114 protein-coding genes, 3 pseudogenes and 1 other annotated feature (1 of these 118 cut by a window edge) are annotated in these 115,343 nt (G+C 42.0%); of the genes and pseudogenes, 16 read left to right on the plus strand and 101 right to left on the minus strand.

The genetic code is table 11. From position 1 onward, the window contains the following. Positions 1–557: the 3' portion of a response regulator transcription factor gene (locus WKT08_RS01230; protein ID WP_118095237.1), read on the plus strand. It extends 115 nt beyond the left edge of the window; 557 of the gene's 672 nt are visible here — the last part of the coding sequence; the start codon falls outside the window, past its left edge; the stop codon is at positions 555–557. Beyond that, positions 542–1,618, plus strand: coding sequence for a sensor histidine kinase (locus tag WKT08_RS01235; RefSeq protein WP_003001732.1), 1,077 nt, complete (start codon positions 542–544; stop codon positions 1,616–1,618). Before WKT08_RS01230 ends, WKT08_RS01235 begins: the two co-directional genes overlap by 16 nt. Positions 1,619–1,720: 102 nt before the next feature. Here the strand turns inward: WKT08_RS01235 and WKT08_RS01240 are convergent, their stop codons facing one another. Next, the gene (locus WKT08_RS01240) at positions 1,721–2,659 is read right to left on the minus strand and encodes a CPBP family intramembrane glutamic endopeptidase (protein ID WP_340279587.1); all 939 of its coding nucleotides are present in this window, start codon (positions 2,657–2,659) and stop codon (positions 1,721–1,723) included. 261 nt (positions 2,660–2,920) lie between these two features. Here WKT08_RS01240 and WKT08_RS01245 point away from each other — a divergent pair, with 261 nt between their 5' ends. Together WKT08_RS01245 and WKT08_RS01250 are read left to right on the plus strand one after the other, a co-directional pair. Next, entirely contained in the window at positions 2,921–5,104 is a 2,184-nt protein-coding gene (locus WKT08_RS01245) for an amino acid ABC transporter substrate-binding protein/permease (RefSeq protein WP_340279588.1), read from the plus strand. Then, positions 5,104–5,844, plus strand: coding sequence for an amino acid ABC transporter ATP-binding protein (locus tag WKT08_RS01250; protein ID WP_014713432.1), 741 nt, complete (start codon positions 5,104–5,106; stop codon positions 5,842–5,844). The genes WKT08_RS01245 and WKT08_RS01250 overlap by 1 nt, the downstream gene beginning before the upstream one ends. An 89-nt stretch (positions 5,845–5,933) precedes the next feature. Here the strand turns inward: WKT08_RS01250 and WKT08_RS01255 are convergent, their stop codons facing one another. The 7 genes from WKT08_RS01255 to WKT08_RS01285 form a co-directional block, all read right to left on the minus strand. After that, positions 5,934–7,676, minus strand: a complete 1,743-nt coding sequence (locus tag WKT08_RS01255) for an ABC transporter ATP-binding protein (protein ID WP_340279589.1) — start codon at positions 7,674–7,676, stop codon at positions 5,934–5,936. Continuing rightward, on the minus strand, positions 7,673–9,400 hold the full coding sequence (locus WKT08_RS01260; RefSeq protein WP_340279590.1) for an ABC transporter ATP-binding protein: 1,728 nt from the start codon (positions 9,398–9,400) through the stop codon (positions 7,673–7,675). The genes WKT08_RS01255 and WKT08_RS01260 overlap by 4 nt, the downstream gene beginning before the upstream one ends. Positions 9,401–9,516: 116 nt before the next feature. Further along, entirely contained in the window at positions 9,517–10,716 is a 1,200-nt protein-coding gene (locus tag WKT08_RS01265) for an MFS transporter (RefSeq protein WP_003007574.1), read from the minus strand. A 58-nt stretch (positions 10,717–10,774) separates the two neighbouring features. Continuing rightward, positions 10,775–11,512 (minus strand): DUF1003 domain-containing protein, encoded by a 738-nt coding sequence (locus WKT08_RS01270; protein WP_340279591.1) that lies wholly within the window; start codon positions 11,510–11,512, stop codon positions 10,775–10,777. 68 nt (positions 11,513–11,580) lie between these two features. Continuing rightward, the gene (gene asnS / locus WKT08_RS01275) at positions 11,581–12,927 is read right to left on the minus strand and encodes an asparagine--tRNA ligase (RefSeq protein WP_340279592.1); all 1,347 of its coding nucleotides are present in this window, start codon (positions 12,925–12,927) and stop codon (positions 11,581–11,583) included. Between the two features lie 148 nt (positions 12,928–13,075). Continuing rightward, complete coding sequence (locus tag WKT08_RS01280) at positions 13,076–14,254, minus strand: pyridoxal phosphate-dependent aminotransferase (RefSeq protein WP_340279593.1); 1,179 nt, start codon at positions 14,252–14,254, stop codon at positions 13,076–13,078. 16 nt (positions 14,255–14,270) lie between these two features. After that, positions 14,271–14,684, minus strand: a complete 414-nt coding sequence (locus WKT08_RS01285) for a cell wall elongation regulator TseB-like domain-containing protein (protein ID WP_037607928.1) — start codon at positions 14,682–14,684, stop codon at positions 14,271–14,273. A 291-nt stretch (positions 14,685–14,975) separates the two neighbouring features. On the opposite strand from WKT08_RS01285, the gene WKT08_RS01290 reads away from it, so the two are divergent. Beyond that, positions 14,976–15,422, plus strand: coding sequence for a MarR family winged helix-turn-helix transcriptional regulator (locus WKT08_RS01290; RefSeq protein WP_003001765.1), 447 nt, complete (start codon positions 14,976–14,978; stop codon positions 15,420–15,422). 118 nt (positions 15,423–15,540) lie between these two features. On the opposite strand, the gene yaaA is transcribed toward WKT08_RS01290, so the two are convergent. Beyond that, positions 15,541–16,266, minus strand: coding sequence for a peroxide stress protein YaaA (yaaA, locus tag WKT08_RS01295; RefSeq protein ID WP_340279594.1), 726 nt, complete (start codon positions 16,264–16,266; stop codon positions 15,541–15,543). A 66-nt stretch (positions 16,267–16,332) separates the two neighbouring features. Between yaaA and WKT08_RS01300 the strand changes: the two genes are divergently transcribed. The 3 genes from WKT08_RS01300 to WKT08_RS01310 all read left to right on the plus strand — a co-directional run bounded on the left by WKT08_RS01300 (position 16,333) and on the right by WKT08_RS01310 (position 18,823). After that, on the plus strand, positions 16,333–16,833 hold the full coding sequence (locus WKT08_RS01300) for a DUF1836 domain-containing protein (protein ID WP_013903686.1): 501 nt from the start codon (positions 16,333–16,335) through the stop codon (positions 16,831–16,833). After that, a complete protein-coding gene (trhA, locus tag WKT08_RS01305; protein WP_340279595.1) occupies positions 16,808–17,455 on the plus strand; it encodes a PAQR family membrane homeostasis protein TrhA in 648 nt (215 codons plus the stop codon). Before WKT08_RS01300 ends, trhA begins: the two co-directional genes overlap by 26 nt. Positions 17,456–17,518: 63 nt before the next feature. Then, on the plus strand, positions 17,519–18,823 hold the full coding sequence (locus WKT08_RS01310) for an aminotransferase-like domain-containing protein (RefSeq protein WP_340279596.1): 1,305 nt from the start codon (positions 17,519–17,521) through the stop codon (positions 18,821–18,823). A gap of 18 nt (positions 18,824–18,841) precedes the next feature. Here the strand turns inward: WKT08_RS01310 and WKT08_RS01315 are convergent, their stop codons facing one another. The 14 genes from WKT08_RS01315 to WKT08_RS01380 all read right to left on the minus strand — a co-directional run bounded on the left by WKT08_RS01315 (position 18,842) and on the right by WKT08_RS01380 (position 32,877). Further along, a complete protein-coding gene (locus WKT08_RS01315) occupies positions 18,842–19,090 on the minus strand; it encodes a hypothetical protein (RefSeq protein WP_003001593.1) in 249 nt (82 codons plus the stop codon). Positions 19,091–19,337: 247 nt separating this feature from the next. After that, entirely contained in the window at positions 19,338–21,092 is a 1,755-nt protein-coding gene (locus WKT08_RS01320) for an ABC transporter ATP-binding protein (protein WP_340279597.1), read from the minus strand. Beyond that, positions 21,079–22,833 (minus strand): ABC transporter ATP-binding protein, encoded by a 1,755-nt coding sequence (locus tag WKT08_RS01325; protein WP_340279598.1) that lies wholly within the window; start codon positions 22,831–22,833, stop codon positions 21,079–21,081. Before WKT08_RS01325 ends, WKT08_RS01320 begins: the two co-directional genes overlap by 14 nt. A gap of 1 nt (position 22,834) precedes the next feature. Further along, on the minus strand, positions 22,835–23,518 hold the full coding sequence (locus tag WKT08_RS01330; protein WP_340279599.1) for an MmcQ/YjbR family DNA-binding protein: 684 nt from the start codon (positions 23,516–23,518) through the stop codon (positions 22,835–22,837). 85 nt (positions 23,519–23,603) lie between these two features. Continuing rightward, positions 23,604–24,239 (minus strand): copper homeostasis protein CutC, encoded by a 636-nt coding sequence (locus WKT08_RS01335; protein WP_340279600.1) that lies wholly within the window; start codon positions 24,237–24,239, stop codon positions 23,604–23,606. 21 nt (positions 24,240–24,260) lie between these two features. Further along, positions 24,261–24,863 carry a hypothetical protein gene (locus tag WKT08_RS01340; protein ID WP_340279601.1) on the minus strand — a complete coding sequence of 201 codons (603 nt, stop codon included), beginning with the start codon at positions 24,861–24,863 and terminating at the stop codon, positions 24,261–24,263. A gap of 273 nt (positions 24,864–25,136) precedes the next feature. Further along, positions 25,137–26,093, minus strand: coding sequence for an ABC transporter permease (locus tag WKT08_RS01345; RefSeq protein WP_340279602.1), 957 nt, complete (start codon positions 26,091–26,093; stop codon positions 25,137–25,139). After that, a complete protein-coding gene (locus WKT08_RS01350) occupies positions 26,093–27,154 on the minus strand; it encodes an ABC transporter permease (RefSeq protein WP_340279603.1) in 1,062 nt (353 codons plus the stop codon). The genes WKT08_RS01345 and WKT08_RS01350 overlap by 1 nt, the downstream gene beginning before the upstream one ends. Next, positions 27,147–28,682 (minus strand): ABC transporter ATP-binding protein, encoded by a 1,536-nt coding sequence (locus WKT08_RS01355; protein WP_070594887.1) that lies wholly within the window; start codon positions 28,680–28,682, stop codon positions 27,147–27,149. The genes WKT08_RS01350 and WKT08_RS01355 overlap by 8 nt, the downstream gene beginning before the upstream one ends. 134 nt (positions 28,683–28,816) lie before the next feature. Continuing rightward, positions 28,817–29,878: a BMP family lipoprotein gene (locus WKT08_RS01360; RefSeq protein ID WP_340279604.1), complete on the minus strand. Its 1,062-nt coding sequence runs from the start codon at positions 29,876–29,878 to the stop codon at positions 28,817–28,819. A 75-nt stretch (positions 29,879–29,953) separates the two neighbouring features. Then, positions 29,954–30,343 carry a cytidine deaminase gene (locus tag WKT08_RS01365; RefSeq protein ID WP_070466087.1) on the minus strand — a complete coding sequence of 130 codons (390 nt, stop codon included), beginning with the start codon at positions 30,341–30,343 and terminating at the stop codon, positions 29,954–29,956. Beyond that, positions 30,330–30,992 carry a deoxyribose-phosphate aldolase gene (gene deoC, locus WKT08_RS01370; protein WP_003001619.1) on the minus strand — a complete coding sequence of 221 codons (663 nt, stop codon included), beginning with the start codon at positions 30,990–30,992 and terminating at the stop codon, positions 30,330–30,332. The genes WKT08_RS01365 and deoC overlap by 14 nt, the downstream gene beginning before the upstream one ends. A gap of 17 nt (positions 30,993–31,009) precedes the next feature. After that, entirely contained in the window at positions 31,010–32,287 is a 1,278-nt protein-coding gene (locus tag WKT08_RS01375) for a pyrimidine-nucleoside phosphorylase (RefSeq protein WP_151191201.1), read from the minus strand. Continuing rightward, positions 32,284–32,877: a class I SAM-dependent methyltransferase gene (locus WKT08_RS01380; protein ID WP_151191202.1), complete on the minus strand. Its 594-nt coding sequence runs from the start codon at positions 32,875–32,877 to the stop codon at positions 32,284–32,286. The genes WKT08_RS01375 and WKT08_RS01380 overlap by 4 nt, the downstream gene beginning before the upstream one ends. Before the next feature lie 90 nt (positions 32,878–32,967). Between WKT08_RS01380 and coaA the strand changes: the two genes are divergently transcribed. The 3 genes from coaA (at position 32,968) to WKT08_RS01395 (ending at position 34,809) form a co-directional block, all read left to right on the plus strand. Then, positions 32,968–33,888, plus strand: coding sequence for a type I pantothenate kinase (gene coaA / locus WKT08_RS01385; RefSeq protein WP_340279605.1), 921 nt, complete (start codon positions 32,968–32,970; stop codon positions 33,886–33,888). Between the two features lie 96 nt (positions 33,889–33,984). Next, entirely contained in the window at positions 33,985–34,233 is a 249-nt protein-coding gene (gene rpsT, locus WKT08_RS01390; protein WP_003007640.1) for a 30S ribosomal protein S20, read from the plus strand. Between the two features lie 66 nt (positions 34,234–34,299). Next, positions 34,300–34,809 (plus strand): DNA topology modulation protein, encoded by a 510-nt coding sequence (locus WKT08_RS01395; RefSeq protein ID WP_340279606.1) that lies wholly within the window; start codon positions 34,300–34,302, stop codon positions 34,807–34,809. Positions 34,810–35,125: 316 nt separating this feature from the next. Here WKT08_RS01395 and ldcB read toward each other — a convergent pair whose 3' ends face one another. From ldcB to hemW, 16 genes are all read right to left on the minus strand, one after another. Then, complete coding sequence (ldcB, locus tag WKT08_RS01400) at positions 35,126–35,905, minus strand: LD-carboxypeptidase LdcB/DacB (protein ID WP_340279607.1); 780 nt, start codon at positions 35,903–35,905, stop codon at positions 35,126–35,128. 10 nt (positions 35,906–35,915) lie between these two features. After that, positions 35,916–37,703, minus strand: coding sequence for a TcaA second domain-containing protein (locus WKT08_RS01405; RefSeq protein WP_340279608.1), 1,788 nt, complete (start codon positions 37,701–37,703; stop codon positions 35,916–35,918). 70 nt (positions 37,704–37,773) lie between these two features. Continuing rightward, positions 37,774–38,994 carry a DUF6574 domain-containing protein gene (locus WKT08_RS01410; protein WP_340279609.1) on the minus strand — a complete coding sequence of 407 codons (1,221 nt, stop codon included), beginning with the start codon at positions 38,992–38,994 and terminating at the stop codon, positions 37,774–37,776. A gap of 319 nt (positions 38,995–39,313) precedes the next feature. Further along, entirely contained in the window at positions 39,314–39,598 is a 285-nt protein-coding gene (locus WKT08_RS01415; RefSeq protein ID WP_013903704.1) for a rhodanese-like domain-containing protein, read from the minus strand. A 20-nt stretch (positions 39,599–39,618) separates the two neighbouring features. After that, on the minus strand, positions 39,619–40,110 hold the full coding sequence (locus WKT08_RS01420) for a prolyl-tRNA synthetase associated domain-containing protein (protein ID WP_340279610.1): 492 nt from the start codon (positions 40,108–40,110) through the stop codon (positions 39,619–39,621). A gap of 12 nt (positions 40,111–40,122) precedes the next feature. Next, positions 40,123–40,707, minus strand: a complete 585-nt coding sequence (locus WKT08_RS01425) for a uracil-DNA glycosylase family protein (RefSeq protein ID WP_070846535.1) — start codon at positions 40,705–40,707, stop codon at positions 40,123–40,125. A gap of 52 nt (positions 40,708–40,759) precedes the next feature. After that, on the minus strand, positions 40,760–42,166 hold the full coding sequence (pepV, locus tag WKT08_RS01430; protein WP_340279612.1) for a dipeptidase PepV: 1,407 nt from the start codon (positions 42,164–42,166) through the stop codon (positions 40,760–40,762). A 34-nt stretch (positions 42,167–42,200) separates the two neighbouring features. Further along, positions 42,201–42,806 (minus strand): nitroreductase family protein, encoded by a 606-nt coding sequence (locus tag WKT08_RS01435; protein ID WP_031573669.1) that lies wholly within the window; start codon positions 42,804–42,806, stop codon positions 42,201–42,203. Between the two features lie 148 nt (positions 42,807–42,954). Beyond that, positions 42,955–43,797: a metallophosphoesterase family protein gene (locus WKT08_RS01440; RefSeq protein ID WP_049491845.1), complete on the minus strand. Its 843-nt coding sequence runs from the start codon at positions 43,795–43,797 to the stop codon at positions 42,955–42,957. A 10-nt stretch (positions 43,798–43,807) separates the two neighbouring features. Beyond that, complete coding sequence (gene uvrC, locus WKT08_RS01445; protein ID WP_340279613.1) at positions 43,808–45,643, minus strand: excinuclease ABC subunit UvrC; 1,836 nt, start codon at positions 45,641–45,643, stop codon at positions 43,808–43,810. A 192-nt stretch (positions 45,644–45,835) separates the two neighbouring features. Then, on the minus strand, positions 45,836–46,819 hold the full coding sequence (locus tag WKT08_RS01450) for a CPBP family intramembrane glutamic endopeptidase (RefSeq protein ID WP_340279614.1): 984 nt from the start codon (positions 46,817–46,819) through the stop codon (positions 45,836–45,838). Then, positions 46,816–47,436, minus strand: a complete 621-nt coding sequence (locus WKT08_RS01455; RefSeq protein ID WP_021153376.1) for a TIGR01906 family membrane protein — start codon at positions 47,434–47,436, stop codon at positions 46,816–46,818. The genes WKT08_RS01450 and WKT08_RS01455 overlap by 4 nt, the downstream gene beginning before the upstream one ends. Next, positions 47,429–48,199: a TIGR01457 family HAD-type hydrolase gene (locus tag WKT08_RS01460; protein ID WP_151191212.1), complete on the minus strand. Its 771-nt coding sequence runs from the start codon at positions 48,197–48,199 to the stop codon at positions 47,429–47,431. The genes WKT08_RS01455 and WKT08_RS01460 overlap by 8 nt, the downstream gene beginning before the upstream one ends. Further along, entirely contained in the window at positions 48,200–48,886 is a 687-nt protein-coding gene (locus tag WKT08_RS01465; protein ID WP_340279615.1) for a hypothetical protein, read from the minus strand. It lies immediately after the preceding gene. Next, positions 48,876–49,631 (minus strand): acyl-ACP thioesterase domain-containing protein, encoded by a 756-nt coding sequence (locus tag WKT08_RS01470; RefSeq protein WP_340279616.1) that lies wholly within the window; start codon positions 49,629–49,631, stop codon positions 48,876–48,878. The genes WKT08_RS01465 and WKT08_RS01470 overlap by 11 nt, the downstream gene beginning before the upstream one ends. A 3-nt stretch (positions 49,632–49,634) precedes the next feature. Then, the gene (hemW, locus tag WKT08_RS01475) at positions 49,635–50,765 is read right to left on the minus strand and encodes a radical SAM family heme chaperone HemW (protein ID WP_340279617.1); all 1,131 of its coding nucleotides are present in this window, start codon (positions 50,763–50,765) and stop codon (positions 49,635–49,637) included. A gap of 319 nt (positions 50,766–51,084) precedes the next feature. Between hemW and WKT08_RS01480 the strand changes: the two genes are divergently transcribed. Continuing rightward, a complete protein-coding gene (locus WKT08_RS01480) occupies positions 51,085–52,608 on the plus strand; it encodes an ATP-binding cassette domain-containing protein (RefSeq protein ID WP_340279618.1) in 1,524 nt (507 codons plus the stop codon). 287 nt (positions 52,609–52,895) lie between these two features. Here the strand turns inward: WKT08_RS01480 and proC are convergent, their stop codons facing one another. The 24 genes from proC to WKT08_RS01600 all read right to left on the minus strand — a co-directional run bounded on the left by proC (position 52,896) and on the right by WKT08_RS01600 (position 74,345). Further along, on the minus strand, positions 52,896–53,711 hold the full coding sequence (gene proC / locus WKT08_RS01485; RefSeq protein ID WP_340279619.1) for a pyrroline-5-carboxylate reductase: 816 nt from the start codon (positions 53,709–53,711) through the stop codon (positions 52,896–52,898). A gap of 3 nt (positions 53,712–53,714) precedes the next feature. After that, positions 53,715–54,962 (minus strand): glutamate-5-semialdehyde dehydrogenase, encoded by a 1,248-nt coding sequence (locus WKT08_RS01490; RefSeq protein ID WP_340279620.1) that lies wholly within the window; start codon positions 54,960–54,962, stop codon positions 53,715–53,717. Positions 54,963–54,972: 10 nt separating this feature from the next. Next, positions 54,973–56,082 carry a glutamate 5-kinase gene (gene proB, locus WKT08_RS01495; protein ID WP_340279622.1) on the minus strand — a complete coding sequence of 370 codons (1,110 nt, stop codon included), beginning with the start codon at positions 56,080–56,082 and terminating at the stop codon, positions 54,973–54,975. A gap of 73 nt (positions 56,083–56,155) precedes the next feature. Next, positions 56,156–57,046, minus strand: a complete 891-nt coding sequence (locus WKT08_RS01500; protein ID WP_049491989.1) for an RluA family pseudouridine synthase — start codon at positions 57,044–57,046, stop codon at positions 56,156–56,158. Continuing rightward, positions 57,036–57,497, minus strand: coding sequence for a signal peptidase II (gene lspA, locus WKT08_RS01505; RefSeq protein ID WP_340279625.1), 462 nt, complete (start codon positions 57,495–57,497; stop codon positions 57,036–57,038). Before lspA ends, WKT08_RS01500 begins: the two co-directional genes overlap by 11 nt. A gap of 3 nt (positions 57,498–57,500) precedes the next feature. Continuing rightward, positions 57,501–58,403 (minus strand): LysR family transcriptional regulator, encoded by a 903-nt coding sequence (locus WKT08_RS01510; protein WP_003001728.1) that lies wholly within the window; start codon positions 58,401–58,403, stop codon positions 57,501–57,503. Between the two features lie 126 nt (positions 58,404–58,529). Further along, positions 58,530–59,936, minus strand: coding sequence for a 6-phospho-beta-galactosidase (gene lacG / locus WKT08_RS01515; protein WP_313790450.1), 1,407 nt, complete (start codon positions 59,934–59,936; stop codon positions 58,530–58,532). Positions 59,937–60,149: 213 nt separating this feature from the next. After that, positions 60,150–61,850 (minus strand): lactose-specific PTS transporter subunit EIIC, encoded by a 1,701-nt coding sequence (locus WKT08_RS01520; RefSeq protein WP_340279630.1) that lies wholly within the window; start codon positions 61,848–61,850, stop codon positions 60,150–60,152. Beyond that, positions 61,850–62,167 (minus strand): PTS lactose/cellobiose transporter subunit IIA, encoded by a 318-nt coding sequence (locus WKT08_RS01525; protein WP_003007713.1) that lies wholly within the window; start codon positions 62,165–62,167, stop codon positions 61,850–61,852. The genes WKT08_RS01520 and WKT08_RS01525 overlap by 1 nt, the downstream gene beginning before the upstream one ends. Before the next feature lie 34 nt (positions 62,168–62,201). After that, on the minus strand, positions 62,202–63,035 hold the full coding sequence (locus WKT08_RS01530; RefSeq protein WP_340279635.1) for a PRD domain-containing protein: 834 nt from the start codon (positions 63,033–63,035) through the stop codon (positions 62,202–62,204). A 310-nt stretch (positions 63,036–63,345) separates the two neighbouring features. Continuing rightward, entirely contained in the window at positions 63,346–64,326 is a 981-nt protein-coding gene (lacD, locus tag WKT08_RS01535) for a tagatose-bisphosphate aldolase (protein ID WP_003007720.1), read from the minus strand. Between the two features lies 1 nt (position 64,327). Next, positions 64,328–65,257: a tagatose-6-phosphate kinase gene (locus tag WKT08_RS01540; RefSeq protein WP_340279637.1), complete on the minus strand. Its 930-nt coding sequence runs from the start codon at positions 65,255–65,257 to the stop codon at positions 64,328–64,330. Between the two features lie 10 nt (positions 65,258–65,267). Then, positions 65,268–65,783 (minus strand): galactose-6-phosphate isomerase subunit LacB, encoded by a 516-nt coding sequence (gene lacB / locus WKT08_RS01545; protein WP_340279638.1) that lies wholly within the window; start codon positions 65,781–65,783, stop codon positions 65,268–65,270. Between the two features lie 16 nt (positions 65,784–65,799). Then, positions 65,800–66,225: a galactose-6-phosphate isomerase subunit LacA gene (gene lacA, locus WKT08_RS01550; protein WP_003007724.1), complete on the minus strand. Its 426-nt coding sequence runs from the start codon at positions 66,223–66,225 to the stop codon at positions 65,800–65,802. Positions 66,226–66,427: 202 nt separating this feature from the next. After that, positions 66,428–67,903, minus strand: coding sequence for a PTS transporter subunit IIC (locus WKT08_RS01555; protein ID WP_340279639.1), 1,476 nt, complete (start codon positions 67,901–67,903; stop codon positions 66,428–66,430). A 98-nt stretch (positions 67,904–68,001) separates the two neighbouring features. After that, positions 68,002–68,307, minus strand: coding sequence for a PTS sugar transporter subunit IIB (locus tag WKT08_RS01560; RefSeq protein WP_003002828.1), 306 nt, complete (start codon positions 68,305–68,307; stop codon positions 68,002–68,004). Between the two features lie 35 nt (positions 68,308–68,342). Further along, positions 68,343–68,819 (minus strand): PTS sugar transporter subunit IIA, encoded by a 477-nt coding sequence (locus WKT08_RS01565; protein ID WP_023918370.1) that lies wholly within the window; start codon positions 68,817–68,819, stop codon positions 68,343–68,345. 341 nt (positions 68,820–69,160) lie between these two features. Beyond that, the gene (locus tag WKT08_RS01570) at positions 69,161–69,907 is read right to left on the minus strand and encodes a DeoR/GlpR family DNA-binding transcription regulator (protein ID WP_340279642.1); all 747 of its coding nucleotides are present in this window, start codon (positions 69,905–69,907) and stop codon (positions 69,161–69,163) included. Positions 69,908–70,121: 214 nt separating this feature from the next. Next, positions 70,122–70,415 (minus strand): 50S ribosomal protein L27, encoded by a 294-nt coding sequence (rpmA, locus tag WKT08_RS01575; protein WP_003002805.1) that lies wholly within the window; start codon positions 70,413–70,415, stop codon positions 70,122–70,124. A gap of 17 nt (positions 70,416–70,432) precedes the next feature. Beyond that, positions 70,433–70,777, minus strand: coding sequence for a ribosomal-processing cysteine protease Prp (locus WKT08_RS01580; RefSeq protein WP_003002581.1), 345 nt, complete (start codon positions 70,775–70,777; stop codon positions 70,433–70,435). Positions 70,778–70,791: 14 nt separating this feature from the next. Further along, positions 70,792–71,106 (minus strand): 50S ribosomal protein L21, encoded by a 315-nt coding sequence (rplU, locus tag WKT08_RS01585; protein ID WP_003007734.1) that lies wholly within the window; start codon positions 71,104–71,106, stop codon positions 70,792–70,794. Positions 71,107–71,140: 34 nt separating this feature from the next. Continuing rightward, positions 71,141–71,228, minus strand: a sequence feature (ribosomal protein L21 leader region). Positions 71,229–71,368: 140 nt separating this feature from the next. Next, positions 71,369–71,911: a membrane lipoprotein lipid attachment site-containing protein gene (locus tag WKT08_RS01590; protein WP_070594946.1), complete on the minus strand. Its 543-nt coding sequence runs from the start codon at positions 71,909–71,911 to the stop codon at positions 71,369–71,371. Positions 71,912–71,963: 52 nt separating this feature from the next. Then, a complete protein-coding gene (thiI, locus tag WKT08_RS01595; RefSeq protein ID WP_045759562.1) occupies positions 71,964–73,184 on the minus strand; it encodes a tRNA uracil 4-sulfurtransferase ThiI in 1,221 nt (406 codons plus the stop codon). A gap of 18 nt (positions 73,185–73,202) precedes the next feature. Beyond that, the gene (locus tag WKT08_RS01600; protein WP_340279646.1) at positions 73,203–74,345 is read right to left on the minus strand and encodes a cysteine desulfurase family protein; all 1,143 of its coding nucleotides are present in this window, start codon (positions 74,343–74,345) and stop codon (positions 73,203–73,205) included. A 192-nt stretch (positions 74,346–74,537) separates the two neighbouring features. Here WKT08_RS01600 and WKT08_RS01605 point away from each other — a divergent pair, with 192 nt between their 5' ends. Further along, positions 74,538–74,972 (plus strand): DUF6556 family protein, encoded by a 435-nt coding sequence (locus tag WKT08_RS01605; RefSeq protein WP_155199713.1) that lies wholly within the window; start codon positions 74,538–74,540, stop codon positions 74,970–74,972. Here the strand turns inward: WKT08_RS01605 and WKT08_RS01610 are convergent. The 18 genes and pseudogenes from WKT08_RS01610 to WKT08_RS01695 all read right to left on the minus strand — a co-directional run bounded on the left by WKT08_RS01610 (position 74,955) and on the right by WKT08_RS01695 (position 88,399). Beyond that, complete coding sequence (locus tag WKT08_RS01610) at positions 74,955–75,200, minus strand: hypothetical protein (protein ID WP_340280109.1); 246 nt, start codon at positions 75,198–75,200, stop codon at positions 74,955–74,957. The genes WKT08_RS01605 and WKT08_RS01610 overlap by 18 nt on opposite strands. Continuing rightward, positions 75,193–75,636 (minus strand): hypothetical protein, encoded by a 444-nt coding sequence (locus WKT08_RS01615; protein ID WP_340279648.1) that lies wholly within the window; start codon positions 75,634–75,636, stop codon positions 75,193–75,195. The genes WKT08_RS01610 and WKT08_RS01615 overlap by 8 nt, the downstream gene beginning before the upstream one ends. A gap of 46 nt (positions 75,637–75,682) precedes the next feature. After that, positions 75,683–76,120 carry a lipoprotein BUG3 gene (locus WKT08_RS01620; protein WP_239665647.1) on the minus strand — a complete coding sequence of 146 codons (438 nt, stop codon included), beginning with the start codon at positions 76,118–76,120 and terminating at the stop codon, positions 75,683–75,685. Between the two features lie 133 nt (positions 76,121–76,253). Then, positions 76,254–76,679, minus strand: a complete 426-nt coding sequence (locus tag WKT08_RS01625) for a hypothetical protein (protein WP_049472550.1) — start codon at positions 76,677–76,679, stop codon at positions 76,254–76,256. Positions 76,680–76,709: 30 nt separating this feature from the next. Beyond that, positions 76,710–77,171: a hypothetical protein gene (locus tag WKT08_RS01630; RefSeq protein WP_049472551.1), complete on the minus strand. Its 462-nt coding sequence runs from the start codon at positions 77,169–77,171 to the stop codon at positions 76,710–76,712. 59 nt (positions 77,172–77,230) lie between these two features. After that, entirely contained in the window at positions 77,231–77,668 is a 438-nt protein-coding gene (locus tag WKT08_RS01635) for a hypothetical protein (protein WP_065426861.1), read from the minus strand. Positions 77,669–77,686: 18 nt separating this feature from the next. Beyond that, positions 77,687–78,124, minus strand: a complete 438-nt coding sequence (locus WKT08_RS01640; RefSeq protein WP_192832137.1) for a hypothetical protein — start codon at positions 78,122–78,124, stop codon at positions 77,687–77,689. A gap of 49 nt (positions 78,125–78,173) precedes the next feature. Continuing rightward, on the minus strand, positions 78,174–78,602 hold the full coding sequence (locus WKT08_RS01645; protein WP_049472552.1) for a hypothetical protein: 429 nt from the start codon (positions 78,600–78,602) through the stop codon (positions 78,174–78,176). Positions 78,603–78,652: 50 nt separating this feature from the next. Continuing rightward, positions 78,653–79,095, minus strand: a pseudogene (locus tag WKT08_RS01650) (hypothetical protein). 67 nt (positions 79,096–79,162) lie between these two features. Then, positions 79,163–79,612, minus strand: coding sequence for a hypothetical protein (locus WKT08_RS01655; RefSeq protein WP_445330257.1), 450 nt, complete (start codon positions 79,610–79,612; stop codon positions 79,163–79,165). A 561-nt stretch (positions 79,613–80,173) separates the two neighbouring features. Then, entirely contained in the window at positions 80,174–81,244 is a 1,071-nt protein-coding gene (locus WKT08_RS01660) for an ABC transporter substrate-binding protein (protein ID WP_118095301.1), read from the minus strand. After that, a complete protein-coding gene (locus tag WKT08_RS01665) occupies positions 81,241–82,014 on the minus strand; it encodes an ABC transporter permease (RefSeq protein WP_003016507.1) in 774 nt (257 codons plus the stop codon). The genes WKT08_RS01660 and WKT08_RS01665 overlap by 4 nt, the downstream gene beginning before the upstream one ends. Next, the gene (locus WKT08_RS01670) at positions 82,011–82,817 is read right to left on the minus strand and encodes an ABC transporter permease (RefSeq protein WP_003007764.1); all 807 of its coding nucleotides are present in this window, start codon (positions 82,815–82,817) and stop codon (positions 82,011–82,013) included. The genes WKT08_RS01665 and WKT08_RS01670 overlap by 4 nt, the downstream gene beginning before the upstream one ends. Next, positions 82,798–83,955, minus strand: a complete 1,158-nt coding sequence (locus tag WKT08_RS01675) for an ABC transporter ATP-binding protein (RefSeq protein ID WP_003002881.1) — start codon at positions 83,953–83,955, stop codon at positions 82,798–82,800. The genes WKT08_RS01670 and WKT08_RS01675 overlap by 20 nt, the downstream gene beginning before the upstream one ends. A gap of 208 nt (positions 83,956–84,163) precedes the next feature. After that, positions 84,164–85,060, minus strand: coding sequence for a UDP-N-acetylmuramate dehydrogenase (gene murB, locus WKT08_RS01680; protein WP_340279652.1), 897 nt, complete (start codon positions 85,058–85,060; stop codon positions 84,164–84,166). Positions 85,061–85,178: 118 nt separating this feature from the next. Next, entirely contained in the window at positions 85,179–86,117 is a 939-nt protein-coding gene (locus tag WKT08_RS01685; RefSeq protein WP_340279653.1) for a hypothetical protein, read from the minus strand. 114 nt (positions 86,118–86,231) lie between these two features. Further along, positions 86,232–87,110 carry a homoserine kinase gene (gene thrB, locus WKT08_RS01690; protein WP_340279654.1) on the minus strand — a complete coding sequence of 293 codons (879 nt, stop codon included), beginning with the start codon at positions 87,108–87,110 and terminating at the stop codon, positions 86,232–86,234. A gap of 2 nt (positions 87,111–87,112) precedes the next feature. Then, the gene (locus WKT08_RS01695; RefSeq protein WP_049503638.1) at positions 87,113–88,399 is read right to left on the minus strand and encodes a homoserine dehydrogenase; all 1,287 of its coding nucleotides are present in this window, start codon (positions 88,397–88,399) and stop codon (positions 87,113–87,115) included. 175 nt (positions 88,400–88,574) lie between these two features. Between WKT08_RS01695 and WKT08_RS01700 the strand changes: the two genes are divergently transcribed. Further along, the gene (locus WKT08_RS01700; protein ID WP_340279655.1) at positions 88,575–89,453 is read left to right on the plus strand and encodes a polysaccharide deacetylase family protein; all 879 of its coding nucleotides are present in this window, start codon (positions 88,575–88,577) and stop codon (positions 89,451–89,453) included. A 47-nt stretch (positions 89,454–89,500) separates the two neighbouring features. Here WKT08_RS01700 and WKT08_RS01705 read toward each other — a convergent pair whose 3' ends face one another. From WKT08_RS01705 to WKT08_RS01735, 7 genes are all read right to left on the minus strand, one after another. Next, positions 89,501–90,070, minus strand: a complete 570-nt coding sequence (locus WKT08_RS01705) for an HD domain-containing protein (RefSeq protein WP_340279656.1) — start codon at positions 90,068–90,070, stop codon at positions 89,501–89,503. Positions 90,071–90,096: 26 nt separating this feature from the next. Beyond that, entirely contained in the window at positions 90,097–91,062 is a 966-nt protein-coding gene (locus tag WKT08_RS01710) for a hypothetical protein (protein ID WP_340279657.1), read from the minus strand. 101 nt (positions 91,063–91,163) lie between these two features. Continuing rightward, positions 91,164–91,835 (minus strand): DUF443 domain-containing protein, encoded by a 672-nt coding sequence (locus WKT08_RS01715; RefSeq protein WP_340279658.1) that lies wholly within the window; start codon positions 91,833–91,835, stop codon positions 91,164–91,166. Between the two features lie 52 nt (positions 91,836–91,887). Continuing rightward, positions 91,888–92,163: a hypothetical protein gene (locus tag WKT08_RS01720; RefSeq protein WP_340279659.1), complete on the minus strand. Its 276-nt coding sequence runs from the start codon at positions 92,161–92,163 to the stop codon at positions 91,888–91,890. Continuing rightward, positions 92,164–92,880 carry a hypothetical protein gene (locus WKT08_RS01725; RefSeq protein ID WP_340279660.1) on the minus strand — a complete coding sequence of 239 codons (717 nt, stop codon included), beginning with the start codon at positions 92,878–92,880 and terminating at the stop codon, positions 92,164–92,166. It lies immediately after the preceding gene. Positions 92,881–93,053: 173 nt separating this feature from the next. Next, on the minus strand, positions 93,054–94,016 hold the full coding sequence (locus WKT08_RS01730) for a hypothetical protein (RefSeq protein WP_340279661.1): 963 nt from the start codon (positions 94,014–94,016) through the stop codon (positions 93,054–93,056). 385 nt (positions 94,017–94,401) lie between these two features. Further along, complete coding sequence (locus WKT08_RS01735; protein WP_003010925.1) at positions 94,402–94,971, minus strand: TetR/AcrR family transcriptional regulator; 570 nt, start codon at positions 94,969–94,971, stop codon at positions 94,402–94,404. Between the two features lie 129 nt (positions 94,972–95,100). On the opposite strand from WKT08_RS01735, the gene WKT08_RS01740 reads away from it, so the two are divergent. Further along, the gene (locus WKT08_RS01740; RefSeq protein WP_021153425.1) at positions 95,101–95,943 is read left to right on the plus strand and encodes a DegV family protein; all 843 of its coding nucleotides are present in this window, start codon (positions 95,101–95,103) and stop codon (positions 95,941–95,943) included. A gap of 194 nt (positions 95,944–96,137) precedes the next feature. Here WKT08_RS01740 and WKT08_RS01745 read toward each other — a convergent pair whose 3' ends face one another. Genes WKT08_RS01745 through WKT08_RS01755 form a run of 3 tightly spaced genes read right to left on the minus strand, consistent with a single transcriptional unit; the run spans position 96,138 to position 100,188 of the window. Then, positions 96,138–97,784 carry a hypothetical protein gene (locus WKT08_RS01745; RefSeq protein ID WP_340279662.1) on the minus strand — a complete coding sequence of 549 codons (1,647 nt, stop codon included), beginning with the start codon at positions 97,782–97,784 and terminating at the stop codon, positions 96,138–96,140. After that, entirely contained in the window at positions 97,774–98,517 is a 744-nt protein-coding gene (locus WKT08_RS01750) for an ABC transporter ATP-binding protein (protein WP_014713507.1), read from the minus strand. Before WKT08_RS01750 ends, WKT08_RS01745 begins: the two co-directional genes overlap by 11 nt. A 39-nt stretch (positions 98,518–98,556) precedes the next feature. Beyond that, on the minus strand, positions 98,557–100,188 hold the full coding sequence (locus WKT08_RS01755; RefSeq protein WP_340280088.1) for a M20/M25/M40 family metallo-hydrolase: 1,632 nt from the start codon (positions 100,186–100,188) through the stop codon (positions 98,557–98,559). Positions 100,189–100,396: 208 nt separating this feature from the next. Between WKT08_RS01755 and WKT08_RS01760 the strand changes: the two genes are divergently transcribed. After that, positions 100,397–101,878, plus strand: coding sequence for an alpha-amylase (locus WKT08_RS01760; protein ID WP_118095313.1), 1,482 nt, complete (start codon positions 100,397–100,399; stop codon positions 101,876–101,878). Positions 101,879–102,209: 331 nt separating this feature from the next. Here WKT08_RS01760 and trxA read toward each other — a convergent pair whose 3' ends face one another. From trxA to WKT08_RS01810, 10 genes and pseudogenes are all read right to left on the minus strand, one after another. Next, positions 102,210–102,524, minus strand: coding sequence for a thioredoxin (trxA, locus tag WKT08_RS01765; RefSeq protein ID WP_003002728.1), 315 nt, complete (start codon positions 102,522–102,524; stop codon positions 102,210–102,212). A gap of 97 nt (positions 102,525–102,621) precedes the next feature. Then, positions 102,622–105,651 carry a CocE/NonD family hydrolase gene (locus WKT08_RS01770; protein ID WP_340279663.1) on the minus strand — a complete coding sequence of 1,010 codons (3,030 nt, stop codon included), beginning with the start codon at positions 105,649–105,651 and terminating at the stop codon, positions 102,622–102,624. 118 nt (positions 105,652–105,769) lie between these two features. Then, the gene (locus tag WKT08_RS01775; RefSeq protein WP_023918412.1) at positions 105,770–107,755 is read right to left on the minus strand and encodes a peptide ABC transporter substrate-binding protein; all 1,986 of its coding nucleotides are present in this window, start codon (positions 107,753–107,755) and stop codon (positions 105,770–105,772) included. A 129-nt stretch (positions 107,756–107,884) separates the two neighbouring features. After that, the gene (locus tag WKT08_RS01780) at positions 107,885–108,922 is read right to left on the minus strand and encodes a M42 family metallopeptidase (RefSeq protein ID WP_340279664.1); all 1,038 of its coding nucleotides are present in this window, start codon (positions 108,920–108,922) and stop codon (positions 107,885–107,887) included. A 90-nt stretch (positions 108,923–109,012) separates the two neighbouring features. Next, positions 109,013–109,504 (minus strand): annotated as a pseudogene (locus tag WKT08_RS01785) (NADAR family protein); the annotation flags it as partial. Between the two features lie 278 nt (positions 109,505–109,782). Beyond that, positions 109,783–110,379, minus strand: a complete 597-nt coding sequence (locus WKT08_RS01790; protein WP_000698198.1) for a response regulator transcription factor — start codon at positions 110,377–110,379, stop codon at positions 109,783–109,785. Continuing rightward, a complete protein-coding gene (locus WKT08_RS01795) occupies positions 110,360–111,934 on the minus strand; it encodes an ATP-binding protein (RefSeq protein ID WP_049488342.1) in 1,575 nt (524 codons plus the stop codon). The genes WKT08_RS01790 and WKT08_RS01795 overlap by 20 nt, the downstream gene beginning before the upstream one ends. An 80-nt stretch (positions 111,935–112,014) precedes the next feature. Then, complete coding sequence (locus tag WKT08_RS01800) at positions 112,015–114,030, minus strand: FtsX-like permease family protein (RefSeq protein WP_195227175.1); 2,016 nt, start codon at positions 114,028–114,030, stop codon at positions 112,015–112,017. A gap of 12 nt (positions 114,031–114,042) precedes the next feature. Next, positions 114,043–114,777, minus strand: a complete 735-nt coding sequence (locus WKT08_RS01805) for an ABC transporter ATP-binding protein (protein WP_083307812.1) — start codon at positions 114,775–114,777, stop codon at positions 114,043–114,045. A gap of 269 nt (positions 114,778–115,046) precedes the next feature. Continuing rightward, positions 115,047–115,124 (minus strand): annotated as a pseudogene (locus tag WKT08_RS01810) (salivaricin M family lantibiotic); the annotation flags it as partial. Positions 115,125–115,343 lie beyond the last annotated feature (219 nt).

Genomic DNA, 115,343 nt, shown 5'->3' on the forward strand with positions numbered 1-115,343 from the left:
ATATCTGTGACTTTACTGGATTCGATCTAATTTTACTTGACGTCATGATGCCTATTTCTGGTTTAGAAATCTGTCGTTCCATTCGTTCACAAATTGCTACTCCAATCCTATTTCTAACCGCTAAAGATTTTGAAGAAGATTTACTAAATGGAATACAAGCTGGGGCAGATGATTACATCACAAAACCATTCAGCATTAAAGAATTAATTGCAAGAATTCAAATGCATCTTCGTAGAGAAGAAAGATCACACCATTCCTCTAAAGAAGAGATGGAGTCAAATATAACTTTTTATCGAGATAGTCAAGAAGTTTATTATCAATCAAAGAGAATTTCATTGACCAAGAGAGAGTTTGATTTACTTTATCTTTTAGCAAAAAATGAGAACCGAATATTTAGCATAGAAGAACTTTACAATTACCTCTATCCTGTAGACTCTGACGCACAACTACGATCCATCACTGAATACATCTATCAAATTAGACAAAAATTTAAGATTCATCAAATTGATCCAATCAAAACCGTTTGGGGAGGAGGATACAAATGGAAAAAGAATTGACAATCAAGCAACTCATTAAGCGTACCTACCTTAAAATCATTTGGCAATTTCTTCTATGTCTGATACTTTTTTACATAGTTCCAGCTCTTCTATCTTCTGTATCTGGAATTAATGAGAAAAATGTCAATCGCTTTGCTTTATTTTTTAGCGTCAGTTCTTGGATTTATCTTTGCATCATTTTAATTTTTATCATTGTAATAAATATTAGACAATTATTAACCAAGATTCAAAAAGAAATGAACATGGTTTATCATAGTGGACTATATTTCACCAAAAATGAACATCACCATTTGCAGATTAAAGAATTCATTGAAACAAACGATCTGATTGAAAAAATGCAATCTGATATAAAAAATAGAATTCAAAATGAAAAAGATCAAAAAAAAGAACTCATGTTTCAAGTATCTAGCGCTGCACATGATCTTCGTAGCCCTCTAACTGTTATCAGAGGAAATGCTGAATTCTTACAATCCACTGAGCAAACACCTCAAACAATGGAATGTCTAAAAGATCTTGAGCAAGCAAGCATTCAGTTAAACGATTATTTTAACCACTTTATCCAATATTCCAAAACCTTTTACGACCATGATATTCAACTTGAAAATATATCGATTCAACAATTAACTCATCAATTGAAGGAACATATTACTCCGTTACTCCCTAGAAGTACACAATTTGTTTTTTCAAATACAGTAACTCCATCAACACAAATTGCCATTCATTCCAATCTATTTTTTCGAGCAATCACCAATATTATTAATAATGCAATACAACATCAAAAAGAAAATGATGCAAAGATCCAGCTAACAATGTCACAAGAAAATAATCGATTAGTTCTAACCATATGGAATAATCAATCTACTTTTTCAAAAAATGTATTACACCATGCTGGAAATCTTTTCTATAAAGAGGACCAAGCAAGAACACCCTCTCAAGAAAGTCACTTTGGACTTGGTTTATCTTTCGTGAAACGCGTCATGAAACTTCATAATGGAACTATGCATTTAGAAAATATTCATAATGGTGCACAAGTCAAGCTAATCATTCCCATTATTATATAGAAAAAGCCGAACTCATCAATATGTGTTCGACTCAGAAGGCAGACAAACGTCATTTTTGGTGTTTGTCTTTTTCATATATGACTTTCAGACATTACACAGAGGTTAGTCATCAAACTTTTCTTTCCTCTCCCCTAAGCGATAGACAATCACTAGGGATACAAGAAGAACCAGAGTGGTGATGATTGATCCTTCTGCTCCAAATGCCCCTCCGGTCAACCAATCAGGTCCATCTCCCATGGTAAAACTAAAGATAGACGCATCTGCGCCTGTGCCACTGACTTGAAAACCAAGGAGATTTCCTTGTACATAGTTCCAAGTGCCGTGTTGGGCGACCACTAGCCAGATACTATCCGTATAGATAAAAAGCAGACCAGCTAGCACTCCATCGAGGATGATATTCAGAACGGATAAGAAGGTCACTCCTGCATTTCCCATATGCAGAATGCCAAAGAGACAACTAGAAATCGCGATCGCTAAAGGCAGATTAGTTCTTGCAGCAATCCGAGTCAGAAGCCAACCTCGCGTCGCTACTTCTTCCGTCCCCCCTTGCAGAAGCCAAAATGGAAATAATCCTAGGATAAAAAGCAAGGGCTCTAAACTGAGCTCATTTAACACAAAAGACCCGATGCCACTTACTTGGTAGACAAGCGCGATCACTCCCATTTGAACAAGTGAAATCATGATCCCCCAGACTAGATACTTGAGCCAATTTCTTTTTACAAAGCCTAAGCTTGATAAAGCATTCTTCTCTATGACCTTCACCCAAAAAATAAAGAGAAATAGTATGATTACAAAACTGAAAAGCTCATAATAGAGAAGATAATGGTAGAAAAATTCTTGAATACTTGCTGTCCCATTTCCTGGTGAAAAGAAGTCCACTAGAAAACCGATCCCTAAGGAAAATGGTCCTACAAGTTCACTCCCAATCCAAAGTCCCCCTTCAATAAAGAAGGAGGCTAAAAATATATAAAATAGTGTAGAAACAAAAACTGACACAGAAGTGTTCGTTTCGATCCCTTGAATAATTTTCCCTTTCTCCATCACCAATCTCCTTAACTTGTTAGGTTCATTGTAGCAAAGAAAATCCAGAGCTGCAACATTATTTGATGTTAGAAAACCTAACATCAAAACTGGATTTTTCTTGCAAAGCAAACTATTTTCTGATATAATAGCTCTTGTAGAAAAACATAAGACCATTCATACTCGTTTTGGTATGAATGATTTGTTTTTTTAAGGCCATCCTTTGGTCAATGTGCTCATGGGTCAAAACCCCAAAGAGAAAAGAATTAAAAGGAGACAGAAATGAAGAAAAAATTACTAGCATGTTTGCTTTTCTTATTTCCATTCGTTGCATTCGCTGGTCATGCTCATGCTGAAACGATCAAGGTCGTTTTTGACACAGCATATGCACCGTTTGAATTTAAGGATTCAGATCAAACCTATAAAGGAATTGACGTAGAGATCTTGGACAAGGTCGCTGAAATCAATGGCTGGGATTTGGACAAATCCTTCCCGGGATTTGATGCAGCGGTCAATGCAGTACAAGCTGGTCAAGCAGATGCCATCATGGCCGGGATGACCAAAACAACCGAACGTGAAAAAGTCTTCACCATGTCTGATACTTACTATGATACAAAAGTTGTCATTGCGACTAAAAAAGCTGACAAAATCACGAAGTACAGCCAATTAAAAGGGAAGACAGTCGGTGTTAAAAACGGAACTGCAGCCCAACGTTTCCTCGATAAAAACAAGGACAAATACGGCTACAAGATCAAGACTTTTGATACTGGCGATCTCATGTACAACAGTTTATCAGCTGGTGCGGTTGATGCGGTCATGGATGACCAACCTGTTATTCAATATGCCATTCAAAAGGGTCAGGACCTAGCTATCAATATGGACGGAGAAGCAGTCGGTGGCTTTGCCTTTGGTGTTAAAAAAGGTGGCAATCATGAAAAGTTGATCACTGAATTTAACAAGGCTCTCGCTCAAATGAAAGCTGATGGAACACTTGATAAGATCATCAAGAAATGGACTGGTGAAAGCCAATCATCAAGTAACAGTGCCGTTCCAGAAACAACTACTCCTACTGGTCAAAAAGCAACTCCTAAAAAATCAAAATATAGCATTTCAAGTGACTCATCTTTTGCACCATTTGTCTTCCAAAATGGAAAAAATAAATACACAGGGATTGATATGGACTTGATCAAGGCTATTGCCAAAGACCAAGGATTTACTATCGAGATTGACAATCCTGGATTTGATGCTGCGGTAAGTGATGTTCAATCCGGCCATGCGCAAGGAATGATCGCAGGGATGACTGTGACAGATGCTCGGAAAGAAACATTTGATTTTTCTGAACCATACTACACGGCCAATTCTATTCTAGCCGTTCAAGAAAGCAGCAAGATTGATTCATATGATGACCTAAAAGGAAAGACAGTCGGTGTTAAAAACGGTACTTCCTCACAAAACTTCCTTGAAGAAAACCAAAAGAAATATGGTTACAAGATCAAAACGTTCTCTGACGGAGCTTCTATGTACGATAGTTTGAATTCTGGTTCTGTCGCAGCGATCATGGATGACGAACCTGTTATCAAATACGCTATTAAACAAGGACGTAAATTCAAAACACCTATCGAAGGAACTCCAAGTGGTCAACTAGCATTTGCCGTTAAGAAGGGTGAAAATCCTGAATTGATCGAAATGTTCAATAACGGTCTTGCAAACTTGAAGAAAAGTGGTCAATACCAAAAAATTCTCGATAAATACCTTAAAGCAGATAGCAAGTCAAGTACTTCAAGTACAACAGCAGATGAAACAACGATCTGGGGCTTGCTTCAAAACAATTACAAACAATTGTTAAGTGGTTTGGGTGTGACTCTTGCCCTTGCACTTCTCTCTTTCGCCATTGCTATGGTGATCGGTGTTATCTTTGGGATGTTTAGTGTTAGCCCTTATAAGTGGCTCCGCTGGACTGCTGAAATCTTTGTCGATGTTATTCGTGGGATCCCACTTATGATCCTCGCCGCCTTCATCTTCTGGGGAATTCCAAACTTGATTGAATCGGTCACAGGTCATCAATCCCCAATCAACGACTTTGTCGCAGGTACTATTGCCCTCTCTCTCAATGCTGCTGCCTATATCGCAGAAATTGTCCGTGGGGGGATCCAAGCTGTACCGATTGGACAGATGGAAGCCAGCCGAAGCCTTGGAATCTCTTATGGTAAGACCATGCGCAAGATCATCTTGCCACAAGCAACCAAACTCATGCTTCCAAACTTTGTTAACCAATTCGTCATTGCCCTGAAAGATACGACTATCGTATCTGCGATCGGATTGGTAGAACTCTTCCAAACTGGTAAGATCATCATCGCTCGAAACTACCAAAGTTTCAAGATGTATGCGATCCTTGCCGTCTTCTACCTCGTGATTATCACCTTGCTAACACGATTTGCAAAAAAATTAGAAAAGAGGGCTAACTAATGGCTAAATTAAAAATTGATGTCCATGACCTCCATAAATACTACGGTGAAAATGAGGTCCTAAAAGGAATTTCAACAAAATTCTATGAAGGGGATGTGGTCTGCATTATCGGACCATCCGGTTCTGGTAAATCGACCTTCCTTCGTAGTCTCAATCTCCTCGAAGAAGTTACAAAAGGTCAAATTACAGTTAATGGATATGATCTAACCGATCCAAAAACCAATGTCGATTTGGTCCGTGAAAATGTCGGGATGGTTTTCCAACACTTCAACCTCTTCCCTCACATGAGCGTCCTTGAAAACATTATGTTTGCACCAGTAGAGCACAAACTAATGACCCGTGAAGAAGCTCAAAAAGTGGGGATGGAATTGTTGGAAAAAGTTGGACTCGCAGATAAAGCCGATGCCAATCCGAACAGCCTTTCCGGTGGTCAAAAACAACGTGTGGCTATCGCACGTGGACTTGCCATGAATCCAGATATTATGCTCTTTGACGAACCTACTTCTGCCCTTGACCCTGAGATGGTTGGAGATGTATTGAACGTTATGAAAGAGTTGGCAGAGCAAGGCATGACCATGATCATCGTTACCCACGAGATGGGATTCGCCCGCCAAGTAGCCAACCGCGTCATCTTCACCGCAGACGGTGAATTCCTCGAAGACGGCAAACCAGACCAAATCTTCGACAACCCCCAACACCCACGCTTGAAAGAATTCTTGGATAAGGTTCTAAACGTTTAAAAAATAGTGGTTTTTGAAGCATCTAGCAATTTTGCTAGATGTTTTTTAGACCCAAAAAAGCATTTTCAAATCTGAAAATGCTTTTCATTTTAACTAATTTGTTGCTGAGCAGTCTGCATCTTATAGTACACACCTTGCGCTTGCATTAGCTCTTCATGAGTGCCATGCTCAACAATATCGCCATCCACCATGACAAGGATCATATCAGCATTTTGAATGGTCGATAAGCGGTGAGCAATGATAAAGCTGGTCCGCCCCTTCATGAGCTGATTAAAGGCATCTTGAATCAAGACCTCAGTCCGAGTATCGATGGAAGATGTCGCCTCGTCCAAGATTAAAATCTTAGGAACTGAAAGGAAAACCCGCGCAATCGTTAAGAGTTGGCGTTGACCTTGGGACAAAGACTCTCCAGCATCTGAAAGATAAGTATCATACCCTTGTGGCAACTGCCGAATGAAGAAATCTGCATTGGCTGCTTTGGCTGCTTCTATGACTTCTTCTCTAGTTGCATCTGGACGAGAAAAGGCAATATTTTCATGAATCGTCCCGACCTTGAGCCAGGTTTCTTGCAAAACCATACCAAACTGTTGGCGGTAAGAAGCACGGGTGTAGTCCGTAATTGGCACTCCATCAATCGTGATCTCTCCAGAATTAACAGGGTAGAAACGCATGAGCAGATTAATTAAGGTCGATTTTCCTGCTCCAGTAGGCCCTACAATGGCAACCTTACTGGCGGCTGGAACCTGAATGGTTAAATCTTTGATCAAGGTCCGCCCCAAATCATAGCCAAATGTGACGTGTTCAAAACCAATCGCACCTTTAACATCCTGACTTTCCAGGACCCGTTGACCCGTCTCTTCGACCTCAGCTTGATCCAAGACGCTATACAAGCGCTCTGCGCAGGCAAGGGCACTTTGGAGTTCTGACAAGACAGAGGAGATGTCATTAAAGGGCTTGGTGTATTGATTGACATAATTGAGGAAGGTCACCAATTGACCAACGGTAAAGTGAGATCCCGAAATAATGCGTACAGCACCAAATCCAGCCACTACTGCATAAATCAAGGCATTCACAAAGCGAGTGGCAGGGTTGACAGTTGAAGAATAAAATACAGCGGATTGGGAATAATTGGCATAGCTTTCATTAGTCCCCTTAAAAGCCTCACGGAATTGATCCTGAGCATTAAAGGACTGGATCAAACTTTCCTGGGTCAAGGACTCTTCGATCAACTGCGTTTGAAGACCACGCGCCTTGGTCTGCTTTTGGAAAAGCGTATAAGAACGCTTGGCAATAAAACGAGCAATCACCAGGGATAAAGGGGTCAAGACCAGAACCGCCACCATCATAAAGAAATCCAATTCTGCCATGGTCACGATAGTGACAAGAATGGTTAAGAGGCCAACAAAGAACTGGTTAAAGACCATCAGAAGACCACTGTTGAGTTGCTCTACATCGGTCGTGAGGCGACTGACGAAGTCCCCGCTCCCTTGTTTATCTAGATAAGACAAGGGCAATCGGTGTACTTTTTCCATCACTTCTGCTCTTAGGCTTTGGCTAAAACGATAGACCAATTGATTGTAGACAAGAGGATTGATCCATTGGATCAAGGTATTGGCCACAATGACCAGAACCATTTGGATCAAAACAGGCCATAAGACTTTCATCCCTTGAGGATTGATGACTAAATCAACCGCATGTCCGATCAGGATCGGTAACCAGACCGTTAAGGCCACTTGAGCGATGGTTCCAAGACTAGCTAGAATCAGGAGCCCGGGATGGTTGGCAAAATCTCTAAACAGACGTTTTACATAACTAGAACGTTTTTGACTCATGCTTCCTCCCTCCCGTGTTGTGAATAATGAATTTCTTGATAAATCTCATTGGTAGACAAAAGGAAATCATGATTTCCCAGTCCTACTTGATGACCCTTGTTCAAGACTAAAATCTGATCAGCAGACTTGAGACTATTGGTTCGTTGAGATACTAGGATCAAACTCGTATCACTCAATTCTTCTTTTATCGATTTTAAGAGACGAGCTTCCGTCAAATAATCCAAGGCAGAAGTTGAATCATCCAAAATCAAGAAAGGATCCTTCTTCAAAAGGGCACGCGCAATGGTCAACCGTTGACGTTGGCCTCCTGAGAAATTTCGACCAAAGGCTTCCACTGGCTCATCGAGTTGTCCTTCTTTTTCACGGACAAAATCAGCTGCCTGAGCTGTTTCTAGTGCCCACCACAAATCATCATCCGATAGATTTTCTTCCATCCCTAGTAAGAGATTCGAGCGGATAGTCCCTCTAAAGAGCTCTGCCTTCTGTGGAACAACAGCTACCCAGTCCCGCCACTCCTTGAGAGTTTTAGGAGAGTGAGCTTGATGATAGAGGGCTAATTTTCCCTGACTCACAGTATACAAATGACTCAATAACTGAACTAGGGTAGACTTCCCAGATCCTGTACCACCGATAATTCCCAACATCTGTCCATGATCCAGATCAAAGGAAATATCTTCTAGTGCTGGGCTTGAAGCCGTTGGATAAGTGAAAGAAACTTTCTCTGCGCTGATCGCTTCTTGCTCTCTTGCAGTTTCTTCTGGCAAAGCTTCTAAGAGGTCTTCTTCCTTCAAATCGAAAATCTCTTGGACACGCTTGGCTGAAATATAGCTGACATTTAAAGACGTGACCAGCATAGCCAGTTTGATCAATTCTGTTAAAATTTGTAATAAATAATTGACCAAAGCGACCAACATCCCTTGGGTTAGAAGGCCAGCAGAGATATTCAATTGTCCTTGCCAAATAACACAAACCAAGGTCGTATTGACCACAAGGAATGTCAAGGGACTCACCAAACTAGACCAGATACCAGCGCGAATTTGCCAGATCTTGTAGTCCTGATTGACCTCTCTAAAATCTTCTAATTCACTAGCATCTTGTCCAAAGGCCCGAATCACCCGTATCCCTTGAAATTGCTGACGCGTCACCGTGACCATTCGGTCTGTAATTTTACGAATCTTGGCAAAAAGAGGATTGACAATCCGAGACATGATGACAATAATCAGGGTTAAAATCGCCACCATCCCCAAGAACCAAAGAGTGAGTTTAGGACTGATGGTGAAGGCCATGATGATAGAACCAAAGACAATAATCGGTGCTCTCAAAAAGAGGCGCAAGAATTGGTTGATCCCAACCTGGATTTGATAGGTATCAGAAGTAAGACGGGTTACCAAACTAGAAGTACCGATCCTATCGCGCTTGTCCTTTGGAAGCGATAAGATCTTCTCATACAAATCTTTGGTCATCTCGCGGGTAAAGCCGACAGCTGCTTTAGAAGAAAAATACTGGGCCGTAATGGCTACGACGACCCCAAAGCTCGCAAATAAAAACAAAACACCGACCGTCATCACCACTGCGCTCGTTTCCTTTTTCGGAATGACCTGATCGACTAAGTGGGCGATGATTAAGGGGACACACAATTCAAAAATAGCTTCTAAAAGTTTAAACGCGGGCCCTAGAAAAGTTTCCCATAGATAGCCCTTAAAATACTTCAATAATGATTTCATACGACTCGATTCTTTTTAAATAGGATATACCTATTTTACCACAAATTCTTAAGATGAAAAAACTCCCCCTACAGAGCAGAGAGAGTTGAATACTGACCAGATGAAGGTCAGAAATCTTATTCCTTCTTTGTTACCTTGCTTAAGGTCTTACCCATTTTCCCCAATCCAATCATTAGTAGTGGGAAAGAAAATAGTGTTATAAGGCCTAATACAAGAAAGACTGCTACAAAGCCACAACTATCAATGAACCAACCAGTCAGTGGGAAAATGACAATCATAGATAGACTAAACATCATGGAATTGATACTCAGCATCGTTGCTCGTACACTAGATGGCAGATAAGCTTGTAAATCATTGTAGTAGATGGGTTGATAAACTGCATAAAGGGCATTGGTCAAGAGATAGACACTCAGATAGGCGAATGGGGTCTTTACACCTACTAAAAGCAAGGCCAACCCTGTCAGTGCAACTAGAATCGGAAAGACTTGATTACTATTCCATTTTTTCCCGATTTGACTGGCCAAATAAACCGCTAGGAGATTGAATCCACTACCAATTAACATGATGAGCGAAACTTGCCAACTAGCTAAGTCACTAATTTTCTGTTGGTAGTAAAAATAAAACATACACATGATGGTCCCTACCAACTGATAGATGAGCATCCAGTAAAATAAGACTGGTTTTTCCAGCCATTCTTGTTTCACTACCTCCAATATCCGCTTTAAGGTCAAATGATTTCTTTCATCACTCTTGCTCTCTGGCTCCTTCATCAGAAAGATCAAAAGAATAGAAAGCAAGGAAAGCCCAATAGCAATATAATAGGTCCAAGCCAATGCTCCGTGAATAAAGAAGCCTGCCACGACTGTACCTAACGTTCGGGTGACTTCGGCCACACCAGACAAGAAGCTAGAAATCTGAAGATAACGGTCTTTTTGACCTGCTTCTACCGCTGAATCAAATAAGAAAGCTGTACTAGTCCCCGAGTCAAAATTATAAGACCAAGCATTGACCATCATAGCAATCGCATAGATCCAAAAGTTCCCCTGACCAAATAAAATCAAGATAGAAGATCCAATACTGGACAAGCGAGCCAAATAGAGATTGGTCTTGTAGCTAAAGCGATCGGCTAACATACCAGATGGGATCTCACACAAGAGACTCGTCCCATGAAAGATACTCTCTAATAAACCAATCTGAAGCAAAGAAAGACCATTTTGAATAAAAAAGAGAATCCAAAAACTGGTGATTCCAAAATAAGATGTAAATTCCAAACCTGCTAGGAGTGAAATATTGCGTTTGTAAGTTCTTTTAAACATTGTTTTTCCTCTTTCAATAGATTATATAAGTGTTTCTAAAAGACTTACTTAGATTTGCCTACATTTTCTCCACCTCCTTCATTCTTGCTTGATTCAGTTCTTGACGCAATTGGGTCACTTGATTAGACAAGGACACCAACAATTCGGTTTGCAACTTTTGAATTTCCAGTAAATCCGTCTGGTCTTGCTGCACCATATGATCAATCTTCGTATGCAACAAGCGAATTTCCCGTTCAGACTCCATATTGACGTTAAAGTCATTTCGCGCTTGCAGGCGATCATAATCTGCTGCCCTGTTTTGGCTCATCATGATCAAAGGAGCTTGAATCGCCGCAATCGTAGAAAGTGCTAGATTCAGCAAGATGAAAGGATAAGGGTCAAAATTCCAGCCAAAGGGATGCAAGACATTGATCAACATCCAGATAGCCATCATCATGATGAAGCTAATAATAAAGGTCCAAGAACCACCGAAGCGCGCAACCGAATCCGCCACACGCTGACCGAAGGTATAGCTGGCTGTCAAGCGGTCTTCAACGTTAAAGGGACGCTCGCTTTCGGGCATGACAGCTGTTACCTGCTGTTTAATCGCATCATTTTTATCATTGGCACGATCAATAATCTGACCTAGATAATCCATACAATATTGGCTCAAATTTTTATACGTGATAAAATCATCCATTTGACTTTCCGGGTAGGATGTCTTGAGCATCTGTTGAATGCTATGGTCTAGATCTGCGATCAAAGACCCCTGACCATCCTCGTATTCTTTCCCATCAATGATGTCTATTTTCAGCATTGAGTTTCCTTTCATAGTTTTTTGAAGCAGATAAAAGTGAAAAACGCCTAATGGCGTTTTTACGTCTATTAAGGTTTGATACGGTGCAACATACGTGGGAATGGAATGGCTTCACGGATGTGTTTTGTACCAGCCGCGAAGGTTACCATCCGTTCAATCCCAATACCAAAGCCACCGTGTGGGACTGTACCGTATTTACGAAGATCAAGGTAGAATTCATACTCTGTACGATCCATGCCAAGTTCATCCATTTTTGCAACAAGGGCATCGTAGTCTTCCTCACGCATAGAGCCACCGATGATTTCTCCATAGCCTTCTGGAGCAAGCAAGTCTGCACAAAGCACGCGCTCTGGATTTCCAGGAACTGGTTTCATGTAGAAGGCCTTGATAGCTGCTGGGTAGTTCATGACAAATGTTGGCACACCAAAGTGGTTTGAAATCCAAGTTTCATGTGGTGAGCCGAAGTCATCACCATGCTCAAGATGCTCGTAGTCAGCATCTTCATCATTTTCATGCTCTTGCAAGAGATCAATGGCTTCATCGTAAGTGATCCGTTTGAATGGCTCCACAATATAGCGTTTCAAGAGCTCTGTATCACGTTCCAAGGTTTCCAAGGCTTGAGGTGCACGGTCCAAAACACCTTGTAGAAGAGCTTTGACATAAGCTTCTTGCAAGTCAAGTGATTCATCGTGTGTCAAGTAAGAGTACTCAGCGTCCATCATCCAGAACTCAGTCAAGTGACGGCGAGTCTTAGATTTTTCAGCACGGAATACTGGTCCAAAGTCAAAGACGCGACCAAGGGCCATAGCACCAGCTTCGAGATAAAGCTGACCTGATTGGCTCAAGTAAGCTGGTGTTCCAAAGTAGTCTGTTTCAAAAAGTTCTGTAGAATCTTCTGCCGCATTTCCTGAAAGAATTGGGCTATCAAACTTCATGAAGCCGTTCTTATCGAAGAACTCATAAGTTGCATAGATGATAGCATTACGGATTTGCATGACAGCAACTTGTTTGCGTGAACGCAACCACAAGTGGCGGTTGTCCATCAAGAAGTCTGTCCCGTGTTCTTTAGGAGTGATTGGGTAATCTTGAGATTCACCGATCACTTCGATGTCTGTAATATCCAATTCGTAACCAAATTTAGAACGCTCGTCTTCTTTGACAATACCAGTCACAAACACTGATGTTTCTTGGCTCAAGCGTTTGATGGTATCAAATTTTTCAAGCCCCACTTCTTCGCCGAATTTTTCGATAAAGTTTGGTTTAAAAGCCACACCTTGGAAAAAGGCAGTCCCGTCACGCAATTGCAAGAAAGCAATTTTTCCTTTACCTGATTTGTTGGCCACCCAAGCACCGATGGTCACTTCTTGACCAACATAGTCTTTTACTTCGATGATAGTAATCCGTTTTGTCATCATTCATCTTCCTTTTCTCGTTAAACTTGTCCGAAGACATTATCTTCTTAATTGTATCATAAAAAGGCTTTCAGTGCTAGGCTCTACCTGTGAAAACCAGATTTTTTTTAAAGAAAAAGATCCTCAGCTCATTACTAAGGATCTTGCGATTTTATTTTTCCATAAAGGCCTTGAGTCGGCGAACAGCCTCTTTCAGGGTGTCCAAATCTGTCGCATAAGACAAGCGAATATTTTCAGGGGCACCAAAGCCAGCTCCCGTTACTAAAGCAACCTCTGCTTCTTCTAAAATTGCAGTGGTAAATTCCGTCACATCCGTATAGCCCTTCATCTCCATGGCCTTCTTGACATTTGGGAAGAGATAGAAGGCTCCTTGAGGTTTGATGGCTTCAAAACCAGGTACTTCATTCAACAAAGGATAAATAGTATTCAAGCGTTCCTCAAAAGCTTGACGCATGATCTCAATAGAAGATTGGTCTCCTGTGAGGGCTTCGATTGCGGCATATTGGGAAACGGTTGTTAAGTTGGAAGTTGTTTGGCTGATCACCTTGGCCATAGCTCCGATAATCTCAGAATCTCCTACAGCAAAACCAACCCGCCAACCAGTCATAGCATAGGTTTTAGAAACTCCGTTAATCACGATGGTTTGCTTGCGAATCGCTTCTGATAAGCTAGAAATGGGCGTAAAGGTATTGCCATTGTAGACTAATCGCCCGTAGATATCGTCTGCCAAAATCAAGATATCATGCTCGACAGCCCAGTTTCCGATTGCTTCGAGTTCTTCTTTACTGTAGATCATTCCTGTTGGATTGGATGGCGAATTCAGCAAGACAACCTTGGTCTTGTCTGTCCGTGCTGCTTCCAATTGCTCTACCGTTGCCTTGAAGTGATTTTCTTCTGTTGTTTGGAAAGTAACAGGTGTGCCTTCTACCATCTTCACCTGGTCTACATAAGAAACCCAGCAAGGGGTTGGAATGATGACTTCATCACCTGGATTGATGACAGAAGTAAAGAAGGCATAGATGATAAACTTAGCACCAGTACCGACCACAACCTCATTTCGATTCACTGTATAGCCATAAAACTCTTTCATGTAGTCGCTAATGGCATCCTTCAATTCTGGAAGTCCAGATGCGACCGTATAAAAGCTAGCGCGACCATCCTCGATCGATGCGACTGCTGCTTCTTGAATATTTTTTGGAGTCGCAAAGTCAGGTTGACCCAGGGTCAAACTTAAGATATCACGACCTTCTGCTGCCAAAGCTTTGGCACGCGCATTTGCAGCCAAGGTCACACTTTCTTCCATTTCCAATACACGATTTGATAATTTCATATTTCCTCCTCAAATCTTAAAAAACACCGGTGACTTTCCCAGTCTTGAAATCCACCACATAATAAGAGCTCCCAACCTTGACTTCCCAGATCGGTTTGCCTTTAAAGCGTCCAAAAGTTACCCGATCAATAGCGTCCTGACTCTTCTCTTTGACGACGGAAGCTGCCTTTTTGGAACTAACTCCTTCTTTCAAAGGGTAGGTATAGACTGCATCATCCGCCTGCGCCACCAAGACCGCTAGTTCTTGCCCCTCTCGGTCCTTGCCAATAAAGGAAAGATAGGCTTCTTTGCCATGAAAGAAACTATCCGTCTCAATGGTCGCAATCGAAGAGTGAGACAGAGCTATTTTTCTTGCTTGTGCAATCTGATCCTGCAAGCGATCAGAAGTTTTTTCAGCAAGAAATAGCCAAGAAAAAAGGACCGTCAACACTAAGATACAGATTCCTATTATATGTTGCCATACTATAAAAAGATTATTTTTCTGTTTCACTCCCTCATTATACACCAAAGCCACCTAGAATTCTATAGATTTTCAAGAAAGAGTTGTTACTAATATTTCATACCTGTTACAATGTTTTAGTATAAAATTGTTTGATAAGCAAAGTAAAATTAACACCTTTGCTATCATTTGTTCATAGTTTAATAAATTTGTCACAATTTTGTAACTAATTTGAAAATAAAATTAAACGACAGAAATACTATTTATTGATAAAATATAGATATGGAAAATTTAAAGAGATTATTCAAAGAAGCAAACGTAGATTTAAAAACCATGATCGTCTTCCACAAGGCAGAACGATTGATCCGTGCGTCTGAGGCTCATATCTTTAAAAAGCACCAGTTGACACCAACTCAATTCTCTGTACTTGAGACCTTGTACAGCAAAGGCGATCTTCGCATTCAAGATCTGATTGATAGCATTCTTGCGACCTCTGGAAATATGACTGTGGTTATTCGCAATATGGTCCGCGATGGTTGGATTACACGCGAAACCGATCCAGAAGACCGCCGTGCTTATCTTGTATCTATTACAGATGCCGGTCGTAAAAAGATCGAAGAAGCTCTTCCAGATCATATCAAAAATATTCAACGCTTGATGCAAGTCTTTAATAGCGGCGAGCAAGCTGAGTTGACAGAACTCTTGAAGAAATTCAAACATATCGCCTAAGCCTACTGCTCAAGACGATTCTGACTCCAAAATCCTCTATTTTGGAGTTTTCATCGTGTATTCTCTTTATCTAACAGATCAAAAAAATATTCCTGACGCTTCTCAGGAATATTTTTATTTATTCTTTCACAAAGATCCATTCTTTCTCTTGCGATAAATCCTCACGATAAGAGAAACCTGCTACTTCTAGTGATTTCAGATCTTCTAGATGGGTGATTTCTTCTTTCATCATGGCTGTCACCATAGCCCCACGTGCTTTCTTTGAAATCGTTGAGTGAATCTTTAGTGTCCCACCACGATTCTCCATGAATTTGATCCGAATCATTCGCTCACGAATGGCTTTTGAAAAGACCTGTTCAAACTCAGAAGACAAAAGGGATAAGATCTGCTCCTCACCTTCTACTGCCTGATCATAGTCCTCTTTCCAAAGTGCCTTTAGAGATTTTCCAGCTGGTTTTAGCTTCATCATAAAATCCAAGCGATGGGGAGCTATCCCTTCATAGGCAGGTAGTACACCGTATAAAGCAGTCGTGATCAACAAATGCTCCTGCAGATAAGCCTGCTCTTTTTCGGATAAGTCTTGACGCTCGATACTACGGTACATAAGGCCATCAAACAGTTCCAAAGCAGGATAGGTTTTAGCACTCCCAGCTAACAGAGCTTCAATTCTTTCCTTTTCTACTAGGGCTCTTTCTTCTGAGATCCCGTAAAAGGTCGCTAATTCTTCTAGGGAGAATGCCTTCAAAGCTTGGAGGATAGTTTTTGTGTTCTCTGACAAGGGTTGGGGCTCGACGATACGAACCTGTTCGTTCAGTTCTTTAGCGGATGGAATTAATAGTTTCATAGGTCTATTGTACCATATTTTTCAAATTTTCTTGACAGGAGTTTTTATTAATGTTATTATCTAGTTATGAAAACTAGATTAAAGAAAGGTGAAGATTTAGTGTCCACTTTTTCCTATCCAACGTGGGAGCAACTGCCTGAGCTAGACCTCTATCTCGATCAGGTCCTTCTTTATGTCAATAAAACCTGTGCACCTGTTCTCTCCTCTTCAGACAAGGGCTTGACGGCTGCCATGATCAACAATTACGTAAAACATGGCTATGTCGAAAAACCAGATAAGAAGAAATACCAGCGTAGACAGGTGGCTCGCTTGATCGCTATTACAACCTTAAAAACGGTCTTTTCTATTCAGGAGATCGCTTCTACCTTAAATTTCTTGCAGGATCAGGCAAGCTCAGATCTTCTCTATAATAGCTTTGTCGCTTATCTCAATGAGCAAAAAGAGCCGATCGCTCCTATCATTCGCTCTGCCTGTCAGACAGTTCAACTTTATCTTGAAACCCTTTCTTATATTCAACCAGTAAAAACGGAGGAAGAAACTGATGAATTACACCATGAAACTAAGTAAAAAATTATCCTTTGGAGAAGAGATCGCTAATAGCGTAACCCATGCTGTTGGCGCCCTCCTCATGTTGATCTTGCTTCCGATCTCAGCAGTCTATAGCTTTGAGCAACACGGTCTTCTCAGTGCTTTTGGGACTTCTATCTTTGTGATCAGTCTCTTTTTGATGTTTCTGTCTTCGACCGTCTACCATGCTATGTCTTACGATTCACCTCAAAAGTATGTGCTTCGTATTATCGATCATTCCATGATCTACATTGCAATCGCAGGTAGTTACTCACCGGTCGTTCTCACCTTGATGAACAACTGGATGGGCTACAGCATTATTTTGATCCAATGGGGGACCACCATCTTTGGTATTCTCTATAAAATCTTTGCAAAAAAAGTCAATGAAAAGTTCAGTCTCGCTCTTTACTTGATCATGGGCTGGTTGGTCATCTTTATTATTCCCCAAATCGTTAGCCAAACCAATCCGATCTTCTGGGGTCTCATGCTCATGGGAGGACTTTGCTACACGGTTGGAGCTGGCTTTTATGCCAAGAAAAAACCATATTTCCATATGATTTGGCACCTTTTCATCCTTGCCGCTTCTGCCCTTCAGTATTTAGCCATTGTTTACTTTATGTAATACTGCCGCCACTCTTCGGAGTGGTTTTTTTGTGATTTTTTCTGTACAATAGAAAAAAACTGTATGGGGACAGTCAGGATGAAGACGAGCAAATACCAACAAATTATTGATTTCTTAAAAAAAGCTATTCAACAAGGCCAGCTCGAAACCGGACAGAAAATTCCTTCTGTTCGTCAGTTAGCTAGTCAATTTTCTTGTAGTAAGGACACGGTGCAACGAGCCTTGCTGGACTTGACTTACCAGCACTTCCTCTATGCTAAGCCTCAAAGTGGCTACTATGTTTTGGAGCAAGAACCTAATCGACATGAGGATCTTCCACTAAAATTAGAGAAAGACCGCAACCAGGCTTTCGAGGACTTCCGGACCTGTATCAATGAAACCTTGATTGGACGGGAGAATTATCTCTTCAATAACTTTTCGGACCAAGCAGGCTTACTAGAAGTACGCCAATCCATTCAAGGCTTATTAAAGGAGGAAGGTATTTATACGACTGCTGATCAGATTGTTTTGACTGCTGGTACTCAGCAGGCGCTTAATATCCTCAGCCAGATTGACTTTCCCAATAAAAAATCTCAGATCTTAATCGAGCAACCGACTTATCACCGGATGAACCAACTCCTTGATTCGCAGCAACTTGCTTACCGTACCATTCAACGAAATTTAACGGGGATTGATCTTGAGGAACTTGAAGAGATTTTCAAAAGTGGGCATATCAAATTCTTCTACACGATCCCTCGTTTTCACTATCCGCTCGGTCATAGCTATTCGACCAAGCAGAAAGAAGCGATCTTGCAACTAGCTGACCAATATGATGTCTACCTTGTTGAGGACGACTATTTGGGAGATCTTGATAGCAGCAATGCTCCATCTTTTCATTATTTGGATCAAAAGAACCGGGTGATCTACATCAAATCTTTTTCGACCAATCTCTTTTCTGCTCTTCGCATCACTTCCATGATCCTTCCCCAAGACCTTCTAAAGCCGGTCTTAACCTATAAGACGATTCTGGACTATGATAGCAATCTCATCATGCAAAAGGCCTTAAGTCTCTACATTGATAATGGTATGTATCTGACCAATAAAAAAAGACTCCTAGCCAGAAAAAAAGAGGAAGAAGAAAGATTGAAGACCTTGATGGATCAGTCTTCTCTTCTCCCTCATCTGACCCTGACCCACGATGGGATCCTTCTAGAACTCAGACAAGTTCAATCCCTCGCTGCCTTAAAACACAGTGGACTCCCGCTTGATTTCTTTGAAGCAGCCTACATTACTACTTGTCCTTATCAACTCGCCAAGATCAAATCGGCAGATGTGGCCAATGTTTTACCAAAGCTTACGCCTTTTTTTGAAAGAGAAACCCTCGTATAGACTATACGAGGGTCTTTCTTATTTCTTCAATTGCTCATAGATCAGTTTGGCATTTTGAAGGCCGATCCGATAATCGAGACGAATCAGGCGAATCGCTTCCATCTCTGGTTCTTTGAGGTACTTCTCTCTTTGTTCCTTGGAAATACTACCTGGTTTTAGAAGATAGTGGGTGAATTGATTTCTGACTTTATTAAGCTCGACTTGAAGAGTGAAATAAAGTCCAAATAAGACAATGACAACTCCCATCAGGATCAGATCGTTTGACATGGTGTATGCTCCCTTTTTCTGTTCTTTTCTTTATTGTACAGCTTTCAAGAAAGAAAAACAAGAGGCTGGGACAAAAGTCCTAGCCTCTTAATTATTTTTGGATTGTCGAGCAAGACGCAGTGGTTGAGTGGTCTCTACTACGCTGATTTCATCAGCTTTTACAGCCCTACTCAACTGTGCGGAGGTGGGACGACGAAATCGAATTCTAACGAATTACCGATTTCTGTCCCACTCTCCTTGTTTGTCCTTATTTCATCATACCAGCCTGGAGGTCATACATTTTCTTATACGTTCCTCCTAGAGCAATGAGTTGGTCGTGATTGCCCGATTCGATGATTTTTCCCTTATCTAGAACATAGATGCAATCGGCATCTTGGATGGTAGAAAGGCGATGAGCAATGGCAATGGTTGTCCGCCCTTGGCGCATCTTCTTCAGAGAGTTTTGGATCATCTCTTCCGTCTCTTGGTCGATATTGGCAGTGGCCTCATCCAAAATGAGGATCTTAGGCTGAGCAGCAATGGTCCGGGCAAAAGCCAGAAGCTGACGCTGACCGGTCGATAAGGTAGAACCCCGCTCTGTTACCGGATGATCATAGCCACCAGGTAGACTCTCAATAAAGTCTGCTACATCCACAAATGCGGCTGCTTGTCGGATTTCCTCATCTGTCAGTTCTTCATGGTACATCCGGATATTAGAAGCAATGGTTCCATGATATAGGAAGGGTTCCTGCAACACTAGACCAATGGACTTGCGCAAGGCTTCCTGGCTGTAGTCCTTGATATCCTGTCCATCAATCAAGATCTGGCCACGATCAAATTCATAAAACCGCATGAAGAGATTGATAATAGAGGATTTACCAGAACCAGTATGGCCAACAAAAGCGATGGTTTGTCCGTTTTTGACCTCAAAGGAGATCTCTTTTAGGACATCCCGTTTGCCATCATAAGAAAAAGATACATGCTCAAAACGAATATCCCCCCGCTCAATTTCTTTCAGGCTACCAGCTTGCTTGGGCTCATAGTCGTCTCGATCCATCATTTCAAAGACAGGACCTGCAGAAATGGTTGAGGTCTGCAAGGTTGCAAAATTTTGAGTGACATCAATCAAGGGCTGGAAAAGCTGACTAACATACTGGATAAAGGCATAGATAAGTCCTGCTGTAAAGCCAGAGGACTGCCAATTTAGGCCGAAAAAGGTTAGAATAACCGCATAAGCCAGAACCTGTAACAGGGTCATAGCTGGCCTCAAAAAGAGGGAATTGACATCCACAGATCGGTTGGCGTAATCCAAATGTTCCCCATTAATCTGTTCGAATTCATCCGTCAAGCGCTTTCCTTGACGAAAGGCCTGGACGATCCGCATTCCTTCAATGGATTCCGATAATTTCACATTGATATCTGATAATTTTTGTCGGGTCATCTTGACCAAGCGATTGGATAACTTGCGATAGAGACGGATGGAAAACCAAATGATGGGAAGAAAAGGCAGGATCCAAATAGTCAAATGCCAGTCCAAGCTAAACATGGTTACAAGAGTGACTAGAAAGAGTAAAAAGGATGAAACCAGGCTTGAAAAGACCGTAGAAAACATGTCTGCGACTGCCTGGGTATCATTGGTCACGCGCGAAACAATCGAACCTGCTGCTGTCTGGTCATAAAAGGACATACCCAGCCTTTGAAGATTTTGGAAAATATCTAGACGAATGTCTCTTACGATAGAATTGGATACACGCGCAAAGGTTAATTGGCTCAGGTAGGTCGCCAGCACGCGCCCAATGAATAACCCATAGTAGAGAATCAAAAACTGAAAAGCTGTCAAAACTGGTGAGCCTGCTTCTGTTGGATCCACTAGGTGGTCAATATACCAGCGAGCTGCAAGTGGGATCGCCGTCAATAACAGACTAGTTAGAAAGGTAAAGGCTAAGGCTAGGGCTGTTAGCCATTTATAACGCCACATGTAAGTCAAGAGCCGCTTCATCACATGAGCTTCAGATGTTTTCATTCAGCTTTCCCTCCATTTCTTCTGATAATTGTTGGGCTTGGTAGGTTTCATAGTACCAACCTTTTTGAGCCATTAATTCCTCGTGATTTCCTCGCTCCTTGATCTGTCCATTCTCCATTACCAGAATCAAATCCGCATGAACGATCGCTGATAGGCGATGGGCTGTGATGATCGTTGTTTTCCCCTTGCGTTCCTGCTTCATATTTTCAATGATTTGGTGCTCCGTTTTAGCATCTACTGCAGACAGGGAATCATCCAGAATCAAGATCTCAGGATTCATGACCAATGCACGACTCATGGCAATTCGTTGCTTTTGCCCGCCAGAAAGAGAGACCCCTCTCTCTCCCAGCACTGTCTCCATCTGGTCTGGCATGGCCAGAATATCTTCATAGACTCCACAAGTTCTCAGAGCCTTTATCACCTCTTCTTCCTTGATCTGTGGATCTGAAAAAGCGACATTCTCGCGAATGGTCATGGCAAAGAGGATCTGATCTTGAGGGACGTAACCGATCAAGCTTCGAAGATCTTCTAAACGATAGTTTTTGATGGAGATGCCATTTAGCAAGATAGCTCCCTGCTCCAAGTCATGCTCTCTAAGCAAGAGACGCAACAAGGTGGTCTTTCCAGATCCAGTTGGACCAACAATTCCAAGGGTTTGCCCTTTTTCTAAATGAAAGGCAACCTTTTTAAGAACAGGCTCTTTCTCATAGGCGAATTCATTAATGTCGTACTCCAAATCTCCATTTTGGATTTCTCTAACTGGATGACTTGAATCTTGAATATCCGGTATTTCTGCTAAAAGTGTCTCAATCCGATCATAGGAGACACTAGCTCGCTGACTAATATTAAACAAGAAGCCCATGGCTTGGAGGGGCCAGACGAGCATATTAAGATAGGTGATAAAGGTTACGATTTGTCCCACTGTCAGGCTCCCTTCTTGGACAAATAGCCCTCCGAAGTAAAGGGTCAATACATAGGAGAAGCCCACAAAAAGAAGAGTGGTCGGATCAAATAAGGCGTTGTAACTGGCGGAAGTCATATTCTTTGAAAAGACCATCTGATTGGTCTTTTCAAAAGCCTGAATCTCATCTGCCTGAAAACCAAAGGATTTGGTTACCTTAACCCCTGATACTGATTCCTGGACAAAGTTGTTCAGTTCTGAAAAACCTTCTTGGGCTTCCTTAAAGGCTTGGTGATTTTTACGACCAATAGCCGATGTTACAATTACCATAAATGGAAGAGGTAAAATAGCTAGCAAGGTCAAGCGCCAATCAATCATGAAAAACATGCTGACTAAGGTCACCAAGGCTGTTACAGAAGCATCCACTGCAGACATCACCCCACCACCAGCAAACATGGTTACCGCATTGATATCATTAGTAGCATGGGCCATGAGATCCCCTGTCCGATAACGCTGATAAAAAGACGGAGACATGAGCGTAAATTGCTTGAACAAACGGTAACGCAAGATCCGAGCCAACTTATTGGCCGTCCCAAAAATATATCGTCTCCAGACAAAACGAAGTCCATACATGGCTAGAGCTGCTAGGACCAAAAGAGCGATATCCACAACTAACTGCCCTAGTGTCAGCCTTCTTTTATCGATCAAATCAATCACAAGTCCCATGATTCTTGGTGGTAGCAGATTTAAAAAACTGACCAGGATCAAAGATCCTACCCCAATTAAGTAAGGCTTCTTCTCCAATTTAAAAAACCAAGATAATTTTTTTAACAGATGCATCTTATTTCCCCTTTTTGGTGAGTTGCCAACTACTATCCACTAGAGCAAACAAGTCCTCGTCAGCAATTGTTCCATCTAAAGGAATACTCAACCAATATTTTTTATTCATGTGAAAAGCTGGATAAATCCCCTTCTGCTGGATGAAATGGGCTACTTGATCAGACTTGACATTTAACACTTCTATTTTACCAGACTTGCCAGCATCCAATTTTTTCCAATCAATGGTCATAAAGACACCATACCACTTGAGGGTGTCTCGGTGGCGAATGGCACCGGATTCCGGAGATCTTTCCCACAAATACTCAATCGTTCCCTGATAGTGCAGGGAGATATAGGCCATAAGACGCTTGGTTTGAGGATAGAGAAAATCTTCTACCTCAAAACAGGCTTGGCGGATGCTTGTAAGGCCTTCTTGACAGGCTTCTCTAACTTGGCCAACGAAATTTCCTTGTAGCTGTTCCAGATGGATCTGGATATACTCGTCCCCTGTATCCTGATCATAGACCTGAAAGGAAACCTTTTGGTCGTAGACCTGGACCTTTAAGAGAAAAGTGTCAGATAAGACTGGGCACTGGTACTCATAGCTTGCTTCTCTCTTTTCAAATCCATAAGCCAATCCCTTTTCTGGCTGAAAGGTGTAGCGGTCAAAATAATTCTCTAAAAACAATTTCTCTCCCTTATTCATTTTTGCACTAGAAGAGGCTGGGAACGACGTCCCCAACCTTGATAACAGATCCTAAAAACTACTTATAGCAGTGATCGTTTCTTTTTTAAAACACGATGCGCGTGCCATGCAGTTGACAAACGCCCAATTGCTCCAAAAAGAGTGCACGATTTTCTACCGTCACACCTCCACCTGGCAAGATCTGAATCTTTCCCTTAGCCGCAGCTAATAAACGATGGTAGTGTGAAAAACGTTGCTCTAGTGTATCACCTGGACTTCCAGCTCGTGTTAAAATGCGGGCTACACCCTGATCAGAAAGCCAGTCAATCGCCTCTAGCTGATCTGTATAAGCCAATTCATCAAAAGCCATATGAAAGACAACTTCTGCCTCTCCACAGGCTGCTAGTAAAAGCTGCATGACCCTCTGGTCCAACTTTCGATCGCTCGTCAGCGCACCCAGTACAAAACAAGTAACCCCTATTTCCTTCGCAGTCCGAATATCCGTTAGCATAGCCTCGACTTCCAGATCAGTGTAGACAAAATCTCCACCACGGGGCCGGATAATGACACATAGATCCACTGACTGCTCTCTTGTCAATTTGATTGCTTCCTTGATCACACCTATACTCGGTGTGGTCCCACCTACTGCCAGGTTGTCGCACAGTTCAATGCGACCTGCCCCAGCAGCAACCGCCTTATCAATATAAGTTAAATTCTCTGCACAAAATTCAAAGACAAGCATGACAACTCCAATTACAAAGACTTAAAACAAGGAGATACTAACCGTCACCTTGGCATTGCCATTTTCTACTCGCGCTTTTGAGATAGTATAACCTGCTTGAGGGATCTCAAGCGTAATCTGATCACCGTTCACTGTAAAGCCGCCTCCATTTTGATTGGATTGATCCTTCAAATAGTTGAGAACCAAGGATTTTGGAATCGGCATTTTCCCTAATTTAGCAGCTGTCACAGTCAAATTCATGACATTGTTTTCAACTTGACCTGTCATGGTTAAATCTAGATAACTATCGACTGGCCCTAAGGAAACCGGAACTTTGACGTGAAGGTCATTGCCATCCATTCCAAGTGCCATCTTTTGAAAGTCAGAATTGTCAAGAGCAGATCCAGCACTTGTTTTGACGACCTGACTCAATTGCACAGAATTGAGACTCAGCTCAGTTGAGAGCCCTTCAGTGCTTACAGAAGCATTTGAAACTGCATTTTGAGCCAGTTCAATCAAAGAGCTCCCTGCCTGCACATTTCTTAGTTGTTCTCCTTCAGGAATGGATCCCGGAACTAATAAGGCCACTAATAAAATAAATAGAACAATAAATATGCCAATCAGGCGTCTTATCCATTTAAACATCTGTTCCTCCAATACATGAAAAGTCGTACTCCTATTGTACATTAATTCAAAAGAAATTGCGACTAAGAGGGGCCTTTACAAAGCAAAAGAGAGCGTGGGACAGAAATCGGTAATTCGTTAGAATTCGATTTCGTCGTCCCACCTCCGCACAGTTGAGTAGGGCTGTAAAGCTGATAAAATCAGCGTAGTAGAGTCCACTCAACCACTGCGTCTTTCTAGACAATCCAAAGACAAGAAGAGGCTAGGACTTTTGTCCCAACCTCTCTCTGTGCATTATTTCGATTTAATGTAGTTAACACCATCAGCTTTTGGTGCAACTGCTTGTCCAAAGAAGGCTGCCAAGACAACCATGGTCAAGACGTAAGGCGCAATTTGCAAGTAGATGGATGGGATACCTTTAAGCAAAGGCAATTGATTCCCGATGACCGCCAAACTCTGTGAAGCTCCAAAGAAGAGACTAGCAAGCATGGCACCGATTGGGTTCCATTTCCCGAAGATCATAGCCGCAAGGGCGATAAATCCAGGACCTACAATTGTAGTTACTGCAAAGTTAACAGAAACTGACTGAGCGTAAATAGCTCCTCCGATACCTGCTAAGGCACCTGAGATCATCACTCCTAGGTAGCGCATTCTATAAACATTGATTCCCAATGTATCCGCTGCTTGTGGATGTTCACCTACTGAACGAAGACGCAAACCAAATTTCGTTTTGAACATGATAAACCATGCAGCAAATGAGAAGAGAATCGCAACCCAGCCGATGATGCTGGCATTGTTGAAGAAAATATCCCCAATGACCGGGATTTTAGATAAGACCGGAATGGATGTTTTCCCGAAGGCAACTTTGATATTATCAGTTTGCCCTTTGTTGTACATCGCTTTGACAAGGAAGACCGCCAATGGTGGTGCCATCAAGTTCAATACCGTACCTGAGACGATATGGTCAGCACGGAAATGAATGGTTGCCACCGCGTGGATCAAGGAGAAGAGTACTCCAATCCCTGCAGCAACGATCAAGGACAACCATGGTGTTAAACTTCCTAACTCAGGCTCAAAAGTCAAGTTAAAGATAATACCTGAGAAGGCTCCCATAACCATGATTCCTTCCAGACCAACGTTAACAACCCCAGCGTGTTCTGAGTATGCTCCTCCGATACTTGTGAAGATCAGCGGCGCTGCATACACAATCATAGAGGAAACAAGAATACTTAAAATCGTTACAATACTCATTAGTTTGCTCCTCCTTTTTTAGCTGAACGCATCGAGATCATCTTTTCAATAATGTAGTGAGCACATACGAAGAAAATAATGGATGCTGTTACAATTTGAACGACTTCTTCAGGGATGGCAGCTGGCTTCATACCAACTCCCCCAATTTGAAGTGCTCCAAACAAGAAGGCAGCAAATGGAATACCAATTGGTGAATTCATCGCAAGAAGGGCAACGGCCATTCCGTTAAATCCAACACTCATTGAGCTGGTTTGAACGTAGACATTTGAGTAAATACCCAGACCTTCTGCTACCCCACCAATACCAGCAAGAGCACCAGAAATGATCATAGAAAGGATAATGGTCCGTTTTGCAGACATCCCAGCGTATTCTGCCGCATTCGAATTGAGACCAACGGCACGGATTTCAAAACCAAGTGTTGTTTTCTTCATCAAGAACCAGATGACCACCACTGCGATGATGGCAAAGAAGATCCCGATGTTCATTTGTGATTTGTCCGTCAAATTACGCAGCCACTCTGTCTGGTAGACAGCGTTAGCTCCTACATCAATGGTTGAGTCCTTGTTTTCCATCAAGGAAGCTGGGAAGCTATGAATCAAGGCATTCCCACCATAGAGAACAATGTAGTTCATCATAATGGTGATGATGACCTCACTGGTTCCGAGATAGGCACGAAGGAAACCAGGAATCGCTCCAATAAATCCACCTGCGATAGCCGCAATCAAAACGGTCATCGGAATCATTAGTAAACGAGGCATATTGGGGAAAGAAAGGGCAAACCAAGTCGCCATGATCCATCCTGCAAAAGCCTGACCAGGAAGTCCAACGTTAAAGAAGCCGGCCCGGCTAGCTACTGAAAATCCAAGAGCAACTAAAATCAGTGGCCCCATGGCACGGGAAATATTTCCCCAACTCTTAATCGAACCAAAGGCTTTCTTAAACAGCAACTCATATCCCCAAAGGGCATCATAGCTGAAGGCCCACATAATAATGGCACCCAAGACCAATCCTAAAAGGACAGACACCAATGGAACGGCAATTTGTTTTAAATTCTTATTCATTTGATGCTCCCTCCTTTACTTGTCCTCCTGCCATGAGGATTCCAAGTTCTTGCTTATTCGTTGTTTCAGGGGTTACGATCCCTTGGATCTTCCCATCATGAATAACCGCAATACGGTCAGAAACATTCAAAATTTCATCTAATTCAAAGCTGACAACCAGAACGGCTTTTCCATTATCCCGTTCTTGAATCAAACGTTTGTGGATATATTCGATCGCTCCAACGTCCAATCCACGAGTTGGCTGGCTAACGATCAAAAGATCTGGATCGCGATCGATTTCCCGAGCGATAATGGCTTTTTGCTGGTTCCCTCCAGAGAGAGCCTTAGCAGGTACCACTTCACTGGCTGCACGAACGTCAAACTCTTCCATCAACTTCTTGGCATAAGAGGTAATATTTGGATAATTCAAAATACCATTCTTGCTAAGAGGTTCTTTATAATAGGTTTGAAGGGCAATGTTTTCAGAGATCATCATATCAAGGACTAAACCATCACGATGACGGTCTTCAGGGACGTGCCCTACCTTCATTTCTGTGATTTGACGTGGACGAAGTCCTACAACATCCTTGCCTTTAATCTTGATTGAACCAGATTTTACCTTCCGTAGACCTGTAATCGCTTGGATCAACTCAGACTGACCATTTCCGTCAATTCCTGCAATCCCGACGATTTCACCAGCACGAAGTTCCAGTGACAAATTCTTAACAGCTGGGACTCCCCGGTTTTCGTTTACAACCAAGTTTTCAATCGACAAGACGACTTCTTTTGGTTGAGAAGGACCTTTCTCCGTTTTAAAGGAAACAGAACGACCGACCATCATTTCGGCCAAGTCTTGGTTGGTAGCTCCACCAATCTCGACTGTCTCAATCGATTTACCACGACGTATAACTGTGACACGGTCTGAAACAGCACGGATTTCATCCAACTTGTGCGTAATCAAGATAATAGATTTTCCTTCATTCGCCAAGTTCTTCATGATTGTCATCAATTCTTCGATTTCAGCTGGTGTCAACACCGCAGTTGGTTCATCGAAGATTAGGATGTCGGCTCCACGATAAAGCGTCTTTAAGATTTCCACACGTTGCTGCGCACCAACGGAAATATCCTCCACTTTAGCATTTGGATCCACTGCCAAGCCATATTTTTTAGACAAGTCAAGGATATCTTGACTGGCTTTCTTAAGATCCAAAACACCATGTTTAGTGGTTTCAGAACCAAGGATAATATTTTCAGCAACAGTAAAAGCTTCAACCAACATAAAGTGTTGGTGCACCATTCCAATTCCTAAAGAAGCTGCTTTTGAAGGTGAGTCTAGGTTAACAGTTTTTCCATTTACCACGATGTCTCCGCTAGTTGGTTCCAACAAACCAGCCAACATATTCATCAGGGTAGATTTCCCTGCACCATTTTCTCCAAGAAGTGCATGGATTTCACCTTTGCGCAACTGAAGATTAATCTTGTCATTTGCTACAAAGTCACCAAATTTTTTGGTAATCTCACGCATTTCGATGACATATTCATGTGTCATGGGGGTGTTTCCTTTCAAATCTATTTTTATTTCAATAAAATCTACTAGGGTTACTAATAGATTTTACTGAGACAAAAATGTCTCAATTTATTAAAAGGAACGGCCCTTGAAGGTCGGGCCGATCCAATCAAATATTATTTTTCAGGAACTTTAAGAGACCCGTCAAGGATTTTAGCTTTAGCATCTTCGACTGCTTTTTTAGCATCTGCAGAAAGGTTGTCAGTTGTCAAATCAACTCCACCATCTTTCAAGCTATAAGTAATCACTTTACCGCCAGGGAATTTACCGTCAGCAGCTTTCTTAGCCAAGTCTTTTACAGATTCTCCAACTTTCTTCAAGCTTGAAGCCAATACAAAGTTAGATTTTTTACCATCTTTAGAAGTGTATTCACCTTCAGCTTTTTGGTCACGGTCAACACCAAGAACCCAAACTTTTTCGTCTTCATTTTTCTTCTCGTTCAAGTCTTTAGCTTCAGAGAAGACACCTGCACCAGTACCACCAGCTACTTGGTAGATAACGTCTGCACCTGCAGCGTATTGTGCAGCAGCAATTGTTTTACCTTTAGCAGAGTCACCGAATGAACCAGCGTAGTCTACTTGAACTTTGATAGATGGGTCAACAGATTTAACACCAGCTTCAAATCCAGCGCGGAAACGAGTGATAACTTCACTTTCCATACCACCTACAAAACCAACTTGTTTAGTTTTTGTAGTTTTTGCAGCAGCGATACCAGCAAGGTAACCAGCTTCGTTATCGGCATAAACAGCAGATGCTACGTTCTTTTGTCCTTCAATACGGTCATCGATGATGACGTAGTTCACATCTTGGTTGTCTTTTGCAGCTTTTTTAATAGAGTCGCTCAAGGCAAAACCAACACCAAAGATCAATTTGTAGTCGTTAGAAACAGCTTCATCAAGGTTTGTCGCATATTGAGATTGATCTGTTGATTGGAAGTAGTCAAATCCGTTCCCTTTAGAAAGACCGTTTTCTTTACCCCAAGCTTGCAAACCTTCCCAAGCAGATTGGTTGAATGATTTGTCATCCACACCACCAGTATCGGTAACGATAGCAACTTTCAAATCTGTTTTAGATTCTGAGTTTGCGCTATCTTTTTTAGACGCACGATTTCCACATGCTGCAAGTCCGATAGCAGCGACAGTTACTAGACCAAGGCCTAGCCATTGTTTCTTGTTCATTACTGAACCTCCTAAATTATTGTGCAACATTGTTGCGAAGTATTGAAAGGGTCAAAAGACCGCCTCACAGACCTATTAAGTCAAGTCTGTAAAGGAATATGGAAGTAATTCCTTGACCGTCATCACGACCGTCGATTTATCTTTAGATACTAAGGTTACAGGAAGGTCTGGCTCAAAAAATTCAGCCATAACCTGGCGACAAGCACCACATGGAGAGATGGGCTTTTCTGTTTGCCCGTAGATAATGAGCTCTTTGAAATCGCGAGCTCCTTCAGAAACAGCTTTAAAAATGGCTGTCCGTTCTCCACAGTTGGTTAGTCCGAAACTCGCATTTTCGATATTGACACCTGTATAGATTTCTCCATCCTTCGTTAGCAGTACAGCTCCAATTGGGAAATGAGAGTAAGGCACATAGGCTTGTTTACTCACTTCAACTGCTAAGTCAATCAACTCAGTAGTCGCCATGAGCCACCTTTCCTTCCATGATGGCTACACCAGAAGAAGTCCCGATACGGGTCGCACCAGCTTCGATAAAAGCAAGAGCATCTTCATAAGAGCGAGCACCACCAGAAGCTTTGACACCCATGTCAGGTCCAACAGTTTGACGCATTAAGGCCACATCTTCTACCGTTGCTCCTCCAGTTGAGAAGCCAGTTGAAGTCTTCACAAAGTCTGCGCCAGCTAACTTAGCAATTTGACAAGCAACGATCTTTTCATCATCGGTTAAGAGACAAGTCTCAATGATGACTTTGACCAGCTTATCACCGCTCGCTTCGACTACAGCTTGGATATCTTCCTCAACTAGTGCTAAATTCTTAGACTTAAGAGCCCCGATATTAATGACCATGTCAATCTCATCGGCACCATTTTGAATCGCATTTTTTGTTTCACACGCTTTGACAAATGGTGTATTTGCTCCCAAAGGAAAACCAATGACGGTACAAACTTTAACGTCTGAATCACGCAAGCCCTCAGCCGCAAAATTCACCCATGTCGGGTTCACACAGACACTCGCAAAATCATAAGCCTTGGCTTCTTCGATCAGCTTTTCGATCTGTTCTTGTTGTGCATCTGGTTTTAAAAGAGTGTGATCGATATATTTATTTAACTTCATACAATCTCCTGAGCTGCTTAAGATATTATTTCAATAATTTCTTTAACGCTTTCAGCCCTTTCTAGTATTTTAACATTTTTTTTAAATTCTGTAACTCTTTCTTGTGAATTTTTTTCCTTCATGAAAATACGGGCAATGCGTTCCCCTTTTTTGACGTGCTCTCCCACTTTTTTGTCAAACACAATTCCTGTTTCGTAATCGAGGGGATCTGATTTGACAGCACGGCCAGCACCCAAGCGCATGGCAAACAAGCCAAACTCCATGGCAGGTAAAGCAGCAATGACGCCATCTTGGTTCGCTGTTACTTCAAGGACCTGATCCACTTTAACGGGACGATGCAAATCTTCTAAGTCTCCACCTTGAGCCACCACCATTTCTTCAAACTTCGCTAAAGCTTGACCATTGGTCAAGTGTTCATGGATGGCTTCAATCGATTGTTCTACATTGGCCAATTTCAACATGATTTGCGCTAATTCACAAATAAACTCAGTTACGTCCGCTCGGCCCTGCCCTTTCAGAATATCCAAGGCTTCCAAAATCTCTAAACGATTACCAATGCTGGTTCCCAAAGGTTGGCTCATATCTGTAATGACAGCGATGGTTTTCCGACCCACTGCATTTCCAAGATCCACCATGGTACGGGCTAAGCGACGAGCATCCTCAATATTCTTCATAAAGGCACCCTCGCCCACTGTCACGTCCAAAAGAATGGCATCCGCACCAGCAGCAATTTTCTTACTCATGACGGAGCTAGCAATCAAAGGAATGGTATCCACTGTCGCCGTTACATCACGCAGAGCATACAAGAGTTTGTCTGCTTTTACGAGTTGGTCGGATTGACCAATGACCGATAAGCCGATCTCCTGCACCTGCTGGATAAATTCCTCTTGAGTCCGTTCAATCTGAAAGCCTTTAATGGATTCCAACTTATCGATGGTTCCACCCGTGTGGCCTAAGCCACGACCACTCATTTTAGCAACCGGCACACCAAAACTTGCAACCAAAGGCACCAAGACCAAGGTCACCTTGTCTCCGACACCACCAGTCGAGTGTTTGTCCACCTTGATCCCTGGAATAGCTGACAGATCAAACTGTTGCCCTGTTTGGACCATCTTCATGGTCATATGAGAGATTTCTTCTGTCGTCATCCCTTTAAAATAAACGGCCATAGCAAAAGAAGACATTTGGTAATCTGGTACTGTTCCAGCCACATAGCCCTCAATCAGCCATTCAATTTCTTCCTTGTTTAAGGCAAGACCATCTCTTTTTTTCTGAATGATATCTACCGCTCTCATGATTCTTTCTCACTTCTTAAAATATAATAGCCTTTGTCTTTTTTTACGATCTCACAATTGCCAAACGTCTCTTCCATCTTGACCTTAGCGCTGGGAGCCCCTTGTTTTTTCTGAATGACAATGGTCAAATCTCCACCTGGTTTCAAATGTTCAAAACTACCCGTAATCACTTGGTGAACCACTTTCTTACCAGCTCGGATCGGCGGATTACTGATCACATGGTCAAAGACCCCTTCTACTGCTTCATAGACATCCGAAGAAAAGATCTGTGCTTCCACGCCATTTCGGCTGGCATTTTTCTTAGCCAAGTCCAGCGCCCGCTCATTGACATCCACCATGGTCACGGCAACTCCCTGGGCTTTAGCGAGAGAGAGGCCAATCGGTCCATAGCCACAGCCAACATCTAGGACACTTTCTCCTTCTTGAAAATCCAGGGTTGATAAAAGCACCTGGCTTCCATAGTCAATCATTTTTTTACTAAAGACGCCCGCGTCCGTATAGAAATACATCTTTTGCCCCAATAAAACAACAGCCAGATCATGAATATCATGGGCTGCATCTGGGTTTACATCGAAATACATTTTACTCATAAGGTTATTTTATCATAATTCACTCCTTTTTTAAATCGTTTACATGACCTCTAAAAATTGGTATACTAAAGACTACAATAGGAGTGACATATGGACAAAGAATTTCTACATTTTGAAAAAATTAATCGGGAAACGTGGCAAAATTTGCACCGCAAAACCACCCCACCTCTCTCTCAAACAGAGCTCAATTCTATTAAAAGTTTTAACGACCGCATCAACCTCCAGGATGTACGTGACGTCTACCTGCCTTTGACAAACCTGATTGGAATCTACAAGCGTTCCAAAGAAGATTTAGCCTTCTCAAAAGGTATTTTTCTCCAAAAAACGAGTGAACGCCAACCCTTTATCATTGGGGTTTCAGGGAGTGTTGCGGTTGGAAAATCCACCACTAGCCGTCTCCTTCAAATCCTGCTGTCACGGACCTTCGAAGGCTCGAGCGTGGAATTGGTAACAACGGATGGCTTCCTCTATCCAAATGCTATCTTAAAAGAACAAGAGATCCTCAATCGAAAAGGATTTCCAGAAAGCTATGATATGGAATTGCTCCTTGATTTTCTTAATCAAATCAAAAACAACAAGAGCGTAGAAATCCCTGTCTATTCCCACGAAATATACGATATTGTCCCAGATGAGAAGCAAACGATTTTACCAGCTGATTTTGTCATTGTCGAAGGAATCAATGTCTTTCAAAATCCGCAAAATGACAGTCTCTATATGACCGATTTCTTTGATTTTTCGATCTATGTGGATGCCGCGGTCAACGATATCGAATCTTGGTATATCGATCGCTTCCAAAAACTCCTTGCATTAGCTCAGAATGATCCCAATAACTACTACTATCGATTTACAGAGCAACCCCTAGAAGAAGTTTTAAGCATGGCCCATCAGGTCTGGGAATCCATTAATTTAGTCAACTTGCAACATTACATCCAACCAACCAGAAATCGAGCTGATCTGATTCTCCATAAGGCAACCAACCATGAAATTGACGAAATTTATCTCAAACGCTAGAGAAAATGGCCTGTTAACGGTACTTTTTTAAGGAAAAGCTATTTTAGGCTTGTCAAATCTTAACTTTTCATATATAATGAGATAGTTAGATTATCAATGGAGGTGAATAACTTGGCAAACATTAAATCAGCTATCAAACGCGCTGAATTGAACGTTAAACAAAACGAAAAAAACTCAGCTCAAAAATCAGCTATGCGTACTGCAATCAAAGCTTTTGAAGCAAACCCATCTGAAGAACTTTACCGCGCTGCTAGCTCAGCTATCGATAAAGCAGAAACTAAAGGTTTGATCCACAAGAACAAAGCTAGCCGTGATAAAGCACGTCTTGCAGCGAAACTTGGTTAATCAAGAACAGCATAAAAATCAAGCTCTCCGGAGCTTTTTTTGTGCCTAATTTTTTGAGAGGTGCTTATGAAAATTGTTATTATCGGCTATTCTGGATCAGGTAAATCCACCTTGGCTGAAAACTTAGCCCGCCACTACTCCATTCCAAAGCTCCACATGGATACCCTTCAATTTCAACCGGGTTGGATAGACAGTGACCGGGATTGGATGGAGAAAGAGATGAGACAGTTTCTCAGCGATCATAAAGATTGGGTCATTGATGGCAATTACTCTTGGTGCTGCTATGAGGATAGAATGGAGCAAGCCGACCAGATTATCTTTCTTAACTTCTCTCGTTGGAACTGCCTCTTTAGAGCCTGGAAACGATACCGCTGTTATAAAGGACGCGTCCGTGAGAGTATGGCGGCAGGTTGCCCCGAACGCTTTGACTGGGAATTCATCCGTTGGATTCTTTGGGACGGACGAACAAAAACTGCCAGAGAAAGGTATCAAAACATCCACTCCACCTACCCCCAAAAATTTATCTCTCTCAAGAACCAAAAAGAGCTGGATGAGTTTCTAAAAACAATCCAATAAAAAAGGTTGGAGATTTTAACCCCAACCTCAGATTGTAGACAAAGTCATATTAAAAACTTTCCTTAGGTGAGTACGGACGTCAGCGAACTTCTACGAAGTTCCATGACTAATTATTGAGCCTAGGGTCTCAATAATTCCTAGTGCCTGAAATGTTATTGTTTCAGGCACTTTTCTCACAGCGGAAAGTTTCGGTATTTTCTTGATTCAATCTAAAAATTGGAACTCAATTTTATTTCTTATCAGAATCGCTTAATTTATTTTACTTTAAAATAGTTTGTCTACATTTTAAGGTTGGGATATCTATCCCAACCTTTTCTTATTTATCAACGTAATCGCCACCGGTGAAGCCATAGTATTCTTCTAGACTCAAACCTGAGTCAGCGATATCTTGTGCTTCTTTTCCGATATAGCGGAGATGCCAGCTTTCAGGCATGTAGCCTGTTACTTTTTCTTTACCTTCTTGGTAACGAACCACAAATCCATATTTAGCGGCGTTCTTGAGCAACCACTTACTTGGTCCAGGTTCGGTCACCAGATTCCCACTGGTATCGATCAAATCAAAGGTCAAACCTGTCTGGTGTTCACTATAACCTGGTCTTGCAGAATAACGATCGGCGGCTTCCTGACCATCTTGATTGACATAGTTTTGATAGAGGTCAACTTGGGTATCGTAGCTACGAAAACCACTATATTGGTCACTGATCGGATAACCTTCTGCCTGCATAGCTGCAATCAATTCATGAAGGGCTGAAACAGCTTCAGGATCTTCCCCTGGGTTAAAGTCAGGTGACAAGGGATAATGTTTGTTGGCGATCATGACCTCACCATATTTCCCTTTGACACTATAGTAAGAACCATTATAGCTGACACCAGAGTCCACTTTCACATCTGACTTACCAGCTTTTGACGATTCTTCTTTTCCTGTCTCTTTTGACGTATCCTTTGCAGAAGACGTTTCTTTGGAAGACTTGGTTTGCGTTTGTTTGCTTTCTTCTTTTGCAGAAGATTTAGAACTAGTGGAATGAGATTGGGAGCAAGCTGTCAGGGTTAACAAGGCAACTGTCACCAAAGTTAATTTGGAAAATCTTGCTTTCATGGGGAATCTCCTATGATTCTTTTGTTACGACAATATCTGTAATCACATAACTTGCGCCTACTTTTTTCAAGGTGTAGGTCTTGTACTTACGGTTTTGTGAATCTGGATGACTATCTGTATAATGCACGGTAAAGTCTTCATAAGTCTTGATCGTCACCACACCATTTTCTTCAGTGACACTTTGAATGTCCAAAGCTCCTGGAGTATAGTAGTCAATTTTAGCCTTTCGAACACCATCACCAGTTGTGAATTCAACCATGTCTTTGTAGGCTTGACTTTGTGTGTCATAGTATTTAGAGTAGGTGTTGTTTCGGTTTGAAACGGAGCTAAAGACAGCGTCGCGGTACTCTTTCAAGAATTCTTCTGCCAAGGTCCGATTTTGTTCTTCTTTGGCTGCTTGCGCTTTCTTAGCATCCTGCGCACTCTTGATGCGTTTTAGGGTATCTTTGGCTAGTTTGAGTTCGATCGGATCGTTCTCACCCTCTTCAATCGTCACCTTAGCCTTTTCAGTTGTATAGGTTTCCCCATTCATGTTGAAGACGGCATGTACTTCAATTTCTTGATAAGGGATGCTATCTACTTCAAAGGTTGTGCTGGTTCCGACTTCTTTGCCGTTAACCACAACCTTTACATCTGTTGGGTTTTCAACTTCATCTGGGAACTCAACTTCTAAATTGCGTTTTTCAGAATTCAACTGCATTTCTAAATTATTCTTGGTTGCTTTTTTAGGATTGAGATGGATCTTAGAAGTGACATTTCCGACCTCTGTTTTAGCAGTCAATTCCATTTCTTTTGTATTGTAATGGAAAGAACCAAGGTCTGTCACTGCATCTTTCTTCAAGGTCACGGTTTTATTGGCAGCCACTTTGAGTTTGGCTTGGTCCAAATTGGTCTTGACCTTCACTTGTACTGGATAGCTGGCTACACGGTATTCTTGGAAGATCCCAAATTTCTTGTCCGCTTTTTCCAAACCAAAAATTTTGTTTCCAGATTTATCCGTATAGCTACCCTCTCCACCATTATCAATGATCTTGTTCAACTCTGTGCCGATATCGACTCCTTGATCTTCCATGCTAGTGATAAAGCTTTCGGCTTCATCCTTCGTCCATTTATCGTTATCGGTTGAAAGCAGGTCTGCTGCTTCGCGATAATCCTTGGTGTCCACTGCCTTAATGAATTTATCTGCAGTCACTTCGACACGTGTTGTAGACTGGAAGTAAAAGAAAGCTGCTACCAAAGCGATCACAAGGACTGCAATAGCAGAAATAATTCCAATTTTCTTCTTGGAAAGTTTCTTTCCACCCTTCGTTTTAGGGGCCTTTTGTTTTTTCTGAGCTGGACCTGCTTCTGTGACATTTGGACCAGCAAAGACCTGCGTTTGCTCAGCAGCAAGTGGAGTCGTATACTCTTGAGTCGGTTGTTGAGGCACATATTCCTGTGTTACTTCTGTTGCATCTGGGGTCGCAAATTCTGCTTCAGGTACAGATCCTACAAAAAACTCGAAGTTTTGACTTTTAGCCGCAGTAAATTCTTCTGCACTTGGCTTGCGGCCATAGGTTTCTTCAAAATGTTGCAACCAAGCCTGACGAGCTGCTAGAAGTGGATCGACATTCTTCACTTCTTCAACTGGTTCAACCACTGGTTCCTCAACAGGAGCGACTTCCTCTGCTGGGGCATTTCCTGCGATAGACTGAATTTGTTTCAAATCAAATCCACAAGCTTTCCCAGCCATAAACTCTTCTGGTGACGGTTTGCGACCAATCACTTTTTCAAATAATTCAACCCATTTCTTTTGCATGGATCTCTTCTCCCTCATTCATTATAAAATAGGGAAAGTGGGTCCCCCCACCTTCCGTTTTGTGATATTGTTAGAATCCAAAGTTAGAGAAATTTGGAGCACTAGGAATAAATCCTACGGCTACTTGTTCTAAAATACGAGCATTCACATAAATGACAAAGATCGCAATCAGAAGCAAGACAACAGATGATGCTACTAGAAGCAAGAATTTATCTGCTTTAAAGCTTGTCTTGTTCAATCCTTGATGAACGACATAGCATGTTCCAACAAAGAACAAGAAGAAAATAAGGAAGTTTACAAAGCCATAAAATTCATAAACTTTTACAAGACCTACTAAGAAAGCAAGAAGGGCAAGTGGCAAAGTGTAAACAGACAAACGTCCAAACTCTTCAAATGAACGACCGTAACTGTATTCCTTGTCTTGAAGAACCACACGACGAACAAAGAATCCAGCTACTTGGAAGGCGTAAACGCTAAAGAATAGGGAAATCAATGTCAACATAAAGGCACGGAAATCCATTCCATAACCACCTGTAGCTCCACTAGCTGTGAAGAAAGTTGATAGGGTCAAGACAAAGGCAGTCAAGACATACTGTAAAATTCCGTTAAGAGCTTTTGGATTTTCTACAGCTGATGGACGTTTCAAAGCTGAAAGGAACCAATTCCAGTAACCACCAACGGCTACACCAAATTGACTTGGTTGGCCAGGATAAGGTTGTCCTGGTTGACCTTGGTAAGGAGCCTGTTGATAAGCTGCTTGAGTAGGTTGTTGGTAGGTTTGTTGTGGAGCTTGTTGGAAAGCAGGTCCATTCGCTGGAGCTGCTTGAGGGGCCGGTTCTTGAACTGGAGCTGCAACTGGTTCTTCTGCAGGAGCAGCTGGCGCTGCGACAAACTCTGGAGCTTGTGGAGCTGCGACTGGTTCTTCTGTTGGGGCAGTTGGTGCTGCGACAAACTCTGGGGCTTGTGGAGCTGCTGGCGCTGCGACAAACTCTGGGGCTTGTGGAGCTGCAACTGGTTCTTCTGCAGGTGCAGTTGGTGCTGCTGGCGCTGCAACAAACTCTGGAGCTTGAGGAGCTGCTGGCGCTGCGACAAACTCTGGGGCTTGTGGAGCAGCAACTGGTTCTTCCACAGGGGCAGTTGGTGCTGCGACAAATTCTAGGGCTTCTGGGGTTTCTGGAACCACTACTTCTTCTTGAAATTCTCCTGCAGCCAGTGCTTGAGCAATTTCTTCTGCACTAGCAGAACGACCATTTACGGCTTCGAAATAATCCAGCCAATCTTGTTTTGACATAATGAATCTCCTTAACTATTGTTTATACTAGGGTATTATACAAAATTTCTGAACCATTTTCAATGAAAGACTGGAAAATCCCTGTAATATCTTTTGAAAAACATACAAATTCTACTCATTTTTAGAAATTAGTAAAGAAAAAGAGGCTGGGACAAAAATCCTAGCCTCCCAATTATTTTTGGATTGTCGAGCAAGACGCAGTGGTTGAGTGGGCTCTACTACGCTGATTTCATCAGCTTTTACAGCCCTACTCAACTGTGCGGAGGTGGGACGACGAAATCGAATTCTAATGAATTACCGATTTCTGTCCCACTCTCTCTTAGGATTCAAATGCATCCATACCACCTTGGACGTTGGTCACATCATAGCCTTGCTCTTCCAAAAATTGGCAAGCACGTGCTGAGCGTCGACCTGACTTGCAGATGACATAATAGGGATGATCCTTCTCTAATTCCTGGTAGCGATTTGCTAACTCAGATAAGGGAAGAAGACGAACCCCATCTAAGTGAAGGGCATCATATTCCTCCTGCTCGCGTACATCAAGAACGTGTATGTTCCCTTTTTGATAAGCTTGGTAAAAGCTTGAAAATGGAATTTCTTTCATGATTTCTCCTGTAAGATATGTTATGGAAGGGTTAGGATTTCATAGTTAAAGTCAATAGACTCTAAAAATCGGAACAAGTCTTGGGTTTTAATAAAGATGGTTTTTTCGTTAGTATTGGGATGGAAGGTCATGATTTCCTCTGACACAATATCCTGATCAAAATAGACCCGAATATCTTTTTCTTCATTGTTCAATAAACCAAATGGAGAAACCGTTCCTGGCGGTAATTGCATTTTTTCAGCTAAAGAATCTGCTGAAGCCATGCGGATCCGGTTGGCTTCCACTTGCTCTTTGAAATCATCCATATCCAATGGCTTCTGGTCATCCATGATGAGCAAATAGTATTGAGTTTTCTTTTTGTTGGTCAAAAACATGGTCTTAGTGCGGACACCTTCTAAGCCTTCAATATAAGAATCCGCCTGCTCCGTCGTAAATGCAGGTGGGTGTTCCACCACAAAAAATGAAATTCCCAACTCATCTAATTTTTCTTTAACTTGTTGATAAGGATCCATCTTCGCTCTCCTTTATTTTTGAATGATCTCTTGTACTAAGGTTTGCAATTCTGGGACAACTTCTGCCTCAAACCAAGGATTTTTAGCCATCCAGATTTGATTACGAGGGGAAGGGTGAACAAGTGGAAAATAGGTTGGCAAATAGTCTTTAAAATGGTGGACCCGTTCGGTTACTTTGCCACTAACCTTTTCATGAAGGTAATAAGCTTGAGCATATTGTCCAATTAAGAGGGTTAACTCAATATCCGGACACTCCTTGAGAAGTTGAGGGTGCCACTTTTCCGCAAAGCCTTTGCGAGGTGGAAGGTCACCAGATTTCCCATGCCCTGGGAAATAAAAGTCCATGGGAATGACCGCAAACAAACCAGAATTATAAAAGGTGTCTTCGTCAACTCCTAACCATTCGCGCAGACGATCACCACTCTTGTCCTTCCAGTAAATACCAGCTTCTTCCGTCTTCATCCCTGGAGCTTGTCCGATGATATTGATACGAGCTGTCTTTGGGGCTGCAAAGAGTGGCTCTATCCCTTTCTCTGTATATTCTTTATTTTGAGGATCTGCCATAATGGCTTGTTTAATGCTTTCAATCCTTGACATAAGTCCTCCTTCTATGGAAAAACTCAGCCAGAAAAACTGGCCGAGTAGTGGATTATTTGATTAGTTCATAGATGGCTTCTGCGTAAATAGCTGCTGCACGATAGAGATCTTCGACATCTGCGAACTCATTAGCTTGGTGCATAGTATTGACATAGTCTGGGAACATAGCACCAAAGGCAACCCCACGTTTCAAGAGACGACCAAAGGTACCACCACCGATCACTTGTTCATGTCCTTTGAGGCCAGTTTGTTTTTCGTAAACACGCAAGAGGGTGGATACCAATTCATCATCCATCGGAACATAGTGAGGTGTGTGACCGTGGGCTGACAAGCTTACTGTAGCCACTCCTTCGATCTTTTCAAGGGTGGATTTGATGGTTTCAGGATCTGTACCTTGAGGGTAACGGATATTGAGGGCAATAGTGTTGTCTGCTTGGCTTTCATCAAAATGGAAGACACCTGCATTCATGCTCAATGGTCCCATTTTGGCATCTGTATGGGCAATACCTAATTTTTCACCAGCAAAATCTTCGTGAAGAAGTGAGGCTGTCACATGAAGGTAAGCCTTAGCAGCACCACCAAAATCAAATTGGTTCAACAAGAGAGCCAAGTAGGTCGCACCATTGATCCCATCTTCAGGAGTTGATCCGTGAGCAGATTTCCCAACAATCGTAACGGTATAGGTTTCTTCATCGACAGTTGAGATTTCATACTTGAGCTGGTGTTCCTTGGCAAAGGCATCTAAGAGGCCAGCAAGATCTGGTAGTTGTCCAGAAACGACTGCAGTCGCTGACTCTGGTACCATGTTTTCACGAAGGCCACCTGTAAAGCTATGAAGATGGGCACTTCCTGTGTTGTCATTTCCAAAATGAAGGTACTCAGTGATGTTTCCTTTTTCCCCATTGATGATTGGGAATTCCGCATCTGGTGAGAAGCCAAAATCTGGCTCAGGAAGTCCGACGTGTTTGAAATAGTAATCCATGTCGCCCCAGCCTGATTCTTCATCCGTACCGACAACAAAGCGCACGCTCTTAGAAACAGGGAGTCCTAGGTCTTTAATGATCTTCAAACCATAGTAGCAGGCCATTGTAGGCCCTTTATCATCAGACGAACCACGCGCATAGAGCTTGCCATCGATAATTTCTGGTTTATATGGGTCTGTCTTCCAGCCACTACCAGCAGGCACGACGTCCATATGGGCAAAGATTCCAAGCTCTTCTTCTCCTTCACCAAAGGTAAAGTGACCGGCATAATTATCGACATTCTTAGTTTCATAGCCATCACGCTTGGCAATTTCCAAGAATTTTTCAAGAGCTTTTACAGGACCAGGTCCAAAAGGATGCTCCTCATCTGCCTTGCTGTCATCGCGTTCAGAATTGATTTCCAAGAGGCTGTATAAGTCAGCCATCATCTCATCGCGACGTTTTTCTACTTCTGCTTTAAAGTCAACTGTTGTCATGAATTCCTCCTCAATCTTCTATTTGCTAATTGGCTTAGCGTTTGTCAATGATTTCGTCCACTGGTAAGCGATAGCTTGGCTCTACTTTTTCAGCCGCATAGCCAACCGTAATCAAAACTTCTGGACGGAAACGCTCTTCGATGTCCAATACTTCATTGATTTTTGATTTATCAAATCCCAAGATAATATTGGTTCCAATGCCTTGGTCCGTCAAAGCAAGTACCAAGTTCATGGCCACAAGACCAGCATTCAAGGCCAAGTAATCACTTGTTTGTTGGGCATCATAGCGTGCAAATTCAGCAGGAAGATTTTGCATAAAGTATTGCAACTGCTCGTCTGTGAAGTTTTTCACTCCACCGACACGCGCAATCTTGCGAGCCCGTTTTTGCAAATCAGTATCTGTAAAGAGGGCGATGGTCACAGGTGCTTCCATGACTTGATCATAGTTTGCACCATAGGCTAATTTTGCCAATTCCGCATTTTTTTGACGAACGACCACAAATTTCCAAGGCTGGCTATTGTGGGCACTAGGGGCCAAGGTTGCGATCTCAATGGCAGTCCGTACATCCTTTGGATCGACCGGTTGGTCAGTGAAATGCTTGATCGTATGGCGTTTTTTATTGAGCTCTAGAAATTTCATAAGCTTCTTCCTTTTCTATTTCTGTTACCTCTATTTTAACACAAAATGAAAGAGCTTGCAGGGTTTTACAGCCTAAGATTGTGAAAAAAGAAGCGGACATTTTGAAGATCCACTTCTTTTTTATAGGTTGAATACACAAGAGATCTACCTATGATTCATTGGAAAGATTGAAATAGGCAGCTACTTCTTTGGCATAACCGTATTTCTCAATTAAGCCAGTTAGAAGCTCGATGTTATGGCCCCGATAGTTATCCTCGCGTCTCAATTCTTCGTACATCTCAATAAAAGGAAGACCTTTATCCTTAGCATCTTGGAGCTCTGCTTCATAGTCATAGGCCACCTTACGAAATTGCAGGTTGGTCACCCCATCTTCTTCGACATCGATCAGAGCATATTGAGCTCTGTGGTTTTGAATTGGTTCCCAGTCAAAATAAGGCATGCCAATAGTTCCTGGATTAAGAATCTGTTGGCCCTGACTGCCATAGCGAAGCAACTGCTTGTGGACATGACCGTAGATCGCCAGATCCGTCTGGTCATCCAGCAGTTGGTCAAAGTTCTCCGTCGCATTAGCTGGACGCAAGTCTCCACCATAATTCTTTTCTGGCAAATTGTGGGTCAGTGAGAAGCGAATACCGTTGACCTCCTTTTTCTCTACCAAAGGAAGGGAGCGAAGCCAATCGATCCGCTTAGGATCTAGTCCTTCCATGAGGTACTGAGTGAGACGAAGAAGCTGGATCTCCTGCGGATCCTCAAGTCCGTACTCGCCATCCAAGGCCTCTAGGACACAATCGTCCCAATTTCCACGAACAGCCGCTGTAATCGGAATCGCATCCAGCAACTCAAAAAGGTCCTCTCTTCCAGGCCCCGGTAGCAAAATGTCCCCCAAAAGCCAGTATTCCGTCGCACCTAGAGCACGCGCATCTGCAATCACTGCCTCCAGGGCTGTCGTATCTCCGTGAATATCAGATAAAATAGCGATTCGATGGTTCATTATAAACTCCTTATGATTGGTATGGTTCAGAATCCTCCGCCACTTCCATCAAGGGACTTGCTTCTTCTTGCTTTCCTTGATGGAGCTTGGCTTGCACTGCCTCCGCTACTGCTCGTGGGATGCCGACTGTGACAATCTCATCCACAGTAGCTTCTTTGATCTTGGTCAGTGACTTGAAGTGTTTCATCAGTAACTGCTTGCGTTTTGGTCCCAAGCCTTCGATCCCATCCAGCTGGGAGGAGAAGGAATTCTTAGACCGAAGCTGGCGGTGGAAGGTGATGGCGAAACGGTGGACTTCATCCTGGATCCGTTGGAGGAGGAAAAATTCCTGCGAGGTCCGAGAGAGTTCGATGACTTGGAGAGGATCCCCGAAGAGCATTTCATGAGTCTGGTGCTTGTCATTCTTTTGCAGACCCGCAATAGGAATATCCAGCCCTAACTCATCTTGGATGACTTGCTTAGCGATATTGACCTGGCCATGTCCTCCATCGATAACGATCAGATCTGGTGGCGTCAAGCCATCCCGCATGACACGGCTGTAACGTCTGCGAATGACCTCCCGCATGCTGGCATAGTCATCTGGACCGACGACAGTCTTGATCTTGTATTTGCGATAGTCTTTTTTACTTGGCTTCCCATTGACAAAGACCACCATGGCTGAAACCGGACTGGTCCCCATGATGTTGGAGTTGTCAAAAGACTCAATGCGCACAGGGGTAGGGATTTGCAGGAGTTTTCCAAGATTTTCAATAGCACCTTGGGTCTTCTCCATGGATTTTTCCAGGAGATTGAACTTCTGCTCCAGACTGACACGCGCATTCTTAATGGCCAGATTGACCAGCTGCTTCTTCTCCCCTCGCTGGGGCTTGAGGACCTTGGTATCCACTAAGGCCTTGACCGCTTCCTCATCGATGTCTTGAGGGATCAGGATTTCATTGGGGATCAGGTGAGATTTCTCCTGGTAAAACTGCCCCACATAGGTCAAGAAATCCTCGTCTGGATCATTGTAGTAGGGGAAAAGATTGACGTCGCGCTCGATCAGCTTGCCCTGACGGACAAAGAAGACCTGCACACACATCCAGCCCTTGTCCACGTAGTAGCCAAAGACATCCCGGTTCTGCAAATCCTTGGCCATGACCCGCTGTTTGGTCCGCAGGGTCCCAATAGCCTGGATCAGATCCCGATACTCGGCCGCCCGCTCGAATTCCATATTTTGCGCAGCGGTAGTCATCTTGAGCTTGAGCTCATCGATAATCTTGTCATCCTGCCCCTTGAGGAAATCAGAGACCTCCTGGGCCATGCCCTTGAAATAGGCCTCGTCCTTGTGGCAAACCGTGTGGGCCATACATTGCCCTAAATGGTAGTAAAAGCAGACTTTGGAAGGCGGATTGGTACACTTGTGGAAAGGGAAAATCCGGTCCAAAAGTCGTTTGATCTCATTGGCTGCTCCCACATCTGGATAGGGACCGAAATAGAGACCACCATCCTTTTTGACCTGGCGCGTGATGATAAGGCGCGGATAGCGCTCATTGGTAATCTTGATGAAGGGATAGGACTTGTCGTCCTTGAGCATGATATTGTACTTGGGCTTGTTCTCCTTGATGAGGTTGATCTCAAGAAGCAAGGCCTCAATATTGGACTCAGTGACGATAAACTCAAAATCCACAATCTCAGATACCAGTGCTTCCGTCTTAGTATCGTGGCTTCCTCTGAAATAGGACCGCACCCGATTGCGAAGATTCTTGGCCTTCCCCACATAGATGATGGTTCCGTTCTTGTCTTTGTGAATGTAACAGCCCGGACTCGTCGGCAAAAGCTCGAGCTTGGATTTAATCAAGTTATTCATACTCTCTATTATAGCAAAAAAGAGAGGGGTTAGCCTCTCTCTAGTATGTTTGTATTATTGTTATCCACCTTCACCAAGTAAAAAATAATTATTAAATGGTATATCAGACACTCATCCTCAATCTTTTATCTTCACTTGTCCTTTTTCATAGCAAAAAAGAGGGATCTAAAAGAATCCCCCCTTTGATAATACTTATCCTTTGAGATTAGCCATCTGGAAGATCGGAATCACATAAGGAACAATAGACATCAGGATAGTAAATAACACGAAGAACAAGAACCAGAAGGACGCGAGGGCACGCTGGAAAACTCCCGGTTGAGGTTTATTGGCTTGAATATAAGCCTTGATAGCTGGCCATTTAGTCGCAAGAACCACTATCATGACAATGGAACCAATAGCTAAAACACCAATTTGGAGCCAATTCGCTAGCCCCTCGTCCACATGATAGGCCACATAATGCAAGCCTTGGGAAATCACAAAATTATTGAAAATGTGATAGAAAATAGCCCACCAGATATTGTATTCAAAGGCAATGTAGCCGAAACCTAGACCAATGATACTTGCGAAAAAGAGCTGGTCAAAATTGGCATGGAAGAGACCAAACAAGATAGCCGTCATGACAATAGCAAAAATCTTCCCATACCGTTCCAAGCCTCGCAAGCCGGCCCCACGGAAGAAGAATTCCTCTGTGATAGGACCAAAAAATCCAGCATACAAGAGCATGGTCCATGATCGCTCAATCGTATCACCTAGATCGGGTGTTGGAGAATGAAGGCCAATGGTCTCAAACATGCGCTCAATCACTTGTGTCATCACAGATGAAAAGACTTGAGAAAAGCCAAGAAAGGCGAGAAGAATAAAGAAGACTGAAAGAGTCATCTTACGTCCCTTGTGCTTAAGATCATATTTATAAAGGGCCTTCTTGCGATAGGCATTAAAGAGAAAGAGTCCAATGGAAATAGAGATAAGGTAGGGAATACCAGCCCAAACATTCAGGGCATTGAGTTTTTCCGTTACTTGACTTGGATCTTTTCTGAGAGAGCCTGCTATGGTCAATCCAAGGAGGACTTCCCACAGGACGGTTACCAAGGTCATTACCAAGAGATAAATGGCAAGGGTCCCGGAATACCTTCCTATATCTTTTTTAGGGTCTAATAATCGGTTGTATTGGTTCATTTCTTCCTCCTAGAAAATAGATAAAAACTCGCACACATTCCTTCGTATAAGACAAAGAAAATCAAAAAGGCATGCATAAAGTAGTCTTCTGGTAATGCAAGAATAATCGAATCCACGCGCGGATCAAAGAGCCAAGTATTGTCCCCAGCAAATAAGACCTGATGAAAAAGCGTAAAGAATTGATCAAAACCAATTATAACAGTCATCACTGCAAGCACTACTGGTAAAACCATCATCCAAAAGAAGAGACTTCGGTACAAGGCCAGGTAGCCTTTTTTGACGACTGTCCGCATAAAATGGATAAAACCAGGTAGAGTGACCAAGAAAACGACCGTCACCAAATGAAACAGGTACTTGACAGCCTCAAAATGGTGCAAACCATTTTTTGAAGAGGGGAATTGAGGCATCTTCAACACCCATTGAAAAGGATTGGTCAAATAGTTCATCAAGACATTAAAATTCTTCATGATGACTGAAGCCGAAAAACCAGTTCGACTTTGAATCCCCAACCAATGAATCTCCACGGGATAGAGGGCCCAAGCGAGAGCAATGGTGAGAAGAATCGTAGCTGACAAGATAAAGAAAAATTGGTTGATTGATTTCAAACTTCTAAGCATCAAAATCCCACTCCGCTAAACTGGAAACAACATGTGTCGGTGCAATTGGTAAGGTCGGCACTTCTTCTGGTTTGGTAAAACCTGTCGTCACCAAAAGGGTTGGAATCCCATTGTCAATACCAGCACGAATATCTGTTAGATAATTATCCCCTACCATAACGACTTCTTCTCTTTCAAACCCCAGATGTTCAATAGCCTTATCCATGATGATGGCCTTTGGTTTCCCAATGATCACTGGCTCGACCCGTGTCGCTGCTTCGACAAGGGCAATCAGGGATCCTGCTCCTGGCATCAAGCCACGCTCTGTTGGAATGTTCAGGTCCGGATTGGTCCCAATAAAGTGTGCTCCTTTTTGAATCGCCAAGGTCGCAATAGCAAACTTCTCATAATCCACTTGCCAATCGAGGCCAATCACCACATAATCAGGTGCTTCTTCATCGATGATATAGCCAGCTTCTTCAATAGCGTCTTTGAGCCCCGCTTCTCCGATCACATAGACCTTTTTGCCCAAATTTTGGTCATTCATGTAGTCAATGGTCGCAAGGGTAGCTGTATAGATAGTCGAAACTGGGGTTTTTATATTGAAATGAGTAGCCAGCATATCCCGAACAGTCTCTGGTGTGCGGGTTGTATTGTTGGTCACAAAGAGATAGGGAATCTCACGCGCCTGCAATTCATGAACAAAAGCTTCTCCTGCAGGAATTCGTGATTTTCCTTTGTAAATAGTGCCATCCAAATCAATCAAATAGCCCTTATAGTGCATTTATTCTTCCTTTTCTGTTTCCGTTTCGTCATGTAACTTCTCTGCATCGACTCGTCCACCAGAACCATATAAGAGCAAGGCTCCAGCATAGAGGACAAATTGTAAAATCAACCCTGTAAAATTGATCCCTTGATTTCCTGATTGGGTAAACAAGAAGGAAGCCACCATGAGGATCACAATGGTCAATAACAAGCCAATTACGGTTGCCTGATCCACACTGATTTGATAAACCGTACGTTTGGTGCTCCGGTTCCGGCCGTCTGACTTGGTTTCTGGTTGTAAATTTTCTACAAAATCAGTCACCAAGGTCGCAGCGAGGCTGACAGTTGTGCTAAAGAGCACACCTTGAGACAAACGATGATAGAAATTAGACCAGAAAGAGCCTGATTGGCTGGTAATGCCGACTGAAAAGATCACGACAGGTAAGAGAAAGGCCAGGGTGAAATGGATCCAGACCCGATACCAACGTACATCTTCTTTCAAGAAACGGCTAAAACTCTCTAAATTCAAACGGTAGCGGAAAAATTTGTAAATTTCTTCCACCAGGATGATGCCCAAAGCACAAAGAGTCAAGAGCCAATCTCCTAACATATACAAAGGGTTCTTTTGACGCTTGGCATAGGCCACAACCCGTTTTTGATAGTTTTCAAGCTCCTGTTTTTTATTTTTTAATCTTCTACTTTCCATAAGTCCAACCCTTTTCTTCTACTTCTTCCCACTCAATTTCAGCCTGGGCATTGATCTGACCATCTGAAGTAATTTGGTGCTGAGTTTTCAAGCCATCTTGTTCATATTGAGAGGTGATGAGACCTCCTGCTAGCACTTCTTTGACATATTTTAGATGAACTTTTTTCGGGACATGATGGGTCAAGAAGTCTGCTCCCATCACCTCAAAAACCCAGTCCAAGTACTTGCTATTGTTAACATGTCCGTTCATATCCAAGTCGTAAAACCGAACCCGGTATTCTTGTTCGACGCCCCCTTCTAATTCTTTAAAACGGGGACCACGAAGCATGGTTTTTGAAAATTCAGAGTCAAAGGCATCCGTGATTTCGCTCATAACTGGATGGACCTTGCGCGTATCCCGATCCATCAAGACAAAAGTCGCGACCATCTCAATGATAGTATTTCCTGCTTCATCCTTGATATTAAAGGCCCGGTAGCAGAAAAGTCGATTGTGACTCTTGGCATAGGTTTCGATAGTGATTTTCTCATCAAAAACAGGGAGACGCTCGATCTTCATATTGTAATCCGTGATAATCCAGACTAGATTGTAATTCTCTAAAATGTACATATCACTCATGCCCAGCTCAATCGATTGCATGCCTGATACCTGTAAAGACAGCAAGATCAATTGCGGAATTTTTATAAATCCATTGACATCGCTCATATCAAAAGGAATTTTCATGCTGTATTCAAATGTTTTTGCCATCTTCTACTCCAAAATAAACTTCTCTGCTACAGTGTCTGCTAAAAAGAGACCTTTCTTGGTCATGCGAACAATATCCTTGTCAGGCACCAAGAGTCCCTGCTGGGTCAATTCCTCAACCACTGGTCCATATTGTTGGTCAAAATTCACACCAAACTTTTCTTCGAAACGCTTCTTGGAAACGCCTGTTTTCTTACGCAGTCCCAGAAACATCTCTTCTTCCATCATTTCAGTCTGACTCAAATGTTCTTCTTGGACACGCGCATTGCCCTCGTCAACAGCCTGCATATAGTGACGGATAGGCCCATGATTCTTGTAGCGGATCCCATTGACGTAGCCGGATGCACCAGCTCCCAAGCCATAATACTCCGCATTATCCCAATACATGAGGTTGTGGCGACTTTCAAAACCAGGTTTGGAGAAATTGGAAATTTCGTAATGCTCAAAGCCCGCACGCTCCAACTCCTGAATGATGTATTCAAACATCTCCGCTTCTAACTCCTCTTTAGGTAGAGGAAGCTTGCCCCGTCTCATGCGATTCATAAAGACCGTGTGATTCTCCAGAATCAAGCTATAGAGACTCATGTGGGGAATATCAAGGGCAAGAGCCTTAGCGACATTTTCCTGGACCTGCTCCATGGTTTGCGTCGGAAGGGCATAGATGAGGTCGATCGAAATATTGTCAAAACCAGCCAGCTTCAGACGATCGATATTGTCATAGATATCCTGCTCTTGATGGCTCCGACCAATCTTTTTGAGCAAGCGATTATCAAAGGTCTGTACACCCAAAGAAACCCGATTGACCGGTGAATCCTTCAAAACAGCGATCTTATCCGGATCCAAATCACCAGGATTGGCCTCGATCGTCAACTCCTCCATCTGAGAAAGATCAAGTGACTTGGTCAGCTCCTTGAGCAGATACTCTAGCTGATCCGCAGTTAAGGCTGTCGGTGTCCCACCCCCAATATAGAGAGTCCGTAAATTTGTGATTTCTTCCCGACGAAATTCTTGGATCAAATGATCCAAATAAGCATCGACCGGTTGGTTCTTGATAAAAACCTTCGAAAAATCACAATAAAAACAAATCTGGGTACAAAATGGGATGTGGACATAAGCGGACGTTGGTTTTGTATGCATACCTTTAATTATACCATAAAATCCCCCCTAAGTCCGAAAAGAAAAGGGAATAAGAAGCCAGGAATTCCTTGACAAGAAGGAATAAAAGGAATAGAATGAATTTAATCATATTCGGAGGTAAGGAGATATGAACAACTAAGTTTCGTTAAATAAAATACTTTATTTAGTGGACTGCTTGTTCTATCTCTTTTTGTGTACCCTCTTGCCTATTCTCCAACTTCTTGTTGGCTATATTAGGTCTTTTTCTGTTTGGGTTCCACTTGAATACAGCTCTACTAAATAGGTAGAGCTGTTTTTTGTCCCAGTAGAAAGGATTCTTATGCTAAAACTATCCCACCTCACTATCCGCCATACAAAAGATTTACGCGATCTAGTACGTGATCTGTCCCTAACCATACATGAAGGAGAAAAAGTTGCTATTATTGGCGAAGAAGGGAATGGAAAATCTTCTTTGCTTCAGCTCCTCATGTCCCCAAAATCCCTACCAGATTATCTGACCATAGAAGGAGAAATCACCACTTCCTTTCACTCCTACGCCTATATTCCCCAGACTTTACCGGAAGCATTGAAGGGAAAAACTTTGGAAGATTATTTTTTTGGAAAGGACGAGCTAGACTATGCCAGCCTCTACAGACTGGCTGATCAATTGCATTTTAATAGCGACCGCTTTGCAAGCGATCAAACCATCGGAAGTCTATCTGGAGGAGAAGCCCTCAAAGTCCAACTTCTTCACGAACTTTGTCGTCCTCATGAATTGCTATTTTTAGATGAACCTTCAAACGATCTGGATTTGGAGACCTTGGACTGGCTCCAGCAGATGATCCAAACAAGCTCCCAAACCATCATATTTATTTCCCATCATGAAGATTTTTTGACTCAGACGGCGGATACGATCATACACTTAAGACAGATCAAACACCGCAAGGAGGCTGAAACCATCGTGGAGCACCTAGGCTATCAAGACTACAGTAGCCAGAGGGAACAACAATTTAAGCAACAGTCTCAGCAAGCTGCCAATGATCAACGAGCCTACAAAAAAACAATGGAGAAGCACCGTCGCGTCCGCCAGCAAGTCGAAACCTCCTTACGAAATACCAAAGATAGCACTGCTGGACGTCTCCTAGCAAAGAAAATGAAGTCTCTCCTATCACAGGAAAAGCGCTATGAGCGAGAATTCCAATCCATGACTTCCCAACCCTATGATGAGGAAATCATTAATCTGCATTTCCCTTCCCTTACTCCCTTGTCTCCTCAAAAACGTGTCCTTCTCTTAGATCAGGAAGAGCTCGCAATTGGTGATCGTGTCCTAGTCAATAACCTCTCCCTCACTCTTCATGGGCAGGATAAGATAGGGATTATCGGATCCAACGGTGTTGGAAAATCCACTTTCCTAAAAATGATTTGGAAGATTTTACAGAAGAATGAGAGTATCCGCACTGCCTATATGCCTCAAGATTACACTGAACTCCTCCCTCTGACTCAGACACCGGTTCAATTTCTACAGCATTCAGGCGATCGCGAAGAAATCAACACCATTCAATTGCATTTAGCCTCCCTTAACTTTACCTATTCTGAAATGCACCATCCGATATCAGAACTTTCTGGTGGTCAGCAAGGAAAACTCTTTCTCCTACAACTAGTCCTCACAAGTCCCCAGTTTCTACTCTTGGACGAGCCTACTCGCAATTTTTCCCCCACTTCCCAACCAGAAATTCGACGCCTATTCGCAGACTACCCAGGCGGACTAGTCACGGTCTCTCACGACCGGACCTTCCTCAAAGAAGTCTGCCAAAAAATCTATCGTCTGACCGAAAATGGTTTGGTAGAAATAGATTCGCTCTAACGTAAAAAAGATTGGCCAAAAAACCAATCTTTTAAATTGAAAATGAAGTCCTCTTAGAAACTTTCCTTAGGTGAGAATGGACGTCAGCGAACTTCATAGAAGTTCCATGACTTAGTTTTGAATCTAAGGCTTCAAAACTCCCGAGTGCTTGAAACAATCCTGTTTCAAGCACTTTTCTCACGGCGGAAAGTTTCAATAGAGGATTGGATAATTCTTGATTTGTTAGCTTTGAATGAAAGAACAGTTTGTCAATGTTCTCCAAACTTGGTTTTGACCAATTATTTTATCTAATTTTGTTCTGCCTCTTGTCCCATTTCTTGGGTGCGTTTGTAGGCTGCTTCCACTCCAGCAATGATGTCGCCCCGTAAGCCGACTTGTTCTAAGCGGTTGACTCCTGCGATGGTAGAGCCACCTGGGCTACAAACTGCATCTCGCAAGCGGGCTGGGTGCTCACCTGTCTCTAGGACCATTTGACTAGCGCCTTGGAAGGTCTGTGCAGCCATCTGCAAGGCTTGCTCTCGTGTAAGTCCTAATCCTACTCCTGCATCTGCCATGGCTTCAATCATCTGATAGACAAAGGCTGGCCCACAGCCTGCGACAGCCGTTGCAGGATCCATCAATTTTTCTTCAATTTCGTAGAGGGCCCCTGCTCCTGCTAAGAGCTGGTTGACTTTGGCTACTTGCTGGTCTGTCACTGCTTGGGAGCGGGCCAGACTGATAACACCTTTACCAATGGCCACAGGCGTATTGGGCATGATGCGGATGAGACCCACCTGTTCGTTCTGGATCACGTCAGCCATCTTTTCTAATTCCAGGCCTGCAGCCATGGAAACCAGTAAGAGATTAGAGCGTTGGGCCAAGATGCCTTGATACTCTCCTAGGAGAGGACAAATCTGATAGGGTTTGACCCCTAAAAAGATTACTTCAGCCTCTTGAAAGACTTGTTCAAGATCAGACGCCGTTCCCCCATACTGACTGATAAACTCTTGCACCTTTTGAGGAGAGCGATTGACCAAGAGCAAGTCTTGCGCGTCTACTTCTTTTGCGACTGCTTTGGCTAAACTAGCCCCCATGTTTCCAAGACCGATAAATGCAACTTTCATTTCTTACCTCACTTGACCATTTCCACTGACGATATATTTGTAACTGGTCATTTCCCGGAGTCCCATCGGTCCACGCCCATGGAGTTTTTGGGTCGAGATCCCCATTTCACAACCTAGTCCAAATTGACCCCCATCTGTAAAGCGTGTAGAAGCATTGACATAAACGGCTGCTGAATCTACTTGCTGGGTGAAATAAGCGGCTGTCTCAGGATTTTCAGTCACAATGGCATCCGAATGATGGGTGCTATGAGCTTCAATGTGGTCCACTGCTTGCTCCACTCCGTCAACGACCTTGACTGCTAATATATAATCTAAAAATTCGGTATCAAAATCCTGCTCCTGTGCTGCTGTTCCCGAAATGATGGCCTGTGCTTGCTCATCTAGGCGCAACTCAACGGATCTTTCTCGTGCATCCACTAAGCGCTCTTTGACCAAGGGCAAGAAATCAGACGCGATCGCTCGATCGACCAGCAAGACCTCCATGGCATTGCAGACAGAGGGGCGACTGGTCTTGGCATTTTCAATAATCACTAGGGCTTTCTGGAAATCAGCCTCCTTATCCACATAGACATGAACAATTCCAGTTCCTGTCTCGATCACGGGGACAATGGCATTTTCAACCACTGCTTGGATCAATCCAGCACCACCACGTGGAATGAGCAAGTCCAGGTAGCCCTTGGCCTTCATCATAGCAAGGCTGGACGCTCGACTCGTATCTTGGATCAATTGGAGAAGATCTGGATTGAGTCCAGCTTCTTCCAATCCAGCCTTAAGAGCGGTCACGATCGCTTGGGCAGAATGAAAGGCATCCCTTCCAGTACGAAGAACCACTGCATTTCCACTCTTGATGGCAAGCGCTGCAGCGTCTGACGTTACATTTGGACGACTTTCATAAATGATCCCAATGACGCCCATGGCTACTCGAACTTTCTGGATTTCAAGGCCATTTCCCAAAACTTCAGTATCCAGCACTTCCCCAATCGGATCTGGCAGATCGATTAAAGCACGGATCCCTTGTGCCATCCCTTCAATCCGCTCTTGATCAAGAAATAGGCGATCCAGCATGACTTCAGAAATCTTCCCGCGTGCCGCTTCCATATCGATTTGATTGGCTGCTAAAATGGCTTCAGTTGCTTTTAAAAGCTGGCTAGCCATGGCCTCCAAGGCCTGATTTTTAAGAGCTGTACTGGCTGTATTGATGCTTTTCTTAGCTGATTTCGCTAAGGCTAATTGTTCTTGTGTTGTTCCCATACGTTTTCCTCTAGATTTCTGTAAAGAGTAGGTCAATCTCAGGAGTTACAGAGATCCAATCATCTCGGTGGATGAGGATTCCCTTAGCTTTTTTAGATTGGAGCAGATCGCGCACAGCTGATTGGCCCAGACGGACCTTGCCTTTTCCTAGTAATTGACCAGTCTCTTGATGATAGACGCTGACAATGTCGTGATAAGAAAAATCTCCTTCTTCCTTGGTCACACCAGAAATCAATAGACTCTTTCCATGATCCAACAGGGCTTGCGCTGCTCCAGCATCCACCCAAACGGCACCTTTGCTTTCTGCATAAAAGGCTAGCCATTGCTTCTGGGTTTTTAAACCCTTATCCTCTGCAAGGAAGTAACTGCCATCCGCTTGCTCTTCTGCTGCTTCAATCAAGGCATCAGACTTGAGAGATGAGCAAATATAGACAGGAACCCCTGACTCGGTCGCAAGGGTCGCTGCCTTGAGTTTGGTCAACATTCCACCAGTTCCATTGCTACTGCCAGCACCACCAGCCATCTCGATCATCTCGCGAGAAATGTGTTCGATTCGATCCAAGCGCTTAGCTGTTGGATCCTGAGAAGGATTGGCTGTATAGAGGCCATCGACATCCGTCAACAGCACCAAAAGATCCGCTTGGGCCATGGCCGCAACCTGCGCACTCAAGGTATCATTGTCACCAACTTTTAGCTCAGCGATAGAGACCGTATCATTTTCATTGATAATCGGAATGGCCCCACGGTTGAGTAGGACAGAAAGGGCCTGGTGGGCATTCTTATAGCGACGTTGATCCGCAAAGTCATCCTGGGTTAATAAAATTTGTGCAGAAACAATGTTGCGTAAAAGAAGATTAGAGGTATATTCTTCCATCAATAAACCTTGACCAACTGCCGCAGAGGCTTGCTTGTCTGCCACCTTAGTCGGCCGTTTCTTAAAACCAAGGGCACCAAACCCAGCAGCAACCGCCCCTGATGAGACCAAGATCAACTCATGGCCCGATTCGTGTAAGAGAGCCAACTGCTGGGTAATGACCTTGACCTTCTGTCTGGAGAGACTCCCATCGGGATTGGTCAAAGACGAGGTCCCTACTTTAAAGACGATTCGTTTTGCTTTCATCTCTATGTTTCTTTCTAATACTATTTATTTCGTATGTAATGAAAGTGACTGAATCTCCATTCAGCCATCTTCACTATCCTTTTCGAAGGTCTTCCAGCGTTTTCTCAAAGATCGCTGGCACTTCTGCCGTAAATTCCAAAGTCTCTCCTGTGCGAGGGTGGGTAAAGCCGAGTGTCCGCGCATGCAGAAACTGTCCTTGTCCTTTGAGTGTCTTCTTAGGACCATAAGCAGGATCTCCAGCCACTGGATGGCCGATATAGGCCATGTGCACCCGAATTTGGTGGGTGCGACCGGTCTCCAGTTGCAACTCTACCAAGGTGTAATTTCCAAAGCGTTCCAAGACTTGAAAACGGGTCACTGCAGGTTTTCCTTTCGCCGTAACCGCTTGTTTTTTCCGGTCCTTTTCACTACGACCAATTGGTGCTTCGATCATGCCCCGATCGTTAGGAAGATTGCCATGGACAATGGCCCAATACTTCCGGAGAGATTTTTTGTCTTTTAATTCATCTGCTAAGGCGACGTGAGCTTGGTCATTTTTTGCGACCATCAGGAGGCCTGACGTGTCTTTATCAATCCGATGAACGATCCCTGGACGCAATTCCCCATTGATCCCTGAAAGGTCCTTGACATGGTATAAGAGCGCATTGACCAATGTCCCACTGGTATGACCCGCACTTGGGTGAACAACCATGCCTTGAGGTTTATTGACGACGACTACATCCTGGTCCTCATAGACGATGTCTAAGGGCAAATCTTCTGCTTCATAACTGACCTCTTCCACTTCTGGGACTTCATACTGGATGATGTCCCCTTCTTTGACCGTGTACTTGGCTTTTTTCACAGTCCCATTGACCAGAACTTTTCCTTCTTTGATCTGCTCATTGGCCACAGCTCGTGACAAGGGAGTCAAATCCGCCAAAGCCTTATCCAGTCGCGCACCGGCTACTTCAATTTTAATTTCCATGCGTTTCCTCTTTCAACATCAGGATCAGGAGCAAGAAAACTCCAACTGTCAAATAACTATCTGCTACATTAAAAATTGCAAAATTCATAAAATCCAGGTGGAACATATCGACCACAAAGCCCTGACGCAGGCGATCGATAAAATTCCCCAATCCACCTGCAATGACTAAGGTCAAACCTGTCACCATCCAAAGCGACCCCTTGAGATGCTTATAGAGATAGTAAAAGGCCCCTACCATCACGACTAGAGTGATGAGGGTAAAGAACCATTGCTGATTTTCAAGAAGCGAAAAAGCTGCACCTGTGTTTTGAAGATAAGTCAGACTGACCACATGGGGAATAAAAGACTTAACGACACCCAGTGGAATGTCCTTGACTACATACCATTTGACCAACTGATCCAGTAGGACCAATAGCACGATTGCTACCGGAACCATTGTTTTTCTCTTCATTTCTTACCTCTTTTGATCAAAATACTCTACCATGACTTCGACAAACTTCTCTGCTACAGGGGAGAGATCCATCTCTTCGCGTTTGACATAGACCATTTTATTGTCCAAGTTGTCTTCTAAAGGAATCACGGTAATGCCATTCACTGACTGGCTATCCAAAAAGCCTGATCCTGTCGCATAAGCATCTGTCCGCTCCAAGATCCCATTCAAGGTAGCTCGGTCGGTTACATTGAACATTTGGGAGCTCGAACTGGTATCGACAAAGTTCTCTGAATAATAGAGGTACTCATCTTTTTCTTGGGTAAAGCGAACAGTTGGCAATTGAGCTAGATCTTCCATGACCAGTTTTTTCTTCTTAGCCAGAGGGTGTCCCTTGCGAAGGTAAATATGAGTCTGAAAAGGAATCAAATCCACCACTTCAAGCCCTAATTTATCAACCCGTTGCATAATCCCCTTGGTATTTTGACGGTTGAGATAAATAATTCCCAACTCACTATGCCCTTGAGCCACTTCGTCCAAAATTTGAACCGTCGTTGATTCAAAGATGCGGAAGTTTTTATTTTCCGGATAGCGGATTGAGAATTCCGTCATCAAAGGTGGCAAAAAGTCATAGTGCTGACTAGAAATGGAGAATTCTTTCTTCTCTTCTTCAGGACTGGCATATTGATTTTGAAAAATATCAAACCCTTTGACCACGTCCTGCGCTTTTTCATAAAATTCCATTCCCCGACGGGTCAAAAAAGTCCCAGAACTAGTCCGACGAAAAATCTTAAACCCCAGTTCTTTTTCCAGATCTCTGACAGAGATGGACAAGCTAGGCTGACTCACATACATTTTTTCAGCAGCCTCACGAAAAGTACCACTGTTGGCAATCGCCACTACATATCGTAATTGTTGTATATTCATTCTATTTTCCTTATTACAGTATCGATCTATTATACCATAAATTAGGGGCTGAAAGAAGAGATCCGTTTAAGAGACCTTCATCAAGTGAAAATAAAAAACTGGAACTAAAACAGTTCCAGTTGATCCTTATTCAATCACTTGGCTTTCGGCTACTTTCTTGTACCAATGAGCCGATTTCTTTGGATAGCGCTCCTGGGTTTCAAAGTCCACATAAAAGAGACCATAGCGTTTTTCATAACCATTAGACCAAGAGAAGACGTCCATGAGAGACCAGATGAAGTAACCTTTGACATTAGCACCATCTGCAATCGCATCAGACAAGACCTCTAAGTGTTGTTTCACATAATCAATCCGTCCATCGTCATAAACCGTATTATCCACAAACTCATCTTTGTAGCCCAGTCCGTTTTCAGTGATGTAGATTTTCTTATAGTTTGGATAATCTGCTTTCACGCGCATAATTTGGTCATACAAACCTTGCGGATAGATAATCCAGTCCCAATCCGTCCGAGGCACATAGTCAGGAGCTACACGACGACCAACACCTTTAATTTGGTACTTAGAGCTTCCTTTTTCCCCTTTACCGTTGTGGATGATTTCAGTTTCACCATCAAAGGCTTCCATCCAGTCACTCATGTAGTAGTTAATTCCAAGGAAGTCGTTCAAATCTTTAGCTGCTTCAAGCGCTGCAAAGTCTTCGTCACGAAGATCCAAGCTACCACCATTGACAGATAAGATGTGATGAACACCTTCCATGGTTGCATCTGAATAGTGTCCAAGGTAAGTAGCATCCAAGATAAATTTGTTGTGGATGATATCTTCCAACTCAGCCGCCCGAACGTCTGCTGGATTTTCTGGATCCAAAGGATACTTAGTAGGAAGGGCATGGACCACTCCGATTTCACCTGCATAACCTTTGTCTTTGTACAATTTCACAGCACGTGCATGAGAAACCATCATATTGTGGTGTGATTGGAAGACTTTGGCAAGGTCATACTGAATTCCTGGTGGGAATTTTCCGACTAAGTACTGACCATCTCCGATAGGGCCAATTTCATTGAAGGTTGTCCAGTAGTTGACTTCTGGGAATTCTTCAAAACAGAAGGCCGCATAATCTACAAAGTGTTCGATATTTTCACGATTCAAGAAGTCTCCATTTGAGTGAAGAGCTTCAGGAGTATCAAAGTGGTGAAGAGTTACGAATGGTTCTACATGACGTTTATGACATTCTGCAAATAAGTTATGGTAGAACTCTACCCCTTTTGGATTCACTTCACCATATCCAGTTGGGAAAATACGCGACCAGGCAATGGAAATCCGAATACCATTGACACCGTATTCTTCAGCTAATTGAAGGTCTACTGGATATTTGTGGTAGAAATCACTAGCAGGTTCTGCTGTATACCAATAGTTGTCAGCCAGGTATTTGTCCCATGCAACAGGGCCTTTCCCATCTGTATGAGTCGCACCTTCTGCCTGGTAAGCAGCTGTCGCCCCACCAAAAATAAAATCTTTAGGAAGTGTTTTTGTCATTTTTTCACCTATTTCTTAATTGAACCAAATGAAAAGTGAGCGGAGAGGAGTTAGTGAGCCATCCATCTCCATCTCACTTCTTGTACCAAGCCACCGAATTGTGACATGAGGAGGTAAAAACGATATATTTTTACCGACGAATTAACAAGTCGATTAGGAAAATCGCCATAGCGATTTCCGTTACGATAGGAGACTGTTTCACAGTCCCTATCGTTAATCGAATTGAGCTTGAACGAATGCAAGAGCGCCTTTACCATCACGAGTCAACTTGATGTATTGAGCTCCTTCAGTCTTAGCCAATTTGATTCCAAGTTTATCTGTTTCAGCCTTCATATCTTCATAGTTTGAAGCTACTTGAGGAGCAAGGATAACAAGGTCAAATTCTGGCAACATTTCACGGTGAGCACCGTAACCACCAGCAGCAGCCTTCACAGGAACATTGTATTCTGCAGCAGCTTTATTCAAAGCATTGGCAAGAAGTCCACTAGTTCCACCACCGGCACAAAGAACCAATACGTTTGTTTCTTTTGTGATATTGTTTTGAACTGGTTCACCTTCAACACCAGCTTTTTCAAGAATAGCATCTGCTTTTGCAGTGTTAAAGTTTGCAGCAACTTTTTCTTTCAAGCTATCGTTTGATTTACCTGAACGTTCTTCTTCAAGAATTTGTTCATCGTAAACTTTAACGAATGGGTAGTAAATGATCACGTCTACTACAACAAGAAGTGCAGCAAGGATGAAGGAAAGTACTTGGAAGTTCGTACCAAGAACAATACCCAGAGGTCCAGGCGTTACCCATGGAAGGTTTGCTGAGAATGAGTTCATTCCCAAGGTATCAACAAAGAATTTGAAGATCCAGACGTTTGCGATTGGAGCAAAGATAAATGGAATGAAGAAAGTTGGGTTCAATACGATTGGAGCCCCAAAGAGAATTGGTTCGTTTACACCGAAGAATGTAGGAACAACAGATGCACGTCCGATTGCACGGTTACGTTCAGACTTACACAACCACATGAAGAGGAAGGGAACAATCAAGGTTGCACCAGTACCACCCATGGTAACGATAAACATTTGAGTCCCAGATGTGATGACTTTATCAGCATGTTGTCCGGCTTGAAGCAAGTGCAAGTTGTTATCGATATTTGCATATGTGATCGCCGCAATCGCTGGTTCTACGATTGAAGGACCATGGATACCTACAAACCAGAAGAAGGCATAAGCACCAAAAATAAGGGTAATTCCAAGATATCCATCTGCTGCAGAGAACAATGGAGCTAGAAGTGTTCCGATAGATTCCGCAACTGTTACACCGATAGCACCTTTAACAATCAATTCAAATGCATACAAGAGAACAATTGAAACTGTAAATGGAATCAAGTCTTTAAAAACTTGTGAAATATTCGGTGGAACCTCGTCTGGCATGCGAATCGTCACATTATTTTTCACACAGACCTTATAAACATTAACAGTGACAAAGGCTGCAATGAAGGCTGTCAACAGACCTTTTGTCCCCATGAAGGCTGTAAGAATGCCACCATCTTTACCAGGTTCTGCTGCCATGAGTAGAAAACCAACCATAGTAGCGAGCATGGTAGAAATGAAGTTAATTTGATTGGTTGCTGGCAGATCCCGGTTCATAGAATCAGTCAAAGCCTTAGCCGTTGTACCACCAACGAAGAAGGCCAAGATGCCCATAGAATAGTTATATGGAGTCATCAAGAATGTTTCAATATCTTTAGACCAGTGGAATCCCCAAGCGTTTGGTACATACGCAATTAGGATGAAGATAGATGAGAAAAGGATAACAGGCATCCCTGCAATAAAGCCATCCCGAATCGCTCGCAAATATTTGTTTCGAGAAATCTTTTCAAAGAAAGGTTTCCCTTTTTCAATCAGTTCAATCAGTTTATTCATTATTTCGCTCCTCTTTTATATAGTTCAATCAGATGGTGAATCACGTCTTTTAATAGGATTGTTGTCATGAGATGGTCTTGACCATGCATCATGGTAATGCTATAGGGGATTTCTTCTCCTGCTGCTTCATGCGCTAGCATGGTCGTTTGAGATTTGTGAGCCTCAGCGATACAAGACCCCGCTTCTTCTACTAAGGATTCTGCTTTAGCAAAATCACCATTTTCAGCAGCTTTTAAGGCTTCCACTAATTTTGATCGAGCGTCACCGGCATAAGCGACAATTTCAAAGCCAAGTAATTGGACTTCTTCTTTATTCATGTTGGTTCCTCCTTATGATACCTTTTGAAAATTTTTATAATAGACGTTGAATATGAAGGGCTAAATAGACTTTTTCATTAGGAGATATCTTGGCTCCTGTCTGTTCAGCGATAGTTTGGTAGATCTGATGACTAATCTCATAAGCCTTTGGATAACTTAGCTGGATCAGTTGTTCCATCTCGCTCAAGCCTTCAGGATCCTCTCTTCCCTTATCTAGGGAGTCAAGGAAATAATTGAGATGGATCATAAAGCGATCGTAGAAATGACTATTTTCTTCTTTTCGTTTCAATCCATTGTGAGCTAGTTTTTCCTCTACAGCTTTCAAAATCGCTTGGCGATCTTGGACATCAGGATCCTGCTCATGAATGACTTCCCCTTGTGCATTGATGAAGTGATAGGCGATACGATTCACTTCGTCATCAGGAAATTGATCCAAGAGCCGATTTCGAAAGATTTCAATCGCTTCCTTTGCGATTTTATAGGGAATCGGATGCATAGCAGACGCATCAGGTAGATCACTGTGTTTGTATCTTCCCTGTTGAACCGCCTGGTAAGAACAAAAGATGTGATCTGTTAGTGTCACATAGATATATTCTTGAACAGGATAGGCATATTTCTTAGACAAGGTATCAATCACTTCATAAGTGGTTGTAATGAAATCAAGAGGAACATCCTTTAGAAGGGCCATAAAGTTTTCTCTTGATTCATCCGTGTTTAAACGAAATACTTTTTCGACCTTATCCTCAGCTACTAGATCATGTTTCTTTTTCCCAAAAGCAATCCCACTCCCAACAACAATTACCTCTTGTTGAAGCTCATTTTGAACCAAAGCAACATTATTGTTCATTGGATGGATAATACGATACATGAGGCTCTCCTTTGTAAAATTTGTTAAAAGCAAATAAAAATGACCACGAAGCAACTGAAAAAACTAGCCTATGCTAATCATTCAATCTACTTGTGGTCACGCCTAATCTAACTTAGTAACGCTCACTGCTATTTAACTTATGAACTTATTCTATCATAAGTTTTTTATTTTGTAAACCCTTACAGCGAAAATTTTTAAACATTTTTTTATAAAAAAGAAACAAGTCCTTGAAATAATGAAGAACATTGAAAGGAATTTCTTCCTTCCAATGTTCTAAATGTTGCTTTAGGAGGCAATAACGATTTGTTTCTTACACGCGTTCTGTCCAAGGTGTTGCCACTTTAGCCAAGACCGCATTCAATTCTTCAATATTTTGACGACCTTCTGTACGAAGCCATTCACGAGCAGCTGCTTCTCCATCTTTGATGTAAGCTTCTACTGAACCTGCCCATGTCGCACGTCCACAAAGGACACCGTTGAAGTTAGCACCTGATGCATGAGCAAATTCCAAAGTTTCTTGGAAGAGTTTTGCTGATACACCAGCACTGAGGTAGATGTATGGAAGGTTGGTTGCTTCTTCTTGTTCTTTAAAGAAGGCAGCCGCTTCTTCACGACTATAGACAACTTCACCTTCTCCAAATCCTTCCACGAAGTTCACATTAACTGGAACTTCCACTTTCAAGACATCGATATTGAAACGAGGATCTGAAAAGACTTTCATAGCCTCAATCACCTTACGAGGTTTCACTTTCGCATATTCAGCAGAGGTTGCATCTGCAATTCCTTCATCATAAGCCAAGATTTCAAGGAAGAATGGAATATCTTCAGCAGCGCATTCAGAACCGATGCGTTCGATATAAGCTTGTTTTTCTTGGTTGAGTTCATCTGCACTGTCTACATCATAGTAGAGCAAGAATTTCACAGCATCTGCGCCTTGTTCTTTGATGCGTTTTGCTGACCAAAGGTTCAAGCAGTCAGGCAAACGTTTGGTGCTAGATGTATCGTAACCTGTTTTTTCGTATGCAAGCAAGAGTCCAGCATCTTTGTCCAAGGCTTTCGTAGCAGGCAAACCATATTCTGGGTCCAACAACATTGAGGAAGCATATTTTGTCAATTCATCTGCTACAAGAACTTTCAATTCTTCCATTTGTGCTACAGTTGGCTCAGTGTCTTGGTATTTGGCCATCAAGCGTTTCAAAGCCCCACGTTGGTCAAAGGCCAAAGCTGAAATAACACCGTCTTTTGTACTAAGACGTTCCAAATAGTTGCGTTTTTGTTCTGTTAATACCATTTTATACCTCTTTTACGATTAATTGTTGATACAAGGCATCATAGTGCCCCATGTTGACATGTCCTGTTTGTGCTTCTTGCGCATTTAACATTCCAAGCACATTTGCTTTCTTGAGCAAGTCTGCGTCACTCTCATGATGATAGAGACCAGATGCAATTCCTGCAACAGTCGAATCACCAGATCCGACTGGATTGACGACATCAATCTTAGGAATATCTACCTTATAGAAGACATCGCCGTGCTTCGCAAAAGCGCCATTTGCTCCAAGAGAGACTATCACCCATTCGATGCCATCAAAGAGAGCATCCTGAAGAACTTCTTTTAAGTCTTGCACATTCTTGCTCACTTCTTTTCCTAACAATTGAGACAACTCTTCATTGTTGGGCTTAATGACCGTTGGCTTGACATCTGCTTGAATGGCAGCTTCTAAAGAAGCACCTGAGCAATCGAGTACGACTGGTTTTCCAGCTTCCCTTGCAATCTTGACAAGGCTAGCATAATAATCCACTGGTAAACCAGCAGGAAGACTACCTGAGATCGCAACCACTTCCACTTGATCGATCAAGTGACGGTAATGGTCGAGGAAACCTTGCCCTTCTTTCTCAGAAATGGTTGGACCTTTTTCTAAGATTTCTGTTTGCTTGCCTTCGTGAAGGATGGCGATACAATTTCGTGTATCTCCTTCAATCTCAAAGAAACGTTCCTCTATTCCTTCTCCTAAATGATCAAGAATGAATTGACCTGTTCGACCACCAAGTAGGCCGGTCGCTGCCACTGGATCCTTGATCTCAGAAAGTACACGGGTGACATTGAGACCTTTCCCACCGGCTGTCTTACTCACCTCAGTCACACGATTGACTGTATCCAACTGGAGTAGATCCAAAGGATAAGAGATATCAATCGAAGGGTTCATCGTGACCGTTAATATCATATGTCACCTCTTAGTCGTGGTATTCACCACGGTCCCATTTTTCAAGGAATTCTGTAAAGAAATCAGCATCCGCTTGATGGGCATTATGGGTTTCCACATGTTGGATCTTAGCGATCAATTTTTTATTTTCTTCAGTTGGTTTGTATTCAGCGTGAATAAATGCTTCAATGATATCGCACATGAGCAATTCACCAGTAATTTTACCACCAAAACCGATCACATTCGCGTTCAATTCTTCTTTAGCATAAAGAGCAGTTGTCATATCGCGTACCAAAGCAGAACGGATACCAGGTACTTTGTTAACAGCATTGTTAATCCCAACCCCAGTACCACAGATACAAACACCAAGATCTGCTTGGCCACTTGATACCGCTTCACCGACTTTCTTACCAAAGATTGGATAGTGGGTACGTGTATGGTCATAAGTTCCAAAGTCGAGCACTTCATATCCTTTTGATTTCAAAAAATCAGAAACAGCCATTTTTTCATTTGTCACAATGTGATCACAACCAATTGCAATTCTCATTTGAATTCTCCTCTCATTAGCACATCTTATTCAACATATCGACACGGATTTGATGACGACCACCGTCGTATTTACCATTGACGAAGCCTTTGGCAATGTTCTTGGCTAATTCATCCCCAACAATTTCAGCACCCATGGTAATCATACGAGAATTGTTGTGGCCACGTGTCATATAAGCAGAACGTTCATCTGAAACTTCTGCTGCTACCATTCCTTTGATTTTAGTTGCAACCATAAATGGACCAGCACCGTAAGCATCAATCACGATTCCAAGATTTTGATCGTTTTTGTTCACTTCGCTCGCAACTGCAAGTGTCACATCTACAAAATCTTGACCTTCAGCAGTTACATCCACAACGTCGAAGTTTTCTTTTACAAGAAACTCTTTCACGAGATCTTTTAATCTTAATCCTGCAGCATCTGCACCAATTACAATAGACATGTCCTGTCCTCCTTTTGTTTGTTTCAGCAAATATCCCTGTTGTTAAATTTTCACAAAGAAACATTTTCTTACTTTTGATATTATATTACACCTATTTTGAACGAAAGTCAACATTAAATTGTTTATTTTCGAACATTTTTTTAAAATAAAAACACCATATCCACAAAAGATATGGTGTCAGTTTTCAAACTACATATGACGATTATTTTGCATTTGCAGCATATTCTTCGTTACGTTTGATCATTTGTTTTCTGTACCAAGCGAAGATTCCGATATAGAATGCCAAGAAGACAACTACACCAAGGATAGCTTTGATATCACCAGTTGTTGCGTTACCGATTGTCCAACCGAGCAATTTTTCAACTGGTCCTTCAAGAGTTGAGTGAGTGATCAATTGAGTAGAAGCTACCCCTTTAGGGAAGGCATCAACACTCTTAGCCAATTGAGTTGCAAATGGTGCAATCAATGTTCCTGAAAGAAGGAAGAGTGGCAAGAGAAGACTTCCGAAGATGATCATACGGATCAATTTACCGCGTGTTACAACCAACAAGGCTGGAGTTACACCCATAGCGATGATACCTGCAAGTGGCAAGATACCATTTCCGACTTTAGAAAGAAGCACTGCTTCGATCAACATGATTGGCGCAAGTACGTTGGCACAAGCCCAGATTTCAGCACGACCAGCGATAAATGGCCAGTCCAAACCGATGTTGAATTTACGTCCTTGAAGACGTTTAGTAGCAACGTTTGTAATACCTTGTGACAATGGTTCTACTGCTGCGATGAACCAAGAACCGATCAATGAGAACAATTCCAAGCAGACACCGGCAGTCAAACCAAGGCTCAACCAACCTTTAATAACCAATTCCCATTTGTCAGCATCTTGTACACCAGCAACTGGATGTGGAGTACCCATGATACCGATGACGATACCAAGAAGGAAACCGATAAAGAATTTAGATCCCCAGAAACCGATCTTCTTGTTCAATTTAGCAGCGTCGAAGTCGTATTTATCAAGACCTGGGAAGAATTTGTCAAAGATTTTATCCAAGACCATGATGATTGGGTTCATCATGTAGTTCATGTGAGTAGATGTCATAGGTGATGAACTTGGTGCATTCAACAAATCATCAAATGTTGGTTTCATCAAGTCTGAGTTGATGATTTTCATAACCCCTACAAGGACAACGGCAAGAGTTGCAACGAAGAGGGATACCCCTGCACTAACACCATTCTTATCAGCATACCATTTGATCAAAAGACCAGTGATAGACAAGTGCCAGATATCGAAGATATCGACGTCAAGTGTATCAGTTTTCTTAATCGCAAGCATGATAACGTTGACGATCAACATAATCAACAAGAAGTAAAGTGTCCAGGCAGACCCCCAAGTGATGGTCGCAAGAGGTGCCCAACCAACGTCAGTGATATTCAATTGAATACCAGTATTCTCAACGAATTTTGCAAGAGATGCTGAGAAAGCTCCATTCAACATACCGATGATAGCACCGATACCAGTAAGGGCGATGGCAAGTTTAATACCACCTTCAAGGGCTTTAGAGAATTTCACTCCAAATAAGAGAGCCAATAAAGTCAAGACGATCAACATGATGATCGGAGCACCCATGTCTAGGATGGGTTTGAAAAATTTATTGGCAAAATCAATAATGCCATTCATAATAAATCCTCCCGATTTATGAATTTTTTGTAATTTACAGCATAAAGTGTTCCCAATTTTATAATTGGATAACGCTTACAATCATGTCTAAAAAAATATTAACTCAATCCATGTTCTTTAATGGCAGCTTCGATGTTATCAAAGACTGGCGCACTCATCGCTGGAATACGGAACAAGATTGGTCCTGCTTCTACCACTGGAATACCAGGATCGAATCCCAAATCAGTCGCAGCAATTGGAGTAAAGATGTCATAACCTGAAATCAAGTCTTCATTGACGTCTTTGACCATGACAGCGTCACAACGCACATCATAACCACGGTTTGACAACTCTTCTTCCAACGCATTCTTAATTTGGTGGCTAGAGTTAACACCTGCACCACAGGCAGCTAAAATTTTAATCATTTGGATGTCCTCCATTATAAATATTTACGAATGTTTTAGGAAATAGTTTCCGTAATGTATTGATAAAGCTTATCTTCACTATCTAATTTTGATAGAGCTTCGAGATTTCCATTGGATGTAAAGAAATCCATTAGCTGGGCCAAAATATTGGTTTGGCTTGAGCTCGTATTATTGATAATAAAGAATAAGAGTGAAACTTGAACTTCCTTATCTGGAGCAATCATATTATGGAAAGTTACGGGTTGATCCAAACGAACCACAACCACATTCTCAGTGAGATTATGGACAATGTCTGTGTGCGGGATCGCCACATTTGGTAAGTCCTTACCAAGAAATTCCATGTCTAATCCAGTCGGGAAAGACTTTTCACGCTCAATCAAAGCGGAACGATAGGTTGGTGTCACAATCTGTCGCTCTTCCAATAAGCTTGCTACTTGCTCAAAGAGATCTGTTTGATCCTTGGCATGTAGGCAAAACACAAGATCTTTGTTAAAGAGTTGATTTAATCCCATTGTTGCCACCTCCTTATCTAACTATTTATTTATAGCTTCAGTATATCACTATATTGATTGATTGTCAATCATTTTTTGTCTAAATTTGTTTAATTTTGTTTGTATATCGCTCTAAAGCGCTTTCTATCCGTCATTTTCCAACATCATTAAATCAGTAAAAAGAGAGTGGGACAGAAATCGGTAATTCGTTAGAATTCGATTTCGTCGTCCCACCTCCGCACAGTTGAGTAGGGCTGTAAAAGCTGATGAAATCAGCGTAGTAGAGCCCACTCAACCACTGCGTCTTGCTCGACAATCCAAATACAATTGAGAGGCTAGGACTTTTGTCCCAGCCTCTCATTTTATATAATTTTCGTATAAAAGCCATATTTGTCTTTGATCTTCTTTGGAATACTATCATCAGTAATAATGGCATTCAGGTCTTCCACTCGATAGAAACTATAGAAAGAATAGCTATCAAACTTACTGTTATCGGCAACCACATATTTCTCAATTGCATTGTTTAGAATAATAGCATTACCATTTCCCTCTTCTTCATTGGCAGTGGAAACATGATGCCCATCGATGCCATTGACCCCGATGAAAGCTTTAGAAACCTTGATTTCTTTCAAGAGTTTATTGGCAAATTGCCCGACAAAAGTTTGTGTCTTCACCCGGTAGCGACCACCAACTAATATCAAGTCATAATTCGGGAAATCCTTTAGCTTTTCAAAAATGGGGAGGGAATTGGTGACAATACTGATTTCCTTTCCTTCTAAATAGTCACCGATAAAATCTGTTGTCGTACCAGACCCAATAAAGACGGTATCCCCATTTTCGATCAACTCTGCACATTTTTTTGCAATGGTGCGTTTCTCATCAATATTGATGAGATTTTTCTCACTGTGAGAAGCCTCTAATAAGCTATCTTTTACCTTTTTGTGGGCTCCACCATGTACACGAACTAAAAGACCTTGTTTTTCAAGATCGATCAGATCGCGACGAATGGTCATGTCTGTCACCCCAAAGAGTTCCTTGAGTTCTTTGACTGATACCACACTTTTTCGATCCAGTTCTTGAAGAATTTCAACATGTCTGCTATCTTTCATGGTACTACTTCCATTCCTACTATATTTGTCTCTATTATACTACATTTTTCAAAAAACACAAATTCAAACATTATATTAACAAGAGTAAACACGATATTTTTAAATAAATAAAAGAAAAAAGCCTTCCGTCAATCCGGAAAGCTTTGATTTATGCTATTTCTAGCTTCCTCACCTTTGGATCAAGGCTCGGGATAAAAAGGTTAAGGAAACCTTTTTATTTTGCGATTGGGTAAACAGAAACTTGTTTTTTATCGCGACCTTTACGTTCGAAGCGTACTACGCCTTCAACTTTTGCGAACAAAGTATCGTCTCCACCACGTCCAACGTTCACACCTGGGTAGATGTGAGTACCGCGTTGACGGTAAAGGATAGATCCACCTGTTACAGTTTGTCCATCAGCTGCTTTAGCTCCAAGACGTTTTGCTTGTGAATCACGTCCGTTTGATGTAGAACCTCCACCTTTTTTGTGGGCGAAAAGTTGCAAGTTAGCAAGATTCAATTTCAACATAATTGTTTTCCTCCATGTTAGTTTTCTGTGATAACTCTTGTTTGGACGAACTCTGATGAGTTCTCCGATAAGTTTGCCATCCCTAAGAAAAATGATTCAAAGAATAGTTGGGTCATTTCTCTCTGATGAGGTGGAATATCTGTCGGGATCGTCACCCGAAGGAAGCCACCTTCTTCTTCGTTTAATTCTAGATCCGGTTCGTAGCCTGCAAATTTCTCAACAGAGTTGACAAAGTTAATGGCTAGAGTCGAAACCGATGCACACACGACATCAAAGCCGTATTCACCGCTTCCAGCGTGCCCAGTGATTTCTGCACTCCTCAGCTCGCCATCTTCGGCTCGTTCAAAGACTGCTTGTATCATGTGTTCTCCTAAAATTAAGCGTTGATAGCGTTGATGACAACTTTAGTGTAAGGTTGACGGTGACCTTGTTTACGGTGGCTACCTTTTTTAGGTTTGTACTTGTAAGTAACAACTTTCTTTTGTTTTCCTTGTTTTTCAACAGTTCCAACAACAGTAGCTCCTGAAACAAGTGGAGTTCCGACAACAGTGTTTTCACCACCAACAAGAACAACTTCGTTAAATGTAACTTCTTGACCAGCTTCAACGTTCAATTTTTCAACGTAGACTGCTTGACCAACTTCAACTTTAACTTGTTTTCCGCCAGTTTTAATGATTGCGTATGTGCTCATTATGCACCTCCTATGTATTTTTGGGTTTCCCCGTATTTTTGTGAAGACTCGCCTAGCATCGTGGGACGAACCACTTACTCTCATGGAAATGAGCGACGATGTTCGAGCGGTTGCACAGGCATGTGCATAGTCAACTCTCTTAGTATATCACTTCTATCAGACAAAGACAAGTATTTTTGCGCTTTGAAAACGAATTTCTTTTATAAAATGGATTATTTTGTATCTTTTATTTTAAGATTGCTTGTCAGTCCGACTTCTTCATCTACTTATCCTTAAATTTAAAGTCATTGAAGCTCATTTTTGCTTTTGAAGAATCGTTCATGCTCTTCATTTTTTCTTCTTGTTCCTTGGTGATTTTGATAGGAATGGCTGCAGCCGTATTGGGTTTCAATACACCAGATTCGCTCACTTCATAGTCAACTGTGACATCTTTGAATAGTGGCTCCCCATCATATTCTAAATTCAGAACAAAGGATCCATCACGATCGATGGTTGTGGTGGTACGATTTACGATAAAGAACAAGGCGAAGCGATTTTCCTCATTTCCAAAGGTATAGCCTGGGAAAAAGACAAATAATTTTCCAGGTTCTCCAAGCGTTGGATGTTCCTTGATAAATTTCTCAGACGCTTCCAGGACTTCGTTGTCCTGGTCTTTATACTGGTCGGCTCTGACAAATGTGAGCGGTTCTTTTTTACTGCTGGTTGACTGGCTGGTCTTCTCTTCTTTTTTCGGACCAGTAAATGATACTTTGACGCAGCCTGTCAACAGAAGCAAACTTGTCATTAAAACGATAATTTTTTTCATCTTGTCTCCTTTAAGTTGGTTAGAAAAAGAGGCTGGATACTCCCAGTCTCTCCTATAGCAAATCCTCGATCAGGTCATCGACCTCATCTTTTTCTGCTTTTGGTGTGATCTCTGTTACGATGATGCCTGCTACCGCACGCTCAACCAAATCTTCCACATCCATCCGTTGCTCATACTGCTCCGCATTTTTGAGTTTTGGATTCGTCTTTGGACGGTCTGGCGCAAAGATGGTACAACAGTCTTCGAATGGCTGGATAGAAATTTCAAAGGTATCAATGGCTTGGGCAATATCGATGATTTCCAATTTGTCCATGGTCACTACCGGACGAATAACCGGCGTATTAGTCACTGCATTGATGGCCTGCATACTCTCTAAGGTTTGGCTAGCCACTTGTCCCAAGCTTTCACCATTGATAATCACCAAACCACCGCGAACCTCGCGAATGCGGTCTGTAATGCGCATCATAAAGCGACGAGTCAGGGTCATTAGGTAAGCTTCTGGCGCTTTAGCCTTGATTTCCTCTTGGATCTCTGTGAAGGGAACCTCGATAAATTGGATATTGCCGCCAAACTTAGTCAACTTCCGTGTTAAATCATGGGCTTTTTTAAGAGCTCCTGGGCTGGTATAAGGTGGGCTAGCAAAGTGGACCGCCTCGATATCCACTCCACGCTTCAAGGCTAGGTAACCAGCTACTGGAGAGTCGATCCCACCAGAAAGCATGAGCATGCCCTTGCCAGATGTACCAACAGGAAGGCCACCAGCTCCCTTAATGGTTTCATAAGAAATATAGGCTGCTTCTTCTCGAATTTCAACTTGCAAGTTGATATCTGGTTTTTTCATCTGAGCTTGGATGGTTGGGATCGCTTCAAAGACCGCACCTCCCAAGGTTTGGTTGAGCTCGCGACTATCGAGTTCAAAGGTATGATCACTGCGTTTACTTGAGATTTTAAAGGTCAAGCCGTCCTTGTAAATCTCCTTCATAATCTCTTGCACAGCCGCTTTTAAGGCCGGAACAGATTTTTCAATCTTGTATACGGGTGAAAAATTTTGGATTCCAAAAACCTGCTTGAGGGATTCTGCTACTGGCTCATAATCCGTCCCGTGCAGATAAGCATGCGCTCGATCACGGTCGGCTGTCACTTTGACAGCTGGATAGATAGATAAAACATCTTGGATATTATTGCGAAGTTTATTGATAAAACGCATACGGTTCTTTCCTTTAGTAGAAAGCTCTCCATAGCGAATCATAATTTCTGAATAGGTTAAGGTCATGTTGATTTCCTTCTAAAATTAACGTACTTTTCGTGTTTGCTCGTAAATCAGTTTGAACTTGGTCAAGAATTGCTCGACTTGGCTCATGTCATTTTCAAGATCGAGGCTTAAGCGAACAGCTGTCTGTGCGATACTCTTGTCCACTCCCATGGCAATCAAGGTTCCAGCTGGCTTACCTGCTTTGGACGAACAGGCACTAGTGGTCGAGATGTAAATATCAAACTCTTCAAAGGCATGGACCACTACTTCTCCACGAACTCCCTTGATCCCGAAAGTCAAGATGTGAGGCGCAAAGTGATCCTCACCAGAAAAGATAGTGACATCTGGATAGTTGGACAATTCTTTGCGGATGACTTCTTTCATCTGCTGGGTCTTGCTGGCAAAAGCTTCTTGGTTTTCCATGGCTAAGCGTAGGGCTTTTGCTGTTGCTGCAATGCCTGCCACATTCTCAGTTGTCGAGCGCATTTCTTTTTCTTGACCACCTCCGGTTAAGAGAGGGGTGATCTTTTTGCCTTCTTTGATGTAGACAAAGCCGACTCCGCGAAGTCCATGGAATTTGTGACTAGAGAAGGTCGCAAAGTCCACGCGCTCTGGTAGATAAACTTCTGTTGCTACCTTTGCCAAAGCTTGAACCGCATCGACATGAAAACTAATAGTTGGACGATCTTCTAGGAGAGCCGCGATGTCATGGATGGGCTGGATGGAGCCAATCTCATTGTTGACGGCCATGACAGAAACCAAAGTCGTATCTGGACGGAGAAGATTATCCAAGGCATCCACCTTGACAAAGCCACGCGCATCCACTGGAGCGTAATCCACTTCGAATCCCTGCGTCTTTAACCAAGCAGCCGATTCCTTGATAGCGGGATGCTCGATGTCAGAGACAATGATATGCTTGCCATAAGGAGCTTTCTCAAAGGCGACACCCTTTAGGATCCAGTTGTCCCCTTCTGTTCCACCAGACGTGAAGTAAATTTCCTCAGCTTTCTTGCCAATTAGCTCCGCAATTTGTTTCCGAGAAGCTTCCAAAATACGAGTAGCTTGACTACCTAGATTGTGCAAACTAGAAGGGTTGCCCCAGATCCGAGTCGCTACTTCTGTATAAGTCGCAAGGGCATCTGGATAGGGTTTAGTCGTTGCTGAATTGTCAAAATAGATCATGTCCTACGCATCCATCACTTTCTTTTTACGTAACTTCTATTTTATCATTTCTGACCGCTTGGGACAAGGATTTGATAAAGAGAGATGCGGCAAAATCACTCTATAAAATTCAGTTCTTTTTAGACATTTTTCAGAAAATGACTTATAATAGGAAAGTGTTAAAAAACAATTTTTGATAGAAAGAGAATGAACATGTCACAATATTCAAGAAGTAACAAAAACCAAAAACCTGAGGAAAAAGCAGATACAAGACCATCTCGCGGTGAGAAAGTCAAACAAGGTTTGTCCGTATTTCAAACCGTTGTAGCTACGATTGCCAGTCTCTTAGGGATTATCGTCACTTCCTTTACCATTATGAGCCTGCTCAATAAAGACAATCAAAAAACAGAAGACAAACCATCTAGTAGCACCAGCGTCGTCGTGGTTCACGATAAGGGATCTGACTCAAGCGCTACCAATACAGATGCTAACACCAATACACAAACCAATTCAAGCAATACAGAAACAAGTTCACAAAAAGAAACCGATAGCTCATCTGCTACAGAAACCAGTTCATCTGCCGCACAAGACCAAGGCTCCACAGCAACAGACAGTGGCGCAGATACAGCATCATCTGGAACCAACTAAAAAAACAGTAAGGACAACCTTACTGTTTTTTTTATCTTTCGATTCCAGCTTTCTCTGATTTTTATAAAAAGCATCTATCTCGTTGTCATACTCCCATTTGAGCTTTGAACGCTCTTCCTGGATTTGATCCAATTGTTCATATGGAAACTTATTTGGTCTATCTCTGTAAGCTGATTCTGCTAATGAAGCATATAGATTATCAAAACTTTTTAAATTCCAATTAGTCAAATAATTTCCCCCCTACTCTAATGTAGGATCCTACATACATCTCATCTAAATTTAATGTATTATCCTCATTAATTGGGATATCTACTCCCCAACCCGATTCTTCAATATTATTTATACGTCCAAAAACATTCATATAATATTCAGGAGTTGTCAGTCCACCATCACTCCATTGTGTCTGATCCCAATCAATCTGAACGGATTCAACTTTTGAATTTTGTGCTTTGACTAAATCAACAATCTCCTGTTCGTGTTCTTTTAGGTAGTCCAGTTGTTCTTTTTTTATGTCTTCATCTGGTTTTTGTACGACTTTCTTTGAAGATGAGGTCGTTATCTTCTGTTCGGGGCTTTTGGTCAGGGTCATAATTTTTCTTCCAAGAAAAACCAGTCCTAGGATCGGTAACAAAATGATCAAAAATAGTTCCATTTGTCTCTTCATTCAATTCTCTCCAATCTACTCACTTCGAATTGATCTATCAACTTATTTATTCGAAAATTCTTCCACCTATCCTTAAGGATTGGCCCAAAGACATCATTTTTAAATTAATTTTTCCATCTTCCACGACTACATCAACTCGCCAACTCGATTCAGGATTTTGATTAAATCCACCAAAAATGAGAATCATTTCGTCACCACCTTGAGGTGTTCCATTTCCTGCCACGCCCCACTGAGTTTCATCCCAATATATCTGAACGGATTCGACTTTCGGATTTTGGGCTTTCACAAAATCGACGATTTCTTGCTCATGTTCCTTGAGAAAAGCGAGCTGTTTTTGTTTAATGGCTTTTTTGTCTACTTTGATTGACGAAGAAACATTCGTTTTATCTTGCTTGGTATCTTCCTTCTGTTTCACGGTACATCCAACTATACATAGCACCACCCCAATTGATACACCTATCATCATGATTTTTCGACTTTTCATAAGTCCTCCTACCATTTTGTACAGATTTTTCTTTAAAATGTCCACCTATCATTTCTGGATCTATTATAAACTCATAGCTTAAGTATTTTTGGAATCCTTCCCTCTTCATAGCTAGAATGATCTGTTGATTTTATTAAGGAAAATTCGAACCAGAAATTGAATCAATTGAAATTGGATTCTCAACATTTGGTTTTGGGACAATAAAAAATGAATAACCATTAAGTTCCTTATCATTTGCCCCATAGACCTTTAAACGAATGTCAAACCCAGATTCCGTAAAAGAACCACTATCTCCTACTTTCACGCTATCCCAATCATACTTGACTCGAACAACTTCTGGATCATTCAACTTTATGTAGTTCGTAATTTCGGACTCGTGTTTTTTTAAAAAGTCGACTTGCCTTTGTTTGAGCACTTCTGTATCTTCTTTGGTGGAGGAAGAGGTTGCAGTTTGTGCTTGTTTCGTATGAGCTTTTTGATTTACACTACAACCTCCAATGCTTGTGAAAATAAGCATTAAAGCCATTAACTTAAGGGTACATTTCATTTTTCTTTTCATTTTCCTCCTAACACTAATCCTTCTATTTACTTAGGAAAAAATTTTCCAGCCACCATTTTCCTCGATATAAATATCATTAAGCATCCCCATTTTTTTGATAGTTGGTATGCTATTTTGATCTTCTAGGTAAAAATCAACGGAGAATTTTGTGTTTTCTAATTGATTAATCTGACCAGAAATAGATAAATTGTAACCACCACCCTGAGGCGTTCCATTCCCAGACTCTTCAATTACCATACTATTCCAATCAATCTGGACGGATTCGATTTTCGGACTTTGAGCTTTCACAAAATCAACAATTTCTTTTTCATGTTCTTTCAAATAGGCGAGCTGTTTTTGTTTAATGGCTTCTTTGTCTTCCTTTGTGGTTGAAGACGTGACAGTTTGCGCTTGTCTGCTCTTTTCACGTTCTTGCTTCACACATCCTACTAGACATCCAATTGTTAAAATGAAAGCAAGTGCAATCATCAGATTGTTTATTTGTTTTTTCATAATTTTATTTCGTTTAAAAGCGATTCCTCTATTGCATCTCTCATTGTCTAACGGACGGATCATTTCTTTTCTACCCGATACAAACTGTCAGAACCAATTGAATCTATTTTAGGCATCTTATTTTCGTCTAACGTAAAATTCAGGCTAAAATTTGTTAGATCACTTCCATTGGCATAACCATAAACTAATAGTATTTCGTCACCTCCCTGAGGTGTTCCATTACCTCCTACAACTGTTTTAATACTGTCCCAGTCATAAGACACCTGATGAATATTGGCATTATGTGCTTTCACATAGGCCGTCATTTCTTGCTCGTGTTCTTTCAGATAGGCGAGCTGTTTTTGTTTAATGGCTTTTTTATCTTCTTTGGTTGATGAAGAAGCGATGTGATTTATTGGTTTCGTCTGTTCTTTTGGCTTTCCAACACACCCTCCAAAACTTAAAAATCCCACAATGGCAGCAACTGTTACCATGATTTGTCTTGTTTCTAATCTCATAGCTTTTCCTTGTCCCAATTACTCAAATACTTCTCCTCCAACACCAAAACCATTGCTTAACATCATAGTTTTTAGATCAGGCATTTCATTATGAATCTCAATTGTGACATTCCAACCAGAATTTTCAATATGATTAAAGCCACCATACAACTCGATGATCTCGCCACCTCCTTGAGGAGTTCCGTTGCCTGCTTCGCCCCATCGAATATCACTCCAATTAACCTGAATGGATGCTATTTTAGAATTTTTTGACTTTACAAAATCAACAATTTCTTTTTCATGTTCTTTCAAATAGGCAATTTGTTTTTGCTTCGTCGCTTCTTTATCTTCCTTGGTTGTCGAAGGGGTTACAATGGGTGCTTGTTTCGTTTGCTCTTTTGATTTTATGGTACATCCTCCTATACTTGCAAGGAGAGCTAATGTAGTGATTAATTTAAACGCCGTTTGTTTTATCATGTGCTATCTTTTTCTAAAACAGTTCTTTTTCAAAATGCATTGTACTTACTTAGGAAATAGGCTTTCCGTCAATCGTAGGTTCATGAAGCATAAACATTTCTCGCATGTTAATTGATTGATCATCATTAATTGGAATATCCACTCCCCATCCTGAGTTCTCGATATGATTAATGCGCCCAAAAACATTCATATAATATTCGGGAGTTGTAAGTCCACCATCACTCTTCTGAGTTTCATCCCAATCAATCTGAACTGACTCAATTTTAGGATTTTGAGACTTCACAAAATCGACGATTTCTTGCTCGTGCTCTTTGAGATAAGCGAGCTGCTTTTGTTTTATGGCTTCTTTGTCTTCTTTGGTTGATGAAGAGGTGACAGTTTGCGCTTGTTTTGTTTGTTCCTCTTGTTTTACGCAACCTCCCATACTCATAAAAATAGCTATCGTAGTGATTAATTTAAATATCGTTCGTTTTTCCATTGGGTAACTTTCTCTACAACAGTTCATTTTCAAACCGTTTTTCAGTTCCATTAGTCAATAGGCTCACCATCAATACTGATGTAATCGCCCATCGTCATATTTTTAAGATTTACAGTCCCATCTTCATTCATGGGAATATCCACTCCCCATCCTGAGTTCTCAATATGATTAATCCGACCAAAAACATTTATATAATATTCGGGAGTTGTAAGCCCACCATCACTCCATTGTGTCTGATCCCAATCGATCTGTACGGATTCAACTTTCGGATTTTGAGCTTTCACAAAATCGCCGATTTCTTTTTCATTTTTTTCAAATAGGCTACTTGTTCTTTTTTTATCTCTTCTTCTGATTTTTGAATGACTTTCTTTGAAGAAGTGGTTGTTATCTTCTGCTCCGGTCTTTTGGTCAGTGTCATGATTTTTCCTCCTAGAAAAACAATTCCTAGGATCGGTAACAGAATAATCAAAAATAGTTCCAGTCGTCTCTTCATCTCTTCTTCTCCAAACTATGATAGTCTACCAAAAATAACCACACTTCGAATCAATCTATCAATTTAATCACTCGAAAATTTCTTGACCTATGCTTAAGTTTTGCCCAAGTGACATCGTCTTTAAATTAATCTTTCCATCTTCCACAACCAAATCAACTCGCCAACCAGATTCAGGATTTTGATTAAATCCGCCAAAAATGAGAATCATCTCGTCACCACCTTGTGGCGTCCCATTTCCTGCTACTCCCCACTGAGTTTCATCCCAATCAATCTGAACTGACTCAATTTTAGGATTTTGAGACTTCACAAAATCGACGATTTCTTGCTCGTGCTCTTTGAGATATGCTACTTGTTCTTTTTTTATTTCTTCTTTTGATTTCTGTACGACTTTCTTTGAAGATGAGGCCGTTATCTTCTGTTCGGGTCTTTTGGTCAGATTCATGATCTTTCCTCCAAGAAAAACCAGTCCTAGTATCGGTAACAGAATAATCAAAAATAATTCCAGTTGTCTCTTCATCTCTTCTTCTCCAATCCTTCCTTTCATGACTGGATGGGCCAGTCACTTTCCTTACTATTATAGCATCTTTCATTTGAATCTCAATCTAACTCACTAGTTAGAGACTTTTATAAGGCAATCATAAAAGAACTTGCGGTGTTCTGCTAGAATATAGATAATCCTTTTTTACAAATAACAACCTAAGTGATGCTAAAAATTCAAATGTTGCATTTTTGTAGAGTATCTAAATATATAATGAAACTTTCCGCTGTGAGAAAAGTGCTAGAAACACCATTGTTTCTAGCACTCGGGAGTTTTGGAACCTTAGGTCCAAAACTAATTGAACACGGGCAGCGGATTGTGTCAAAAAGATAAGTTTTCCTAGAATCAACAGATTCTGCGTCAAACTTTCTATTTTGACTTTATCCGCGAACACCCTTTGTATCTTTGATAAGTCATGGAACTTCCTGTATTGCTGAAATTATCCACTGGATAATTTCACCTAACGTCCGTACTCACTTAAGGAAAGTTTCTAAGAGGAGTTTATCTTCAATCAAAAAGGAACCCGAAGGTTCCTTTTTGTTATTTTCGATACATCTTGACCTGAAGGTAAAGATCGTTATAGACTCCAAGCAACTTCTTGCCTAATTGTTGATAGACTTCCAAATGGTCCAGTGTTTCATCGCTTGGATAGAAGGATTGGTCATTTTGGATTTCTTTTGGCAACATGGCTTTGGCTTTTTTATTTGGCGTTGAGTAGCCGACATAAAGAGCATTTTTTAAAGCATTTTTAGGACGAAGCATGAAGTTAATGAAGGCATATGCTGCTTCTTTATTTTTCACGGTTTTTGGAATGACAATGTTATCAAACCAAAGGTTGCTGGCTTCAGTTGGGACGACATAGCGAAGATCCTTATTGGCTTCGAGCATTTGGCTGGCTTCTCCTGAAAAGGTAACCCCAATAGCCGCATTGTTTTGGATCATATAGCCTTTCATCTCATCAGCAACCAAAGCTTTGATGTTTGGCGTCAAGGTGTAGAGTTTATCTACTGCCTCTTGCAATTTCTTTGGATCCTTTTCATTGAGGCTATAGCCCAAGGTATTGAGACCAATTCCCATGACCTCACGCGCACCATCGTACATCATGATGTCATTTCTGTACTCTTCACGCCAGAGATCTGACCAATGTTCCGGAGCATTTTTGACCATCTTGGTATTGTAGATAATCCCCAAGGTACCCCAGAAGTAAGGGACTGAATATTGGTTACCCGGATCAAACGATTGGTTTAAGAGTTTTGGATCAATATTTTCCATCCCTTTGATCTTTGATTGGTCCAACTTTTCAACCAGATGCTCATCCATCATCTTAGCAATCATGTATTCACTAGGAATCGCAATATCGTAGGTAGTTCCCCCTTGCTTGATCTTAGTGTACATGGCTTCGTTGGAATCAAAGGTATCATATTGCACCTGAATTCCTGTTTCTTTGGTAAATTCCTTGAGCAAGTCTGGATCGATATAATCTCCCCAGTTGTAAATGACCAGCTTGTCACTATTCTTGGTATTCATGCTCGCTTCGATCTGGTGGCTAATTCCCCAGAGGACCAGAATGACAAGGACAATCCCAGTTAGGAATGAATAAAGTTTTTTCATGCTGTTTCCTCCTTTTCACGGGTAATAAAGTAATAACCGATGACCAAGAGCACACTAAAGAGAAAGACAAGGGCGGACAAGGCATTGATACTGAGGGAAATCCCTTGTCGCGCACGTGAGTAGATCTCTACAGACAAGGTTGTAAAGCCATTTCCGGTTACAAAGAAGGTCACGGCAAAGTCATCAAGCGAATAGGTAAAGGCCATAAAGTAGCCAGCAATAATGGCTGGTGTCAGATAGGGCAACATGATCTCTTTGAGCATTTGCACTTGGGTAGCTCCCAAGTCATAGGCCGCATTGACCATATCCCGGTTCATTTCCTTGAGTCGTGGCAAGACCATCAAGACCACAATGGGAATCGAGAAGGCCACGTGACTAGCCAGAACAGATAAGAAACCTAGCTGGTACTTCACCGTCGTAAAGAGAATCAAGAAGCTGGCCCCGATCATAACATCTGGTGCTACCATGAGAATGTTGTTAATGGAAAGCAAAGGTCCTTCTAACTTTTTCTTGGATTGGTAAATATAAATGGCTCCAAAGGTTCCAATCACTGTCGCAATCAAGGCTGACAAGAAGGCCAAGAGGAAGGTCTCTGATAAGATCAGCATCAGGCGACTATCTGCGAACAACTCGTTGAAATGCTCAAGCGTGAAGCCCGTGAAGGCATTCATATCTCCCCCTTTATTGAAGGCATAAAAGATCAAATAAAAGATAGGAAGATAGAGGATCAGAAAGACGAAACCTAGATAGAAATGAGATACTTTTTTCATCGTTCTCTCCTTTCTCTTGTTGCCCACATGGTAAAGAGCATGGCAAGGATCAGAACAACTCCGATGGTAGAACCCATTCCCCAGTTTTGTGTTGTCAGGAAGTGCTGTTCAATCGCAGTCCCTAAGGTAATGACGCGATTTCCACCGATCATCCGTGTCAACATGAAGAGGCTCAGACTAGGAATAAAGACAGATTGTACACCTGAGCGGACTCCATTCATGGACAAGGGGAAGACCACAAGACGGAAGGTATCCCAACGATTGGCTCCCAAATCATAGCTGGCATTAATCAAGTTTGGATCTAAGTCATCTAAGACATTAAAGATCGGCAAGATCATAAAAGGCAACTCGATGTAGCTAGCTACAAAGATAAAGGAGAAATCGGTAAAGAGGATCTGCTGGGGAGCGACTCCGAGAAAGCTTAAAAAGCTATTGATGGAGCCGTTTTGACCAAAGATTCCGATAAAGGCATAGGCCTTGAGCAAGAGATTGACCCAGGTTGGCAAGACGATCAACATCAACCACAACTGCCGGTGTTTGAGCAGCGTCAAAAAGTAAGCAGTCGGGTAGGAGATCAAGAGCGTCACCAGGGTGACGATTCCGGCATAAAGGACCGAATTAAAACTCATCTTTAAATAGGTCAAATTTTGCGAAGTGAAGAACTCTTTGTAGTTTTCAAGCGAAAACTGCCCTTCAACGTTAAAAAACGATTGAAAGATGATCATGACTACAGGAGCCAAAACAAAGAGAAAAATCCACAAGAAATAGGGGAGGATAAATAGATTAGAGGTTGTTTTCTTCATCTCTTTCCTCCTCAATGGCATTAATCAAACCAGCTTCTTGCTCTTCCACTTCAACGTACTCTTCGATCCGCGCATCGAATTCTTCTTCGGTTTCATTGAGACGCATAACGTGGATATCTTCTGGTTCAAAGTCTAGCCCGATGACTTCTCCCACGATGGCCTTCCGAGTGGAGTGGATCATCCACTCATTTCCCAAATCATCATAAGCGATGATCTCATAATGCACACCACGGAAGAGCTGGGTGTCCACCTTCACTTGGAGCTTGCCTTCTTCAGGAAGAGTGATTTGCAAGTCTTCAGGACGAATGACGACTTCAACTGGTTCGTTTGGACGCATTCCCCCATCGACGGCTTCAAAGCGTTTGCCATTGAACTCAACCAAGTAGTCCTCGATCATACGACCATCTAGAATGTTGGACTCCCCGATAAAGGTGGCTACAAAGTGGTTGATCGGTTCATCATAAATATCAACCGGTGTACCAGATTGGACGATCTCGCCTTCATTCATGACAAAGATCCAGTCACTCATGGCGAGAGCTTCTTCTTGGTCATGGGTAACAAAGACAAAGGTAATCCCCAAGCGTTGTTGCAATTCACGCAACTCATACTGCATGTCTGTCCGAAGTTTCAAGTCAAGTGCAGACAAGGGCTCATCTAAAAGGACCACTCGTGGTTCATTGATGATAGCCCGAGCAATAGCTACCCGCTGACGTTGACCTCCGGATAATTTTTGGATCGAACGTTTTTCAAATCCTGCTAACTGGACCATTTTCAAGACTTCTGAAACCCGACGTTCGATCTCAGCCTTATCCACCTTTTTCAAACGAAGCGGAAAAGCCACATTTTCAAAGACCGTCATATGTGGAAATAGGGCATAGGACTGAAAGACGGTGTGGACGTCTCGTTTGTTGGTAGGGACATCATTGATCCGTTCTCCATCAAGATAGACATCTCCAGTCGTCGCATCCAAAAGACCGGCAATGATATTCAGGATGGTCGATTTCCCTGATCCAGATGCACCGAGCAGGGTATAGAACTTCCCTTCTTCCAATTCAAAATTGATATCCTTTAGGACAACGGTACCGCTATCTTCAAAGACCTTTGAAACATTTTTAAACTCAATAATTGGTTTTTTCAATTCACATAAATTCCTTCTTTACTACGATTACCAAACTGCTTTTCAAACGAAAACGCAGCGGCTGACAGGAAGACCTGTCAGACCACCAATACCTCTCGGGGACTTACTAGACTGCCCCACCTATTTACGGTATCGATAGGCACTCACCCCCTTTCCGACCGATGCTATCGATGTTTACACTATCAATTGTTCTTCAATACTAACGTTCTTAGGCTTGGCCGATAATGCGAACTTCTGGTTCTAAACGGACGCCTGAGTGAGCTTCTACTGCCTCAATGACATGGGCGATCAGGTCTTCGTAGTCCTTGGCTGTTCCATTGTCCACATTGACCATAAAGCCAGCATGCTTTTCAGAGACTTCCACACCACCGATTCGATAGCCTTTTAAGCCTGCTTCGCTGATCAATTGACCTGCAAAATGGCCAACAGGACGCTTAAAGACAGATCCACATGAAGGGTATTCAAGGGGTTGTTTCAACTGACGAAGATGGGTCAACCGATCCATCTCCTGCTTGATCACCTCGTGATTGCCTGGTGACAAAGCAAATTTGGCAGAGATGACGACAGCGCCTGTCTCTTGAATCTTAGAATGACGGTAGCCAAAAGCTAGTTCACTCGCTGACAGAGTTTCGATCTCTCCGTCTTTGGTCAAGACCTTACAGGATACTAGGACATGAGCGATTTCTCCCCCATAGGCTCCCGCATTCATAAAGACAGCACCACCGACACTGCCTGGAATGCCACTAGCAAACTCGAAGCCTTTCAAACTATGGTGCAAGGCCACATGAGTGGTGTCGATGAGTTTAGCTCCTGCCTCTGCTTCGATCACATAGCCGTCCACACTGATGTCACGCAAGCGATCAAACATAATGACAAATCCCGGAATGCCCCCATCGCGGACAATGATATTAGACGCATTGCCCAGGACCATCCATGGGATTTGCTCTTGGTTGGCAAATTGAACGATGCGTTTTAATTCATATTGGTTGCGAGGAAAGGCTAAAAATTCAGCATTCCCACCTACCTTTGTGAAGGTATAATATTTTAAAGGTTCTTGAAAACGGATATCAATCCCTTCAAGAATTTGATTCATTTTTTCATTCATCTTTCTGTCTGTTCTCTCTCTATAAAAATACAAACTATTATACCAAATTTTTGACTATTTTTCGACCCTAAAAAACAAAAGAAGACCTTTAATATTCAGGCCTTCCTTTTACAATTTATTATGCAATTTTACGCGCAATGGCACGATTCTTCTGTCCATCCAGAGCTGATTTGACCGAAATCCAAGCACCACCAAGAGTGAAGACAGCTAGCAAGCCTAGATTCAAGTAAAATTTATCTGGGACGTCCCCTGAGAATGTCGCTTCATTGAGAATCGTCCAGGTCATACCAAATGGCAAATCCAGTTCACTCATGAGCGCAAAAGTATAATCTAATTGGTTGACCAAAAAGACCGTCAAGACCATTAAAATAGCTGAAACTACCACACCTTTTTTAGTCAATTTCTTACCAAGGATCTCATAACCTTTGATAGTACAATAACCGAGGGCAGCACCTGCCAAAACAGATACATAGCCAAGACGCGCTACTAAGAGAGCAACAGCTCCACCGATGATCACACCGATCACGGCTCCTACGATCCCCAAAAGGAAGTTTTCTTCACGTGCATCATAAGCCTCCACCGTGTCTTGCACTTCGGCTTGGTAAGCTCTAAAGGTTGCATCATCGATTAAAAAGATCGCATCACCGATTTGATACAGACCAATTGGTCCTTCCTCACCCGTTTCCGCATTCACTTGCACAAATTGGTGGTTGAGTAAGAAGTCCACAATATCTTGGATAGCTGTCCATAAGGTTTCGACAGCCTTCCCTTTGGTCATTCCGCCCTTGACAACGATCGAGGTCAAGTAACCATTAAAAGAGATGGCATTAATGGCTTTTGATTGTTCTTTTAGTTCATTCCAAAGAATCTCGCTATCTTCGATCAAGTCTCCTTCAGAACCTTGTTTCACACTGAGTGAAATGGTAAATACATTCTTGGTTTGAGCGCCTTCAATGACTAACAAGAAGCCTTCACGCTCCCCATACATGACACGAGCTTCGCCATCAAACTGTAGACCAAGATCGGTAGCAATACTATATAAATATTCTGGTTTCATGTTTCCCCCTAGATTTTCGGTAAAAGCTTGTGCTTTTCTCCATACAATTCCCATTCTACCATAGAAGAAGCAAAAAGGACATATACATTCGTATACATCCTTCTTTCATTTGTGTTACATTGAGGTTTGTTTCTCAACACGAACGCCAAATGTGTCGATTTTAAGTTGGAAAATCTGACCTTCTAGTCCGAGTTTTTCAAGAGCTGCGACAAAGGCTGCTGTATGCTCTGGCGCTAAGAGGTTCATGATTGTTGGGCCTGCTCCTGACAGATAGGTAGCGTAGGCCCCATGAGCATGTGCTACTTCTTTGACCTGAGGGAACTCTTTGACAAGAGATTGACGGTAGCGTTCGTGGAAATGATCTGACTCGATGGAGCGACCAGCCGTCAGCAAATCTCCCTTGAGGAGAGCTGCAATAGCAACATTGGCTACGCTACTGGCTGCAACAGCTTCTTTATAAGACCATTCTTTCGGTAGGACATTCCGACTATCACTGGTCTTCAATTGGTAGCTCGGTACAAAGGCCACAAGGTCACAGCTTGGGAAGTCAGATGTGACATATTGGACATCTTCACCGATGTAGCTCGCAATGACCATATTTCCAAAGATAGCTGGAGCTACATTATCCGGATGACCTTCGATCTCGGTCGCGATGCGTAATTTCTCAGCATCTGACAGCTGGAGGTTGGCTAATTGGTTGGCCAATTCAATCCCTGCGACAATGACCGAGCTAGAAGAACCAAGACCACGCGCCAAGGGCACTTGACTGGTCATCTTGATCCGATGGGGTTGCATGTCTGTTGAAATAGAAAGAGCTGTTGAGAGCAAAAGGTTTTTCTCGTCTGTCGGAATCCCTGCTCCTAGATCATGCTCAATCAACCAAGCATCTGCTGGTTCAAGGACTTCGATGGTCAAATAGCGAGTCACGGCAATCCCAACCGAATCAAATCCTGGCCCTACATTGGCACTGGTTGCTGGAACAATAATTTTCATGCTTATTCTCCCAAGACTTTAAAGGTATTCAAGAGTTCGAAATTCGCCTCTGAATCCAATTTTTCAACCAAGTTCTTGAATTGTGTTTGGTTGACTTGGTGGGTAATGATGACGACACTTGCAAATTGACCATCTGAGTCTTCTTGGAGGATTTGCTTGAAGGAAGCTCCTTCTGCATTAAAGATTTCCGCAAGACGCAAGATTTGACCAGTCGCATCTGGTGCCTTGATTGAGAAGTAATAATTGTTCTTCACGTCTTCTGGCTTAGCCAATTGAAGAGGGCGGCTGTATTCATTGAAGGCTTTACCGATTGTTCCTTCTTTTAGTCGACGGACAATGCGAACGAGGTCGGCTACGACACTTGTCGCAGTTGGTTTTTGACCAGCACCTGGTCCGTAGTACATAGACTCCCCAATACCGATGGATTCCACATAGACCGCATTCATAACGTCGTTCACTCCTGCGAGTGGATGTTGTTTTGGAAGGAAGGTTGGTGTCACTTCTGCTGCGATCCCTGACTCTGTTTCAACGATAGATCCGACCAGCTTAATGACATATCCAAGGCTTTGAGCAACCGATACATCTTGAGGAGTGATCTGGCTGATTCCTTTGTGACCTACTTGGTCAAATTGGATATTCATTCCAAAAGCGAACTGGCTCAAGATCACCATCTTGTAAGCAGCATCAATTCCTTCAACGTCGTTGGTTGGATCACTTTCAGCGTAACCAAGACGTTGCGCTTCTGCTAAAGCATCCTCATAAGTCCAGCCTTCTTCGACCATTTTAGTCATCATGAAGTTAGAGGTTCCATTGACCACACCGAGCACTTTGGTCACCTTGTCAGAAGCAAGGGAATTCACCAAGGTCCGAAGGATTGGGATCCCACCAGCTACGGCAGCTTCATAATAAAGGGCCACTTGGTGTTTTTGAGCAATCTCTAGCAACTCGCTTCCATGAACGGCAAGAAGGTCTTTGTTAGCAGAAACTACATGCTTGCCTGCTTCCAGGGCACGGGTGATAAAGGTCTTAGCTGGCTCGATACGACCCATCAATTCGACCACGATGGCAATGTCTTTGTCTTCAATGATCTCATCGACATTGGTCACAAAGTTGTAGTTGTGACCAGCAGCTTGCAATTTTTCCTTTTCCGCATCATCACGAACCAAGACCTTAGCGATCTCGATTTCATCTTGAGCTGCCTGGGTGATTTTTTCATGGTTTTCTTTTAATAAAAATGGTACGCCACTTGCAACAGTACCAAATCCTAGTAAGGCAATCTTAACAGACATCCTATTGACTCCTTGAATTTTCTATAGTAGCTCCATTATAACAAAAACTTGAGCGTTTGACAGCCAATTGCCTTAAAAATTCTGAATTTTCATGACAGGATCTGCCTGTAGCAAGTTCTGGAAAAGAACATAGAATTTGTGGTACAATAGAGAAAATGATGAAAACGGTGACACTATGAGTAAACGAAGAGTACCTAAAAAAATCAAAGTCCTACTTGGAATCAATGCACTCCTCTTGGTCTGTATCTTTATTTGTAGCTTTCTTCTGATCAAAAGGATCACTCAGCTGAGTGACGGAAATACCAGTGGTACTGCCGTTACGCGCTCGCTAGATGAACACAGTTCCTCTATCGAGTGGACCCGAATGAAAAAGCCGGTTAAACTGCCCATCCTCATGTACCACTCCGTGCACAATATGGCCGAGTCTGAAGCTGCCAATGCCAATCTGATTGTCGATCCAGAAACCTTTGAAAGCCAACTAAAGGCCCTGAAAAAAGCGGGTTACTACACCCTGACACCTGAGGAAGCCTATCGGATCCTCGCAAAAAATGAAGTGCCAAAAGGAAAGAAATATGTCTGGTTGACCTTTGATGATGGCGTCGAGGATTTCTATACCATCGTCTATCCGCTTCTTAAGAAATACAAGATGACCGCCACTAACAATATCATCACGGACTTTACCCAAAAAGAAAAAGAAAATGTCCTGACCTTTGACCAAATCAAAGAGATGAAAAGTGCTGGCTTGACCTTTGAAAGCCATACGGTCAATCATCCAGACCTAGCCAATTCCAGTCTTGAGACCCAAAAGAATGAGCTGGTTGCTTCTAAACGCCTGCTGGATAAGGTGCTGGATCAAAATACTAGCGTTATCGTCTACCCATCCGGTCGCTACAGCCAGGTCACAATCGACCAGGCCAAGAAAGCCGACTACAAACTAGGCCTCACCACTAAAAATGGACTCGCCAGCTCCGCTGATGGCCTCTATTCCCTCAAACGAGTTCGGATCCTTCCAACCACTACAGGAGAGGACCTCCTAGCCATGATCCAAGAATAAAGAAAGCCCCCTGTCTGAGATCATCGTTTTCAGACAGGGGCTTTTTGTTAGAGTTCCTTCTCTAGTTCTTTTAGAAAGGTGATTAAAAATTGATGGCGATTTTCTGCCATTTGTTTGGCAGTCTCCGTGTTCATTTCATCTTTTAATAGGAGCAACTTGTCATGGAAATGTTGGACGGTATCAGTGAGAGACCTCCCTTTGTGGCCACCATAGGAAAAAGTTCGCGCAATTCCTACAGCTCCTATCGCATCCAGGCGATCTGCATCGTGGACAACCTTGCCTTCTAAGGTTTCTGGATGTTTCCCACGATTTTTGCTGAAAGAAACAGCATTGATAACTCGACAAATCTGGTCGATTTGGTCTTGAGGAATACCGATCTCTTCTAGAAACATGCGAGCATTCGCATTATTCTCTGTATGAAACAATTTATCATCATCAGCATCGTGAAGAAGAGCTGACAAGCCCACTATCTCCAGATCACATGGACCTTCTGCTTGTGCGATTCTCATAGCATTGGTATAAACGCGGAGGGTATGCTCCACATCATGACCATCCGCTCGATCAGCAAATAAGGTTTTAACATACTGCTTAGCAGCTTGGATTCGTTCTTCGATCATCGTTCTTGTCCTTTGTATTTCTTACTTCAATCAATCTCAAGGTAGACTTTACGTGCCTTTTCTAAATCGTAATACCGATCAAATTCTTCTTTAGTCTGTGTGGTATGGACTTGTCCATCTTTAGATACCTCAGCTGGAATTGTGACATCTTGATAGAGATTCACACCTTTCTTCATAAAGAGTTCAAATACAGCAATACTTCTTGCATATTGATCCGCACTATTCTGGGGTTTTATTACTATGACTTTGGTATCTTTTTGATTTAAGAGTTTATAGGCCTTCGAAGACTTCTTAAATTGCGTTTTTGAGAGATCCTTGGGATCAATCGAAAACCAATTTTTAAAAAATTTCAATTCTTCAATACTGCTCTTCTCACGATCAAGTCGTGCATTGAAAGCCGGAACCGGTTTTCTTTGGTGATCATTTTCCAAGGTTTCATTTCGTTCCAGTTTACGAGTGTCTAGATTCAAGTACATCATTTTTCGAACTGAGTTATCTTTTGTACTGCGAATTTGTAAGGAAACTAACTCACGTCCATTCCATGAATACACTGAGCCTAATTCAGTAGGAATATAATCCGGATCGAACTGTTCAACAACTTTAAACAAATCAATCTCTTTCTCTTCTTTTAATCGTTCTCCATCAACCTTGTAGACACTAACAGTCCAATATTCATCCTTAGATGGATGTTTTTCCTGAAAGTACAGATCCTCTCTCAATTTCATATTCATATGCAAAATATGCTTTGAACCGACTCTGACAGGATCAAAATAATAATAAGACCCATATGCCCTCATCAACCGGTCTTCCTTGGGATCGGTTGATTTCCAGTAAGTAATAATGCCTGCACCATCCGCAATCATCTCATAGTCATCAATTTTGGCTTTTCCACTATATTCCTGAAATTGCTTGTAATAACTCTCAGTTGAAAAGCGTATATAGAGCCAAATCCCACCAATGAGCGAGAGCAAAACCAGTAAGGATAGCATCATTTTTTTCTTTGTCATTTTCACGATTTAAATAGATCCTTTCTAGGAGATTTTATGTTTATTTTATAAGTTAGTTAATGGAAAAAATGAGTTTTTCTAGTCATTCATTTGTAAGCCACAATCGGTTCAATTTCTTCCATTTTGACGATTAATAATTCTCGATTTTTATAAACGGAAGATATGGTCGGCATTCTTGCTATAAAAAAGAAGAATAAAGATATCAAGCCATTCACAACTATGAGTGCTACTTCTGACCCACTTGTATCAAGCAAAAAAAGTATTAAGCATATAAGATTCAACACTATACCAATAATCAGAACCGGAAGCCTTTTACCATTTGGTTTAAAGACTAACTTGAAACGTTTACAATTATTCGGTATTAGTAATGCTGCTTTTCTTCGAGCTGATTTTTCATAGAAAATAACTCCTAAATAGGCGAGGACCATAGAGAAAACAAATAGAGCTATCTTCATAAATATCTGTTGATTAAGACCTGCACTGATAAAAATAGATTTTAAAATTCTATATAAAATAGCTACAAGAGGTTGCACCATAATAGCTATAGTAGTCGAAGTCAAGCTTGTTCTAGACTTAATTTCAAATGAATTATTAAATGGATCCAATTCTATCATATCAAAGATAATTTCTTTAGGAAGTAAGCCTATCAAAAACCTTCTTCCTCTTATCGAAGCTAAGTCTAATAAATATTTCTTATTATCAATCTCGACAATACTATAAGCTAAGGTATTGGAATTTCTAAATTTTAAATGAATCATTTACCCATCCTATCATTTTCTAGGGAATTTCCCACCTTAAAGCTGTTCTCACCTATTTTCCAGATTTCGAGAGAACGAATGACCCTATTTTTTTGATAACTGCTACTACAACTAAGACCATCGCATACAATAAAAATGGCGGGATTAACAGTAAAGCGATTTTCCAACCTTTGAAAAAAGCGAGTCCTTTTGTAGATTTAGTTGATTTAGCTGGTTTTACTTCTACCAGCTTCATTCGCAATAATTTCAAGGTGACTTCTTCTTGTCTTGCATCAAGCGAAACACTCTTTTCTCCTGAATTTTCACTATCTAGATAGGCCTGAGCCATTCAGACCAGATACAATCTCTCATCTTCTTTCGCAATGGTACGAAATAGCTCCATTGCCTCATTTCTATTTCCTTTGAGGGACTCATTGACTGCCTTCAGATACATAGATTCCAATTGTGAGAACTTGTTGTTCGTCACTTCCTTTAGAACGGCTTCATTGGGCTCTTTTTTGACCAGTATATCATAGCGAGCTCTATATGCCATCTTGAGTGGTTCAACATCTGCTAAATAGTCAGAGAGTAATTCCTCAAACTCATCTTCCTTCAAATCAGTTCTAGAAAATAAGTTTGCATTCAATAGAATTTCGTTTAATTTTACTTGTTCAACATCTGTAAACTTTTGAATCTTTTTGAGTTCGTCTACAACTGCTTCAATGGATCCAAAGTCACCAATCCTATAGAAATAGAAAATAGTGGCAACCTGTACACGCGCTTTAATAGTTTTGATACTCTTTCTTTTTTGGTTCAGAATATAGCTTGCCATCAAGTCAAGATTTATGTCCTTATAGATAAGACTATTCAACTTTTTAATTAAAAGAGTATCTTTCATGATAACTAGAACCAGCTCAATCATTAAGTAAATCAAAAAACAAATGGTCGCAATACTTTTACTTTGGGTCACTTGCACTGCATATAAAAATGGTAGGGCTAGAATGACCAATAGGACGATCACTGGAATATTGTAGCGTTTTCTTAATTCTTTATAATCTTTTACCATAAATCTCCTTTGTTGTTATTGAGATATGACGTGTATCCTATCAACCTCATATCAAACTCATTTGATTTTGCTTTGAGAAGAACTCTGACTGACAATCGTCCAAATCAGCAACACAGTTACTAGTACTAGTGTTACTAGAACACTTTTTCTTTTCATAATATTTCTTACCCTTTCTACTCTGGATGATTAGCAGACCAAGCCTGCAGTTCATCGTAGGATTTTATTTGTGTTTTCTCACCGGTCTTTTGATCCGTCGCATAGACCTCTAACACGTTCTGCCCCTTTGGTGCAAACCAATGAAGAACTGTATCAAACCACTCTTTGGTTGAGTACTGTTTAGGTCTCATATATAAACGAGCTAAATCCTTTATATCCTTAGCCATTTCCGGATAGTCTTGGGCAAAATTTGTATTGGAGATATCTATCTTTTCACGATCTTCTTTTGAAAGTAAGGTATCAATATAGCCAGCTGTGAATTTCAAATGGTACTTTTCTTTCATAGCTTGTCGAATGTTATTATACACATTCCCCTTTGACATTTCCTGCTCAGCGGCAGAGAAAGTTGATTTACCATAATCCTCAAAATTTTCAAGGTCTTCAATTTTTTGGTTTGTAATATCAACTATGATTTTTCTACTTTCATTATTTCCAACTTTATACAAAGTTACCGGTATGTAATCCTTGTTATCTGCATAATACAGACTGATATCGTACGCGCCTCGATACTCTTTTTTCCCTAATAATTGATATACTTCTGTCTTTTTACTTGGAAAGCCAGAAGCATTCAAATCATAAGAAATAATATTAAAATACTCGTCTTTTGCAATTTTAGGTGAGCCATTTTTCTCTCTATCAATCATACTTTCATTAATCTGTTTTTGATGGACATCCAAAACAGAAATATAATCTTGACCAAATGCAATACCTCCTAAACCATCTTTTTGCGCAACAAATACAAATTTATTGTCATCAAAAAGATGAATTGTAGGTTTCTCGGTTTTCGCATCAATATATTTCTGCTTGGTTTCTTGCTGACTCGTTTTTCCATGCTTTTGAACTTGCTTCCACATGTAGAAAGAGCCTATACTTACTAAAAGGACTAGCACTCCTACTACTTTCTTATTCACTCGTTTCATTTCAACCTCCACACTCGTAGTTAACTCCTACCATCATACCGAAATTTTGCGACTGAGGCAACTTCCACACTAGTTGGAAATAGTTGCAAGAAAAAAACCACCTCTAGGTGGTTAGTATATCAACAAACTTTTTTTCATAAAACAACCTAAGTGATGCCGAAGGAAATAAAATAAACTATACTATGTGGCTCATTCAAACATACACTGAAACTTTCCGCCGTGAGAAAAGTGCCTGAAACAATAACGTTACAGGCACTCGGAATTATTGAGACCTTAGGCTCAATAATTAGTCTTGGAACTTCGAAGAAGTTCGCTGACGTCCGTACTCACCTAAGGAAAGTTTCTAAGAGAAGTTTATCTTGAAGTTGACACCTCTCGGTGGTGATTACTTCTTCTTTTGTGGGAAGAGAGGGAGTCCAAGGGTCGCGATCTTCTCGGCGGGGATCTTCATGCCATCCTTGATCCATTTGGAGATGACAGAGACAATGGCTGAGCTCCAGAAGGAATTGAGGTAGCTGCCAGCGCCATTCGAGGAGCTGCCATTTCTTTTTTCTAAAAAGTCATAGACTGCCTTGGTCAAGAGTCGCTCAAAATTATAATCAATGGCCAAGCTAATGATTTTGGCTTCTTTCTTGACTTCCTTAAAGAGGTAGACCCAGACTTGGTAGAGATCTGTCTTGAGGTTGTAGCCATCTAAAGACTTGGTAATCTTTGCGATACTAGACTGAAAGATGGACTCTAGAATCTCTTCTTTGGAGTCATAATTACGGTAAAAGGCTGCGCGAGAGACACCCGCACGCTGAACCAGCTCAGAGATGGTGATCTTTTTCAGATCTTTTTTCTCCAACAATTGCAGGAGAGAGATTTCGATGGATTCTCGTGTAATCGCATTGTTTTCTCGGTTAAATCGTTTGAGATTTTCCAAGGATTTCTCGGATATTTTTCTTTCTGCCATAACATTTACTTTCTATCTGTCTCACCTGATGATATCTGCTTGGATAGCATTGTACTTCATGATATAATTGTAAAAGAAGACATACTACTTGTCAATGTACATTTTTATACAATTATGAGGTATGAACTGATGAAATGGAAAATTATTGCGGATTCAGGCTGTGACTACCGCTCTTTGGACAATCTGGCACCGGATACGGAGTTTGTCAGTGTCCCATTGACCATCCAAGTGGGAGAGACCATCTATACAGATGACGCCCAACTCAATATCGATCAGATGATGGAAGAGATGTATGCGACTACGACAGCTTCTAAGTCTGCCTGTCCAAGTCCAGATGATTATATGAAGTCCTTTGAAGGAGCTGAAAATATCGTCGTTGTGACCATCACTGGAACCCTTTCAGGTAGCTACAATAGTGCTGAGGTAGCTAAGAAGATTTATCTAGAAGAGCATCCGAATACCAATATCCACGTCATTAATAGCTTGTCAGCTGGGGGTGAGGTGGACCTAATCGTTCGCAAGCTCAATCAGTTGGTCGCTGAAGGCCTCGATTTTGATCAAGTGGTCGATGTGATCACGACCTACCAGTCTAAGACGAAGTTGCTCTTTGTTTTGGCCAAGGTTGATAATCTGGTCAAAAATGGGCGTCTCAGCAAATTGATCGGAACTGTTGTCGGACTCCTCAATATCCGTATGGTCGGCGAAGCTAGTAAGACCGGTACTCTTGAGTTGCTTCAAAAAGCTCGTGGCCAAAAGAAAGCGATCAAGGCGGCTTTTGATGAACTAATCAAGGCGGGTTATGCTGGCGGTCATATCACCATTGCTCACCGCAACAATGAAAAATTTATCGAGCAATTCTCCGCATTGGTTCGAGAAAAATTTGCCCATGCAATGATTGAAGTCCTTCCTACTTCTGGACTTTGTAGTTTCTACGCCGAAGAAGGCGGTCTCCTCATGGGCTATGAAATTTAAGTTACCACTAAAAATAGGCTAGGACAAAAGTCCTAGCCTCTCATTTGTTTTTGGATTGTCGAGCAAGACGCAGTGGTTGAGTGGGCTCTACTAAGCTGATTTCATCAGCTTTTACAGCCCTACTCAACTGTGCGAAGGTGGGACGACGAAATCGAATTCTAACGAATGACCGATTTCTGTCCCACTCTCTTTTTTTATTCTCCGATCTCTTGGTAGAGGGTACGGATTTTTTTGCGGTAGATGGTGTAGCTGATGCCTGCTCCAATTAACAGGATGACACTATAAAGGATCACAGCCAGCAGGGTGCTGACGGAATGATAGGTCCAAATGAAGCTGACAATAATCAAAAGAAACATCACAAAGATAAAGACAATCAAGAGAATAGACTGAAGGACTGCATTCCCACGATGACGAGTCATCAACTCCGTGATATTGGTCCAATTGGTGCTAAAGTTCTGAAAATCTTTGACATAGTCTCGAATGCAGATCGGAATGGTGGTTACGATCCAGATCAGTAACATGGCAAGGATAGCCAAGGGATGGACGCCAAAATAGAGACAAACGCCAACTAGAAGAATGACAGGAAGGATGGATTGCACCAGATAGAGCAACCAAAACTTCATAAAGAGATAGCGTTTGAAATCAACAGGGAGGGATCTCAAGTATTCAAAGTTTTCGCGCTCTAGCGAAATACCGATACTGGTCAAGCCTCCAAAACTATTGAAAACACCGATCAAGATGGCAACAAGGGTCAGTGGTACCAGATACTGGGGTGTCAAGTAAGGACTGAGGCCTCCTATATTTTTTGATGCTCCTGCTGCTCCACTGAGGAGGAAAATATATGGCAGAATACTCATCATCAATAGGACTTGCACCATAAGGGTTCCATCGCTCAAGAGTCTGCGATGATACTGAATGACAAACTGTCTAAAGGAGTCTTTCTGGCCCACATGGATGGCTTTCACGCGCTCTTTGACGGTTTGGTTGGTCGCAACCGCAAGGGCTGCATCATAGAATTGTGGGATCACGATTTTGCGAACCAGGCCGATCAAGACCAAAAGCACCGCTATCCAGCCCAGAAGGCCAAGGATCGCTCCACCATCAAAAGGATGGAGGATAAACTGATGAAAGGCTGTAAAAGGTGGAAATAGAATGGGAATATCCGCTCCACCCGACACCTCTACCCGATGGGTTTGGACTAGATTCAGATAGAGATAAGCTCCTAGGCTCAGAAGAGAACCAATTCCGACCATGATGTTGGAGACCAGGGTCGTGTGTTTTTTGAAAAAAAGGGTCTTAGTGATCAAATGAGCTAGTAAAATCGTCGCTAAAAAGAGAACGCCTAAGAGAATCACGGCACAAAAGAGGCCTAGCAGGATCCCTAACGGATTGCAGCCGCCTGCTTGGACAGGCAGGATCAAAAAATAGCTGATCAATGGAAGGATAGCCATGAGAAGGGTCAGGATGACCGAGATACTTTTTCCAGCAATGACTTCCGCATCTGAGAAAGCATAGGGCCGGTAAAACTGGAGGTCCTTGCTTTCATAAAAGACATTGTAAAAACTCATAAAGCCTTGGGAAATGGTCATCAAGGAAAAGAGGGCCACCATATTGACAAAGAAGGCTGGCTGATGGACAAAATCATAGATACTAAAGAGCAAGCCAAATATGAGGAAATAGACCAATCCTAAAAAGAGGTAGTTGAGCACCGATCTGCGGGCAACATTGAGTTTGACGTCCGGTTTTTTAGCCTGTTTGGCGCGTAATTTTGCGATCTGGGCCGGCTGACTAGCATAGATGATATTGACATTGACCAGCTGTTGGATGATCTTAAGACGCATGATCGCCACCTTCTTCCTTCCGCCCCGCTAGGCTGAGATAGATACTTTCCAGACTTTGTTCGGGATGTTGGCCCTTCAATTCCTCGATCGTCCCATAGAAGATGAGATTTCCCTTTTTCAGAATAGCAATTTTATCACAGAGTTGTTCGGCCACTTCTAATACGTGGGTAGAGAAAATAACCGTCTTGCCGCGATCCGCATGTTGGCGCATCATTTGTTTTAAATCGTAAGAAGCCTGTGGATCCAAACCGGTCATGGGTTCGTCCAAGACCCAGATATCTGGATCCGACAAGAGGGCTGCAATGACAAAGACCTTCTGGCGCATCCCATGTGAAAAGGATTCAATCACTTCATAGCGGTGGCTCTGAAAATCAAAGATCGTAAGAAGCTCTTCCAAGCGTTGATCACAGTCTTTCTGACTCATATCATAAGAGGTCGCAACCAACTCCCAGAATTCATTGGCTGTGAGGCGCAAGAAAAGATCTGGTGAATCCGCTACATAACCGATCTTCTTTTTGATCGCCAGCCGATGGCTATAGAGGTCCTGACCATCCACTTCAATTGATCCAGTAGTTGGGGTGATGACACTGACCAGGCTCTTAATCGTCGTTGACTTTCCAGCTCCGTTGTGGCCAATCAAGCCGACAATTTGTCCATCTTCGATGGTCAGATCCAAGTGGTTGAGGGCAATGTGCCCATCGTAATCTTTGGTAACTCCGTGAAATGTAATCATGTTAACTCCCTAATGGATCCTCATTGGGACCGTTTTTTCTTATTCTGTTGATAAGCGATCATCGAAATGGTAGAGCAATTCTAGCAGATAGTTTGGAATGGTCTCTAAGAAGTCTTCTTTGTAGACCCGCTCTCCTCGCTTATGCAATTCTTTGCCCCAAGGGCCTAGATTGACCGCTGGAACCTGAATTTGGGCAATTTTTTCCAGATCCAGATCATAGACCTGGGCTGGTGTGGCTAGGCTATCCAAGACGACTTGATAAGAGGCCACATCCTTTTCCAAGGCACAATAACTGGTGTCGTTAATCCCCATAAAGTATTCTTCGACTTTTAAGAGGTAACCTCTTGTGTCCAGATACTCGCGGTAATCAGTGATGAGGGACACGATATTGAGATCGGTATTGTCCAAAAAGCGGCAGTTCATGGAAGGATAATAGGGGGGCGCAAAACCAATAACCACCATGGGATCCTTATCTCCGAGAAACTCTAGGAGTCGCTGGATTTGCTGGATTGCAAGGCTCTGGTAGCTGGTCCCATTACGAAAATCGTATTCCGCTTTTTGGTTAGAAGCTTCCCTAAAGGCTTGGTAACCTTCTATGGCTTGGCATCGTTCCTCTAGTTCTTGATAGGTGATGACTCTTGGCCTTGCAATCATATGGTCTTGGCCAGCCTGATCCTGCAAGTGCTCATACTTCTTGTAAAAGGCATCCAAGGCCTCCTGACTAAGCTCATAAATCCGCTGTAGGAGCTCTTGGGGTGTTTTCTTCAAATGCAGAACACTGAAATAACCAGCCGCATAGAGCACGGTCGATACATCGTACTGGTCCTTCAAATCTCTGAGATAGGACCAAGAAGGAAGGGGAGACGTTTCTCCCAGCGCCTGATCTGCCAGATCGGGATGAAGATCTAGCTGGCTTGCGATGGCCACTAAGAGTGACAAGGCATTGATCCCTTTAAGGGGCTCCTTCATATGGGACAAGACACCTTGTGCCACAACGACCGGCATGAGTTTGCCGACTGTGCCAATGTGAAGGACCTTTTCTTTTCCTACCTCTGATTCAAAGGGTTCTGAATCCACTGCTAATACATAATTCAGATCAAACTTCTCCTGCAAATCTGTGAGGAGGCCCAAAGCTCCACGCATCCCACGTGAATAGGATTCCTCATCTCCAACAGAGAGATAGAGCAGATTGACCTGACCTTCCACGGGATCTGCCGCATAGGCTTCCAGAACCCCCAATTGAAGGGCCAATGCTGCTTTCATATCGCAAGATCCTCTGCCAAATTTCCATTCCCCAGAAGCTAAATCTTCCTGCATATCAGGTCGACTGTCCAGTCTTTTCAAAGCTTCTGCTACTTTATCAGAATCGAGCGCGATCTCTGCCAAATTTCCATAGTCTTCTAGATCAACTGTATCATGGTGGTGGAAAAGGATAACTGTTTTTTTCTTGCCCTTATCGACCAAGGCCCAATTGACCGACCGATGCAAGTGATCCTGTGGCACCTGGTAGCGCCCAAAATGGTCCGGATGTTCCTTGAAATAAGGGATCTGGGCAATCCGTTGATCCAGGTAGGCTTCGATCCCTTGCTCGGTCTCAGTGTTGGTAAAGCTCGGGATTGCCAAGGCTTCAGTAAAAATCGTTTCGATGCTCTCTCTATTGGTGGTTTTCACTTTCAAACCAATCCTCCTTTGATATGATCAAACTATAAAATGAATAGAAATAAATGTACCAGACTGATATTTCTACGTAAATAAAATGCTACTTTTTATATTCTCACTTCATTTCTTTCATGTATGCGATTTCTTTTCCAGAAAGGGCTTGCTTCCAGCGCAAACGTTTGTCGCATCCAACTATTTTTGGTAAAATAGGGACATTCACATGAAAGAAGAAATAAAAATGGAAAATCAAACCTTAATGCAATATTTTGAGTGGTATTTGCCCGCTGATGGGAACCACTGGACGCGTCTTGCTGAAGATGCGCAACACTTAGCAGACTTGGGTATTCGTAAAGTCTGGATGCCGCCTGCTTTTAAAGCTACTTCTAACAATGACGTTGGGTACGGAGTCTATGACCTCTTTGATTTGGGCGAGTTCGATCAAAAAGGAACGGTTCGCACCAAATATGGTTTCAAAGATGATTATCTTCAAGCCATTCAAGCCCTCAAAGATGCAGGGATTCAACCAATGGCCGATGTCGTTCTTAACCACAAAGCTGCTGCAGATGGCTTAGAAGAATTCGAGGTCGTTGAGGTCGATCCGATGGATCGAAACAAGATCCTTACCGAACCTTTCACCATTCAAGGATGGACCAAATTCACCTTTGATGGCCGAAATGGCGCCTATAATGACTTCCACTGGCATTGGTACCACTTCACCGGTACGGACTACGATGCTTCACGTAATAAAAGTGGGATCTACCAAATCCAAGGGGACAACAAAGGTTGGGCCCATGGAGATCTGGTTGACAAGGAAAACGGAAACTACGATTACCTCATGTACGCCGATATCGATTTCAAACATCCCGAGGTTGTAGAAAATCTCGACCAATGGGCTGAATGGTTTATCGAAACAACAGGGGTTGAGGGCTTCCGTCTGGATGCAGTCAAACACATTGACTCCTTCTTTATGAAGAATTTCATCCACAATATCACCAAAAAATATGGTGAAGATTTCTACGTCTTTGGTGAATTTTGGAATGGGGACACAGAAACCAACGATGAGTACTTGGAAAGCATTGACTACTTATACGACTTGATCGATGTGGCCCTCCACCAAAATCTCTTCCGAGCTAGTCAAGAAGGTGAAAATTTCGACCTTCGAACTATTTTTGACGGAACACTAGCGCTCAATCATCCTGAACAGGCCGTAACCTTTGTGGACAACCATGATACCCAACGAGGGCAAGCCTTGGAATCTACCATCCAAGAATGGTTTAAGCCTGCAGCCTATGCCTTGATCTTACTTCGTGAAGCTGGTTTGCCTTGTGTCTTCTATGGAGACTACTACGGTATCGAGGGCCAATTTGCGCAAGAAAGTTTCCAAGGGGTCCTCGATCGACTCTTATGGGTTCGTAAAGATCTGGCCTATGGGGAAGAAACGGACTACTTCGATGATCCTAATTGCATCGGTTGGACACGTTCAGGTTCAGAAGAATCAGCACCAATCGCCTGCTTGATTTCCAATAACCAAGCTGCTACAAAAGTCATGGAGATCGGCTCATCCTACGCAGGCCTCACCTACTATGATGTACTAGAAAATTGTAGCGAAACCGTCCAAGTCCAAGAAGACGGTACTGCTGAATTCCCAGTGGCAGAGCGCTCCGTCAGTGTCTGGGTAGCCCAAGATAAAGAGGGGCAATAACCTTTATATGTAATTTTCTCCTAGGATCTACACCTTCCTAGGAGAATTTTTTCCTGTAAAAATTTTATAGGAAATACAGCTTCATTTTAGCATTATAAGAAAGCGCTGTCAATGGGTATCGCGTCTATTTGAAAGAAATAAAGAGCATCAAAAAAAGCTGGAAAAATTATCCAGCCTTCGATATTTGATAGAAATAACTGCATGACGCAGTGGTTGAGTGGGCTCTACTACGCTGATTTCATCAGCTTTTACAGCCCTACTCAACTGTGCGGAGGTGGGACGACGAAATCGAATTCTAACGAATTACCGATTTCTGTCCCACTCTCTCTTTTTAGCTCAATTCTGCAATGATTTCTTTCAATTGGGCTTTCGTATGAACTCCAGCCACTTGTTTGACAACTTGTCCATCTTTTTTAAAGAGAAGAGTTGGAATCGACATGATACCGAATTGACGCGCTGTATTTGGATTTTCATCGACATCCATCTTACAGATTTTCAAATCATCTTCATGTACTTCTTCTGCCAACTGATCCAAGATTGGAGCTTGCATGCGGCATGGACCGCACCAAGTTGCCCAAAAGTCAATCAAGACAAGGCCTTGGCTGGTTTCTTGTTCAAAAGTTGCATCTGTGATTACGTGTGCCATATTTCCTCCTTTTTCAGTAGTGACTACTGATTTAGCATTTCTACTTTTATTTTACACTAAATGATGCCATTTTAGAAATATTTGCTACGGGGACTCCTTAGGCATCTTCTCTCTTTTTGCGCCAAAAGATGAGGCTAGAAGCTGTTAGACTGATCATACCTAAGAGACCCAGAGCATGGTCTTTGCTCCCTGTTTGAGGAAGCGTATGATCTGCTTGTTCTCCTCCTACTGCAGAAGTCGCAACTTGAGGATCTTCTGCCAATCCTTGTGAAACAAATTGAGGGCCATAGGATACAGCTAGTGTAAGACGAGATTGCTCTTGTCTTGCTGATTCTCTTTGCATCTGCTCTTCTGTTTCAGGAAGAGTTTGGCTTGGTTGGACAAAGTATTCTGGGCTTGGAAGCCTATATTCTTCCTTGTAGTGGACTTCTGGAGCGACTAGAGCAGCACCTTCAACTTCTGGTAAATTCGCATAGTCTGTATCTGTTGCACTTGGTACATAGGCTGCCTTTTGGGCGCGGGTCTTTTCGACAATTGGAATCGCTGCCTGGATAGAATCTGTCTTAAAGGTTACTTCATAGGGATGCTCCACCGTTAAATCAGATGGGTCATAGGTGTTGAAAACAAGCGCTAACTTGTGACCTTTCTTAACCGTATAGAGATTTGGTTGGAGATAAACGGTGTAATCGTGGTATTCTCCCACTTTAGGCTCGATGCTTGCGCGAGAGCTTGATGAATCGTAGCCAGACTCAGGGTTCGCAAGATTGATCCACCCTTTAGCAATCACCTTGTACTTGGTCTTGATGGTTTCGTATTCGGCAACAGATAGGTTGCTTAAATTGCTTCCCATCCAGAAAGCGTCTGCTGTTTTATCTTGCTTGACGCTACCATTTCCTACCACGTCAAAATCCTCATCTGCCACATCTACCAAGAGAGCGTTGATTTGGAAATTCTTTCCTTGACCTTTGGCAAGAGCTGCCTTGAAATGAACGGGGATGTGGCCCTTGATCGTAGTGTCCTCAGTAACATCAGAAACAAAGGTCAGATTGGCCTTAGAGGAGGCTTTGCTGACTGTTTCATTACGGTTAGCGATTTCAACACCTGCAGCAGCATAATCGCTAGAAATGGTTTCTTCTAGCCGTTTAGAGCTTGCATTCAAGAAGAGACGTTGACTGCTCTTCCAGTTATCATAGCTGGTCCACTTGCTTGGATCATAGTTGTTTTGAGCTAGAACCGCTGGCAAGCTTTCGACGTGATTGTCCACTCCGTAAAGGTAATGGGTCAGCCAGGTATTGAGCAGGTCATAAAAGTCCTGACCATTGGCAGTGATGCCGTATCCCCGTGACATAGCCGCTGGATAGACGTGATCTCCTTGGTGGAGATAGAGCTTGACATCTTGTCCTGCTTTCTTGAGGGCATCGTACATGAGTTCAAAATGTTTGGTCTTGACATTGTCATCATTCAAGCCATGGACGATCAAGGCGCTGGTCTTGAGATTTTCTGGATGAAGGGTATAATCCCGCTCCTTCCAGACATCACTGTAGTTACGATCATGGGCGTACTGGTCCTTGTTCAATTGGTTGATGTAGTTGGAATAGTTTTGCCAAATTCCTGCCCAGTCGTCTTGGTCCAGCATCCGTGTGCTAACGTAAAGGGAGAGCCATGAAAGGTCACTATAAGGTGCATTACCAAACTGGGTTCCTTGGCTATTGAAATAATCATACCAAGAGGCTATTCCTGCTGCCGGAACGATGGTCTTCAATCCTTCTACGCCTGTCGCTGCCACACCAAAGGTCGTAGTTCCAGCCCAGGATAGACCGGTCATTGCGACATTACCCGTTGCCCAGTCTGCCTTGATTTCGACATTGCTAGTCTTATCAGTGTAGGCTTTGCGTTTGCCATTGACCCATTCGATGATATTCTTGAAGGCATTGATTTCGAGATCAGACCCCGTCGTGTTAAATCCTTCTGATCCCTTGGTACCAAGTCCGGCGCTAGAGATAAAGGCATAGCCTCTGACCAAGAAATAGTCATACCAGTTCAGATCTTCGTAGTCATAAATATACTCGTAGGGACTGTAGTAATACCAATCCGATGCCTTGGCCTTTTTCGCTGCTTCTACTGTTGTTTCACTGCTTACTGGCTGTCTCTTTGCAGGTTGGCTGTGCAGTTTCTTCATATCATAGCTACCGTCTGTTGGAAGCCCCAAACTTTCGAGGGTCACGTAGTTTTCGTCTAGCGTCCCCGCTACGTAAGGGCGCGCTTCCAGAATAGTGGCTGCCTTAAAATCACCTTGCGCTACTGCTTTTGGTAGTTGAACAATGGCTTTAACTAAGTCAGGCTTGCCATCTGCGTCGGTGTCGTAGTCCGTTTCGACATAGACAGGGAAGCGTACAATTTGGCTGTCTTCATATTTGTAGTCTTGGTCTGCTTTTTCTCCCGTCGTATAAGGGAAAATCGGCTGGGCACGACCATTTAAAAAGAGCGGACTTTTCTTTTCAGCCCGGTAGGCATCGTAGAGTTTCTTAGCTGTTTCATACATCTTGGCCAATTCTGGCTGACTAACCTTACGAGTCAGATCTTCTGATTTTTCAATCAAGCCTAAACTCTTGGCAAAGCGTTCGCGATCTGCTTGGCTTTGGCCCAATTGGCTAGGATCTGTTGCTGCCCATTGAAGCAAGCCATTAACAGCATCTTGGACCGTCAACTCTTTAGAGGCTTGATCCTCTGCAAGGGTGCTACCTGTGACCTTTGCCAAATCCTGACTTGTTGCCGGAGCTTCTGAAGGAGGAGCAGATTGAGGCCCAGCTTCCCTGTTTGTTGCTGCTGGAGTTGCTACTGGGACCGTAGGCTCACTTTGTCTTGTGTGTTCTTCTGTAGCAGGGGCTACTTGATTTGCAACTGCCGTCCGATCCAGCGATGCCTCATTCGAGCTTGCAGCTTCTTCACTAGTGACAGTACTTGCGTCACTTGTTGTCGGTCTTGCTTCAGTAGATGGAGCATGGACCACTTCTGTCGATGGGGCTAGCTCTTCTGTCTGCTCATCTGCTGCTGCTACTTGATGCAAGACCATCGGCGCGATCAATAAACTTGATGCGACAATGGAAACCATTGTTTTCTTTTTCATGTCAGTCTCCTAACTTTTTGTAATCAACACTCCCATTATACTATGTAAGCGTTTTAAGATCAAACAGATATTCATCTGATCCACAAAAAACCGAGGCATCAGCCTCGGTTATCGATCCTTATTTGACGTGTTTCTTAAGATCTTCTTGTGCTTTTTTGTTTGACTCTGCTTGTTCTTTTTGCCATTTTTCAAGGGCTTTGTTGTAGTCAGCAGTTGTCACAGCTTTATCTTGGAGTTTCATCCCTTTGTAGATCACGTGGTCTTTTCCTTTACCACCAGTCCATGCAAATGGAGCTGAGAATGGTTCGATACGTGTCAAGAATGGACGTCCAGTTGATGAAGAAGTTGGCATAACAAGGGCACTATCTGTCAACCAAGCTTGCGCTGCCGCATATTTTTCATAGCGTTTGTTGACGTCTTGTGTTTCTGCACCAGCATCTTTAATCATCTTTTCAAAGTCGTACAGACCAACTTTTTTAGCTGCTTCATTGTTTTCACTTGGGTCAAATCCAAGGAAAGTCTTAGTATTTTCACCAGATGAAGCTTTCAAGATATCCATGTAAGTTGATGGGTCTTGGTAGTCAGGGCTCCATCCAACATTATCAGAGAGATCCCAATCTTCGCCAGCCGCATTTGGTGCAAAGAGGGTCACATTTTGAAGGTCTTCCTTCGAAAGCATTTGGATATCGATGACGATATTTTCTTTACCAAGTGCTTCTTCAACTGATTGTTTGAAGGATTGTACCCGTTGAACTCTTGATGGTGTGGTTTGGTCTACAGGCATATCGATGTGAATTGGGAATTTCACACCTTCTGCTTCCAAGGCAGTCTTCGCTTTTGCAAACTCTTCCTTCGCTTTCTTAGCATCGAAGAGACCATTTTGACCATCGTCTAGTTTAGTAGACTTCCACTCATCTCCGTAGGTATCCAATTGAGTTTTCACCATTTCACCAAAGGTCTTGCCATTAGCTTGGACAAATGTTGGTGGAATGTAGAGGTTACGGATGATCTTGCTTGCTCCGTCTTTTCCGTTCAATTGAGCAGCATACGCTTCACGGTTGAAGGCAAAGCTGATCGCTTGACGGAAGTCCTTGTTCAAGAGAGCTTTCTTAGTAGATTGTTTTTCTTCATCGGTCTTCTTAGCTGTGTGTTTGTAAGATTGACGGTCGATGTTGGTACCAATAACATAAGAAGCAGCATCTTGAGGAGTGTAGGTGATTTCGTCTTTGAATTCTTTGGCTTGCTCTGAGTAACCAGATCCAGTTGGGAAGAGTTTGGCCAAGCTAAGAGCATTTTCACCGAATGATTTAGCCAATTTACTTTGGTCTTGTCCATCGTAGAATTCCAATTTCACATCTGAGATGTAGACCTTGTCTTTATCCCAGTAGTTTTCATTCTTGGTCATTTCGATAGAAGATTTTGAAGTAAAGCTCTTTAAGATGTAAGGACCATTGTAAAGAAGGGAGCTAGTATCACTTGCTTGAGCGAATTTATCCCCTTTTGATTTCACGAATTTTTCGTTGACAGGGAAAGTGATCCCAAGAGTCAATTTAGAGTTCCAGTAAGATTCTGGTTGGTTCAAAGTGATTTGAAGGGTATGATCATCAACTGCTTTTACTCCTACAGCTGAGAAATCTTTATTTTTACCACTGACGTAGTCATTCAAGCCTTTGATAGAATCTTGGATGATGTAGAGCATTTCTGATTTGTTATCAGCCGCATATTTAATCCCTGTGACGAAATCTTTAGCTGTTACATCCGCATACTCTTCGCCTTCTGAATCATACCATTTAGCATCGTCACGAAGTTTATAAGTATAAGTCAAGCCATCTTGCGAAACTGTCCAATCTTTTGCAAGAGATGGAATCAAGTTCCCGTATTTATCATTTTCAAACAAACCATCAATCAAGTTTCCAGTGATATCGTGGGTTGCTGCTTTACCAGATGTGATATAGTTTAGGTTTTCTGGCTCCGTCTCATAGACATATGAGAATTTTTGACCGTTGCTTGAGCTAGATGATTTAGAACCACCCGAACAAGCTGCTAGGATACCTGCTGAAAGGAGGGCAACTCCCGCAAGTGCAATGACATTTCTTTTTTTCATGTAAAACTCCTTAAGAAATTTTAAGTTTATTTTAAGATTATACCACAAAGATTTTCAGAAGAAAAGGAATTTTCAGAAAATTTTAGTTTTAGTTTAAGAAAAAACTACTCCGGAGAGTAGTTCCAATTTTTAATCTACTAAGTCGCTCTTGAGGTAGGCATCGACCATGCGCTCTGTTGCTACTACAGAATCCAAGTGAGTCCGCTCATAAGAGTGGCTAGATTCGATTCCTGCTCCGAGAAGAGCATGTTTGACTTCTGCTCCTGCGCTCATGGCTGCAGAGGCATCTGATCCATAGAAAGGATAGATATCCAACTTATAAGGGATTTCTTGGGCTTTTGCCAAGGCTACCAAATGCTGACGGAATTCGTAGTGATATGGTCCTGAAGCGTCTTTGACACAGATGGATACCGTGTATTCATCCGTCGCTTGGTCATCTCCCATAGCCCCCATATCCACTGCCAAGTATTCGATCACTTCAGCTGGAATACTAGAATTAGCCCCGTGCCCCACTTCTTCAAAGACTGAAAAGGCAAAGGTGGTCGTTACTGGCAATTGGATCTGTTCTTCCTTGTACACGCGCAGAAGATTCAAGAGAATCGCCGCACTCACCTTGTCATCTAGATGACGAGATTTGATAAAGCCAGTATCTGTCACAATGGTTCGGGGATCAAAGCTGACAAAATCACCCACTTCAATGCCAAGGGCACGAGTTTCTTTTTCATTGGTTACTTTTTCATCCAGACGGACTTCCATATTGTCCTGGGTCCGCTCGACAGTCCCCGCCTCCTTGTAGACGTGGCAAGAAGTCTGATGGACCAAAATCGTACCCGAATGGGTCTTTCCGGTATTAGCCACATGGACCGTACAATTTTCCCCTTCAATCATATTCCAAGGGAAACCACCGATACGGTCCAGCTTGAGGCGGCCATCTGGTTTCACCGCGCGGACAATAGCCCCCAAGGTATCCACATGGGCTGTGACGTAGCGTTGCTTGTCTGTGATCACACCAGGAATGGTCACATTCACACCACCCTTAGCAGTCCGAGTTACTTCGTACCCAAAGCCTTCAATGGTTTTGACCAAATAGTCTGCGATCTCACGTGTAAAACCGGTCGGTGAAGGAATGGCTGTCAATTCCTGTAAATAAGTCACTGTCTGATTCATAATGCCTCCAAATATGTTTTTCTTTATTCTAGCATGAAATAGTTGGAATAGCTAGAGGAGAGGTTACAGAGTGGAGTTTTTCAACTCTTCCCGCACTTGCATTAAGAGAAGGCCTAGTTTGTTCTTCCCAGTGCCATCTCCCCCATCAGCCCAGTAAGCGTCGTTTTGCGTATGTTCGATGAGGATGGCATCTCCTGTCGCTAGCAATTCTTCAGCGATTTCTGGATTCTGGCTAAATTTCATTCGAAGGGCCTGAAGCATCACCTCATCTTTGACCTCTTCCCAATCTGGTCTCAAGGGATTTTGTCGATTGCGTCCCTCCAAAGCAGCATCTATTGGAGATGCTATCTGACGAATTTTCTCTTGAATTTGGGGTACTAATACAGTATCTGATGACAAAATGCTGGCTTTATCTTCTCCTTGTTTATCCTCTACAAGTTTAGCTGCAGCCAATTCAATCTCTTTGCGACTTTGTTTAGCAGTAGAATGTTGACCAGCAGTATATCCCATCATGAGAATAAAGCTAGTTGCAGCTACTGTTCCAACACTAATTAAGGCTTTAGTTTTGACTTTATTTAACATCTTAGACCTTCTTTCTATAAAAACTAAGTCAAGAATACCAGATAAAGCTTGAAAAAAGTATCACAGAAGTAAAAATGCCACCCGAAGGTGGCCAATATAACTTACAAAATTAGTAATCCGTCTGATAAATTTTTTTATACAAACCATTTTTCAGATATCATAGACATAATGATTTCCTCCTTAATTACTAATAGATTATCAAATTTACTGTTTATTAGAATGAGTAATATGTGCAATTTTTGTAAATAAATTAAAAAAGCTGCATCTTCTGCAACTTTTTAATCTGGTGGAAAATAGCCCAACTGCTCAGCGATGTGAATCGCCTCCTGCCTGTTAGTCACTCCCAATTTTGAAAAGATATTGGCCAAGTGATTGGAAACTGTACGTTTACTAACATAGACCTTGTCACAGACATCATCAATGGTCAAGCCATTTCTAACCAGTTCTAGTATCTCGATTTCTCGTGGTGTTAGCACCTCTACCATCACTTCATCTGAAAAGACCTTACCACCTAGATAAATCTTTTCCAGTTTTTTCACCAACTCATCTGGGTCCATACTTTTGTCCAGAAAGCCATAAGCCCCCATAACTTTAGCTCGGTGTTCATACATTTTTTTACTGTAACCTGTCAAAATCACAACCTTACTAGAACAACCATTGTCGATAATCTCTTGTGCCAAGGTCAGCCCATCATCTTGATACAGACTCGTCAGGTTGATGTCAATCAAAATAATGTCGTAGTCATTAAAAGCAATCTCCGAAATAGTCGAAAAATTATCCACTAACTGGACCTTTTTAATGTTTTCCGATAACTCTAAAATCATCTTGATACTTTGGCTAAATAATTTATGATCATCAATTAACAAAATTTTCATAACACAACTCCTTATCAATCGGGAGAGTAATTTCTACACGAAATTTCTTATTATTTTCAAAAATCTGCATTTGACCACCTAAAACACTAATTTTATTAGACATATTTTTCAAGCCATAACCTAAGGATTTTTCTGTTTGAAGACAGTCATTTTCAGAAATGATAAAAATAGCGTCATCATGCACATCAATCTTCAAAGAAATCCTTCCACCACTAGCGTACTTAACGGCATTGGTCGCCAACTCCTCAACCAGACGATAGGCAATTTTATCGTAAGGAGATAAAAGCCTAAAGTGGGCAGGAAACTGTGTGACTACTTCATTTTCTGCGTGATAGCGTTTGACAATCCGATTAATCAGCCCTTGATACTGGATGTCTAACTGCTCGTCTGTTTCTACCATTGGCTGATAATAATCCATCCGCTCACGAATCCGCTGAACCAACTCCTCTGTTACCAGATTGATCTGTTCACCAAAAGCTTGATTGCTACTATATTTATTGAAATTTTTTATTGCCATAACATTTTGCAGGATTTCATTGTGAAGAAATTCGGAGAACTGTTGTTCTGTATCTTCATTTGCCAGCAGATTTTTCACCATACGGTTACGCTTTAAAAAGAGAACTTTTACATAATCCCCAGAATCTAGCATTTCAGCAGAACGAAAGAGGCGAATCAATTCTTCCGAACAAATCCCGAACAATAGTAACATGATATTCAAGACCAAAAAGCTCGTGTTTAAATCTAGACGAAAGATGATGAAAATGCCTACTAACAAAAACATAACCAGTAAAAACAAGCGTGAAAAAGCTTTTATATAGGACAATTTTAACTCTGATACCTTTTTTTGAAGAGAGCTGATAATTGTTTTGAAGTGTAAAAAAGCTAAGATACCAAGAATTTCTAGATACCAGACTAGGTTCATCACTCCTGAGCCCCTCGTATTGATATACAAAAAGAAATAAGAAAGAGGCAATATCAAAGCTAATATCCACAAATTTCGTCTCTGATACTTGAGTTTACTTTTCAACTCTTTATGATATAAAATCAGTAAAATCAAGGGAACAAGGTTTAAAAAGAAAGACGCAAACAAGGACAGAAATAGAAAAATTGAAGGACTTAACAGATATGAACTAATGGTGATTAGTGTCAACACAAAGGACACACTCAACAGTTCTTCTCCTATTTTCTCTCCCAGAAAGATAATAGACAGAGAACTATACACCAATAAAAAAGAGTTGAGCGGATGAAGAATATCAAAAAAGTGCAACAGGGTGCTCGCAACTCCTTGATTAAATATGGATTGCCAGCTAATGAGAAACATCATCAGGAGCAACCAAAGTTTCAACTCACTATACCGAAAGGTCACAATATTACAAATATAGCTAAATACAATTAAAGCAATAATCAGCAATAAAACCATCTGCAAGGAAAAATCTGTCGAAAAGTCCAGAGGGATCCTATGATAAATATAAATCATTAAAGCTAGATGATTCAAAATCGTCAACCACCACAATAAAAGTGAGTTTTTCGAGAACAATTTGACAAACTGTTTCATATGTATCTACTTCCTGAACTACTTTAATATTATTATAACACAATACCAGAATTGCAGGATAGGCAACTCTGGTATTTGACTTAATTTTCAATAATTTGCCAACTTACTCTGTAAGTCACTAGCAAGTAAAGGACAAAGAGTAAAACCGCTACTCCCAGATAGGTGATATCAATAGAAATCCTGGTATTAGCGAAATTCTCAAAATAGCCCAAAAGAGCGGTACTCAAGGCAAATGCTAGCGGACCTGCGATGACCAGCGGAACCAAGAAATAACTTAGAATCTGTTGCAAAAGAATAGAGCGATTTTGCTTCCTCTTATTCCCAAGAAGATATAAGATTTGATAATCATTGACACTATCCAAAGCACTTGTAGAAGTTTGAAGGGACAAGATACTGAGGGAAATAATGATAAAAATAACACTGACAAAAATCATGACAAAGACAATGACGCCCATAAATCCAAGATAAATCTCAAAAATTCTTCCTTTGGTTTGATAGGTGAACGGATTCAACTCTGCTCCATCACGAGTGAAGTAGTATTTTTCTATCCACTGACTTAAGAATGTTTCTACTTTCCGTTTGTCGATATTTTCTTTGAAATTGGCAACATAGGTCGTGTGGTCTTCCGTCAATCCAACTACTACCTTATCTGGTACAATTAAGGTTCCTGTATCATTTGTACCCACTGACGATAAAAAGTAAACTGTTTCAAGTGGATTCGAAGAGGCAAGGTTGAGAGAATGACCGTTAATCATGAGGGTTTTGGTCGTTGATAGAAAGTCCTGGATCTGCTTGGCAGTTCCTTTATAGTTTGCATTGACCAGAAATTGGTTATCTGCCAAGTCAACCGCTTTTTCCCCTTGCAGTTTGCGGAGATGATTGTAGGCAGAAATTCCTAAAATCGGTACTTTTGATTCAGGAAGTTCCTTATCATGCGCCCAGAGATTGCTAGTATCAATCAAATCTTTATAGGTTAAATCACTAGAATAGATAGGATAGCTGTACTCCTCTTTGATGAGGTTAAAGTCAAATCCATCTGCTTTCAATCTGTCTTTGACAGATTCCTGAGAAAACTGGAACTCTTGACCACGATAAAGATTGACAGTTACATCATAAGGTGAGTATTTGTTCAGCTCTCGGTTCATAGTCGTATAGGCACTACCACTAAAAACTAGTAAGCTGAGAGCCAGTGTCAAGGTCAAGGATAAGACAGCCAACGTTACCGAATTACTATCAGCTTGTTTTGAAAATTGACGAATTTTAAAACTGTTTAGTTTGTTATAGTAGGTTTGAGGCAGTTTTCTAAGGGAAACCAAGATAAAATGGCTCAAGGTATTGTAAAATAAAATCACAAAAATCACGAAGACAGATACCAGCAAGATACCCCAGCTTTTCAAGAATGATAGATGGTGATAGTCTGAAAAATAGAGAGCACCAAAACCGATAACAGCTGTCGAAAGAATAAAGAGAAGTGCTTGAAGAACTGGCTTGCCTTTTGCCAAGACAGATTTCTTGACCCCATTTTCTTGAATGAGTGCAATGATATTTTGCTTTCTAAAGGTAAGAATGTCCATGACACCAACAATAAAACTGGTTACCAAATAGGAATAAACTAGTAAGATGACAGACTTGCTATCAAAAAAAAACAGACTACCAAAGTAATTGGCCATAAAAAACTCAGATGCAACCTTAGATAGAATGACCAGTAAAATCAAGCCAAGCAAGAAACCTAGAATCAAGGAAAAGATATTGACCAGCATGGTTTCAAAGAACAGGGTACGGATAATCTGCTTCTTCTTCATTCCCAGCGTTGCATAAAGTCCCAGCTCTTTCTTACGACGTCCCAGGACAAAGTTTGTGGAATAAACGACGAGAAAGGCAATCGCCGATAGAATCAGATAGGAAAGCAAGCCCATGTACTGACTCATCACCGTCGTCAACATTTCCTTTGCCCCTGATAAACTTTGCATCACTGGATGGCTTGGTAAAGCATTAAAAGCATAGAGCAAGCTATAAATCAAGGTTAGACTGAAAAAGTAGATGGTGTAAGTCTGTAAATTTCGAAATACATTTCGTAAAATTAATTTTGGATACATACTCTCTTCCTCCTATCTGGTACGGCTGTAAATCTCTTGCAAATACTGTTCATTAGATAAGCTGTTACGTTCCAAATCATCCATAATCTTTCCATCGCTAAGTAGCACCATCCGTGAAGAGTACTTGGCTGCGGCAGGGTCATGCGTAACCAGTAAAATGGTAATACCAAAACTTTTATTGATTTCCTGCAAAAGTGCCATCAGTTTTTCAGAATTGGCAGAGTCCAAGGCTCCTGTCGGCTCATCTGCGATAATCAGTTTAGAATCATCAATCAAGGCTCTAGCAGTTGCCACACGTTGTCGCTGGCCACCTGATAACTGATTAGGAAACTTATCTTTTAAGTTTTGAATGGCCAACTTATCCAAAATTTCCTCAATCTTATACTGATGTTTTTTGATATTTTTCCCCTGAATTTGAAGAGGTAGAATGATATTTTCATAGACCGTCAAGGTTTCCACCAAGTTGTAGGCTTGGAAAATATAGGAAATGTTTTTAGCACGATAGTCAGCTAGTTCATTTTCCTTGGCATGGATGATGTCAAAATCTTCAAATCGAATCTCACCTGATGTTGGTTTATCAATCGTTGAAATACAGTTGAGGAGTGTTGTTTTTCCACTACCACTGGCACCCATAATTGCCAGAAATTCACCTTTTTCAACGGACAAGTTCACATCTAATAAAGCATGAACGATATTATCCCCTTGACCAAATGTTTTCGTTAATCCTGTCACAATAAGCTGTTTCATCATTTCATTCCTCCGTTTCTTTATTACTCTCTCATTATACGGTTTCTTTCAAGGTTTTCCATGAGTATTTTGTGCAGTATATTCAAGTTATAAAAAACCGATACCTTTTTCAGGTATCGGTCGATGTTGATTATTTGCGATCGTTTCTTTTTTTCATAAAGTAAACAATCCCTATGACAATAACTCCTAAGACCAGTACAGGTGCATAGAATTCTAGTGTTCCAATAATTCCTTCCATTTTATCCTCCTATCAAAAAATAGAGGTAGTTTTATCCACAGCGCACGTTTGGCGAAGTACATTCATAAGAATATGTAAACCACCAACCACAGTGACCTTGTACTGTTAATCTAACAGTCGTACGTCACCCAGCAGTATATTTAATATTTAACTCTTGGCTATTAATTTCATAATCCAAAGAATCAATCTCAAAATGGTCTTGTTTCATTTGTATTTCTCCTCGTAAATATAACACCAAATCAAAGTGTTGTCAATGTTTTGTAATAAAACTCAAGAATTTTCCTTTTGTTTTATCTAACAACAAACATTATTTCTCGTATACTCATAG

The sequence above is a fragment of the Streptococcus sp. HCA-5024 genome (assembly GCF_037890265.1).
GTDB classification, from domain to species: Bacteria; Bacillota; Bacilli; order Lactobacillales; family Streptococcaceae; genus Streptococcus; species Streptococcus lingualis.

What these genes read in the sequence shown, in the direction of transcription:
- WKT08_RS01235 (WP_003001732.1), top strand. Translation starts at nt 542, where the DNA reads ATGGAAAAAGAATTGACAATCAAGCAACTCATTAAGCGTACCTACCTT.
- WKT08_RS01240 (WP_340279587.1), bottom strand. Translation starts at nt 2,659, where the DNA reads ATGGAGAAAGGGAAAATTATTCAAGGGATCGAAACGAACACTTCTGTG.
- WKT08_RS01245 (WP_340279588.1), top strand. Translation starts at nt 2,921, where the DNA reads ATGAAGAAAAAATTACTAGCATGTTTGCTTTTCTTATTTCCATTCGTT.
- WKT08_RS01250 (WP_014713432.1), top strand. Translation starts at nt 5,104, where the DNA reads ATGGCTAAATTAAAAATTGATGTCCATGACCTCCATAAATACTACGGT.
- WKT08_RS01255 (WP_340279589.1), bottom strand. Translation starts at nt 7,676, where the DNA reads ATGAGTCAAAAACGTTCTAGTTATGTAAAACGTCTGTTTAGAGATTTT.
- WKT08_RS01260 (WP_340279590.1), bottom strand. Translation starts at nt 9,400, where the DNA reads ATGAAATCATTATTGAAGTATTTTAAGGGCTATCTATGGGAAACTTTT.
- WKT08_RS01265 (WP_003007574.1), bottom strand. Translation starts at nt 10,716, where the DNA reads ATGTTTAAAAGAACTTACAAACGCAATATTTCACTCCTAGCAGGTTTG.
- WKT08_RS01270 (WP_340279591.1), bottom strand. Translation starts at nt 11,512, where the DNA reads ATGCTGAAAATAGACATCATTGATGGGAAAGAATACGAGGATGGTCAG.
- asnS (WP_340279592.1), bottom strand. Translation starts at nt 12,927, where the DNA reads ATGATGACAAAACGGATTACTATCATCGAAGTAAAAGACTATGTTGGT.
- WKT08_RS01280 (WP_340279593.1), bottom strand. Translation starts at nt 14,254, where the DNA reads ATGAAATTATCAAATCGTGTATTGGAAATGGAAGAAAGTGTGACCTTG.
- WKT08_RS01290 (WP_003001765.1), top strand. Translation starts at nt 14,976, where the DNA reads ATGGAAAATTTAAAGAGATTATTCAAAGAAGCAAACGTAGATTTAAAA.
- yaaA (WP_340279594.1), bottom strand. Translation starts at nt 16,266, where the DNA reads ATGAAACTATTAATTCCATCCGCTAAAGAACTGAACGAACAGGTTCGT.
- WKT08_RS01300 (WP_013903686.1), top strand. Translation starts at nt 16,333, where the DNA reads ATGAAAACTAGATTAAAGAAAGGTGAAGATTTAGTGTCCACTTTTTCC.
- trhA (WP_340279595.1), top strand. Translation starts at nt 16,808, where the DNA reads ATGAATTACACCATGAAACTAAGTAAAAAATTATCCTTTGGAGAAGAG.
- WKT08_RS01310 (WP_340279596.1), top strand. Translation starts at nt 17,519, where the DNA reads ATGGGGACAGTCAGGATGAAGACGAGCAAATACCAACAAATTATTGAT.
- WKT08_RS01315 (WP_003001593.1), bottom strand. Translation starts at nt 19,090, where the DNA reads ATGTCAAACGATCTGATCCTGATGGGAGTTGTCATTGTCTTATTTGGA.
- WKT08_RS01320 (WP_340279597.1), bottom strand. Translation starts at nt 21,092, where the DNA reads ATGAAAACATCTGAAGCTCATGTGATGAAGCGGCTCTTGACTTACATG.
- WKT08_RS01325 (WP_340279598.1), bottom strand. Translation starts at nt 22,833, where the DNA reads ATGCATCTGTTAAAAAAATTATCTTGGTTTTTTAAATTGGAGAAGAAG.
- WKT08_RS01330 (WP_340279599.1), bottom strand. Translation starts at nt 23,518, where the DNA reads ATGAATAAGGGAGAGAAATTGTTTTTAGAGAATTATTTTGACCGCTAC.
- WKT08_RS01335 (WP_340279600.1), bottom strand. Translation starts at nt 24,239, where the DNA reads ATGCTTGTCTTTGAATTTTGTGCAGAGAATTTAACTTATATTGATAAG.
- WKT08_RS01340 (WP_340279601.1), bottom strand. Translation starts at nt 24,863, where the DNA reads ATGTTTAAATGGATAAGACGCCTGATTGGCATATTTATTGTTCTATTT.
- WKT08_RS01345 (WP_340279602.1), bottom strand. Translation starts at nt 26,093, where the DNA reads ATGAGTATTGTAACGATTTTAAGTATTCTTGTTTCCTCTATGATTGTG.
- WKT08_RS01350 (WP_340279603.1), bottom strand. Translation starts at nt 27,154, where the DNA reads ATGAATAAGAATTTAAAACAAATTGCCGTTCCATTGGTGTCTGTCCTT.
- WKT08_RS01355 (WP_070594887.1), bottom strand. Translation starts at nt 28,682, where the DNA reads ATGACACATGAATATGTCATCGAAATGCGTGAGATTACCAAAAAATTT.
- WKT08_RS01360 (WP_340279604.1), bottom strand. Translation starts at nt 29,878, where the DNA reads ATGAACAAGAAACAATGGCTAGGCCTTGGTCTAGTAACTGTCGCTGCT.
- WKT08_RS01365 (WP_070466087.1), bottom strand. Translation starts at nt 30,343, where the DNA reads ATGGCGACTACTGAGTTGATTGACTTAGCAGTTGAAGTGAGTAAACAA.
- deoC (WP_003001619.1), bottom strand. Translation starts at nt 30,992, where the DNA reads ATGAAGTTAAATAAATATATCGATCACACTCTTTTAAAACCAGATGCA.
- WKT08_RS01375 (WP_151191201.1), bottom strand. Translation starts at nt 32,287, where the DNA reads ATGAGAGCGGTAGATATCATTCAGAAAAAAAGAGATGGTCTTGCCTTA.
- WKT08_RS01380 (WP_151191202.1), bottom strand. Translation starts at nt 32,877, where the DNA reads ATGAGTAAAATGTATTTCGATGTAAACCCAGATGCAGCCCATGATATT.
- coaA (WP_340279605.1), top strand. Translation starts at nt 32,968, where the DNA reads ATGGACAAAGAATTTCTACATTTTGAAAAAATTAATCGGGAAACGTGG.
- rpsT (WP_003007640.1), top strand. Translation starts at nt 33,985, where the DNA reads ATGGAGGTGAATAACTTGGCAAACATTAAATCAGCTATCAAACGCGCT.
- WKT08_RS01395 (WP_340279606.1), top strand. Translation starts at nt 34,300, where the DNA reads ATGAAAATTGTTATTATCGGCTATTCTGGATCAGGTAAATCCACCTTG.
- ldcB (WP_340279607.1), bottom strand. Translation starts at nt 35,905, where the DNA reads ATGAAAGCAAGATTTTCCAAATTAACTTTGGTGACAGTTGCCTTGTTA.
- WKT08_RS01405 (WP_340279608.1), bottom strand. Translation starts at nt 37,703, where the DNA reads ATGCAAAAGAAATGGGTTGAATTATTTGAAAAAGTGATTGGTCGCAAA.
- WKT08_RS01410 (WP_340279609.1), bottom strand. Translation starts at nt 38,994, where the DNA reads ATGTCAAAACAAGATTGGCTGGATTATTTCGAAGCCGTAAATGGTCGT.
- WKT08_RS01415 (WP_013903704.1), bottom strand. Translation starts at nt 39,598, where the DNA reads ATGAAAGAAATTCCATTTTCAAGCTTTTACCAAGCTTATCAAAAAGGG.
- WKT08_RS01420 (WP_340279610.1), bottom strand. Translation starts at nt 40,110, where the DNA reads ATGGATCCTTATCAACAAGTTAAAGAAAAATTAGATGAGTTGGGAATT.
- WKT08_RS01425 (WP_070846535.1), bottom strand. Translation starts at nt 40,707, where the DNA reads ATGTCAAGGATTGAAAGCATTAAACAAGCCATTATGGCAGATCCTCAA.
- pepV (WP_340279612.1), bottom strand. Translation starts at nt 42,166, where the DNA reads ATGACAACAGTTGACTTTAAAGCAGAAGTAGAAAAACGTCGCGATGAG.
- WKT08_RS01435 (WP_031573669.1), bottom strand. Translation starts at nt 42,806, where the DNA reads ATGAAATTTCTAGAGCTCAATAAAAAACGCCATACGATCAAGCATTTC.
- WKT08_RS01440 (WP_049491845.1), bottom strand. Translation starts at nt 43,797, where the DNA reads ATGAACCATCGAATCGCTATTTTATCTGATATTCACGGAGATACGACA.
- uvrC (WP_340279613.1), bottom strand. Translation starts at nt 45,643, where the DNA reads ATGAATAACTTGATTAAATCCAAGCTCGAGCTTTTGCCGACGAGTCCG.
- WKT08_RS01450 (WP_340279614.1), bottom strand. Translation starts at nt 46,819, where the DNA reads ATGAACCAATACAACCGATTATTAGACCCTAAAAAAGATATAGGAAGG.
- WKT08_RS01455 (WP_021153376.1), bottom strand. Translation starts at nt 47,436, where the DNA reads ATGCTTAGAAGTTTGAAATCAATCAACCAATTTTTCTTTATCTTGTCA.
- WKT08_RS01460 (WP_151191212.1), bottom strand. Translation starts at nt 48,199, where the DNA reads ATGCACTATAAGGGCTATTTGATTGATTTGGATGGCACTATTTACAAA.
- WKT08_RS01465 (WP_340279615.1), bottom strand. Translation starts at nt 48,886, where the DNA reads ATGGAAAGTAGAAGATTAAAAAATAAAAAACAGGAGCTTGAAAACTAT.
- WKT08_RS01470 (WP_340279616.1), bottom strand. Translation starts at nt 49,631, where the DNA reads ATGGCAAAAACATTTGAATACAGCATGAAAATTCCTTTTGATATGAGC.
- hemW (WP_340279617.1), bottom strand. Translation starts at nt 50,765, where the DNA reads ATGCATACAAAACCAACGTCCGCTTATGTCCACATCCCATTTTGTACC.
- WKT08_RS01480 (WP_340279618.1), top strand. Translation starts at nt 51,085, where the DNA reads ATGCTAAAACTATCCCACCTCACTATCCGCCATACAAAAGATTTACGC.
- proC (WP_340279619.1), bottom strand. Translation starts at nt 53,711, where the DNA reads ATGAAAGTTGCATTTATCGGTCTTGGAAACATGGGGGCTAGTTTAGCC.
- WKT08_RS01490 (WP_340279620.1), bottom strand. Translation starts at nt 54,962, where the DNA reads ATGGGAACAACACAAGAACAATTAGCCTTAGCGAAATCAGCTAAGAAA.
- proB (WP_340279622.1), bottom strand. Translation starts at nt 56,082, where the DNA reads ATGAAAGCAAAACGAATCGTCTTTAAAGTAGGGACCTCGTCTTTGACC.
- WKT08_RS01500 (WP_049491989.1), bottom strand. Translation starts at nt 57,046, where the DNA reads ATGGAAATTAAAATTGAAGTAGCCGGTGCGCGACTGGATAAGGCTTTG.
- lspA (WP_340279625.1), bottom strand. Translation starts at nt 57,497, where the DNA reads ATGAAGAGAAAAACAATGGTTCCGGTAGCAATCGTGCTATTGGTCCTA.
- WKT08_RS01510 (WP_003001728.1), bottom strand. Translation starts at nt 58,403, where the DNA reads ATGAATATACAACAATTACGATATGTAGTGGCGATTGCCAACAGTGGT.
- lacG (WP_313790450.1), bottom strand. Translation starts at nt 59,936, where the DNA reads ATGACAAAAACACTTCCTAAAGATTTTATTTTTGGTGGGGCGACAGCT.
- WKT08_RS01520 (WP_340279630.1), bottom strand. Translation starts at nt 61,850, where the DNA reads ATGAATAAACTGATTGAACTGATTGAAAAAGGGAAACCTTTCTTTGAA.
- WKT08_RS01525 (WP_003007713.1), bottom strand. Translation starts at nt 62,167, where the DNA reads ATGAATAAAGAAGAAGTCCAATTACTTGGCTTTGAAATTGTCGCTTAT.
- WKT08_RS01530 (WP_340279635.1), bottom strand. Translation starts at nt 63,035, where the DNA reads ATGTATCGTATTATCCATCCAATGAACAATAATGTTGCTTTGGTTCAA.
- lacD (WP_003007720.1), bottom strand. Translation starts at nt 64,326, where the DNA reads ATGGTATTAACAGAACAAAAACGCAACTATTTGGAACGTCTTAGTACA.
- WKT08_RS01540 (WP_340279637.1), bottom strand. Translation starts at nt 65,257, where the DNA reads ATGATATTAACGGTCACGATGAACCCTTCGATTGATATCTCTTATCCT.
- lacB (WP_340279638.1), bottom strand. Translation starts at nt 65,783, where the DNA reads ATGAGAATTGCAATTGGTTGTGATCACATTGTGACAAATGAAAAAATG.
- lacA (WP_003007724.1), bottom strand. Translation starts at nt 66,225, where the DNA reads ATGTCTATTGTAATTGGTGCAGATGCTGCAGGATTAAGATTAAAAGAT.
- WKT08_RS01555 (WP_340279639.1), bottom strand. Translation starts at nt 67,903, where the DNA reads ATGAATGGCATTATTGATTTTGCCAATAAATTTTTCAAACCCATCCTA.
- WKT08_RS01560 (WP_003002828.1), bottom strand. Translation starts at nt 68,307, where the DNA reads ATGATTAAAATTTTAGCTGCCTGTGGTGCAGGTGTTAACTCTAGCCAC.
- WKT08_RS01565 (WP_023918370.1), bottom strand. Translation starts at nt 68,819, where the DNA reads ATGGGATTAAATCAACTCTTTAACAAAGATCTTGTGTTTTGCCTACAT.
- WKT08_RS01570 (WP_340279642.1), bottom strand. Translation starts at nt 69,907, where the DNA reads ATGAAAGATAGCAGACATGTTGAAATTCTTCAAGAACTGGATCGAAAA.
- rpmA (WP_003002805.1), bottom strand. Translation starts at nt 70,415, where the DNA reads ATGTTGAAATTGAATCTTGCTAACTTGCAACTTTTCGCCCACAAAAAA.
- WKT08_RS01580 (WP_003002581.1), bottom strand. Translation starts at nt 70,777, where the DNA reads ATGATACAAGCAGTCTTTGAACGAGCCGAAGATGGCGAGCTGAGGAGT.
- rplU (WP_003007734.1), bottom strand. Translation starts at nt 71,106, where the DNA reads ATGAGCACATACGCAATCATTAAAACTGGCGGAAAACAAGTTAAAGTT.
- WKT08_RS01590 (WP_070594946.1), bottom strand. Translation starts at nt 71,911, where the DNA reads ATGAAAAAAATTATCGTTTTAATGACAAGTTTGCTTCTGTTGACAGGC.
- thiI (WP_045759562.1), bottom strand. Translation starts at nt 73,184, where the DNA reads ATGACCTTAACCTATTCAGAAATTATGATTCGCTATGGAGAGCTTTCT.
- WKT08_RS01600 (WP_340279646.1), bottom strand. Translation starts at nt 74,345, where the DNA reads ATGATCTATTTTGACAATTCAGCAACGACTAAACCCTATCCAGATGCC.
- WKT08_RS01605 (WP_155199713.1), top strand. Translation starts at nt 74,538, where the DNA reads ATGTCACAATATTCAAGAAGTAACAAAAACCAAAAACCTGAGGAAAAA.
- WKT08_RS01615 (WP_340279648.1), bottom strand. Translation starts at nt 75,636, where the DNA reads ATGAAGAGACAAATGGAACTATTTTTGATCATTTTGTTACCGATCCTA.
- WKT08_RS01620 (WP_239665647.1), bottom strand. Translation starts at nt 76,120, where the DNA reads ATGAAAAGTCGAAAAATCATGATGATAGGTGTATCAATTGGGGTGGTG.
- WKT08_RS01625 (WP_049472550.1), bottom strand. Translation starts at nt 76,679, where the DNA reads ATGAAAAGAAAAATGAAATGTACCCTTAAGTTAATGGCTTTAATGCTT.
- WKT08_RS01630 (WP_049472551.1), bottom strand. Translation starts at nt 77,171, where the DNA reads ATGAAAAAACAAATAAACAATCTGATGATTGCACTTGCTTTCATTTTA.
- WKT08_RS01635 (WP_065426861.1), bottom strand. Translation starts at nt 77,668, where the DNA reads ATGAGATTAGAAACAAGACAAATCATGGTAACAGTTGCTGCCATTGTG.
- WKT08_RS01640 (WP_192832137.1), bottom strand. Translation starts at nt 78,124, where the DNA reads ATGATAAAACAAACGGCGTTTAAATTAATCACTACATTAGCTCTCCTT.
- WKT08_RS01645 (WP_049472552.1), bottom strand. Translation starts at nt 78,602, where the DNA reads ATGGAAAAACGAACGATATTTAAATTAATCACTACGATAGCTATTTTT.
- WKT08_RS01655 (WP_445330257.1), bottom strand. Translation starts at nt 79,612, where the DNA reads ATGAAGAGACAACTGGAATTATTTTTGATTATTCTGTTACCGATACTA.
- WKT08_RS01660 (WP_118095301.1), bottom strand. Translation starts at nt 81,244, where the DNA reads ATGAAAAAACTTTATTCATTCCTAACTGGGATTGTCCTTGTCATTCTG.
- WKT08_RS01665 (WP_003016507.1), bottom strand. Translation starts at nt 82,014, where the DNA reads ATGAAAAAAGTATCTCATTTCTATCTAGGTTTCGTCTTTCTGATCCTC.
- WKT08_RS01670 (WP_003007764.1), bottom strand. Translation starts at nt 82,817, where the DNA reads ATGAAGAAAACAACCTCTAATCTATTTATCCTCCCCTATTTCTTGTGG.
- murB (WP_340279652.1), bottom strand. Translation starts at nt 85,060, where the DNA reads ATGAATGAAAAAATGAATCAAATTCTTGAAGGGATTGATATCCGTTTT.
- WKT08_RS01685 (WP_340279653.1), bottom strand. Translation starts at nt 86,117, where the DNA reads ATGAAACCAGAATATTTATATAGTATTGCTACCGATCTTGGTCTACAG.
- thrB (WP_340279654.1), bottom strand. Translation starts at nt 87,110, where the DNA reads ATGAAAATTATTGTTCCAGCAACCAGTGCCAATGTAGGGCCAGGATTT.
- WKT08_RS01695 (WP_049503638.1), bottom strand. Translation starts at nt 88,399, where the DNA reads ATGTCTGTTAAGATTGCCTTACTAGGATTTGGTACTGTTGCAAGTGGC.
- WKT08_RS01700 (WP_340279655.1), top strand. Translation starts at nt 88,575, where the DNA reads ATGAGTAAACGAAGAGTACCTAAAAAAATCAAAGTCCTACTTGGAATC.
- WKT08_RS01705 (WP_340279656.1), bottom strand. Translation starts at nt 90,070, where the DNA reads ATGATCGAAGAACGAATCCAAGCTGCTAAGCAGTATGTTAAAACCTTA.
- WKT08_RS01710 (WP_340279657.1), bottom strand. Translation starts at nt 91,062, where the DNA reads ATGATGCTATCCTTACTGGTTTTGCTCTCGCTCATTGGTGGGATTTGG.
- WKT08_RS01715 (WP_340279658.1), bottom strand. Translation starts at nt 91,835, where the DNA reads ATGATTCATTTAAAATTTAGAAATTCCAATACCTTAGCTTATAGTATT.
- WKT08_RS01720 (WP_340279659.1), bottom strand. Translation starts at nt 92,163, where the DNA reads ATGGCTCAGGCCTATCTAGATAGTGAAAATTCAGGAGAAAAGAGTGTT.
- WKT08_RS01725 (WP_340279660.1), bottom strand. Translation starts at nt 92,880, where the DNA reads ATGGTAAAAGATTATAAAGAATTAAGAAAACGCTACAATATTCCAGTG.
- WKT08_RS01730 (WP_340279661.1), bottom strand. Translation starts at nt 94,016, where the DNA reads ATGAAACGAGTGAATAAGAAAGTAGTAGGAGTGCTAGTCCTTTTAGTA.
- WKT08_RS01735 (WP_003010925.1), bottom strand. Translation starts at nt 94,971, where the DNA reads ATGGCAGAAAGAAAAATATCCGAGAAATCCTTGGAAAATCTCAAACGA.
- WKT08_RS01740 (WP_021153425.1), top strand. Translation starts at nt 95,101, where the DNA reads ATGAAATGGAAAATTATTGCGGATTCAGGCTGTGACTACCGCTCTTTG.
- WKT08_RS01745 (WP_340279662.1), bottom strand. Translation starts at nt 97,784, where the DNA reads ATGCGTCTTAAGATCATCCAACAGCTGGTCAATGTCAATATCATCTAT.
- WKT08_RS01750 (WP_014713507.1), bottom strand. Translation starts at nt 98,517, where the DNA reads ATGATTACATTTCACGGAGTTACCAAAGATTACGATGGGCACATTGCC.
- WKT08_RS01760 (WP_118095313.1), top strand. Translation starts at nt 100,397, where the DNA reads ATGAAAGAAGAAATAAAAATGGAAAATCAAACCTTAATGCAATATTTT.
- trxA (WP_003002728.1), bottom strand. Translation starts at nt 102,524, where the DNA reads ATGGCACACGTAATCACAGATGCAACTTTTGAACAAGAAACCAGCCAA.
- WKT08_RS01770 (WP_340279663.1), bottom strand. Translation starts at nt 105,651, where the DNA reads ATGAAAAAGAAAACAATGGTTTCCATTGTCGCATCAAGTTTATTGATC.
- WKT08_RS01775 (WP_023918412.1), bottom strand. Translation starts at nt 107,755, where the DNA reads ATGAAAAAAAGAAATGTCATTGCACTTGCGGGAGTTGCCCTCCTTTCA.
- WKT08_RS01780 (WP_340279664.1), bottom strand. Translation starts at nt 108,922, where the DNA reads ATGAATCAGACAGTGACTTATTTACAGGAATTGACAGCCATTCCTTCA.
- WKT08_RS01790 (WP_000698198.1), bottom strand. Translation starts at nt 110,379, where the DNA reads ATGAAAATTTTGTTAATTGATGATCATAAATTATTTAGCCAAAGTATC.
- WKT08_RS01795 (WP_049488342.1), bottom strand. Translation starts at nt 111,934, where the DNA reads ATGAAACAGTTTGTCAAATTGTTCTCGAAAAACTCACTTTTATTGTGG.
- WKT08_RS01800 (WP_195227175.1), bottom strand. Translation starts at nt 114,030, where the DNA reads ATGTATCCAAAATTAATTTTACGAAATGTATTTCGAAATTTACAGACT.
- WKT08_RS01805 (WP_083307812.1), bottom strand. Translation starts at nt 114,777, where the DNA reads ATGAAACAGCTTATTGTGACAGGATTAACGAAAACATTTGGTCAAGGG.